The 113,555-nt window shown below is 57.9% G+C and carries 113 protein-coding genes (2 of these 113 only partly in view); 55 read left to right on the top strand and 58 right to left on the bottom strand.

Annotated features, from left to right (window positions below):
- Positions 1-418: the start of a LysR family transcriptional regulator gene (locus IB246_RS01885; protein WP_008024114.1), read on the bottom strand. Its footprint begins 509 nt before the window's first position; the window shows 418 of its 927 coding nt (coding positions 1-418); the start codon lies at positions 416-418; its stop codon lies beyond the left edge, outside the window.
- 132 nt (positions 419-550) lie between these two features.
- Between IB246_RS01885 and IB246_RS01880 the strand changes: the two genes are divergently transcribed.
- The 3 genes from IB246_RS01880 to IB246_RS01870 all read left to right on the top strand — a co-directional run bounded on the left by IB246_RS01880 (position 551) and on the right by IB246_RS01870 (position 2,208).
- Entirely contained in the window at positions 551-955 is a 405-nt protein-coding gene (locus IB246_RS01880; RefSeq protein WP_008024112.1) for a RidA family protein, read from the top strand.
- Between the two features lie 89 nt (positions 956-1,044).
- Positions 1,045-1,539 carry a PaaI family thioesterase gene (locus IB246_RS01875; RefSeq protein ID WP_008044189.1) on the top strand — a complete coding sequence of 165 codons (495 nt, stop codon included), beginning with the start codon at positions 1,045-1,047 and terminating at the stop codon, positions 1,537-1,539.
- 48 nt (positions 1,540-1,587) lie between these two features.
- Positions 1,588-2,208 carry a LysE family translocator gene (locus tag IB246_RS01870; RefSeq protein ID WP_008024109.1) on the top strand — a complete coding sequence of 207 codons (621 nt, stop codon included), beginning with the start codon at positions 1,588-1,590 and terminating at the stop codon, positions 2,206-2,208.
- Between the two features lie 361 nt (positions 2,209-2,569).
- Here IB246_RS01870 and IB246_RS01865 read toward each other — a convergent pair whose 3' ends face one another.
- The 4 genes from IB246_RS01865 to IB246_RS01850 all read right to left on the bottom strand — a co-directional run bounded on the left by IB246_RS01865 (position 2,570) and on the right by IB246_RS01850 (position 4,746).
- The gene (locus IB246_RS01865) at positions 2,570-2,776 is read right to left on the bottom strand and encodes a co-regulatory protein PtrA N-terminal domain-containing protein (RefSeq protein WP_008033360.1); all 207 of its coding nucleotides are present in this window, start codon (positions 2,774-2,776) and stop codon (positions 2,570-2,572) included.
- 89 nt (positions 2,777-2,865) lie between these two features.
- Positions 2,866-3,513, bottom strand: coding sequence for a hypothetical protein (locus tag IB246_RS01860; RefSeq protein WP_008044188.1), 648 nt, complete (start codon positions 3,511-3,513; stop codon positions 2,866-2,868).
- Between the two features lie 238 nt (positions 3,514-3,751).
- Complete coding sequence (locus IB246_RS01855; protein ID WP_008044187.1) at positions 3,752-4,030, bottom strand: DUF2790 domain-containing protein; 279 nt, start codon at positions 4,028-4,030, stop codon at positions 3,752-3,754.
- Positions 4,031-4,404: 374 nt separating this feature from the next.
- On the bottom strand, positions 4,405-4,746 hold the full coding sequence (locus IB246_RS01850; protein ID WP_225608993.1) for a hypothetical protein: 342 nt from the start codon (positions 4,744-4,746) through the stop codon (positions 4,405-4,407).
- A gap of 215 nt (positions 4,747-4,961) precedes the next feature.
- On the opposite strand from IB246_RS01850, the gene IB246_RS01845 reads away from it, so the two are divergent.
- The 7 genes from IB246_RS01845 (at position 4,962) to IB246_RS01815 (ending at position 9,782) form a co-directional block, all read left to right on the top strand.
- On the top strand, positions 4,962-5,237 hold the full coding sequence (locus IB246_RS01845; protein ID WP_008033367.1) for a metal/formaldehyde-sensitive transcriptional repressor: 276 nt from the start codon (positions 4,962-4,964) through the stop codon (positions 5,235-5,237).
- Between the two features lie 16 nt (positions 5,238-5,253).
- Positions 5,254-6,168 carry a CDF family Co(II)/Ni(II) efflux transporter DmeF gene (dmeF, locus tag IB246_RS01840; protein ID WP_008044186.1) on the top strand — a complete coding sequence of 305 codons (915 nt, stop codon included), beginning with the start codon at positions 5,254-5,256 and terminating at the stop codon, positions 6,166-6,168.
- 39 nt (positions 6,169-6,207) lie between these two features.
- Complete coding sequence (locus IB246_RS01835; protein WP_008044185.1) at positions 6,208-6,564, top strand: hypothetical protein; 357 nt, start codon at positions 6,208-6,210, stop codon at positions 6,562-6,564.
- A gap of 2 nt (positions 6,565-6,566) precedes the next feature.
- Complete coding sequence (locus IB246_RS01830) at positions 6,567-6,749, top strand: DUF1289 domain-containing protein (RefSeq protein WP_008033373.1); 183 nt, start codon at positions 6,567-6,569, stop codon at positions 6,747-6,749.
- A 431-nt stretch (positions 6,750-7,180) separates the two neighbouring features.
- A complete protein-coding gene (locus IB246_RS01825) occupies positions 7,181-8,443 on the top strand; it encodes a hypothetical protein (RefSeq protein WP_008044184.1) in 1,263 nt (420 codons plus the stop codon).
- Positions 8,444-8,524: 81 nt separating this feature from the next.
- Entirely contained in the window at positions 8,525-8,986 is a 462-nt protein-coding gene (locus IB246_RS01820) for a hypothetical protein (RefSeq protein WP_008044183.1), read from the top strand.
- Positions 8,987-9,176: 190 nt separating this feature from the next.
- Positions 9,177-9,782, top strand: a complete 606-nt coding sequence (locus IB246_RS01815; RefSeq protein ID WP_008044181.1) for a hypothetical protein — start codon at positions 9,177-9,179, stop codon at positions 9,780-9,782.
- A 236-nt stretch (positions 9,783-10,018) separates the two neighbouring features.
- Here the strand turns inward: IB246_RS01815 and IB246_RS01810 are convergent, their stop codons facing one another.
- The 5 genes from IB246_RS01810 to IB246_RS01790 all read right to left on the bottom strand — a co-directional run bounded on the left by IB246_RS01810 (position 10,019) and on the right by IB246_RS01790 (position 16,239).
- Positions 10,019-11,629, bottom strand: coding sequence for an AAA family ATPase (locus IB246_RS01810; RefSeq protein ID WP_008044180.1), 1,611 nt, complete (start codon positions 11,627-11,629; stop codon positions 10,019-10,021).
- A 27-nt stretch (positions 11,630-11,656) separates the two neighbouring features.
- Positions 11,657-12,178, bottom strand: a complete 522-nt coding sequence (locus tag IB246_RS01805; protein ID WP_008044179.1) for a 4Fe-4S single cluster domain-containing protein — start codon at positions 12,176-12,178, stop codon at positions 11,657-11,659.
- Positions 12,179-12,811, bottom strand: coding sequence for a DUF2997 domain-containing protein (locus IB246_RS01800; RefSeq protein ID WP_008044178.1), 633 nt, complete (start codon positions 12,809-12,811; stop codon positions 12,179-12,181).
- A 2-nt stretch (positions 12,812-12,813) separates the two neighbouring features.
- Positions 12,814-13,806 (bottom strand): hypothetical protein, encoded by a 993-nt coding sequence (locus IB246_RS01795; protein WP_008044177.1) that lies wholly within the window; start codon positions 13,804-13,806, stop codon positions 12,814-12,816.
- A gap of 996 nt (positions 13,807-14,802) precedes the next feature.
- Complete coding sequence (locus tag IB246_RS01790) at positions 14,803-16,239, bottom strand: amidase (protein WP_192229987.1); 1,437 nt, start codon at positions 16,237-16,239, stop codon at positions 14,803-14,805.
- Positions 16,240-16,357: 118 nt separating this feature from the next.
- Here IB246_RS01790 and IB246_RS01785 point away from each other — a divergent pair, with 118 nt between their 5' ends.
- A complete protein-coding gene (locus IB246_RS01785; RefSeq protein ID WP_008038793.1) occupies positions 16,358-16,948 on the top strand; it encodes a TetR/AcrR family transcriptional regulator in 591 nt (196 codons plus the stop codon).
- Between the two features lie 241 nt (positions 16,949-17,189).
- Here IB246_RS01785 and IB246_RS01780 read toward each other — a convergent pair whose 3' ends face one another.
- From IB246_RS01780 to IB246_RS01720, 13 genes are all read right to left on the bottom strand, one after another.
- Positions 17,190-17,885, bottom strand: a complete 696-nt coding sequence (locus tag IB246_RS01780) for a tRNA (adenine(22)-N(1))-methyltransferase (RefSeq protein WP_318652991.1) — start codon at positions 17,883-17,885, stop codon at positions 17,190-17,192.
- A 161-nt stretch (positions 17,886-18,046) separates the two neighbouring features.
- Positions 18,047-18,505: a MarR family winged helix-turn-helix transcriptional regulator gene (locus IB246_RS01775; RefSeq protein ID WP_008033385.1), complete on the bottom strand. Its 459-nt coding sequence runs from the start codon at positions 18,503-18,505 to the stop codon at positions 18,047-18,049.
- 222 nt (positions 18,506-18,727) lie between these two features.
- On the bottom strand, positions 18,728-20,125 hold the full coding sequence (locus tag IB246_RS01770; RefSeq protein WP_008033386.1) for an MFS transporter: 1,398 nt from the start codon (positions 20,123-20,125) through the stop codon (positions 18,728-18,730).
- Between the two features lie 587 nt (positions 20,126-20,712).
- Positions 20,713-21,696 carry a GlxA family transcriptional regulator gene (locus tag IB246_RS01765; protein WP_008038798.1) on the bottom strand — a complete coding sequence of 328 codons (984 nt, stop codon included), beginning with the start codon at positions 21,694-21,696 and terminating at the stop codon, positions 20,713-20,715.
- Between the two features lie 114 nt (positions 21,697-21,810).
- Positions 21,811-22,809, bottom strand: coding sequence for a 4-hydroxyproline epimerase (locus IB246_RS01760; protein WP_008038800.1), 999 nt, complete (start codon positions 22,807-22,809; stop codon positions 21,811-21,813).
- Between the two features lie 12 nt (positions 22,810-22,821).
- Positions 22,822-23,673: an ABC transporter permease gene (locus tag IB246_RS01755; protein ID WP_008033394.1), complete on the bottom strand. Its 852-nt coding sequence runs from the start codon at positions 23,671-23,673 to the stop codon at positions 22,822-22,824.
- Positions 23,670-24,518: an ABC transporter permease gene (locus IB246_RS01750; RefSeq protein WP_008038802.1), complete on the bottom strand. Its 849-nt coding sequence runs from the start codon at positions 24,516-24,518 to the stop codon at positions 23,670-23,672. The genes IB246_RS01755 and IB246_RS01750 overlap by 4 nt, the downstream gene beginning before the upstream one ends.
- A complete protein-coding gene (locus tag IB246_RS01745; RefSeq protein ID WP_008033396.1) occupies positions 24,515-25,633 on the bottom strand; it encodes a quaternary amine ABC transporter ATP-binding protein in 1,119 nt (372 codons plus the stop codon). The genes IB246_RS01750 and IB246_RS01745 overlap by 4 nt, the downstream gene beginning before the upstream one ends.
- A gap of 74 nt (positions 25,634-25,707) precedes the next feature.
- The gene (locus IB246_RS01740; RefSeq protein ID WP_008038804.1) at positions 25,708-26,556 is read right to left on the bottom strand and encodes a glycine betaine ABC transporter substrate-binding protein; all 849 of its coding nucleotides are present in this window, start codon (positions 26,554-26,556) and stop codon (positions 25,708-25,710) included.
- Between the two features lie 72 nt (positions 26,557-26,628).
- Positions 26,629-27,975, bottom strand: a complete 1,347-nt coding sequence (locus IB246_RS01735; RefSeq protein WP_008038806.1) for an NAD(P)/FAD-dependent oxidoreductase — start codon at positions 27,973-27,975, stop codon at positions 26,629-26,631.
- Positions 27,972-29,489, bottom strand: coding sequence for an aldehyde dehydrogenase (locus IB246_RS01730; protein WP_008038808.1), 1,518 nt, complete (start codon positions 29,487-29,489; stop codon positions 27,972-27,974). Before IB246_RS01730 ends, IB246_RS01735 begins: the two co-directional genes overlap by 4 nt.
- A complete protein-coding gene (locus IB246_RS01725) occupies positions 29,482-30,393 on the bottom strand; it encodes a dihydrodipicolinate synthase family protein (protein ID WP_008038810.1) in 912 nt (303 codons plus the stop codon). The genes IB246_RS01730 and IB246_RS01725 overlap by 8 nt, the downstream gene beginning before the upstream one ends.
- Positions 30,390-31,103: a GntR family transcriptional regulator gene (locus tag IB246_RS01720; protein WP_008033405.1), complete on the bottom strand. Its 714-nt coding sequence runs from the start codon at positions 31,101-31,103 to the stop codon at positions 30,390-30,392. The genes IB246_RS01725 and IB246_RS01720 overlap by 4 nt, the downstream gene beginning before the upstream one ends.
- Before the next feature lie 414 nt (positions 31,104-31,517).
- On the opposite strand from IB246_RS01720, the gene IB246_RS01715 reads away from it, so the two are divergent.
- The 7 genes from IB246_RS01715 to IB246_RS01685 all read left to right on the top strand — a co-directional run bounded on the left by IB246_RS01715 (position 31,518) and on the right by IB246_RS01685 (position 37,838).
- Entirely contained in the window at positions 31,518-32,456 is a 939-nt protein-coding gene (locus IB246_RS01715; protein ID WP_008038812.1) for a LysR substrate-binding domain-containing protein, read from the top strand.
- 138 nt (positions 32,457-32,594) lie between these two features.
- A complete protein-coding gene (locus tag IB246_RS01710) occupies positions 32,595-33,851 on the top strand; it encodes an aromatic ring-hydroxylating oxygenase subunit alpha (RefSeq protein WP_008038814.1) in 1,257 nt (418 codons plus the stop codon).
- Positions 33,852-33,854: 3 nt separating this feature from the next.
- Positions 33,855-35,003, top strand: a complete 1,149-nt coding sequence (locus tag IB246_RS01705; RefSeq protein WP_192229985.1) for a hybrid-cluster NAD(P)-dependent oxidoreductase — start codon at positions 33,855-33,857, stop codon at positions 35,001-35,003.
- 138 nt (positions 35,004-35,141) lie between these two features.
- Positions 35,142-36,047 (top strand): alpha/beta fold hydrolase, encoded by a 906-nt coding sequence (locus tag IB246_RS01700; RefSeq protein ID WP_008038818.1) that lies wholly within the window; start codon positions 35,142-35,144, stop codon positions 36,045-36,047.
- A 138-nt stretch (positions 36,048-36,185) separates the two neighbouring features.
- Positions 36,186-36,587, top strand: coding sequence for a GFA family protein (locus IB246_RS01695; protein WP_008033413.1), 402 nt, complete (start codon positions 36,186-36,188; stop codon positions 36,585-36,587).
- A gap of 158 nt (positions 36,588-36,745) precedes the next feature.
- Positions 36,746-37,177 carry a bleomycin resistance protein gene (locus IB246_RS01690; protein ID WP_008038827.1) on the top strand — a complete coding sequence of 144 codons (432 nt, stop codon included), beginning with the start codon at positions 36,746-36,748 and terminating at the stop codon, positions 37,175-37,177.
- A gap of 79 nt (positions 37,178-37,256) precedes the next feature.
- Positions 37,257-37,838 carry a hypothetical protein gene (locus IB246_RS01685; RefSeq protein WP_177318171.1) on the top strand — a complete coding sequence of 194 codons (582 nt, stop codon included), beginning with the start codon at positions 37,257-37,259 and terminating at the stop codon, positions 37,836-37,838.
- 203 nt (positions 37,839-38,041) lie between these two features.
- Here the strand turns inward: IB246_RS01685 and IB246_RS01680 are convergent, their stop codons facing one another.
- Complete coding sequence (locus IB246_RS01680) at positions 38,042-38,470, bottom strand: Rrf2 family transcriptional regulator (protein ID WP_008038831.1); 429 nt, start codon at positions 38,468-38,470, stop codon at positions 38,042-38,044.
- A gap of 141 nt (positions 38,471-38,611) precedes the next feature.
- Here IB246_RS01680 and IB246_RS01675 point away from each other — a divergent pair, with 141 nt between their 5' ends.
- On the top strand, positions 38,612-39,499 hold the full coding sequence (locus IB246_RS01675) for an NAD(P)/FAD-dependent oxidoreductase (protein ID WP_008038833.1): 888 nt from the start codon (positions 38,612-38,614) through the stop codon (positions 39,497-39,499).
- Between the two features lie 44 nt (positions 39,500-39,543).
- Here IB246_RS01675 and IB246_RS01670 read toward each other — a convergent pair whose 3' ends face one another.
- Positions 39,544-40,500 (bottom strand): AraC family transcriptional regulator, encoded by a 957-nt coding sequence (locus tag IB246_RS01670; RefSeq protein ID WP_008038834.1) that lies wholly within the window; start codon positions 40,498-40,500, stop codon positions 39,544-39,546.
- A gap of 198 nt (positions 40,501-40,698) precedes the next feature.
- On the opposite strand from IB246_RS01670, the gene IB246_RS01665 reads away from it, so the two are divergent.
- The 3 genes from IB246_RS01665 (at position 40,699) to IB246_RS01655 (ending at position 42,783) form a co-directional block, all read left to right on the top strand.
- Positions 40,699-41,652, top strand: coding sequence for a diiron oxygenase (locus IB246_RS01665; protein WP_008038835.1), 954 nt, complete (start codon positions 40,699-40,701; stop codon positions 41,650-41,652).
- 71 nt (positions 41,653-41,723) lie between these two features.
- Positions 41,724-42,146 (top strand): MAPEG family protein, encoded by a 423-nt coding sequence (locus IB246_RS01660; protein ID WP_008038836.1) that lies wholly within the window; start codon positions 41,724-41,726, stop codon positions 42,144-42,146.
- Between the two features lie 181 nt (positions 42,147-42,327).
- A complete protein-coding gene (locus tag IB246_RS01655; RefSeq protein WP_008038837.1) occupies positions 42,328-42,783 on the top strand; it encodes a VOC family protein in 456 nt (151 codons plus the stop codon).
- Between the two features lie 184 nt (positions 42,784-42,967).
- Here IB246_RS01655 and IB246_RS01650 read toward each other — a convergent pair whose 3' ends face one another.
- Positions 42,968-44,185, bottom strand: coding sequence for an MFS transporter (locus IB246_RS01650; protein WP_008038838.1), 1,218 nt, complete (start codon positions 44,183-44,185; stop codon positions 42,968-42,970).
- Positions 44,186-44,314: 129 nt separating this feature from the next.
- On the opposite strand from IB246_RS01650, the gene IB246_RS01645 reads away from it, so the two are divergent.
- Positions 44,315-44,962 (top strand): TetR/AcrR family transcriptional regulator, encoded by a 648-nt coding sequence (locus IB246_RS01645; RefSeq protein ID WP_008038840.1) that lies wholly within the window; start codon positions 44,315-44,317, stop codon positions 44,960-44,962.
- A 74-nt stretch (positions 44,963-45,036) separates the two neighbouring features.
- On the opposite strand, the gene map is transcribed toward IB246_RS01645, so the two are convergent.
- A complete protein-coding gene (gene map / locus IB246_RS01640) occupies positions 45,037-45,828 on the bottom strand; it encodes a type I methionyl aminopeptidase (protein ID WP_008038841.1) in 792 nt (263 codons plus the stop codon).
- A complete protein-coding gene (locus IB246_RS01635) occupies positions 45,825-46,091 on the bottom strand; it encodes a ParD-like family protein (RefSeq protein ID WP_008038842.1) in 267 nt (88 codons plus the stop codon). Before IB246_RS01635 ends, map begins: the two co-directional genes overlap by 4 nt.
- 126 nt (positions 46,092-46,217) lie before the next feature.
- Here IB246_RS01635 and IB246_RS01630 point away from each other — a divergent pair, with 126 nt between their 5' ends.
- The 4 genes from IB246_RS01630 to arsH all read left to right on the top strand — a co-directional run bounded on the left by IB246_RS01630 (position 46,218) and on the right by arsH (position 50,225).
- Positions 46,218-47,699: a hypothetical protein gene (locus IB246_RS01630; RefSeq protein ID WP_157222766.1), complete on the top strand. Its 1,482-nt coding sequence runs from the start codon at positions 46,218-46,220 to the stop codon at positions 47,697-47,699.
- A 94-nt stretch (positions 47,700-47,793) separates the two neighbouring features.
- Positions 47,794-48,894: a hypothetical protein gene (locus tag IB246_RS01625; RefSeq protein WP_008038845.1), complete on the top strand. Its 1,101-nt coding sequence runs from the start codon at positions 47,794-47,796 to the stop codon at positions 48,892-48,894.
- A 156-nt stretch (positions 48,895-49,050) separates the two neighbouring features.
- On the top strand, positions 49,051-49,521 hold the full coding sequence (locus tag IB246_RS01620; RefSeq protein ID WP_008033448.1) for an arsenate reductase ArsC: 471 nt from the start codon (positions 49,051-49,053) through the stop codon (positions 49,519-49,521).
- 11 nt (positions 49,522-49,532) lie between these two features.
- Positions 49,533-50,225, top strand: coding sequence for an arsenical resistance protein ArsH (gene arsH, locus IB246_RS01615; protein WP_008038847.1), 693 nt, complete (start codon positions 49,533-49,535; stop codon positions 50,223-50,225).
- Between the two features lie 105 nt (positions 50,226-50,330).
- Here arsH and IB246_RS01610 read toward each other — a convergent pair whose 3' ends face one another.
- Positions 50,331-50,792, bottom strand: a complete 462-nt coding sequence (locus IB246_RS01610; protein WP_192228256.1) for a hypothetical protein — start codon at positions 50,790-50,792, stop codon at positions 50,331-50,333.
- Between the two features lie 358 nt (positions 50,793-51,150).
- Here IB246_RS01610 and IB246_RS01605 point away from each other — a divergent pair, with 358 nt between their 5' ends.
- The 6 genes from IB246_RS01605 to IB246_RS01580 all read left to right on the top strand — a co-directional run bounded on the left by IB246_RS01605 (position 51,151) and on the right by IB246_RS01580 (position 56,219).
- Positions 51,151-51,891 carry a Mut7-C RNAse domain-containing protein gene (locus tag IB246_RS01605; protein ID WP_008038855.1) on the top strand — a complete coding sequence of 247 codons (741 nt, stop codon included), beginning with the start codon at positions 51,151-51,153 and terminating at the stop codon, positions 51,889-51,891.
- 262 nt (positions 51,892-52,153) lie between these two features.
- Positions 52,154-52,321 (top strand): periplasmic nitrate reductase, NapE protein, encoded by a 168-nt coding sequence (gene napE, locus IB246_RS01600; RefSeq protein ID WP_008038857.1) that lies wholly within the window; start codon positions 52,154-52,156, stop codon positions 52,319-52,321.
- A gap of 33 nt (positions 52,322-52,354) precedes the next feature.
- Positions 52,355-52,615 carry a chaperone NapD gene (locus IB246_RS01595; protein WP_008038861.1) on the top strand — a complete coding sequence of 87 codons (261 nt, stop codon included), beginning with the start codon at positions 52,355-52,357 and terminating at the stop codon, positions 52,613-52,615.
- Positions 52,612-55,116 carry a nitrate reductase catalytic subunit NapA gene (napA, locus tag IB246_RS01590; protein WP_008038874.1) on the top strand — a complete coding sequence of 835 codons (2,505 nt, stop codon included), beginning with the start codon at positions 52,612-52,614 and terminating at the stop codon, positions 55,114-55,116. The genes IB246_RS01595 and napA overlap by 4 nt, the downstream gene beginning before the upstream one ends.
- An 11-nt stretch (positions 55,117-55,127) precedes the next feature.
- Positions 55,128-55,613, top strand: a complete 486-nt coding sequence (locus IB246_RS01585; protein ID WP_008038876.1) for a nitrate reductase cytochrome c-type subunit — start codon at positions 55,128-55,130, stop codon at positions 55,611-55,613.
- Positions 55,614-55,622: 9 nt separating this feature from the next.
- Complete coding sequence (locus tag IB246_RS01580; RefSeq protein ID WP_008038883.1) at positions 55,623-56,219, top strand: cytochrome c3 family protein; 597 nt, start codon at positions 55,623-55,625, stop codon at positions 56,217-56,219.
- Between the two features lie 66 nt (positions 56,220-56,285).
- Here the strand turns inward: IB246_RS01580 and IB246_RS01575 are convergent, their stop codons facing one another.
- From IB246_RS01575 to IB246_RS01560, 4 genes are all read right to left on the bottom strand, one after another.
- Complete coding sequence (locus tag IB246_RS01575; RefSeq protein WP_008038885.1) at positions 56,286-57,704, bottom strand: efflux transporter outer membrane subunit; 1,419 nt, start codon at positions 57,702-57,704, stop codon at positions 56,286-56,288.
- Positions 57,701-60,895: an efflux RND transporter permease subunit gene (locus IB246_RS01570; protein WP_008038896.1), complete on the bottom strand. Its 3,195-nt coding sequence runs from the start codon at positions 60,893-60,895 to the stop codon at positions 57,701-57,703. The genes IB246_RS01575 and IB246_RS01570 overlap by 4 nt, the downstream gene beginning before the upstream one ends.
- 11 nt (positions 60,896-60,906) lie before the next feature.
- Positions 60,907-62,151, bottom strand: coding sequence for a multidrug efflux RND transporter periplasmic adaptor subunit MexE (gene mexE, locus IB246_RS01565; RefSeq protein WP_008038899.1), 1,245 nt, complete (start codon positions 62,149-62,151; stop codon positions 60,907-60,909).
- 140 nt (positions 62,152-62,291) lie between these two features.
- Positions 62,292-62,570, bottom strand: a complete 279-nt coding sequence (locus IB246_RS01560; RefSeq protein ID WP_008038901.1) for a LysR family transcriptional regulator — start codon at positions 62,568-62,570, stop codon at positions 62,292-62,294.
- Between the two features lie 172 nt (positions 62,571-62,742).
- Here IB246_RS01560 and IB246_RS01555 point away from each other — a divergent pair, with 172 nt between their 5' ends.
- Positions 62,743-63,330 (top strand): TetR/AcrR family transcriptional regulator, encoded by a 588-nt coding sequence (locus IB246_RS01555; protein ID WP_008038903.1) that lies wholly within the window; start codon positions 62,743-62,745, stop codon positions 63,328-63,330.
- A gap of 11 nt (positions 63,331-63,341) precedes the next feature.
- Here IB246_RS01555 and IB246_RS01550 read toward each other — a convergent pair whose 3' ends face one another.
- On the bottom strand, positions 63,342-66,365 hold the full coding sequence (locus tag IB246_RS01550) for an FAD-binding and (Fe-S)-binding domain-containing protein (RefSeq protein ID WP_008038916.1): 3,024 nt from the start codon (positions 66,363-66,365) through the stop codon (positions 63,342-63,344).
- A gap of 156 nt (positions 66,366-66,521) precedes the next feature.
- Here IB246_RS01550 and IB246_RS01545 point away from each other — a divergent pair, with 156 nt between their 5' ends.
- A complete protein-coding gene (locus IB246_RS01545) occupies positions 66,522-67,406 on the top strand; it encodes a LysR substrate-binding domain-containing protein (protein ID WP_008038922.1) in 885 nt (294 codons plus the stop codon).
- A gap of 144 nt (positions 67,407-67,550) precedes the next feature.
- Here the strand turns inward: IB246_RS01545 and IB246_RS01540 are convergent, their stop codons facing one another.
- The 8 genes from IB246_RS01540 to IB246_RS01505 form a co-directional block, all read right to left on the bottom strand.
- Positions 67,551-69,095 carry an amidase family protein gene (locus tag IB246_RS01540; RefSeq protein ID WP_008038923.1) on the bottom strand — a complete coding sequence of 515 codons (1,545 nt, stop codon included), beginning with the start codon at positions 69,093-69,095 and terminating at the stop codon, positions 67,551-67,553.
- Between the two features lie 80 nt (positions 69,096-69,175).
- Positions 69,176-70,057: a glycine betaine ABC transporter substrate-binding protein gene (locus IB246_RS01535; RefSeq protein WP_223553166.1), complete on the bottom strand. Its 882-nt coding sequence runs from the start codon at positions 70,055-70,057 to the stop codon at positions 69,176-69,178.
- A 54-nt stretch (positions 70,058-70,111) separates the two neighbouring features.
- The gene (locus IB246_RS01530; RefSeq protein WP_177318172.1) at positions 70,112-70,768 is read right to left on the bottom strand and encodes an ABC transporter permease; all 657 of its coding nucleotides are present in this window, start codon (positions 70,766-70,768) and stop codon (positions 70,112-70,114) included.
- Between the two features lie 14 nt (positions 70,769-70,782).
- Positions 70,783-71,781 carry an ABC transporter ATP-binding protein gene (locus IB246_RS01525; protein WP_008038926.1) on the bottom strand — a complete coding sequence of 333 codons (999 nt, stop codon included), beginning with the start codon at positions 71,779-71,781 and terminating at the stop codon, positions 70,783-70,785.
- Entirely contained in the window at positions 71,778-72,467 is a 690-nt protein-coding gene (locus IB246_RS01520; protein ID WP_008038931.1) for an ABC transporter permease, read from the bottom strand. The genes IB246_RS01525 and IB246_RS01520 overlap by 4 nt, the downstream gene beginning before the upstream one ends.
- A gap of 337 nt (positions 72,468-72,804) precedes the next feature.
- Positions 72,805-73,800 carry a GlxA family transcriptional regulator gene (locus tag IB246_RS01515; protein ID WP_008038932.1) on the bottom strand — a complete coding sequence of 332 codons (996 nt, stop codon included), beginning with the start codon at positions 73,798-73,800 and terminating at the stop codon, positions 72,805-72,807.
- 181 nt (positions 73,801-73,981) lie between these two features.
- Entirely contained in the window at positions 73,982-74,947 is a 966-nt protein-coding gene (locus IB246_RS01510; protein WP_008038933.1) for an alpha/beta fold hydrolase, read from the bottom strand.
- 35 nt (positions 74,948-74,982) lie between these two features.
- Positions 74,983-75,876, bottom strand: coding sequence for an amidohydrolase family protein (locus IB246_RS01505; protein WP_008038934.1), 894 nt, complete (start codon positions 75,874-75,876; stop codon positions 74,983-74,985).
- A 120-nt stretch (positions 75,877-75,996) separates the two neighbouring features.
- Between IB246_RS01505 and IB246_RS01500 the strand changes: the two genes are divergently transcribed.
- Positions 75,997-76,170: a hypothetical protein gene (locus IB246_RS01500; RefSeq protein ID WP_157222767.1), complete on the top strand. Its 174-nt coding sequence runs from the start codon at positions 75,997-75,999 to the stop codon at positions 76,168-76,170.
- 101 nt (positions 76,171-76,271) lie between these two features.
- Here IB246_RS01500 and IB246_RS01495 read toward each other — a convergent pair whose 3' ends face one another.
- Genes IB246_RS01495 through IB246_RS01475 form a run of 5 tightly spaced genes read right to left on the bottom strand, consistent with a single transcriptional unit; the run spans position 76,272 to position 80,984 of the window.
- On the bottom strand, positions 76,272-76,730 hold the full coding sequence (locus tag IB246_RS01495; RefSeq protein WP_008038935.1) for a metallophosphoesterase family protein: 459 nt from the start codon (positions 76,728-76,730) through the stop codon (positions 76,272-76,274).
- Positions 76,731-76,771: 41 nt separating this feature from the next.
- A complete protein-coding gene (locus IB246_RS01490) occupies positions 76,772-77,896 on the bottom strand; it encodes an agmatine/peptidylarginine deiminase (RefSeq protein WP_008038936.1) in 1,125 nt (374 codons plus the stop codon).
- A 23-nt stretch (positions 77,897-77,919) separates the two neighbouring features.
- Positions 77,920-79,017: an extracellular solute-binding protein gene (locus IB246_RS01485; RefSeq protein WP_008038937.1), complete on the bottom strand. Its 1,098-nt coding sequence runs from the start codon at positions 79,015-79,017 to the stop codon at positions 77,920-77,922.
- Position 79,018: 1 nt separating this feature from the next.
- Positions 79,019-79,927, bottom strand: coding sequence for an N-carbamoylputrescine amidase (aguB, locus tag IB246_RS01480; protein WP_008038939.1), 909 nt, complete (start codon positions 79,925-79,927; stop codon positions 79,019-79,021).
- Between the two features lie 4 nt (positions 79,928-79,931).
- Positions 79,932-80,984 carry an agmatine/peptidylarginine deiminase gene (locus tag IB246_RS01475; RefSeq protein ID WP_008038940.1) on the bottom strand — a complete coding sequence of 351 codons (1,053 nt, stop codon included), beginning with the start codon at positions 80,982-80,984 and terminating at the stop codon, positions 79,932-79,934.
- Positions 80,985-81,118: 134 nt separating this feature from the next.
- Here IB246_RS01475 and IB246_RS01470 point away from each other — a divergent pair, with 134 nt between their 5' ends.
- Complete coding sequence (locus IB246_RS01470; protein WP_008027147.1) at positions 81,119-81,973, top strand: LysR substrate-binding domain-containing protein; 855 nt, start codon at positions 81,119-81,121, stop codon at positions 81,971-81,973.
- A gap of 91 nt (positions 81,974-82,064) precedes the next feature.
- The gene (locus IB246_RS01465; protein WP_008038941.1) at positions 82,065-82,958 is read left to right on the top strand and encodes a LysR family transcriptional regulator; all 894 of its coding nucleotides are present in this window, start codon (positions 82,065-82,067) and stop codon (positions 82,956-82,958) included.
- On the opposite strand, the gene IB246_RS01460 is transcribed toward IB246_RS01465, so the two are convergent.
- The 5 genes from IB246_RS01460 to IB246_RS01440 all read right to left on the bottom strand — a co-directional run bounded on the left by IB246_RS01460 (position 82,946) and on the right by IB246_RS01440 (position 87,981).
- Positions 82,946-84,118, bottom strand: a complete 1,173-nt coding sequence (locus IB246_RS01460; RefSeq protein WP_008038942.1) for a cupin domain-containing carboxymuconolactone decarboxylase family protein — start codon at positions 84,116-84,118, stop codon at positions 82,946-82,948. The two genes, IB246_RS01465 and IB246_RS01460, sit on opposite strands and share 13 nt — an antisense overlap.
- A 13-nt stretch (positions 84,119-84,131) precedes the next feature.
- Positions 84,132-85,187 carry an alpha/beta hydrolase gene (locus IB246_RS01455; protein ID WP_008038944.1) on the bottom strand — a complete coding sequence of 352 codons (1,056 nt, stop codon included), beginning with the start codon at positions 85,185-85,187 and terminating at the stop codon, positions 84,132-84,134.
- Positions 85,188-85,247: 60 nt separating this feature from the next.
- The gene (locus tag IB246_RS01450) at positions 85,248-86,342 is read right to left on the bottom strand and encodes an alpha/beta hydrolase (RefSeq protein ID WP_008038946.1); all 1,095 of its coding nucleotides are present in this window, start codon (positions 86,340-86,342) and stop codon (positions 85,248-85,250) included.
- A gap of 247 nt (positions 86,343-86,589) precedes the next feature.
- Positions 86,590-86,970, bottom strand: coding sequence for a RidA family protein (locus IB246_RS01445; RefSeq protein WP_008027160.1), 381 nt, complete (start codon positions 86,968-86,970; stop codon positions 86,590-86,592).
- 39 nt (positions 86,971-87,009) lie between these two features.
- The gene (locus IB246_RS01440; protein WP_008038948.1) at positions 87,010-87,981 is read right to left on the bottom strand and encodes a bifunctional helix-turn-helix transcriptional regulator/GNAT family N-acetyltransferase; all 972 of its coding nucleotides are present in this window, start codon (positions 87,979-87,981) and stop codon (positions 87,010-87,012) included.
- A gap of 207 nt (positions 87,982-88,188) precedes the next feature.
- Between IB246_RS01440 and IB246_RS01435 the strand changes: the two genes are divergently transcribed.
- From IB246_RS01435 to IB246_RS01355, 17 genes are all read left to right on the top strand, one after another.
- Complete coding sequence (locus IB246_RS01435; RefSeq protein ID WP_032832474.1) at positions 88,189-89,499, top strand: flavin-containing monooxygenase; 1,311 nt, start codon at positions 88,189-88,191, stop codon at positions 89,497-89,499.
- A 21-nt stretch (positions 89,500-89,520) separates the two neighbouring features.
- Entirely contained in the window at positions 89,521-89,937 is a 417-nt protein-coding gene (locus IB246_RS01430) for a RidA family protein (RefSeq protein ID WP_008038953.1), read from the top strand.
- Positions 89,938-90,058: 121 nt separating this feature from the next.
- Positions 90,059-90,736 carry a DUF1028 domain-containing protein gene (locus IB246_RS01425; protein WP_008038956.1) on the top strand — a complete coding sequence of 226 codons (678 nt, stop codon included), beginning with the start codon at positions 90,059-90,061 and terminating at the stop codon, positions 90,734-90,736.
- Positions 90,733-91,884, top strand: a complete 1,152-nt coding sequence (gene argE, locus IB246_RS01420; protein ID WP_008038958.1) for an acetylornithine deacetylase — start codon at positions 90,733-90,735, stop codon at positions 91,882-91,884. The genes IB246_RS01425 and argE overlap by 4 nt, the downstream gene beginning before the upstream one ends.
- A 268-nt stretch (positions 91,885-92,152) precedes the next feature.
- Entirely contained in the window at positions 92,153-93,568 is a 1,416-nt protein-coding gene (locus tag IB246_RS01415; protein ID WP_008038960.1) for a purine-cytosine permease family protein, read from the top strand.
- Positions 93,569-94,158: 590 nt separating this feature from the next.
- Positions 94,159-95,469, top strand: coding sequence for a nucleotide sugar dehydrogenase (locus IB246_RS01410; RefSeq protein WP_008038962.1), 1,311 nt, complete (start codon positions 94,159-94,161; stop codon positions 95,467-95,469).
- A gap of 57 nt (positions 95,470-95,526) precedes the next feature.
- A complete protein-coding gene (locus tag IB246_RS01405; RefSeq protein WP_008038964.1) occupies positions 95,527-97,008 on the top strand; it encodes a glycosyltransferase family 2 protein in 1,482 nt (493 codons plus the stop codon).
- Positions 97,009-97,072: 64 nt separating this feature from the next.
- Positions 97,073-98,287 (top strand): alginate biosynthesis protein Alg44, encoded by a 1,215-nt coding sequence (locus tag IB246_RS01400; protein ID WP_008038966.1) that lies wholly within the window; start codon positions 97,073-97,075, stop codon positions 98,285-98,287.
- A 104-nt stretch (positions 98,288-98,391) separates the two neighbouring features.
- Positions 98,392-99,684: an alginate biosynthesis protein AlgK gene (locus IB246_RS01395; protein ID WP_225608992.1), complete on the top strand. Its 1,293-nt coding sequence runs from the start codon at positions 98,392-98,394 to the stop codon at positions 99,682-99,684.
- 41 nt (positions 99,685-99,725) lie between these two features.
- Positions 99,726-101,114, top strand: coding sequence for an alginate export family protein (locus IB246_RS01390; RefSeq protein WP_223436639.1), 1,389 nt, complete (start codon positions 99,726-99,728; stop codon positions 101,112-101,114).
- A gap of 83 nt (positions 101,115-101,197) precedes the next feature.
- Positions 101,198-102,715 (top strand): mannuronan 5-epimerase AlgG, encoded by a 1,518-nt coding sequence (gene algG, locus IB246_RS01385; RefSeq protein WP_008038977.1) that lies wholly within the window; start codon positions 101,198-101,200, stop codon positions 102,713-102,715.
- 11 nt (positions 102,716-102,726) lie between these two features.
- Positions 102,727-104,124, top strand: a complete 1,398-nt coding sequence (locus IB246_RS01380; RefSeq protein ID WP_008038989.1) for an alginate O-acetyltransferase AlgX-related protein — start codon at positions 102,727-102,729, stop codon at positions 104,122-104,124.
- Complete coding sequence (locus tag IB246_RS01375) at positions 104,124-105,236, top strand: mannuronate-specific alginate lyase (protein WP_008038990.1); 1,113 nt, start codon at positions 104,124-104,126, stop codon at positions 105,234-105,236. The genes IB246_RS01380 and IB246_RS01375 overlap by 1 nt, the downstream gene beginning before the upstream one ends.
- Positions 105,237-105,341: 105 nt before the next feature.
- Entirely contained in the window at positions 105,342-106,763 is a 1,422-nt protein-coding gene (locus tag IB246_RS01370; RefSeq protein WP_008038991.1) for a mannose-1-phosphate guanylyltransferase/mannose-6-phosphate isomerase, read from the top strand.
- Between the two features lie 119 nt (positions 106,764-106,882).
- Positions 106,883-107,515 carry a CGNR zinc finger domain-containing protein gene (locus IB246_RS01365; protein WP_008038992.1) on the top strand — a complete coding sequence of 211 codons (633 nt, stop codon included), beginning with the start codon at positions 106,883-106,885 and terminating at the stop codon, positions 107,513-107,515.
- Between the two features lie 112 nt (positions 107,516-107,627).
- Positions 107,628-108,500 carry an alpha/beta fold hydrolase gene (locus tag IB246_RS01360; RefSeq protein ID WP_008038993.1) on the top strand — a complete coding sequence of 291 codons (873 nt, stop codon included), beginning with the start codon at positions 107,628-107,630 and terminating at the stop codon, positions 108,498-108,500.
- A 499-nt stretch (positions 108,501-108,999) separates the two neighbouring features.
- Positions 109,000-109,293, top strand: a complete 294-nt coding sequence (locus IB246_RS01355; protein WP_008038994.1) for a hypothetical protein — start codon at positions 109,000-109,002, stop codon at positions 109,291-109,293.
- Between the two features lie 324 nt (positions 109,294-109,617).
- Here the strand turns inward: IB246_RS01355 and IB246_RS28980 are convergent, their stop codons facing one another.
- The 6 genes from IB246_RS28980 to IB246_RS01325 form a co-directional block, all read right to left on the bottom strand.
- Positions 109,618-110,106, bottom strand: coding sequence for a hypothetical protein (locus IB246_RS28980; protein WP_157222769.1), 489 nt, complete (start codon positions 110,104-110,106; stop codon positions 109,618-109,620).
- 101 nt (positions 110,107-110,207) lie between these two features.
- Entirely contained in the window at positions 110,208-110,507 is a 300-nt protein-coding gene (locus tag IB246_RS01345) for a hypothetical protein (RefSeq protein ID WP_157222770.1), read from the bottom strand.
- 71 nt (positions 110,508-110,578) lie between these two features.
- Positions 110,579-111,025: an NUDIX hydrolase gene (locus IB246_RS01340; RefSeq protein WP_008038996.1), complete on the bottom strand. Its 447-nt coding sequence runs from the start codon at positions 111,023-111,025 to the stop codon at positions 110,579-110,581.
- 114 nt (positions 111,026-111,139) lie between these two features.
- Positions 111,140-111,688 (bottom strand): cupin domain-containing protein, encoded by a 549-nt coding sequence (locus IB246_RS01335; RefSeq protein ID WP_007946335.1) that lies wholly within the window; start codon positions 111,686-111,688, stop codon positions 111,140-111,142.
- 372 nt (positions 111,689-112,060) lie between these two features.
- Positions 112,061-113,344, bottom strand: a complete 1,284-nt coding sequence (locus IB246_RS01330; protein WP_008038997.1) for an NAD(P)/FAD-dependent oxidoreductase — start codon at positions 113,342-113,344, stop codon at positions 112,061-112,063.
- Between the two features lie 52 nt (positions 113,345-113,396).
- Positions 113,397-113,555: the 3' portion of an aldehyde dehydrogenase gene (locus IB246_RS01325; protein ID WP_008038998.1), read on the bottom strand. It continues 1,332 nt past the right edge of the window; the window shows 159 of its 1,491 coding nt (coding positions 1,333-1,491); its start codon lies off the right edge, out of view — the gene reads right to left on this strand; its stop codon occupies positions 113,397-113,399.

Below are 113,555 nucleotides of genomic sequence, written 5' to 3'. Positions count from 1 at the left end.
CGACGTTTTCATCGATGATGTCGACGATGCGATCGCTGACGCCCATGTCGATCTGGATGTCCGGGTATCGCGCATAAAACGCAGGCAATGCCGGCACCAGAATCATCCTCGCCAGCGGGCTCGGCACATCCACGCGCAGCCGGCCTCTGGGCAACGTCGACGCACCGGACAGGCTGGTTTCGGCATCGTCCATGTCGGCCAGCAGCCGCAACACCCGCTCGTAATAGACGGCGCCATCAGCCGTGACGTTGACCTTGCGCGTGGTGCGGTTGAGCAACTTGACGCGCAACCGGGCCTCCAGTTGCTGCACCAGTTGGGTCACGGTGGTCTTGCTCATGTGCAGGGTTTCGGCCGCCTTGGTGAAACTGCCCGCCTCCACCACGCGCGCGAATGCCTGCATTGCATCAAAACGGTCCATTGCAGCCCCAGGTATCGATAGGATTGTTTGGATATCACAAACAGTGCTGGCCAAGGTTGCTCGTTTATCGCCCCGATGCAAGTCCTTACAGTCCCTTCATCGTTCACACAGAGCCCTTGATGGAGGCCTTTCATGACGCAGCGCGATGTTGTTTTCCCAGCCAAACGCCAGGCGCTATATGAGCGCAATCGCTACTCGCCGGCTATTCGCTCCAACGGCTTTTTGTTCGTCTCGGGGCAAGTCGGCAGCGCTGAGGATGGATCGCCCGAACCGGATCTGGAGAAACAGGTGCGGCTCGCATTCACCAATTTGAACGCGATCCTCGTGGCGGCCGGTTGCACCTTCGACGATGTGATTGATGTCACCGTGTTCATCGTCGACCCCGAATCGACCTTCGAAACCATCTGGAAGATCGTGCCGGAGTTCTGGGGTAACGCACCGCACCCGACGTTGACCGGAGTCGGCGTAACGTGGCTGTATGGCTTTCAATTCGAGATCAAGGTGATTGCCAGGCTTCCAGACACCGCCGAGGAATGAACTGACGCCTGCACAGGGGATGAACGCGTTTTCCGTTCGGCGTTAGAATCGGAAAATGTTCAGCCCACATTTTTGAGGATGACCCAGGCATGTCCACACCCGACATTTCCCTGCAAGACACCGCGGCGCCGGAAGGCGTTTGTTATGGCTGTGGCAGCCGCAACCCGCATGGGCTGCACGTCAAGAGCTACTGGCATGAAGACGGCGAGCATGTCATCGCCGAGCACGTGCCCGACGCCAGGTATTGCGGCTGGCCGGATCTGGTCTACGGCGGTTTGATCGCGATGTTGGTGGATTGCCATTCCAACTGGACCGCCATGGCCTATCACTACCGGGCGGAAAACCGCGACGCCGCCAGCCTTCCGCGCATCAATTGCGTCACGGGCAACCTCGGCATCAAGTTCATCAAGCCGACGCCGATGGGTGTCCCGCTGACCCTGCGGGCGAAAGTCGAAGGTGATGTCGGGCGCAAGACTCGGGTCATCTGCGAGATCTACGCCGGGGACGTGCTCACGGCGGTGGGCGACTCCACTTTTGTTCGCGTGGACACCGCTCAATTGGCCGACGTCGCGCACAACCGATAGGTCGCCGCGTGATAACGTGCGCGCATCCTCTTTTGGAAGCGCACGCCCATGTCCATCGCCGACAATCTTCTCGCGTTTACCTTCGCGGCCACGTTGCTGACACTAACGCCTGGCCTCGATACCGCATTGATCCTGCGAACCGCAACGGTGGAAGGCCGACAACAGGCCTTCCGCGCGGCATTGGGCATCAATGCCGGCTGCTTTCTGTGGGGCGCTGCGGTCGCTTTTGGTCTGGGCGCGTTGATTGCGGTCTCGGAACTGGCCTTCAACGTCCTGAAATACTGCGGCGCCGCTTACCTGGCGTGGCTGGGCCTGAACATGCTGTTGCGCCCGCGCCGCTCGCTGTCGCCCCTCGAAACCGACGCAAAACCAACGGCCAACTGGTTCCTGAAAGGCATGATGGGGAATGTGCTCAACCCGAAAATCGGCATCTTTTACGTCTCTTTTCTCCCACAGTTCATTCCCCAGGGCCATTCGCTGATTGCCTGGACTTTTGGCCTGGTCAGCATTCACGTGGTGCTCGGTTTGATCTGGTCGTTGACGTTGATTCGCGCTACACAACCACTCGCCCTGGTGCTGCGGCGTGAGAAAGTCATCAAATGGATGGACCGCACGACGGGCATGATCTTTGTTCTGTTTGCAGCGCGGTTGGCGTTCAGCAAGCGGTGAGCAGCGCTCCCCTGTAGGAGCCGGCTTGCCGGCGATGACGTCCGAACGGGCAACGTAAAGTTCAAGACCGCATCGCCGGCAAGCCGGCTCCTACAGTTTTGTGTTTCCCGGGACTGTGTGAAGAACCCAAAAAAATGCCCGCCTCTTGCGAAGCGGGCATTTCGCTCACGGGTTATGCGTCGTTTTCAGTGCGGCCTGCGTTAAAAACTCGCTTTGACCGACACCATAAAGTTGCATGGATCACCGTAGTAGTTGCCGAAGGTCTCGGTTCCGATGGTGGCGTAGTAGCGCTTGTCGAACAGGTTGTTGCCGTTGAGCGCAACCCGCCTACTTCTATCAGCCTGGGGACGCGCTACACAGATCAGCCGTTGGTGCGATCGGTCGCCTTGGCTTTGCTTTCGGCAACAGCGGCTTCAGCCTTCTGTTTCTGTGCAACCTGGAAGGCTTCCATCGAGACTTTCCGGGCCGACTCCATGCGTGTGAAGGTCCGATCACCGCCACCTGTGGCCATAGCCAGAGTGGAAGCGGTCAGAGCGGCGGCGACGAAAAGAACTTTCATGGATTTCATTTGGGTATCCTCAAGTAAGAGTTTATTAATAGATAACAGTGGTAGTTATTTGCTAAAGCATTACTTGCTTATTCAACCTGGCTTTAGCATTAAGCCAGGGCGGCGTTTTGTTGCGTCCAGGTGCCTTGCTCCATACGCCCGTCGGTATCTCTGCTTTTTGCCCAGGCGGTGAGCATTACCATCATTGCGAATCCACCGACGATGAGAACCGGATAGGCTGCCAGCAACTCGATCAGCGAGTATTTCCAGGCCAGCGGACGACCAACACCCAACATGGCGGCATAGAACCACGACACACCAGAGAGCGCACCCGAGAACAGCGCCAGCATGCGAAGGCTGAAGGAAAGTTTGAGTAACGAACCGGCTTTTTTCAGCGCCGGCAATACAGCGCTATGCAACAGGAAACCGTTAAATGTCAGCAGTACAACGATCCCGATTTTTGCTTGCAACTTTGGATTCAGGAAATACTCCATCCCCTTGCCGGTATAATCGATCCCGATAATGCCAATGCCCGTAATCCAGAGAGCTACAAGTGCAAGTACGACGGTTTTTTGAAGGCTTTCCATATGTGCGTCATCATGGTGACCCGACACGTCCCCCTTCAGGAGTTGCTTGACCATTGCAACGTCACTGGTCAAGACAAGACCGATTGCAACACAGCAGGCGATAAGATGGAAATATACAACGCCCAAACGAAAATATTCCACGGTGGACGAAGAAATCATACTAAGTTCCATGGTTACCTCTTGACTTCAATAGTGAATCAACATAGCTCTCGGCACAGCTTGATTGGAGTTTGCCGTTGCTGATTGTAATTAGGATCCAACAATTATTATTAAATAATCTCGCAGTGTTACGCTGCCAGGATAATAGTGATTTTCGCGAATGAACTTTTAATCATTCGTACTTAGTGCATATGAGGTTTAACTTCCGCTTCTGGGGTCGGCGATATCCAGAACCCTATCGGCGAGCGGATCAGGCAATGCTGGCGGGATTTGCCGGGCTTGCGCCCCATTCGAGAAAACGGATCTTGTGAACCTCACCCAGGCTGTCTTCATAGACCAGGGTCACCGGTACCACGCCTGTCTTGTTGGATGTATCAGTGCGCTGCAATACCCGCTTCACATCGATTTCCATACCGTAGTGGTAATCGACGGCTGAGACATGCGCGCCGGGTTCTTGCAGGCCGTTCTGGTCGAAGACAGTTGGCGCGAGACTGGAAATCACGGCACTGACAATTGTGGCCATGTTCATAAGGCTGTACCTCCACTGAAGTTCTCTTAACGAGGACTTAATGTGACACGTGATCAAAGTGAAGTTCACTTCACCGCGACGAACGCGCCGATCTGAGTCGCCTGTAGTGGCTTCAGGCCCCTAGCAATTCCCCGCGCTTGACGCCTTACGACCATTCGTCCATTAAACGCCGTATTTGTTGGGCCAAACGGCATTTTTGAGTGAGGTCATAACATGTTATGACGGATTTTCGAGCAAGATTTCACGTGCTGGCTGTGACGGCACATGGACCGAAAACGTCTGCGAGCCAGGGTGAGAAATATCGGGTATTGGCCGATTTCTGCCGTCCATGACTGGCCGAAATCGGCCAGTTTCCGCCGTTCGAGCGTCCAGGTTCAGTACTTGATATCCCGGGCTTTTTGACGTCCTTCCTGCTTCGTTTGTCGCTTGTCTTGTCGGCAACCGGGATTGCTCTGGGCATCGGCTGCTCGACAATCCTGTTTCGTCTCACGCGCACCCTGGCGCGTCTCCTGCCTGACATCGCGCGCGGAACGACGCGTCTCGGCTCGTTCGGTGGCCGCCCAAGCTGCCCCGTTCGCCACCAGAAGAAAAATCATCGCTACCCAACCAAACGTCCTGTGCTTTCTCATAATCTGATCTCCAGGAACTCGATGTCGGAATTTAAGTACAGCTGATTTCCAGACGTCCCGCAGGGTAAGGAACTGCCATTCATCCAAGCGATATCCATTGCTCGAGTCCAAGGGGGCAGCTGGTGAGCATCAGTGTCGATGGTGAACGGCAACAATCAGCCAGAAGCGATCATTCCAGGTCCTCTCGATTCCCCCCTCGCAAATTCCTGCCAGGGGTTATAGATGCCCTCTCCGCCCCTGACATTGCATAGGTATAGGGGGTATGCCTATCATGCGCAATACATAGGTAGGGGGGGTATCCCATGGGCCATATTGCAGCAAACAAAGGCGATCTTCTCAAACGCGTAAAACGTATCGCCGGGCAAATCCAAGCCGTTGAACGGGCATTGGAATCGGATCTCGATTGTGCCAAAACACTGCACCTTGTTGCCGCCACCCGCGGAGCCATCAACGGCTTGATGGAGGAAATCATCGAGGACCACGCGCGGGAGCATGTCGCGAACCCTGCTCTCAGCGAAGAGGAGCGTAACAAGGGCGTCGAAGAACTTCTTGAGGCCATTCGCCGTTACTCCAAGTGAACGCAGGTACACACACATGAGCAGCTCCAACATCAACTACACACACGACCACATGTTCCTTGGCTCAGCGCACGACGAAAACGCCAAGCGTACGCTTTGGGTTGTGATACTGACCGTTGTGATGATGGTCGGCGAGATCACCGCCGGGTATATGACGGGCTCGATGGCGTTGCTGGCCGATGGCTTTCACATGGCAACCCATGCCGGCGCATTGGGTATCGCGGCGGCCGCTTATGGTTACGCAAAACGCCACGCTTTCAGCCAGCGCTACAGTTTCGGTACCGGAAAGGTTGGAGACTTGGGCGGGTTCGCCTCGGCGCTGATTCTCGGTATGGTTTCCCTGGGAATTGGCGTCGAGTCCGTCATACGTCTCTTGCAGCCAACGGAAGTTCAGTTCGGCACCGCGACGCTCATCGCGATTGCCGGCTTGATCGTCAACATAGTCAGCGCTCTGCTGCTGGGTCACGGGCACAGTCATGGGCACGATCACGATCACGACCATGCCCATCATGGGAACGACAACAACCTGAAATCGGCCTACGTCCACGTCATCGCGGACGCGCTGACTTCGGTTCTGGCCATTGCTGCACTGCTCGCCGGCCGGTATCTCGGTTGGGTGTGGCTGGACCCGGTCATGGGCATTGTCGGCGCTATCGTTATCGCGCGCTGGGCATGGATCTTGATGGGGGTCACCGCAGGTGTACTGCTGGATCAGACAGACGCACACGTTGCCGAGGAAATCCGTGAACTGGTTGAGAAACCTGGGGATGCCACCATCACTGACTTGCACGTCTGGCGAGTTGGACCACAAGCTCATGCGGCCATCGTCAGCGTCCTTGGTGAAGCCACTGCGAACGCCGACAGCATTCGTGAACGTCTGAAGCCGGTTCATGAAGTCAGCCATCTGACGGTCGAGTTTCGACCGGCCTGATTCAGCCCCTCCCCTCCACTGCCTCCAAAGGAAACCGTAATGCCCCCAGGGAAACGTGAACTGGCGCGGATCGAACGCCGATTGATTGCCACGCTCACTGATGCGTGCGAAACAGCAAAAGGTGAAATCAAGGGTTTTACCTGGCTCACCCACATCACTGACCTGAACGCATTGGCTGAAACCCTGAAGGTGATCTGGGTGTTCGAAACCCTCGCTGACAAAAAGCTCGCCCAGGTTAACGCGAAGACGCGCATCTTTGAGCTGACGGCCATCGCCTTGAATGAGGCCAACATCGATCTGAGCCCATCAGACCTCAATGTCCGCTTTGACTCCGAGGAAGAATGCCAGCGCACTCACGGTGGCAATTGGCAGAAGCGCCTGGCCAAGGGTTATTGACGATGGCTAAAGAAATCGAAAACCCCTGCATCTCGGTTTGCCAACTGAGTGGCGATCTGTGTGTGAGTTGTGGACGGAGCAAGGAAGACATCAGAAAGTGGAAACGCATGAAGCGGCCTGAAAAAATGGCCGCTGTGCAACGGGCGAATGTGCGCTTGAAAGGGTTGAAGAAAGCGCAGGGATAGTCGCTTGAACTGGAAGACCGCGATTGGGATTTATGGGACAGACCACATTTAGAAAATGTGGTCTGTCCCCTAATAACCCATGGCTTCATGGCGCCGAATACAATCGGCCCGCTACCTTTCACAAACTGGCTATCGAAACCGAATTGAGAGCCTATGGATTTTCGTACTCTGGACTAACGTTGGTCATAGCGACCTCCGGTTAGGTCGTTTTTTACAGGCGTCACCGCTGAATGAAAAGCGCGACGACTCAATCACTGCTTTCGGTCAGTGCATCAACCGGAGGCTTTTAACGCTGACTGGAGTGTGAGCAGGTAAAAAACGCCGCTGGTCGATGGCGATTTGGACAAGAACGACTGGAGCTAACCTCTCAATGTCTGGATAATGGCCATATGCCTCCACCCGCATAGCCCATAGATAAGGACATCCATTCAGTGAAGCTGCCGTCCCCCATTTTGCTCCTCGCTTGCGCTCTGCTCCTGCCCACCGTCGCCCAAGCCAACGATGCAGCGTTGACCGAAACGCTCAAGGCACTCACCCACTGCGACGCCACCTTCTTCGCCCGCTTGAACACACACCGCGATGCCTGGGGCGCGATTGCGCCTATTGAACAGCGAAAAGATGCGGCGTGGATAGCCGTCAAAAACCGCAGCAGCAACCCGGAAAATTCGGTGCCTCTGCGCGGTACGCCGATTGTTGCCGGTATGAAACTGCTGTCCTATGTCGACGAGAGCAGCGACCTCGGCCAACTGGGTCACTACTATTTCTGGGGCTTCATTGTTGAAGGCGGCGTAGACGAAGTGGCTAGGCGCCTCGCGCCGCTGATGGAACAACCGGGGCAACTGCAGAATATTGGCTCGTCTTATGTGCGCAGTGAACTCAAGGTCGGTGACCAATGGCGACTCATCCAGCCGCAGCCAGGCACGGCGCCGGGTAGCAAGCGTGTGGAACGCATCTTGATCGTCGAGGCGGAAGGCAAACAGGGCACTCAGTCGCGGGTCAATTGTTCCCTGCAAGGCGCCGTTGACGGTGCGATGCTCGCCCAACTGCGCCCGGACATCACGCCGGCTGATTATCCTCAGCCACTACCGGATACGAGCATTGCCGGCGTCGCCGTACCGGAGGACGTGCTCAAGAGCCTCGACTCGCCGCTGCTCAAACCGAAATTCAAAACGTTGAGCTACACCTATGCCACCCGAACCGGCGATGCGATCAAGGATCGTCCGGTGACGGTTGAGTACACCGCAGACGGCGCTTTGCTGAAGAAGAATGAGATCTACAACGAAGCCTTCCACGTCGAGCGTCTCACCCAGGCGGGCCTGATTCAGTTGAAGTCGAAAATGAACGGCATAGGCGATGGACGTGTGTTGCTCACCCGCGAACTTGAGGTCAAGGCCCCGACGAGCTGGAGCCCCGGCGAGACGTTGAGCGCTCGTCTGGTCATGCAAGAAGTGCCTGCTCAGCCAAGCGACAAACCCATGAAGTGGTCGACGACTTGCACCGTGGGTCAGCGCTTTCCTGCCCGGCAAGTATTCACCTCGCTGACAGGTGACGCCATCGCGCTGGAGTGCGACCAGGGCACCAGTAAAACTTCCGCCGCCTTTATCGAGGATTTGGGGGTTTCCCTGACACTGGAGTCGACGTCGAAAAATACGAAGAGCGTTTATACGTTCACAGCAGTGAATGTTGTGCGTTGAGCAGTCATCGAGACTGAACTGTCTGCCAGACCCGGACAGGACAAATAGCATTGTTTTTTTGCGCAACAATAGGATCTATTGATGAGAAAGTTCGTCCTTCCATTTGTTATCGCACTGCTGTGCCTGCACGGTTGTGCGGAAATGCCCGCGTACTCCAACGTCGATCCCGCCACGGCGGATGACGAGTCGCGTTATACCGTGGTCGAGACAGATACTTATGCGGACAGGGCCCAGCGTCACTTCGCCGATCTCCAGCCGGACCTGAACATCATAAGGATCAACGACAACAAAGTCGGCAACATTCCGTTCTCTACGTACTACTACAAGAACGACTCCCCGCAGCGCGCGGTGTTGAAGCCTGGCACCTACACCATCCAATTGGAATACCAGTTGCCCCGCTACTTCCTGTTTGCGGACCTGAAGTTCGAGGGCAAACCTGGCCAGAAAATAATGGCGCGCTCAAGGTATGTGGGCCTCAATCGGCTTGAAGTGTGGCTGGAGGATGCAGTCACTGGCGAGGTAGTGAGCACCCGCTTGCACTGACGGCCCACGTCCGTAGCACCAGCGTCGCTGCCCAGAAAATCGTTCAGCGGGTGTTTCGTTGTCTAGTGTTTTTCGAGGGCGGCTATTTCCTCCTGCTCTCGCGATTGCTTGACTCGTAGAGTGTTGAAAGAAGAGATTTGCAAAAAATATTCGTCATTTACATGTACCTTCCAGCAGCAAAGGACGCTTGATGAGAACCCCGCTACTCGCCCTTACCCTCGCAGCTCTATTGAGCGCATGCGCCATCCCTTACGAAACCCCGGAAGCCCGCGCCAATATTGAACGCGATCTGAAGCTCAGAGCAGACGAAATCGTCACTATCACCGAAACCAACTGGTGTTTATCTGCCTATGGTGATTTGCAAGTGTGCAGACCCAAGCAAGGCCTGGGTGTACTGACCAAGAGCAAGCTAGTGCTGGCCTTCTATAAGGGCGGCATCTACCAGCAAGCTGAAGTCATCAACGCCAGCGATGTGCAGTGTGCCCACCTGCAAAGTGGCAGAGCCGCAGCCGATACCTTCTACCTGTTCAGTGAACGTTGGGCCGCCATGCTGGCGCCAATTACCGTGGGAGGTGCCTTGGCCCTCGACAAGAAAGCCCAGTTCCTGAGCGTGCTAGTGCCGCCAAACACTGAGAGCTTCACGGCTGGGCAAGGAAATTTTATTCAGGTCACCGATCGCAAGAATTACTCGGCTGTGGCAGTTCCAGGTACCAAAACCTATGTAGGATCCAGCGAGAGTATTTACCAGATTTTTAATCCGTGTACGCAGGGAAAGAATCGCTCAGCCGGATCCTAAGTACCGACCTGACCTGACCTGACCTTTCGAGTGAAACAGTCCCAGCAGCAATTGCAGCGCAAGAATCCAATGCAGGCCCGATGCGCCGGGCCTGTCGAGAGCCGACAGTTACAGACGCAATGAAACAGAAGGACTGCATTGGGTCGATATCTGCCTTTCACAACAGGCAACAAACGGCCAGACCATCAGCCGCGATTTGTGCAACAAAGCCTTACCCACTGAAAAATCACCGCAGATTAAAAATCAATTTGCCTGCCGCCGATTTGAGTTTCCGTATCACTCTGACCGGCAACCATAGCCGAAGCGCTAATTGCATTTTGATTCGCCCACTCACGAAGTTTTGTAAACTCGTCTTTACGCATTTTGCTCATTGGTACTAAACGCGAAATAGTAGTTTCAAAATCAACCATAGTCAGGTCGCTTACATCACCGGAGCCATTCATCCGCCGTGAGAACGCTTCAATCAGCGAGTCCCCAACCCAAGCTTCGATTTCAGCACCAGAAAGCACAATGTCTTTACCAAAATTCGACTCGCCTCCTAGAGCAGCCAATCGATCCAAATCAAATTTTTCTGGGTCACGTTTCAATTTCTTCAGATGTATTTCAAGAATCTTCTTTCTTTCTAATGTCGATGGGAAGTCAACGAAAAATATTTCGTCGAATCGCCCCTTTCTCAACAACTCCGGAGGTAAGCTGTTGATGTTGTTAGCGGTAGCAAACACAAAAACAGGCGCCGTTTTTTCTTGCATCCAAGTCAACAGTGTGCCGAATACGCGTGTAGCCGTGCCACCATCAGATGCTCCTCCGGAAGAGCCGGAAAGTCCTTTTTCAATTTCATCGATCCATAGGATGCAGGGCGAAATAGCTTCGGCAGTACGTAGTGCGGAACGAATATTGGATTCTGAAGAGCCAACCACCCCTTGGAAGATTTTCCCCATGTCCAAACGCAATAAGGGCATGTTCCAAGACGACGATACGCATTTCGCCGTTAGAGACTTACCGCAACCAGGAACTCCAGTTAAGAGCAAACCCTTCGGGGTTCCGACACCGAACTCCTGAGCAATCTGCCCAAAACACTGGCTACGCAAATGGAGCCACTTCTTAAGAGTTGCCAGCCCTCCAACATCCTCAAGATTTACCTTTGAGTCGATGTATTCCAAGATACCTGTTTTCCGTATAATTTGTCTTTTTTCGGAAAGCAGATCTTTTACGGTATTTTCATTTACACTCAGACTGGATACCAATGAACGAGACAAGCTATTGTCAATTTCTAATCCCGTGAGGCCCAAAGCGGCATCAATGAGTTTATCTTTGGTTTCGCTAGAAAGATCAATCTTAACGCTGCTGTTGCCTTGCCAGGAATTAACAAAGTTATTTATCTGAGTCTTAACTTCATCTCTTGATGGCAAAGGAAAATCAATCAACGTGATTTCCTTTTGAAGATCATTGGCAATTTCAAAGCTGGGCGCCACGATAATGCAATTGCTTCGATATCCACGTGAGCGGATATTTATGGCTAAATCTCGAAGTCGACGACGATAGACAGGATTTGAGCTTGAGGAAAGGTAGTTATGAGCATCACAAAAAACAAAAATATTTTTGCTGCCCTCCTCCTTCGCCTTTTCTTCGCAAAAGTCCAAGGCCATTTTCAAATCAAAGGTTTTATCCCCAGCCACGACGCCATTTATCTGGACTCCTAGCGTCGAGTTCCAAACGAACAAACGATGGCCAAGCGCCTTGGCGATTTCAGAAACTTCAATGAGTGCACGCTCTTCCTCGAAAGTTTCAATGACCAAAATCGCATAACGCGCTTTGAGGTAATCTGTTATCTGCTTGGTACGGCTCATGCCTATTATCCCTGCGCTTGAACTGAGTTATACATGCATCGGAAGACCGGTTTTGGTAACACCAGATTTTGAAACAACAAACTCGACAACTCTTCTAGTACGGAAAAAGTCAATGTCGACTCTGTCGCTGGTTTTAATAATCTGCTTGTGCTGATAGGGGTGATTCGCGTTATGCCGATACCGACCAGCCAGCGTCAAGTCTACGGCTTTAACAACACGAATCATGGCTTCATTCTGGAATATCTCTTTTGGCGTATAGCCTGTATAAAGTATCCAGTTTTTCTCGCCATTGACGGCATGTATTAATTGCGCCAAGGCTGGCGCCTGGTCGAGCGGTTCCCCCCCAGAGAGGGTAACCCCAGCGATGTCCAGCGCATTTATCTTCTGTGCCAATTCATAAACAGGCATCAGCGTACTCGCTTCGCGAGCGTGGGTCTTCTGATTGAAGCACCCCTTACAATTCAGCGCACAACCCTGCACCCATAATGTCAAGCGCAACCCGGGGCCGTTAACGCTGCTCAATTCCATATGGTGTACATTGATTTCCATTTAGAAATTCGCACTGAGAATTTGAAGGGTTTGCTCTTCATGGACTACGGTATATTCCGGCTTCCACTCAGTCACAAGTTCCGCAGTAGGGCTAGAAAGTAGAGATTCAAGCTCTTCAGTAAGTTTTGTGCAAATATCGCCTTTCACGCCATGCACTTCCTCCGTAATTTCATCGCCCGTAAAGGTGACATGAATGCTGTATTCGTAGCTAGGTCCAAATTCAACCTCGAACCCTTGAAGAGTTTCTTTCACTCTTGCTGGAACACCTGATGCGTCTATGCGCTTGATGGTTTCATCGATGGCTACGCTGATGTACGCTTTCTGAAAGCTTAAAGCCAAATCAGCCATTATCGCTTCGTCGTCGGACGAAATAGTTCCCCGTTCGATGAGGAGTTTGTAGGAGCCCTCCTCAATTTGGCAAACAAATAGATTGAATTTATCAGCCGTTTGGCCACAAATAGCCCTAAATTGCTGCTTGCCCATATAGCCTATTTTGCTCAATACCTTTTTACTGAAGTCGCTGACAAATACGGAAACCAGACCAGTCGTTGGGCTTAGGCCCATCTTGCCGAACGCTTTGGCAATGGCTTCTTCATTAACATAAGAAAATTCAAACTTTGTACAATGAGACATTGTTAAAGCTCCAGCCTGCGACCGGGAACAACTTCTTCGGCGTTCTGGATAGCAATTATTACGTCAGGGGCTACCTCAATGTTGCGCATAGGCGCCGTGGATGCAAGCGCAGCCTCAGGCGCAACAATTTCTGAAACCGATGTTGGAGTTCCAGAGTTGACAACTACCCGACGTCTTTGTGCTGTCTGTGATGCACCACTACCACAAAGAAGACTTGCATCAATCGCTTCCAGCAGCCTTCTTATTACCAGAATGGGATTTGATGTGAGCTTTTCATATAGCCCAATGCGCAACAAAGCATCGGCTCCATCATTGAATTGCAATTTAACGAAGTAATTTTGATTTTCATCGCCAGCGATCCCAATGCGCGAGACCTGATTCAGATCCCGCGACAGCTTTCTCCAAAGATACCCATCAAACGACGCTACAATGAATTTTGTCGCTGTTGCGGCAAAAGCATTGCTACCAACTTCAACCTCGTCAGCATCAAAATTCTGGTAGCTGACCAGAATTTTCTCCCCCACAGAAAATCCCAGAGCGGTTGCCAAATATTCATTTGTCGAAAAATCGATATCTGCGTGAAATTTTAAGCTTTTTGACAGAACATAAAGGCTAAAGATGCCTACTAATCCATAGCCTATTGCTTTCAGCGCGTCTTCCGGTGCAAGAGCCACAAAAACTGCGAAAATAAAAACAATGATTCCGTAACCGTAATTTATGGCCGTCTTTGTACTGAGCTTTTTATTTCTATAAGCCTGAAATGTTTTGCCGGGAATATATTTTTTTGAAGGTGCAAATAGCAGGAGGCACACACCAAAAAAAATCAGACCAATAAGCCCCATTGCAGCCTGGCGCTTTTGCCCATTTTGCAACCCTTCAAGAAACATCCACGCACCGGTAACGATGAAAACAGGTAAGCATGCCAGTATTGCAAGTCCCGTTTTCTGACCTTTGGTGGCCATCATCATTTTCCACATCGGGATAGTCTTTATCATTCACAAACCTTCTAGAGTTGGTGCAGAAGCGCGTAGTGAGGGGCTGACTGTAGAACTACTCATTGATCTATGCTACATGACAATCTTTGCTTTATCACGCGCTAGGGATGGCCTGAAGTAGCCATACGTTTCGGGCTAACTTCGACCACTGCCGATTTTGAAAGTGGCGAGTCGATCCAAAACGCTCAGATCACTCACTCATTTCTGGTTTTTCAGCCGCAGCGAGCACCTCGCAGCGGCCATTCCCCGTATTACAGGCGCACCTCTCCTGCGTTGCTCTATAAATGTCGGCGGGCCATCCACAGATTTCCGATTTTTTAGTGGCCTGGGCTGTTGCAGTTACACATGCAGCAAGCACGAACGATTAAACACAATATTTCAAGGTAATTACCTTACGCTCAATACCTAACGCTTTGGCATCATCAATAGAGAGCATCACGGGTAGTTGGCTCCGCTACAGATCGTAGCTGCTGTGCACATTACACTCGAGCGGTAGCTCCGGCAAGGCGCCAAGCACTCGTTTGCGAATGCCAAGATCGGACTTCAAAAAACGCCTCCAGTTATTGAAACTGAACGGGGAACACTATCGGCATAGTTGTTGCGACACAAATCAGCTAACCCTGAAAAAGGCTATCAGTGCTAAAGCGCCCTGCGGAAACGATGATTCGGCAAGAACCCCTGTTTCGATTATCGTTTCCAGGTCTTACTTCAACCCGAAGTTACACTTCAGTTCGACGATACGGGCCCACGATGCTGGTGGGCCTCCGGAGTGGTTGGCCGGCCACAAACGACCCAAAGCAGACGGTGGTGGTAGACAGGAAATCGGCCAAAAGTGGTCGTTCAGGTCAGCCGCCGAATCGGTGAGACCCTTTAGTCATGCTCAATTAACAGGGATGGCATTTGGAGTTCCACCTCTTTACGGCACAACGAATGTCGACCGCATACCCCGTATGCGGCCTGCGTTCTCGGGTTCTTAGCGATGTCTAGGGTCGACGATTAGTAGTTCCCTGCCCAGATTCCTGGACGCCGGGCATTCCAAGGCAAAGCACGCTCCAACTGCGCAGCCAGTTGCAGTAACAGATCTTCGCGGCCATAGCCTGCCCCGAACTGCATACCAATAGGCAAGCCATTCGTCGAGTCGTGCGCCAGAGGCATCGACATGGCTGGGCATCCGCTGACGTTGAAAACTGCGGTGAATGGGGAGTGATCGAACACTCTCGCCATCCAGCCGCGCCCATCAAGTGTTTCTTGGCCTGCATTGTATTGGCCAATAACTGGCTGAGCATTGGGTAGCGTCGGGGTTAGAAGCACGTCGTAGTTGCTGAACAGTTGGCCCATGTTCCGGGTCACGATATTGCGTTGGTACATCGCGCCCAACAGTTCGGTCGCGCTTAATTCCTGGCCGAGCCGGTATAAAGCGAGTGTTGCGGGCTCAAGTGTGGACTCATCAATGCCTCGGCCAGTTACAGCCGCAATCGCGTCAACCCAAGCAGCTGTGTTGCTGGACCAGAATCGTGCATTGAGTTCCACAAACGCTTCCCAGCTCAGACCGATATCAGCGATTACGGGCGTGACATGATGGCCTAGGTTTTCAAGTGTCTCGCAGACCATTTTTAAACTGGCGCTCACCTCGGGTGATGTCAACAGACCGTTCAGGGCATGTTCTTGCACGGCAATGCGCAGAGACCCGGGCTCGCGATTCAGCAGCGACATGTAGGCTTGGTTCGGTGGTGCAATGTGGAAAGGATCGCCCACAGCTGGGCCGTGCACAGCGTCCAGCAAGCTGGCGGTATCCCGAACCGAACGACTCAGGACACCGTGCACAGCGAGCCCAGCCCACACTTCATCTACATCAGGGCCCATGGGTAAACGGCCACGACTTGGCTTCAAGCCGAACAGCCCGCAGGACGCAGCGGGTACTCGTATCGAACCGCCGCCATCAGTCGCATGAGCCACCGGCACTACACCTGCAGCCACGGCGGCCGCCGAACCACCGCTGGAGCCACCGGCACTGCGAGTCAGATCCCATGGATTGCGGGTCGGACCGTCCACACGGTTTTCTGTAGTCGTGCTGGCGGCCAGTTCTGGAGTGGTGGTGCGGCCAAGTGTGAGAAGGCCGCTACGGCGGAATCTACTCATCAACTCTGAATCTGAATCGGCAACGCAGCCCTGTGCAAGCCGGCTACCCAACTCATTGCGACGATTACGCGCAGTCAGCCCCAGATCTTTAACCAGCATCGGCACACCTTGCAGTGGGCCTGCCTGGGCCTGTGGCTCGTCTTCCCAGGTTTCGATTACCGCGTTGATGTGAGGGTTAAGCGCCTTTATTGCGCAAAGGGCAGCGCTTCGAACTTCGACTTCGCTGATTTGGCGGTCGGCAATCAGAGCTGCCAGGCCCACGGCGTCATGTTCAGCGTACTCGGAAAGATTCATACATATCTCCTGTGATGAGTGACCTATACTAATAAGTATCGTACGATACTTGTTAGTATCATGCGATACTGTGTAGTATCGATGTCAAGCAGAATTCGATTTCCAGAGAGTGTTAGCCGTGGAAAAGCCCATACGTCCTGAACGCATCGCACAGTTGCCACCCCGTGAGCGCATCATCGATGCCGCTCACGCTCTATTTTTCGAACAGGGCATTTCCCGAGTGACAGTGGACGCCATTGCCGCTTTGGCGGGTTCAACAAAAATGACGCTGTATCGGCATTTCGAGACAAAGGATTTGCTGGTACTGGAGTGGTTGCGGCTTCTCACTGAGCAGTACAGCGCGGTGCTTGACGATCTCGCAGAACAACTGCCTGGTCAGCCCGTTATGCAATTATTGGGATTTGCCGAATTCATCGCGGCGGATCTAGAAAAATCGGGTTATCGCGGTTGCCCGTTCACTAATAGCCTGGCTGAGCTCGCAGACCAGTTGCATCCTGCTCGGCTGTTGATCGAGGCGCATAAACGGCGTCAGTTTCAGCGAGTAGCAGAATTGTGTGAGGAGGCGCGGCTGGCAGACCCACTCGACAAAGCTCAGGAGCTGACCCTGCTACTCGAGGGTGCGCAGGTCGTGGCTCAGAACAAGGGAATGTCCGATGTGGCCAGCCAGCTTTTGAGAATGGTACGTAAGCGTCTTGGAATATCCGCGTGAATAAAAAACAGGCCTACTGGTGAACGCATCAGCAGTTGACCAAGGGGCAAGCTTGTCGATTGGTTGCTCGCTCCGAGTATCTGAGGGCGAGCGTCCGCTTCTGGCCGATTGCGCCCCTCCTTGACTGGCGGCTATGGGTCGTTCGCTGCCCCTCGCGATAGGTCGTTATCAACCATTTGATGTGTCTACACCGTTGAGGAATACCCGCCCAGCTAACGTCCGTACAAACCCGGGAAACGTATCAAGCCAGCAACTCGCTAATCCACCGCGCCTGCCGGGCAACATCCTGCACCTTCTCCTCAGGCACAGCCTGCCGCGCGCGGGCGAACTGGGTCAGGGTCTGTTGCTTGTGGCGCAGGATGCGCTGCCATTTGACCAGGAACGCCGGGGTGCGTGCCTGCATCTGCAGCGGGCCGAAGTACAGTTCTTCGGCGGTGTACGTCACCGGTCCGGCGCGCTCGGCGACGATGATTTCGTAGTCGAAACGGTTTTCGCGCAGCACTTCCTCGCAGAGGATGCGGTAGCCATTTTCCATCAGCCATTGGCGCAGTGGCTGCTCGCCACCGTTGGGCTGCAGGATCAAGCGTTCCAGGCCGCTCAGGTGCGCCTTGCCGCTGTCGAGGATGTCGCGGATCGTCTCGCCGCCCATGCCGCAGAGGCTGATCGCGGTGATCCCGTCGCCCGGTTCGATTGCCGCCAGGCCATCGGCCAGGCGCACGGTGATGTGCTGGTCCAGACCGTTTTCGCGCACGGTGCGTTCGGCCGAGTGGAACGGTGTCAATGCCACCTCGCCCGCCACCGCCGATGCGATGGCGCCACGGCGCATCAACGCCACCGGCAAGTAGGCATGATCCGAGCCGATATCGGCCAGGCGCGCACCGGCTGGCATATGCGCAGCCACGCGCTCCAGGCGCATGGACAATGTCTGTTCGTTCAACTGCAGTTCCTTTTCACCACGGATGTCCGGCACCGTTGGCATGAGTGCGGGCCGCACATGATGCTTGGTGAGGGTGGCAGGGTAAAGCGCCGGCGCGGGTTGTGTGATGAACTGCCTGTCGTCTCGCCTTCGGGTAGACAGGCTCGAACGGTTGAATCGCCCTACTCCCGATCTTTCGTCGTACGGATGAGGTTGCCCCGTAACTTCACGATTGCCTGCTGCAATTGCACGAAGTCGTCGGCATCCAGACCGGTTTGCGGGAAGCCGTCTTCGGACAGACCTTCACGCAATTTTCGCCCCTCTTTTGTGAGGCTGATCCGCACTTGGCGTTCGTCTTCCGGGTCGCGCTGGCGCAGCACATAACCCATGGCTTCCAGCTTCTTCAGGATCGGAGTGAGGGTGTTGGATTCCAGGAACAGTTTTTCGCCGAGGCTGCCAACGGTCTGGTTGTCTTCCTCCCACAGCGCCACGAGGGTGATGTATTGCGTGTAGGTGAGTCCGAGCCGTTCGAGCATTGGCTTGTAAGCCTTGCCGAAGGCGAGGTTGGAGGAATAGACCGCAAAACACAGGAAGTCGGAAAGTTTCAGGTCGAGGGCGGATGTCTTTTCAGTGGGTTTCATGAGCATTCTCCGGGCCAAAGACAAATGGATCGCAAGGCCCGACTATACATCGCATGCGATGGTGTCGGAAGTGCTCGTTCCTCTGATGTTCGTTATCCACGTGCAGCAGGCCCCGTCGAGTGTCACCCCTCACCCGGGTGACACAAGAATTGACCAGCATGCGAAACGGAACCGGCGACGGCTACCAGCGCCGTCACCGGTTCAACCTCTCAAGCCAGCCGATTACAGATCGGTGATTTCCTTGTGGCGCGGTACCAGCAATTTCATCACGCTCCACGCCACCAGGTAGGCCACCGCACAGATGGCGAACATGATCATGTAGCCGGTGTGAATATCGTTGATCGATTTGTAGTAGTCGAACACCCAACCGCCAAGCTTCGTCATCGCAACACCGCCCATGCCGCCGGCCAAACCGCCAATGCCGACCACTGACGCGATGGATTTTTGCGGGAACATGTCAGACACGGTGGTGAAGATGTTGCACGACCACGCCTGATGCGCCGACGCCCCGATGCCGATCAATATCACCGGTACCCAAAAGCTGATGTAACCCAGTGGCTGAGCCAGCAACACCAGCAGTGGGAAGAAGGCGATGACCAGCATGGCTTTCATCCGGCCGTCATACGGCGCATCGCCACGTGCCATGAAATAGCTCGGGAACCAGCCGCCGCCAATACTGCCGACCATGGTCATGCTGTACAGCACGGCCAAAGGCAACACGATGGCCGCGCCCTTCATGCCGTACTGCGCCGACAGGTAGGTTGGCAGCCAGAACAGGAAGAACCACCACACACCGTCGGTCATGAATTTGCCGAAGGCGAACGCCCAGGTCTGACGGTAGGTCAGCAACTTGAACCACGAGACTTTTTTCTCGGCAACGCCCGGTGCAGGGGTGGCAATCACCTGCGCATCGCTGCGGATGAAGGCCAGTTCCTCTGCCGAGAGGCGTTTTTGATTTTCAGGTTTTTCGTACAGCGCAATCCACACGGCCACCCAGACAAAGCCCAGCATGCCGATCACGATGAACGCCGCTTCCCAACCCCACAGGGCGGCAATCAGCGGCACGCAGATCGGCGCCAGGATCGCGCCCACGTTGGCGCCGGAGTTGAAGATACCGGTGGCGAAGGAGCGTTCCTTCTTCGGGAAGTATTCGGCCGTAGCCTTGATCGCAATCGGGAAGTTACCCGCCTCGCCTATCGCCAGCACGGCGCGGGACAGCATGAAACCGGCGATAGAGACCGGGATCACGGCAAGGCCGAACGCACTGCTCACCGCCGCGATGCCCTCGCCCATCGGCACTGAAAAGGCATGCATCATGGCGCCGGTCGACCAGACAGCGATCGCGATGATGTAGGCCTTCTTGGTGCCGATCTTGTCGACGAAACGGCCGGCAAACAGCATGGAAATCGCGTACACAAACTGGAAAACGGAAGCGATGTTGGCGTAGTCGCTGTTGCTCCAGCCAAATTGCGTCGACAGATCCGGCGCCAACAGGCTGAGCACCTGGCGGTCGAGGTAGTTGACGGTGGTGGCGAAGAACAACAGTGCACAGATCGTCCAGCGATATTTGCCGACGGACTGGCCGACACGTTGCGCATTGATGGGCTCGTTCAGATTCATGGCATCACTTTATTATTGGATTGTGGTGATGATCTCTCGGTTTCAAGCGAGATCAATTCTTACGCGCAGCGAACTGCTCTGTGGCTATCGTCAGACGAGTAGCACGTGCAATCGGGGGGTATCTACAGATAACGGGGATGACTGAGCACCTGGGCAGGCAATCAGGACCGGACCACAAGAAGCGGTATGTGGGAAGGCTGGAAAGCGGATTGAGTTCATGATGGGACCCGGTTTTTGTTTTTAGGGGTGTAACATCGTATGTCGTCGTACAACTGCGCCTTTTATAACGACTCCCCTACCCGGCTGTCAATCCGGAAAATGGCCGTTCGTCTCGACAGACAACCCGCCGAACGGCAAAGGCTGTGCCGCCCTTGAAGAGATTAGTGGTCCGGGTGTGGTCGTGGGCATTTGAAAATCAGATAGTCGTACGACAACGCATGTCGTTACGAACACTTGAACGGTAGGAGCGAGCCTGCTCGCGATGGTCGTGAACGAAAACGCGTGTTATCTGGATAAACGCGGTGTTCTGGAGTCCATCGTCGGAACGCCGCCCGGAGCCGGCTCGCTCCTACAAATTTTGAGGGGGCTTATTTGACCAGCCGTTTTTCCTTGGACGGCCTGTACCCGAAATACGAGCTGTAGCACTTGCTGAAATGACTCGGTGACACAAAACCACAGGCCACCAGCACATCCACCTGGGACAGTTCCGTGTGCTGCAGCAGGCGTCGCGCTTCGGTAATGCGCAATTCCATGTAATAGCGCTGAGGCGTGGTGCCGAGCTGTTCCTTGAACAGACGCTCGAGCTGGCGGCGAGAACGGCCTGCGTAGACGGCCAATTGCTCCAACTCCAGAGGCTCTTCGAGGTTGGCGTCCATCAGCTTCACCACCTCGCGCAAGGGTGCGCTCACGCAGACATTTTCCGTCGGTTTGATCCGCCGGTAACGCGACTCTTCGAACGCGAGGATGTCCTCGATCCCTTCGACAAGAGCCTTGTCGTGCAAGCTCTTGATCCAGTCCAGCGCCATGTGGAACGCGCCCGAAGGACTGGACGCCGTGAGCCGGTCTCGATCAATGACAAAAGGCTCGCTGGTGACATGCGCCGCTTTCGCCACTTCCGCGAGCGCGGGGCGATGTTCGGGATGAATCGCGCAGCGATAGCCGTCGAGCAAGCCGGCACTCCCGAGGAACCAGGCGCCATTCCACAATCCGGCCAGGCTCACGCCATGGTCGGCGGCCGCTCTCAACAGACTGGTCAACTCGTCAGAGGCCTTCAGCTCGGTCCTGTAGCCACCGCAAATGACCAACAGATCGAGGTCGTGCACGACGGAGCAATCAATGCGCGCATCCGGCCGGATGACCAGCCCCAGATCGCTGATTACCTCCCCGTCGTGCAAGCCGAACGTGCGCGACGAGAACAGTTTTGGCCGTAGCAGATTCGCCGTGATGATCGTATCCAGTGCCTGCGTAAATGCCGGCAGCGAAAAATGTTCGAGCAGCAAAAAGCCTGTCCGTGTCAGTTGAACAGGCTCGTCGGGGTTGTCGTTCAGATAGCGAAGATTTTTCCCCTTCATGCCTCCGCTAAATTGGCGTCGTTCGATCAAAGTTTTAGGCACTCGGTTACGGCGTAGATAAAACCTAATGCTACCTGCTGACGCTCAAAACACCCTAGCGCCATTTACACCTCTTCACGCCAACTGAAAGCCATGACGAAGCGGGTCCTTGTCATCGACAAAAATGGTGTTGTGCCCGGTAATCTGCGCCCAGCCACCGATGCTGGGGCGAATGCCGTCGAAAGGGCCGACTTTCTCCGCAGACTCGACTTTGCCTTCGAAGATCGTGCCGATCAGGCTCTCATTGCGGAACGTCTCGCCCACGTGCAACCGGCCCTTCCCCACCAGTTGCGCCATCCGCGCCGACGTCCCGGTGCCGCCGGGAGAGCGGTCAATCGCCTTGTCGCCGTAAAACACCGCGCTGCGGCCATCGGCGGCGGTGCCGTGTTCGTCGTCGCACCAGATGACATGGTGAACGCCACTGATCCGGCTGTTTTCGGGATGCACGGGATCACACACGCCTGCCAATGCCGAGCGAAGTTTCTGACTCAGGCTGACGATGTCTGCGGTCGTCATCCCCGTCAGGCCGGCCCAACTTTCTTGAGGTTCAACCACCGCATAGAAATTGCCGCCATAAGCAATGTCGACGGTGAAGGTTCCAACGCCCGGCACCTCGACCACCACGTCGGCGCTGTGCAGGTAGCTGGCCACGTTGAACAGTCGGATCGAGTCCACGTATTCGCCGCTCATGACGTAATCGACATCGACGCGCCCGGCCGGTGTTTCGATGGCCAGCCGGCCCGGTTCGCGCGGCGTGACCAGCCCCTCTTCGATCACCACGGTGGACAACCCGATCGTACCCGCCCCGCACATTGGCAGGCAGCCGCTGACTTCGATGAACAACGCACCAAAATCGCAATCGTCGCGGTTCGACGGGTAGATGATCACGCCGGACATGATGTCGTGCCCACGGGGTTCGAACATCAGCGCGGTGCGAACCCAGTCATGGTCACGCACGAAAATCTCACGGCGTTCGGCCATCGAAACGGACGGCAGCAGAGGCCCGCCGCCAGTCACGACCCGCACCGGGTTCCCGCACGCATGGGAGTCGACACAAAAAAAGCTACGTCTCATTCTGAAGTTCTCTCAAAGAAGTGCGCGTGGGGAGTGACGCTGCAACGCGCCGCGTGTCAGCCGGTCCAGCAACAGAGCCACCGCGACGATCGCCAGACCGGCGCGCAGCCCCAGGCCCATCTCCATTCTGGAAAGACCTCGTGTCACTTCTGCACCGAGTCCACCGGCACCGACCAGGCCCGCCAACACCACCATTGCCAGGGACATGAGGATGCATTGGTTGAGCCCGACCAACAGCGTCGGCGCGGCGGTCGGCAGTTCGATCTTGAACAGAATGTCCCGGGGTGAAGCGCCGGACGCCTGGCCCAGTTCCAGCAGGTCTTTCGGCAACTGTTTGAACGCCAGGGTGGTCAGCCTGAGCATCGGCGGAATGCCGTAGACGATGGTCGCGATAATCGCCGGCACTCGCCCGAGGCTGAACAGCATCACGGCGGGAATCAGGTAAACCCACGGTGGCACGGTTTGCATGATGTTGAGGATCGGCAGGAAGGCTTCATCCACGCGTTTTACCCGTGCCGCCAATACACCGAGCGGAAAGGCGATGGCCACCGAGATCAACACCGCCACCGAGACCAGCGCGATGGTTTGCATGGAGGCCGCCCAAAGGCCGGCGAACAGGCAAAACGCCAACATCAAGGCGGCAAATACCGCGACGCGTTTGTTGGCGAAAAAGAACGCGCCGACCACGACGATGGCGATGAACAGATAAGGATGCGGCGCCAGCAACGCGGACTCCACCGCGCCCAGCACCGCCTCGATGACTTGGCTGATGCCTTTGAACACACCGTGCAGATTGGCGTTCAGCCAATCGACTGCGGGCGCCAGGAATTCACCCGGGGAAAATTGCAGTTCTGAGGCACTCATTGGCTTTCTCCCATCCGCGAGCGGGCAGCGTGCTGCGCCAACCGATCCAGAATCATGGTCAGAATGACGATGGCGATGGCCGCGTTGATCGACTTGGCGATATCCAGTGTGCGAACGGCGCCGTAGATCGACTCACCCAGCCCGCCGGAGCCGACGATGCCGGCGATAACCACCATGCCGAACGCCATCATCAAGCTCTGGTTCACCCCGGCCATGATGCTGGGCTTGGCGAACGGCAGGCGAATCTTGAAAAACATTTGCCAGCCCGTGACACCACTGGCATCGCCCAGCTCGATGAACTCTCGCGGGGTCATCCGAATCCCCAGGGATGTCAGGCGTATCGCCGGCGGCACGGCCACGATAAAAGTCGCCAGCAGTGCGGTGGCCGGGCCGTAGCCCAGCAGCGCGATGGCCGGCAACAGGTAGATGTAGGGCGGCATGGTCTGGATCAGGTCCAGCACCGGATCGACCACGCGATCAACCGACGGCGCGAGGCCGGCCAGCACGCCCAGTGGAATCGCGACCACCAGCGCCAGTACGGTGGCCGTCAGCACCAGCGCAAGCGTGCTGACCGTCTCTGGCCACAAGCCGATCACGTCGCAGAACACCAGCGCGAGGCCCGCGAGAATCGCGAACCGGGCGCCCACCACCCGCCATCCGATCAGGGCGATGGCCAGCGCGACGAGGTAATACGGCGGATAGGCAATGCACCAAAGCACACTTTTATAAACGCCCGTCAGCAGTGCATTGACGCCGTCGAACAAAAACTCGCCATGGTCCGAGAGCCATTCCAGACTCGAGTCGATGGTCGCGTCGAATTGATCGGAAAAGTCCGGAATGCTCATGTCGATGCCTCCAGAACGGTGTCGGTTGTTGAGGCCGAGAATTCATTCGGAATGCCCTGAACGCCGCGAAGCAAATCGCGCGGCGTAATGATGCCCACCACCACGCCGTTGTCGATGACTGCCAGCGCGTCGCGCTCGGACTTCATCGTCAATCCGATCAGTTCGTTGATGTCTGCGCCCAGCGAAGTCTTGCTCAGCCTGGAAATGTCGCATCCCGGGTTTGCGACCTTGAAAGGCTCGACCGGCGTCATGACCGAGTGAGCCTTGACCAGGTGCAGCCGGGAAATACCTGCCACAAATTCCGCGACATAATCGTCCGCCGGGTTAAGCACGATTTCCTCGGCGGTGCCGACCTGGATGATCACGCCATCCTTCATGATCGCGATGCGATCACCGATGCGGATGGCCTCATCCAGATCGTGAGTAATGAAGACCGCCGACTTGCCAAGCTCCTTGGTCAGCTGGCGAAACTCGTCCTGCAACTGCCGGCGAATCAATGGATCAAGCGCACTGAACGGCTCATCCATCAAAATCACTTCAGGGTCGGCGGTAATCGCACGGGCCAGGCCGACACGTTGCTGCATGCCGCCAGACAACTCCGTGGGGTAACGCGATGACCATTCGCTCAGCCCCACTTTGGCCAGTGCCTGCTCGGCCACTTTGTACCGCTCAGCCTTGCCGACGCCCTGCACTTCCAGACCGAATGCCGTGTTCTCCAGCACCGTCCGATTGGGCAACAACGCCACACTCTGGAAGACCATGCCAATGTGACGCGCCCTCACCTCTCGAAGCTGCGCCGGTGTCAGGGAAGACAGGTCCTTGCCTTTGACCAGCACTTTGCCTGAGCTCGGTGTGATCAGTTTGTTGAGGAGCCTGATCAAGGTGGATTTGCCACTGCCGGACAAGCCCATGATGCAGAAGATTTCGCCTCTTCGAACCTGGAGGCTGACGTCGGAGACCCCGACCACACAGCCGTAGTTTTGCAGGATCTGAGTCTTGGTCAGCCCTTGCTGAGTGACAGCGTTCATCGCTGCCGGTGCGGCTTTCCCGAAGATTTTCCAGACTGACTGGCAATCTATCAGCACTTCGTTAGTGTCTATTTTGGCCGTTGTCATTTTCGTAACCCGTGAACCAGTTTTCTGGTTTCTCTAATGAATCAAAGGGCGGCAGTGGCGTAAGGCATCAGCAATCAGTTCTTGATATTTTCCCAGCGCTTTAGCAGCTCGCTGTGGCTATCGGTCCAGCCCTTGATGGCCTGTTCCATGGTCTTGCCATCTTTGACTTCGGCGTTCATCGCGGTGATGTCGGCGATTGGCACGTACACGCTCGCCATCAGTTCACGCGCACGCGGATTGCTTTCAGCGAAGCCTTTGTGGCCGATCCAGTAGTAGCCTTGCAGCGGCGGGAAAATGCCTTTTGGATCTTTCAGGAATTTGAGATCGAATTTCTTGGTCATCCAGGACGGATCCCAAACGGTGACGACCACCGGCTCTTTACGGTCGACTGCCGATTTCAACGCCGCCGTCATTGCCGTGGTACTGCCTTCCACCAGTTTCAGCTTGAGGTCATAGGCTTTAACCACATTGGTCGCATCGTTCATCAGGCCGGAACCCGGTTCGATACCGATGATCTTGCCGCCCAGTTTTTCCGAATTGGCGTTCAACTGGTCGATGGAATCGATGTCGACATAACTCGGTACCGCAAGCCCTTGGTAGAGGCCAAACGAAACCGGCGAGAGTTTCTCGATTTTGTTCTTGTTTTTGTTCCAGTAATCGTTTGCCGCGTAGTCCGTTTGCGACGCCAGCACTTGAACATCACCTTTGCTTAATGCCGCATAAGCGATGCCCCACTCGGAGAACTCTACAACTTTTACGGTATAACCAGAGTCTTCAAGCACCTTCTTGGTAATACCTGTAATTGGCGTCAAGTCCTCCCACGTCATAGTACCCATGGTGATATTTTTTTCTTCGGCGTGAACTGGCAAACACATAACGCCGGCCACAGCGACAGCGCAGACTGCCTTCCAAATCTTTTTCATGGCGTGCTCCGATCTACGGTTAAAACTAGAGATTAGGCCTTTATGAAATAAAAGCCGGTGGTTTGAAACTATTCAGCCTTCTCGCCCTGCTCTGAGCGCCTGCCAGCGAATAACCGAGTTGACACCCAACATCGTCAATATCTTTGGTGGAAGCCGGCTAGGCCCTGGCAGTTGACTGAAACTTTGCAAAACCTGTGAATGGTGACCGCTGGCCAACTCGGCAGCCATCACGCCTGCCAATGTGCTTTTAACCGTGCCCAGCCCGTTTTCGCAGCAAGCGGAATAGAGGTTTTCCTCGATTTCGCCAAAGGCGGGCGCGCTGTTACGACTCAGGCAAAGCCGCCCTGCCCAGCTGAATTCCAGCGGCGTCGATTTCAACTCCGGGAAACGCGCATCCAGAGAGTGCCGTTGTTCTTCGGCCACCGCCGCGACACGCATCGGTGTGACTTGAATACTCGGGTCATAGGTAAACTTGGTGCGGATAACAATCCGCGAAAGTCCATTAGAAGTTATCTTGCGAACTGTCGCGCCCATCGGGTCCGCTGGCAATAAGGCCCAACGATCTTTACCGGTAACCGGCCTTGAAAACTCATCATGACTATAAGCAGCCGTCATTGAGGCGTAAGTAAAGACATGCAGCAACCGGCCTTGAAAGTGACCGAAGTCTTCAATATGGCCATTGACCGCAAGAATGACTTTAGGCGCACTAACGGAACCACGATGAGACTTCGCCTTCCAGCCAACTCCCGCCCGGGACAATTCCACAATCGGTGAACGCTCATACAGTTCAATCTGCCGATCAAGTCCGTTTGCAAGATCCCGAATATATTGCGCTGGCTGAATCATCACTGCACCAGGCGTATACAGCCCGTTGTGGTAATAAGTGGAACCGGTGATGTCTCGCATCTGCGCGGCGTCCAGCACTTCAAACCGCTCGCCAATGCCCTTTAACGATTTTGCATAGTTGTCATTGAGTTTCATCCCCCGCTCGGTGGCGGCGGCGTTGATCTTGCCGGAAGGGTCGAACGTCTGCGCAGACATGCCATATTCACGAGCAGCGTCGGCGGCAAACGCAATGGCAAAACGGTTCTGGGCAATTTCCAGTGCCGTTGCCGACTCACCGCCCACCGAATACTCCCCGGATGAAAGGCTGTGCGGCACATCGATCATGAACCCCGAGTTCCTGCCCGCCGGCCCCTTGGCGATTTCATGGGCATCCACCACCGCGATGCGGCAGCCCGGATGCAGTTGAGCCAGCCTGCGAGCCGCAGACAGCCCGGCAAAACCCGCACCGATGATCAGCCAGTCCGCCGTGACGTTGCCATCAAGCAGGCGAACAGGCGCAGTGCGTACGGAAATTGCCTCCCAACCTGAAACCCCGGTGTCTACCGGAAGGCGCTTGATGGTATGGGTGCTCATTTTTCGTTCTCTTCATCCGACCGATCAGACACATCGATCCAGATGGTTTTGATTTCGGTGTATTGATCGTGGGCAAAAATCGATTTGTCCCGACCGCCGAACCCGGACTCCTTGTAGCCGCCAAACGGCGTGGAAGCATCGCCCTCGCCGAAGCAGTTCACGGTGACGATCCCGGCGCGAATCTCCCTCGCCAACTTGATGGCACGACGCAAACTGCCGGTGTAAACCGAGGCGGCCAGGCCGTACACCGTGTCATTGGCCAGGGCAATGGCTTCAGAAATCGAGCTGAACGTGGTGACCGACAGAATCGGACCGAAGATCTCTTCCTGGAACAACCGACTCTCTGGCGCAACACCGTCAATCACGGTCGGCTCGACGAACGCACCGTCTTCGGTACCACCGCCGTACACAACATCAAGTTTGCCGGCGCTGGCATGCTCAAGGTACGACTTCACTTTCGCGAAATGTTCGGGGCTGACCAACGCGCCGACGCGGTTTTGCGGGTCGAGTGGATCGCCCATTTTCCATTCGCGGATGTAGGCGCCCATGCGTTCCAGCAGTTCATCTTTCACAGACGCGTGGACGATCAGCCGCGAGGTTGCGGAGCAGTTTTCGCCCATGTTCCAGAACGCGCCGTTGACGACATGCTGAGCGACGAGGTCGAGGTTTTGCGCATCGTCCATCACCACGGCCGGGTTTTTCCCGCCGCACTCGAGAACGATGCGTTTCAGGTTCGAATCGGCTGCGTAGTGCAGGAAACGGCGGCCGGTCGCAGTGGAACCGGTGAAGCTCACCATGTCGACGTCGTGATGCAGGCCGATCGGCTCGCCGACTTCTTTCCCGGTGCCGGTGACAATGTTGAGCACACCAGCAGGGACGCCCGCCTCGAACGCGAGTTGCGCCACACGCAGCGTCGTCAGCGTGGTCTGCTCGGCGGGTTTGACGATCACCGAACAGCCTGCGGCGAGTGCCGGGCCGATTTTCCAGGCCAGCATCAGCAGCGGGAAGTTCCAGGGCAGCACGCAGCCCACCACCCCGATGGGTTCACGCACGACCATGGTCAGCGCGTCACTGCCCACAGGGGCGGTGTTGTCATAAATCTTGTCGATCAACTCGGCGTGCCAGCGCAGCGTATGAATGGTGTCCGGCACATCGACCAACTGGCACTCGCTGACTGGCTTGCCGCTGTCGAGACTCTCAAGGACCGCCAGTTCGTGGCTATGCCGTTCGAGCAAATCGGCAAACTTCAACAGGACGGTTTTGCGCTCTTTTGGAGAAATGGATCTCCAGCGGCCATCCTCAAACGCTTCCTTGGCGTTGCTGACCGCGAGATCGACATCTGCCGACGCGCAAGCGGCGACGTCCGCCAGAAACTCACCGGTCGCCGGATTGTTCGTGGCGAAGGTTTTGCCCGAGATTGCGGGTTTGAACGCGCCGTTGATGAAGGCATTGCAGGGGAACGAAATGTCTTTGGCGATGGCGGCGTATTCGGCCTTGGTCAGGAGATCACCCATGGCTGGCTCCTGATGTGATGCGTGCAACGTCGCGCTTCACATTGGCAATGATGGTTTGCAGGCTTTGCTTTTCTTCCAGGTCGAGAGGTTGCAGCGGCAAGCGCACGTCCCCTACTTTCAGCCCGGCCAGTTCACAACCGTATTTGATCGACTGCACAAACTTGCCGCCGTCCAGGGCATTCATCAGCGGCATCATCGCCGACATGATCCGGCGGCCCTTGTCGAAGTCCTTTTCGAGCACACAGGCTTCATAAAGCGCCACGTGTTCGGTTGGCAGGAAGTTGGAGCCGGCACACACCCAGCTTCGGGCGCCCCAGGCAAAAAACTCCAGTGCCTGATCATCCCAACCGCAGGACAGCGCGATGTTCGGGAACTCACGGGCCAGCAGATGAACGCGGCCCATGTCGCCGGAGCTTTCCTTGATGGCAACTACATTTTTGGAGGCGCTCACACGGGTGAGGTAATCCTCGTCCATCGAAACGGACATGCGGCCGGGGTAGTTGTAAAGCATGATCGGCAGGTCGGCAGCGCGATCGATGGTCAGCGCGTGAATCGCGTTTTCCTGGGAAGTCGGCAGCGCGTACGGCGGGCTGGTGACGAGAATGGCGTCCGCTTTGATCGCTTTGGCATCCTTGGCGTATTGCACCGAATCTTCGGTACGAATGGCCCCGGTGCTGACGATCAACTGGACCCGGCTGCCGATGACATCCTTGGCATAAGCGGCAAGCTCGGTACGCTCTTCCGAGGTCTGCGCATAATATTCGCCGGTCGAGCCGCCGATGATAATGCCGTGCACTTTCGCCTCGATCAGCGACTCCAGTACTTCGGAGTACACGCTCCAGTCTATTTCCCCATCCGGTTTATGAGGTGTCACTGCGGGTGTGTAGATGCCTTCAAATTTCAAGATGATTTCTCCGGAAATGAATTGCGTGGAAGATCAACGAGCGCGTCCGCCTTGATGCCTTGGGGCGCGATAAAAATCTCCATGTTTTCCCGGGACAGTTCCCAGTGTTCAAACACGAGATCGACTACTGCGGATTCATCGCGGCGTTCAATCGCCTCGATAAACAAATCGTGGTGCCCCGCCGACAGCTCAAGACGCTCTTCCATGTCCTCGTTTTGAGGCCGGAAAAAGGTATTGCCGATACGGGAGTGATCAATCAGCAATCTTTCCAGGCTGGGCTGGAGGTATTGATTGCCGGCCATTTCGCCCATGATCGCGTGGAAACGGTTGTTCTCGACGACCATGGCCAGCGCATCCCTTGAGGTGGTGGCGATGCGGAACCGATGCTGCGTGTCCTTCAAGTCGACCAGTTGGCGCGGCTTGTAGTTTTGAACGGCCAGACGGCCAACGGCTGCGTAAATCATCGGTGCGACGAGGAAGAAATTGCGCAGGGTCGAGTGATTCATTGGAATCACCCGGGCACCGCGGTTTTCCCGAATGTCGACATAACCTTCACCGGCCAGGCGTCGGAATACTTCCCGGACCGGCGTGCGGGACAAGCCATATCGCTCGCTGAGAATGACCTCATCCAGCGCTTCGTCAGGGTCCAGTTCCATCGTCAGGATTTGACGTTTCAGATCTTCGTAAAGACTGGTTTTGCCGTTTTTCACAACGACCTCCAAGGGCAGTTTTGCGGTCAGGTGCGGCTGACTGATGAGTCGAGACTCGCACGGGTTTTTGGGTCGGTCAATAGATTGTATTTCTTGTGTATACATAGAAAACACAGGAAAAACACAACGCAATTTCGAATAATTTCTTTTTAATTCATTTAGTTATGCGTTCACCTCAAAAATGAACTAGTCGGTTACAGAAAAGAAACACGTCGTTTTTGGAATGCTTATTTCTAGATCATTCCATCATAAAGCTTATTGCCAAGCGCACTTTGGCAGCAGCCCGGTTGACCCGTAGCGACATGGCGCAAGGCGTTTGCGACACGGCTTTGCGAGCACTTCCCGGCGAGCAACGGAACGAGCGATAGTGTGTCGCCGGTTGAGCGGCTCCGTTCTCCTTCAGGATCGACCAAGATGGGCAGTGAAGAAACCAGTAAGAAGGTCAAGGGTTACCGCCGACTGATACCGTCCATGACGGCCTTGATGGAATTCGAGGCCGTTGCGCGGTTGAGCAGCTTCACGCTGGCGGCGCAAGAATTGGGCGTGACCCAGGCGGCCGTCAGCAAGCAGGTCAAATACCTGGAGGAAACCCTCGGCACCCGTCTGTTTCATCGACTGCACCGGGCGATCAAACTGACCAGCGAAGGCTACGTGCTGTATTCGGTGGTCGCCGAATCCATGCAGCGCATGGCGAACGTGTTCGACAAGATTTCCGAGGGGATTCCCGAGCAGGAACTGGTGCTCGCCTGCACCGCGGCGTTTTCACACCTGCGCATCCTGCCCCGGCTGGCTGCATTGCGCCTGTCGCAACCCAAGCTGCAATTGCGCCTGATCACCCAAGTCCACAATCCGGACGTGCACCGACAGGACGTCGACATCGCCGTGCGCTTCGGCAATGGAAAATGGGAAGACGGCACGGCTATTTTCCTGTTTGACGAAGAAGTGTTCCCTGTGTGTTCCCCCGCCTGGCTGACCACGCACCCTGCCCCGCTGTCGGTCAACGACTTCCTGCACATTGACCTGATCGATTCGGACACCACGCTCGAAGGCTGGATGACGTGGAACAGCTGGTTCAAGGAGCTGGGCGAGAGTCGTCCCAAGGTGAATTACTGCCTGCGCTGCAGCAGTTACAACGACACGGTGCAGGCCGCGTTGCAGGGCTATGGCGTCGCGCTGGGCTGGAACCGTTTGTTGCGTCCGCTATTGCTGAGCGGCGAATTGGTGCGGATTACTGACTACGCGGTGAAACCGAAAGATGCCTATTACCTGATTGTTCCGAACGGCCGGGAAATAACCCCGCTGGTGAACGCCATCGTCGATTGGTTACGGGATGAGTCGCTACTTTCACACTAAGGTCAGTTGTCGATTCTTCGCATAACTTTTAGCTATGCGAGGGTGAAATTAAAGCGCATTGACGCAAATCCGGACCATTTTGATACTTGCCTCACCGTCACTTGCTGACGATTCAACATCGCCCCCGTGAGGCAACAGATGACAACTACTGTCGCGAAATCCCAACAAGAACTGGTGACTGCACGCACCCCAGGCCATGGCATGCATGGCGCGTTGTTCGGGCGTCAGGACATTTTCGACAGCGACGTCGATATCTTTTTCACCCGGCACTGGATTCTGGTCGGCGTGACGGCGGACATCCCGGAGCCTGGGGATGTTTCGACCATAGACATCGGCAAATCCTCGATCATCCTCGTGCGTGATGACGACGAGCAGGTGCAGGCGTTTCGCAACGTTTGCCGCCATCGCGGGGCACGCCTGAAACAGGCCGGCAAATCAACGGTGGGCATGCTTGTGTGCCCGTATCACCAGTGGACCTACGACCTTGATGGCAGCCTCAAGCACGCCGCTCACATGGGCAAGGATTTCGATCCGACCTGCAAAAGCCTGATTCGTGTTCATACGAAAGTGGTCGGCACTCATGTGTTTGTCTGCCTGGGTGACCAACCACCGGAAGACATCGCCTATCTGGAACAAACCATGGCGCCCCGGCTGGCGCCCTACAACCTCACGTATTCGAAGATTGCTTATGAAGCAGAGATCATTGAAGACGGTAACTGGAAGTTGGTCATCGAAAACAATCGCGAGTGTTATCACTGCTCTGCGACGCACCCTGAATTAACCGCCTCATTCCTGCCGGAGGATTTTGGGTTCTGCGCCGAAGGTCTGAGTGAGGAATCGCTGCAAGCGCTGGATGAGTATGAAGAACGCAATGCGGCGGCCAAACGCAGTTGGGAACGTGACGGGTTTATCTGCGACGCAGTGGAACACCTGGACACAGACGCGGTGACCCAGTTCCGCACGCAACGGCTGGTCATTGCCGGCAATGGCGAATCGCAAACGCTCGACACTCGGGTGGCCTGCACACGGCTGTTTGGTGACCTGACCCGCCGCGATCTCGGCGACGTGCACCTGTGGACTCATAACTCCTGGACGCATGTGATGAGCGATCACGCCGTCATTTCATACATCATCCCGCTCGCGCCCGACAAGACGTTGGTGCGCACCAAATGGCTGGTCCATGCCGACGCCATCGAGGGCGTGGATTACGACATCGAAAAACTGACCGAGGTCTGGAAAGCCACCAATCAGCAGGACGCCAACCTTGTCGCGATCACCCACAGCGGTACGCAAGATCCCGGCTACTCGCCTGGCCCCTTCTCGGCATTTACCGAATCCTACGTGGATCAATTTTCTCGCTGGTACGCCGCGCGGCTTGCCGCACAGGGAGTGTGAGCAATGACCATGACCCTCCTTGAAAAGCCACCGGTTACAGCGAGCGCCGTGTCTGCACCGAACGTATTTGCCCATCCGGACACGTGGGCCACCTACGGTGCGCAGTGGAACAGTGGCGAGCAAAAAGCGCTGCACTGTTGCGCCGTACGCGACGAAACCCACGACGTAAAAACCTTTACCTTTCGAAGTGCGGATTTCAGCGCCATCAGTTTTGAGCCAGGGCAGTTCATTACTGTATCGCCGGCCATCTCGGGGCAACGCGTGTCGCGCTGCTACACGTTGTCATCGTCGCCCACCCGCCCCTTTGCGCTGTCGATCACGGTCAAGCGTGTTCCCGGCGGGACCGTATCGAACTGGCTGCACGATCACTTGCGCGAAGGCGACAGGCTGCTTGCCTCAGGCCCTGCGGGCAGCTTCACACCGATAGGCCGTCCAGCCGACAAGCTGCTTTATCTATCGGCGGGCTCCGGCGTGACACCGCTGATGTCCATGACCCGTGCGGGTTTCGACCTGGCAGCCCGACTGGATATCGTCTTCGTGCACAGTGCTCGAACCCCCGACGATATTATTTTCCATGAAGAACTGACACGGATGCAGGCCTGCATGCCGGGACTTCGTGTCGTGAATATCTGCGAAGGACACGGCGACAGCACGGATTGGGCCGGGCAGATTGGCCGCCTGGATCTGGCCTTGCTCAGCGAACAGGTGCCGGACTTCAAGGAGCGGGAAGTGTTCACTTGTGGGCCGCAAGGCTACATGAGCGCGGTCAAGTCGCTACTCAAACAGGGAAACTTTGATTTCCAGCACTATCACCAGGAAAGCTTCGATATCACGGCGCTGGATGAGGCCCCTCTGATCGAAACGGCCTGCGTCCTCGATCAGCCGGAGAGCCTGTTTACGATCACGCTGTCCCGCTCCGGTAAAACCTTCAGCATGCCGGGCAACCAGACCGTGCTGACCGCAGCGAAGAAGGCCGGCGCCATCATCCCCTCCTCTTGCAGCCAAGGGGTCTGCGGCACCTGTAAAACGGCGGTGCTGCAAGGCACGGTGGCGATGAACCACAACGGCGGCATTCGCCAGCGTGAAATCGACAAGGGATTGCGCCTGCTGTGCTGCAGTAAGCCAACGTCAGACCTGGTCATCGATTTGTAGGGTCCATCAGAACGCTCAATGTGGTCTACGCTCCAGCCTTGGGTACCTTGTTCTGCCCCGGGCGACGTGCGTTTTCGGCACGGTGGTTTGCAGCGGATGCGGTACGCAACTCTCCATGCATCCTTCCGGGAAAACCACATGATCCGCACCCTGCTGACTGCTTCTTTGCTGCTTGCGCTAAGCCTGCCCGCCCATGCCGGCGTCACGCCATTCCCCACTTCGTTCCGCACCCAGGACATCGCCGTGGAAGGCGCGAAAATCCACGTGCGCGTCGGCGGCAAAGGGCCTGCCGTGGTGCTGCTGCATGGCTTCGGCGACACCGGCGACATGTGGGCGCCTCTCGCTGCCGACCTGGCCAAGGACCACACGGTCGTGGTGCCGGACCTGCGCGGCATGGGCTTGTCGTCGATCCCGGACGGCGGCTACGACAAGAAGACGCAAGCGGGCGACATACGCGCGGTGCTGGCAGCCTTGAAGATCGACCACTCGGTGGTCATCGGCCACGACATCGGCACCATGGTCGCCTTCGCCTACGCCTCACGTTATCCGCAGCAAACCGATCGCCTGGTGGTGATGGATGCGCCCGTACCGGGCATTCCGCCGTGGAACGAGATTGTGCGTTCACCGATGCTGTGGCACTTCGATTTTGGCGGTCCGGATGCCGAGCGCCTGGTGGCCGGTCGTGAGCGTATCTACCTCGACCGCTTCTGGAACGAGTTCGCCGGCGACCCAACCAAAGTGGACGAAGCCACCCGCCAGCATTACGCCAAGCTCTACGCCCGCCCCGGCGCGATGCACGCGGCGTTCGCGCAGTTCCGCAGCATTCGCCAGGACGCCGTGGACAACGAAGCATCGATGAAGACACGCCTGACCATGCCCGTGCTGGCCGTCGGCGGGGAAAAATCCTTTGGCAACAACGAAGCCATCGTCATGCGCAACGCCGCGGACAATGTCACGGAAGTGGTGATTCCGGGGGCAGGACATTGGTTGATGGAAGAGGCGCCTACGCAGACTATTCGGGCGATTCGCGACTTTTTGCAGTGACCGTCTGTGGCAGGGCAAAAACTGTCTACGGATCGTTGTCGAAGTCTGCCGCCCTGCCTGTTCGACGGACAGTCGCTCGACACTGCATCTGCCCACCACTTAAAGTGCTGCCCCCTCAACAATGGATTGCCACCAAAAATGACTGAGACCTTCCAGGGCAGTTGCCTTTGCGGCGCCATCCAATACCAACTCCGGTCACGACCCAAAGCTGTTTCGCACTGCCATTGCAGCCAATGCCGCAAAAGCCATGGCGCCGCATTTGCGAGCTACGGCAGTGTCTTGAGGGGCGACTTTGATCTGGTACAGGGTAACGACGACATCCGTTCTTACCCTTCCTCTGAATCTGTCGAGCGCCAGTTTTGCGCTCGCTGCGGCTCGTCGCTCTTCTGGTCAAATAACCAGGGCGAATACTCCGACTGGATCTCCATAGCCCTCGGTACGCTGGACACGCCCTTTACTTGCGATAAACAGAAGCATGTCGAGGTGACGTCCAAGGCTGTATGGCATGACATTCAGGATCACTGGCCGCAGTCCCGATAATCGCTTTGTGGCTCGAGAATACTCATCCGCCCCTGCATCATGCCGCTCGCTCCCCTTTCCCGTGGCACTCGTGCCAACAGTGCAGAGCCTGCTACCACGCATCAGGCATTTACACTGCCAGCCCCAGGGGAGAAACCTATCGAAATGGAAGTCATCTCATGTTTGAACGTAGCAAACTGGTTCCAGAGTTAATGGTCACCGACCTTGGTAACAGCCTGGGTTTTTGGGTGCATTGCCTTGGCTTCGAAGTAGCGTATCAACGCCCCGAAGATGGATTCGCTTACCTCGACTTGAACGGTGCTCAGGTGATGCTCGAGCAGATTGATCCGGACGCAGGCCAATGGCTTACGGCCCCCCTAACGAAGCCATTTGGAAGAGGAATCAACCTGCAGATCGACGTTGCCGCTGTCGCCCCCATCACCCAAAAACTTGACCAAGCCGGATTTCCACTCTATCGAGCATGCAAAGACACCTGGTATCGGGCTGATACCGTAGAAGTAGGCCAGCGCGAGTTCATCGTCCAGGATCCCGATGGTTATCTCGTCAGATTGGTTGAGCGGTTGGGTGAGCGGCCGGCGGCCAAAAGCTGACCTTGCAGGTCAGCTGCCTGACGACCAGTTTTCCACTGCTATGCTGATAAGACCTGTTTCTGCACTGGGGACGAGTAGCATGGCAGCACAAGGCAAGCATTCCCCATTCACGCTCAAGGTTATGGCCTGCTGGGCTGGGATTTTCCTTGTCGCTTGGGCTGTCATAAAGCTGCTCGACACTCACCTGGACCTGAGATTGTTGGCAGATAGCACGAGCTGGCCGCAACGTTTTTCGGATTGGCTTTCGCTGGAAACGCCAATGCCGAATTGGTCGCTGCTGATGATAATCGCGATTTTAATCAGCACTCTGTCTGCAGCGATTTACTACGCCCGCAACACTGATGGAGCTTACGACGAGCTACATGAGATAGAGCGAAAAGTTTACAAAATGAACAACCCTCAGTTCCCACGACTAACAGATAACCAAACGCTATTAATGGAAGCTTTGGCCTATCATGCAAATTTCAGGAAAGTTGCAAACCTGAACTCAATTTGCAAACTTGTCTCACTCAGCACAGCAGAAGTTGAAGCCGATCTAAAGCAACTTCAAGACAAACGCCTTATCAAACAAAAAGTGACACGGGGCACGTTTGGTGCCACCACTTTTGAACTTACCTTGGCAGGCAAGGATTATGCGTTAGAGCGTTTTCAGCTAACGTAGTACAGACAAAGTGGAGGTAGGCTGGAGGTGCTTTTTTGAGTAACGTAGTTCGCCCTCCAGGCGACATGACTCACCTTTTCACAAGATCAAGTGGCCCCATGTGGGTAATGTCCAAGGATGTGATCTTTCCCTACTGGACCGTCACTTTCCGGCTAGAACCAAACATACAGCTACTTCCAGACGCCGCTTTGTAGACCACAGGTTTACAGACGTTGGTAGCGCCGTTCGAAATCACTGGCCAACTGTTCAAGCGTGACGCTTCCCAAGCGATCTATAAGCAGTGCCTGCGCCGCATCAAACGCTTCAGTCAGCGCAGCATTCACCGCTTGCTCCACCAGGCATTCTGGATGGTCGGTCGACAGACCGATGGCGAAAAGCGAGGACGAGCCCAAGGCCTGATGGATGTTCAACAGTGTTATATCCGCTAACGGTTTCGCCAGCGTCCACCCCCCACGGTGCCCCTTTTCCGAGCGCACATACCCCCCGTCCTTGAGCAGCGCCATGGTCCGCCGGACCACCACCGGGTTGGTACCGAGCATCTGCGCGATGGTATCGGACGTGGCGGGCTGTTCGTGGCGAGCCATGTGGATCAGCACGTGCAGCATGCGGGACAAGCGAGTGTCATTTCTCATGGATGGCGGCTTCCTGAAATTGCGTGTGCCGAGTATCGCTCGACACAGCATAAGTTACGAGACTGTTGACACTCCGACATCACGTAACTTACGTTGTATCTAGAGTTTTCGAGCAGGTCGAAGACCCAGGGAGACTGATCAATGGTTTACGACGTGATCATCATTGGCGGCAGCTATTCCGGTATTTCCGCAGGCTTGCAACTGGCACGGGCGCGCCGAAAGGTGTTGGTGATCGATGCAGGTCAGCGCCGTAATCGGTTTGCTCACAATTCACATGGATTTCTTGGGCAGGACGGTCGTGATCCCGGCACGATAGCCAGCGAGGCACGTGCCCAGTTGCTGGCCTATCCAACAGTCGAGTGGCTTTCGCAACCCGCCGTCCATGCAAAGACGGGCGATGGTGGATTTGTGATAACAGCCGCGAACGGGGAACAATTCGCGGCGAGGCGTCTGATCCTGGCCACAGGGGTGGTGGATGAGTTGCCTGCGATTCCCGGGCTGTCAGAGCGCTGGGGGCAGCGAGTGTTTCATTGTCCGTATTGCCATGGATATGAACTGTACGGCGGACCGATTGGAGTATTGGCGGCCTCGCCAGTTGCCATCCACCAATCGCTGATGTTGCCCGACTGGGGGCCAACGACACTCTTCCTCAACGAGGTATTCGAGCCTGATGCCGACCAGTTGGCGAAGCTGGCCAGGCGTGGGGTTGCGGTGGAGCGCGAACCTGTCTTGTCGGTTGGCGGGGAACAAGCCGATGTGACACTGGCCAGCGGTCGTGTGATCAAATTTGCAGGGCTGTTCACTCAGCCTCTCACGCGTATGGGCAGCCCACTGGCAGCGCTGCTTGGTTGCGAGTTTGAAGCCGGGCCGACGGGAGAGTTCATCAAGGTCGATGCGATGCGCGAAACCAGTGTACCCGGCGTGTTTGCCTGCGGGGATGCAGCAATAGCCGCAGGCAATGTGGCAGTCGCAGTGGGTGACGGCGCACGCACGGGCGGCGCGGCACACCAGTCGCTGATCTTTCGCTGAATACGGGTAGCAAGCGGATGAAGCGCGCCCGTCGCCCTCCGTTCTCAAGCCGATTGCCTGCGCCAGGTGCCGGGTGATGTGCCGAACTGGCGTTTGAATGCGCGACTGAACGCGGCTTCGGATTCGTAGCCCACTGCAAAGCCGATTTGCGCCACATTGCCGCGACCTTCGCGCAGGTGTTGAGCCGCCACGTGCATGCGCCAGAGCGTCAGGTATTGCATCGGTGGCTGGCCGACCAATGCCGTGAATCGCTCCGCGAAAACCGAGCGCGACATGCCCACTTCAAGCGCCAGGGCTTCTGCCGTCCAGCCCTCGGTTGGGCGAGCATGAAGCAGCGCCAATGCGCGCCCGATATGCGGATCCCGCAAACCCGCCAGCCACCCGCGCCGTTCAGCGGGGAGGCTCGCGACATACTGGCTGACGGCTTCGACGAAGAGCAATTCCGATAGCTTGGCGATGACCGTTGTCGAGCCGACGCGCCCCGCCGCGATCTCGCTGACAGCAAACCGGAATGAGCTTTCAATCCAGGCTCCCGAAGCCGTCGCGCGCACGTCCAGTTTCAATAAGGATGGCAGCGACGAGAGCAACGGACTGAAAGGGGTTTCAGTGCCGAGGAACCCACACAATAACTGCGTGACCTCGCCGCCTCCGCCGCACTTGATACGTGAAATGCCGCCGACTTCCGGCGGCTGAATAACGTCGCGCGCCGACATGGGATCAACGCTCAGGTCGCTGCCAAACGTATGAACGTCATTGCGCGGAAGCAGAATGAGTTCGCCTGCCCGCACGTCGAGGGTGGCTTCACCGGCGATTTTCAATTGCATGTGCCCCGCAGCGACAAAATGCGAAGCAATGACATGTCGAGGGGCCGCCAGGAACGGTTTGCAATCGTCCGCAGAGATTTTTCCGCTGAGGCACCAGGGCGCAGTGAATTCCGCCTCGAGGAAGACCCCTCCAGAGAGCCGAATGACACGCAAGACATCAGAAAGCGCATCCAGCAATTGCCAGCCCTCCTTTCCGGAGTCCGGAGCATGTAATCAGGCGCACCGGTCATTCTGCGCCTGAACGGCGAGGCCTAGATTAGCACCAACGCGGACTCAGTGATCAGGACGCCCCCCAGAGGTTTCACTCATGGTCACAGGCTCCGACGTTAACCGTAATGGCCCCCTTCCAGTTCGACCAGGAAGCAGGAGATCGATATGAACACCGTCGCAACCTTACCCGACGCAGATTCGGGCAACGCCGCCCGTTATGCTCAACTCGTCAGGTCCTCGAAAAAAGCCGAATGGCAGATCGATCGCGATTTGCTCCAGGACCGCCGCTTCGACTTCTCGCGCAAATTCTTGCCCGACGGACTCTCGCGGATCGACCGCCTGACCTTTCTCACCCTGGAAGAGGCGCGCCTGCTCAGCCAGATTCAGGGCCGAACCTATGCGTATATCTTTGGCCTGGTCGAGCGTTTCATCAGTGCCAAAATGCTCGATCAAGGTCGGGCCCATGTCTTTGACGATCAACTCGCGCTTGAAGCGCTGGTGCGATTTTCCAATGACGAGATCAAGCATCAGGAGTTGTTCCGGCGCATAGAAACGATGATGGATGCGCAATTGCCGGCGGGATATCGTCAAGTGGCCGATCCAAACGATGTGGCGCGTGCGGTACTGGCGGCCAGCACCTGGTCGGTGCTGGCGCTGACCTGTCATATCGAACTGTTTGTTCAAACGCATTACGCAAAAAGCATCGCCCCGCGCGAGGAGTTGTGCCCGCTCTTCAAGGATGTCTTCAAATTTCACTGGAAGGATGAAAGCCGGCACGTCGTACTCGATGAGCTGGAATGGAAAGCGGAGCATGCGAAACTTTCGCCAGTCGAGCGCGACCAGGCAGTGAACGATCTGATTGCGCTGGTGGCAGCCGTCGATGCAATCCTGCAGGCGCAATCGGCATCCGATGCCAACTACTTCATTCGCAATGTTCCACGCTCGTTCAGTGTTGACGAAACCGCGCAAATCAAAGCCTCCGTGCTGGGCGCCTACCGCTGGCAATACATTATCTCGGGCGTGCAACATCCACACTTTGGCCAACTGCTTGCGCGCATGACAACACCCGCACAGATGTCCAGGATTCAGACCGCACTGGCTCCCATCATGAGCAACTGATCTACAGGTGCGGCCGACCTCGCGTCGGTCGCGCGGATGTGCAATGACGTGCTGGATTGAGGATGGCAGCCATGACGATACCGATGTGGATGTTGCTGGGGTTCGCGACCTGGACTTTGCTGCTGTTGATGGCAACCGTCGGGGTGTATCGCTGGGTCAGAATCCTGTTCTCGAATGTTCCGATTGCCTCTTTCCGAAGCGATCAGCCCGATGGCGAGGATTGGTATCGGCGCGGAACACGAGCGCATGCGAACTGTGTGGAAAACCTGCCGGTCTTTGGCACCATCGTGTTCGTGATTTCAGCCCTTGGTATCAACACACCCGCCGTTGACTACTTGTCCATGCTCGTCCTGATCGCTCGCGTGTGCCAGTCTCTGGTTCACGTATCTCATGTGCAGACAAACAGGTTCGTGGCGGTTCGGTTTACCTTCTTTTGCATTCAGTTGGTCTGTTTCCTTGCGCTCATTGTGATAGCCGCGAGTTACGGCGTATGAGTAAAGGATGAAGTGCTTGCTTGCCGCAAACGTCGAGGCCAATGCGTTGCCGCTCTCGGCAAGCATGCGCCACGGCCCCACCTCAGCGACGCTGTTCGGCTCGCAAACAACCCCATGAAACCCCTTCTGATCCTGAGGGTGACGTCGTTATCATGGACGCCGGTTCGACAGGAGAAATGCAATGGAACTGAAGTTCAGTCACGTCGATGTACTGGTCACGAATCTTGAAGAAGCCTGTGCTTACTACGCACGGACACTGAAGGCCAGGATCTCTAAAACGCTCGTCTGGGAACGCGGTGGCCTGCACGTGCGCTACGCGATTGCGTTGATCGGTCAGGAGCGTTTCATGCTGGTGCAACCGTTGGCGGGGAACCTGAAAGAACTCCTGGATTCATCGGGTGAAGGCATGATTTATCGCCACTGCTACTCCACGCCGGACATCGAGAAGGCCTATGACGAATTGATGGCCAGTGGTGTTCAGCCAGAAGACGAAAACGGCAAACCCCTCGCCCGCGAGAACCTGCAATCCCCGTCCGGGGCCCGCATCATCTGGCTGCCCAAGCGCTTCGGGCACTTCTCCATCGAGATATTGGAAGACAAGGCGCTGGAAGCATTTATCGAGGAGGTGTTTGCCTGAAATCTGGTCTCGGGATTCGGAAGTTGACCACAGCGCTCCGGCCATCTGCCTCAATAATTTTTTGCCAAGCCCTCAGCAGCGGAGATGTATCCCGTCCTCCTGAAAACAGATCAGAAGGTGTAAACCTTATTCAGGACGGGACAACTCTCGAATTAAAGCCCCCCGCCAGCGCCTTTTTTGTAGTTCAGTGCCCCGCAACCGCAGGCCGGCCAGCCGCACGCGGCCCCGATTTGAAGCCGTGAGCCCGAGCCCCCCAGACAATCGCAAACCCCACTCCCACCAACACCATCATTGCCCACGGAAAAGAGGCGATGCCCCATCTATCCAGCAACACGCCGCCCACTACCCCACTCCCCGCAATCGCACTGTTCCAGGCCACCACATTCAGCGACAACGCCACATCGGCCCCATCTCCCGCCGCGTCTGCCAGCGCCGTTTGCAACAACGTCGCCGCCCCGCCGAAGCTCAACCCCCAAACCGCCACGCCGATGTAGATCACTTCAGGCACGCTCCCCAAAAATCCAAGCACTACGCATACCGCCGCAAACGTCGCCAGGCTCACCAACACTGTCTTGCGCAACAACGGCTCAACCAATTTGGCAGTCAGCCAGATCCCCGCCAACGCCGCAGTGCCAAACACCAACAACACTAAATCCACCCGATCCCCCAACCCCGCCGGCACCACGAACGGTGCGATGTAGGTGTAGAGAATGTTGTGGGCCAGCATCCAGCAGATCACCACCGCCAGCACGGGGCGCACGCCCGGAGTGGTCAGAACGGTGCGCAGCGACAGGCGCTGGTGCTCGGCTTGGGAGGGGTAGTCCGGGACTTTCACCAGCACCCAGGCAATCAGCACCAGGGTCAGGGCCGACATGATGCCGAAGGTCGTGCGCCAACCCACGAGGCCGCCCAGCCAGGTGCCGAGGGGTACACCCAGGGACAGGGCAATCGGTGTGCCGACCATGGCCAGCGCCAGCGCCTTGCCCTGTTGATGGGGCGCGACCATGCGTCGGGCGTAACCGGCCAGCAGGCTCCAGGCCAGCCCCGCCGCGACGCCGGCGAAGAAGCGCGCCACCAGGGTCGCTCCGTAGTGGGATGACAGCGCGGTGATGGAGTTGAACAGCAGGAAACCGACGATGGTCAGCAGCAGTACATTGCGGCGGCGCCAGCCACGGGTGGCGATGGTCATGGGGATCACCGCCAGAACCGAACCCAGCGCGTAAGCGGTGACCATCTGCCCGGCCATGGAGGGGGAAATCGCCAGTCCTTCGCTGATCAGGGGCAATAGGCCGGCGGGCAATGTTTCGGTGACGATGCAGATGAAGCCGGTCATGGCCAGTGCAAGCAAGGCGCCAATGGGTAGGCGCTCGGGCGCCACCGATAAGGTAATTGAGGGTGTCACGGTAGATTCCTTGAGTGAGGATTTTCGACTTAAATACTGATCGATACAAATGTTGAAGGCTGCCAGCACTCGTTGTCAACGACTTATGTATCGACTAGTATTTATCTCGTAATCCTCAGGAGCCTTGAAATGGCGCAAATGGGCCGCCCCCGAACCTTTGACCGCGACCAAGCCGTGGAACAGGCCATGCACCTGTTTTGGCAACACGGCTACGACGCGACCTCCCTCGCTCAGTTGAAAGCCGGATTGGGCGGCGGAATTTCCGCACCGAGTTTTTACGCGGCATTCGGTTCCAAGGAAGCGTTGTTTGACGAGTGTGTGCAGCGTTATCTGGCGACTTTCGCTCAAGTCACCGAATGCCTGTGGGATGGGAGCCTGCCTCCACGCCAGGCTATCGAAACCGCGCTGCGCCAATCGGCGCGCATGCAATGCGAAGAAGGTCATCCCAAAGGCTGCATGGTGGCCCTCGGCGTGATGAGCGCGCCCAGCCCGGAGAGTGCGCGGGTGGTCGATGCATTGACCCATTCACGCACCCGCACTCGTGCGGGGATTTTGGCGTGTGTCGAGCGGGGTATCAGTACAGGTCAATTGCCGGGCAATGTTCACGCGCCCGCGATGGCTACGGTGTTCGACAGTTTCCTGCAGGGTATTTCCATCCTCGCTCGGGATAACACGTCGCATGAGGTAATTGATGCGGCCATCACCCAGATACTGCTGACTTGGGACATTACGGCCTCTTCCGCTCCGCCAGCTATCGCAATGGCCAACAGGGACTGATTGACTTAACCCGTGAGGCCATGGCGTGAATCCGGCGCAACTGCGTAATTGTCAAAGGCCCGTCCAGGGTCGGGTTATCGGATAGCCGGGAACTCTTCGACGCTGTCAGGCCAGGCAGATAGAACCTCAAAGCCATCGTCAGTGACCGCCACCATGTGCTCCCACTGGGCCGAAAGGGAGTGATCCTTGGTGACAACTGTCCAGCCGTCCGCCAGGGTTTTCACGTGACGCTTACCCGCATTCAGCATGGGCTCAATGGTGAAAATCATGCCCGCTTTCAACTGCAATCCCTGGCCGGGGTAGCCGTAATGGAGGATCTGCGGCTCATCGTGATAGACCTTGCCAATACCGTGACCGCAGTATTCGCGCACAACACTGAATCCATCCCTTTCGGCGACCGACTGAATGGCATAACCGATATCGCCCAGCGTGGCACCGGGGCGAACGACTCGAATACCGGCGCACAGCGCTTCGTAGGTGGTCTTGACCAAATGCCGACCCTGCGGACTGGGTTCACCCACGAAATACATTCGACTGGTGTCGCCATACCAACCGTCCTTTTTGACAGCGACGTCGATATTCACAATGTCGCCATCCTTCAGGACAGTGGCCGAAGGCAGGCCATGGCAGACCACCTGGTTGACGGACGTCAGCACGGTTTTCGGGTAGCCGAGATACCCGATATTCCCCGCAATGGCCTTTTGCACATTGACGATGTAGTCGTGACAGCGCTGATCGAGCTCGTCGGTGGTGACACCCGCTTTCACATAAGGCCCAATCATGGCCAGCACCTCGGCCGCCAGCGTTGCAGCGGCACGTGAGCTGGCGATGTCTGCCCGGGTATTGATGCGCACGTTCGCCCTCATTTCCTGGCTCCGATGGCTGCATGAACCTGTGGGCCTTGCGAACTTTCTTCGAGGGCGCAGAGCTTCTTCAAATCAAGACCGCCTTGCAGTTCTGCACGAATCAGCATGCGGCAAATGTCGCTGTGATCCAGGTCGGGGTGTAATTCGGCAAGCATCCCGATACGCATCCAGTGCTCGGCCTGAGCGTTGATCGAGCGACTCAACGCATCGCTCGCGACGCGCAGATGCTCATGCATGTCTTCAGAAATTTTTACGATGCCCATGAGGCTCACTATATGAAATGGATATGGAACGTATATTATCCGGTTCGAGCTTGAAATCAAGAACGGATACTGTAATTTCCAGACGGTGATGAATCCGGCCAAGGTGGCGCCATGAGAGAGAGTGATATGAAGGATCATGATTTGCTTGAGTACAGACGCAGAGAATTCACGGCTCTGGTTGAAATAGAGCGTGACGAGCAAAACAAGGAAAATGGCGGCTGGGTAACTTTTGACTGTTTCAGCAGAAAACAACCGAGGGGTTACTCTCCCCGCGATACTGAGCTTGATCTACTTACCTTACGAGTCTCTTTTGCGTCCGTAGCAGGACTATTCCCAAGCATTGGGGAGTCGGAGGGCCGCTGGGTAAAAATCGAGGTTGCCTCGCAAATTTCGGAAAATACGATCTCGGCGGACGTTGTGATGTTTGGAGACAATGCCGAGCCAGTCCTGCTTCACATTGCCAGCGTGTCGCCCATTGAGTTGAGCAATTGGGAAAGCGCCATCTTCATGCTTGCTGGTGAGGTGCGCTCACCTGCAAGCTTTATCGCTGGAGTGCTTGATGTTTCGCTACGCGAATCAGGCACTCTCGCGATTGCTGCGTACGATGTGGGTCAGGGGAACTGCAACGCCATCGTCGACGAACACGAGTTCCCACGCGTCTTTTTTGATTTGGGCTGGGCGCCGAACTTTCACGCGCGTACGCGTCCGTCCCACCAGCCTGCTTTCTTCGCTTGCAATCATCATACGGCTGCCCCTGTCGTGCTTTCCCATTGGGATATGGATCACTGGTGTTATGCAATCGCCAGAAGCAAATACGATCCCGTAAACCTGACAACCAAACACGAATGGAACCAGGAGGCACTTAAGCGTTTCTGGATTGCTCGTGCACCTGAGATAGAACAACATCAAATCGGCCCGCTGGCGCGAAGTTTTTATGATGCGCTGACACGCAAACAATTAATGCCTGGCATCTCGGCAATGCTTTTATGGCCAGACAATTGCGAACGAATTCGTTTTGCCGATGGCTGGCTGGAAGCCTGTGAGCCCGATACACGTCAGACAAGGGACAGGAACAACACCGGTATTGCGATGTTTGTCCGACCGAAGGGTAAAGGGCCGGCAATTCTCATGACCGGAGACGCCGACTTCCCGTCCATTCCCTCCCTGGCGACCAACCACCGGCTTAAATTGGCGGGCATGGTGGCCCCCCATCATGGATCAACGATCACTGCGGCAGCCGTTCCCAAGCCAATGCGAGGCAGTCCGAAAAAACTCGTTCTATCAGTGGGCGACGGAAACAGCTACGGCCATCCCAAACAGGATTCGATTGATGCCTATGAGGCTGCAGGCTGGGATTGGACGGTGACGCTTACAAAGGACAGGCAAGAATGCAGCAGAACATACCCACCCTACCCACCCAAGCACGAACACAATCACGGCAACATCCTGCTGAAGTTTTCGATCAAGGCTAAGGATCCTCAATGCCTTTGCGGGTGCGTGCGAGCAGGCAACTTATGCCTGATTCCAAGTGCTGCGCCCACGAGCGCTGCGGTCGCTGGAGTCAAAAAAACGCGCCGGAAAAAAGCCAAAACGGCCACTACCCCATGAGTGAAAAAAGGGGGCAGACCTGTTTTCCTTTCTGAAAATATATCTGTCCCCGTTTTTGCCGCTATTTTATTAGGCCTATCAAGGAATGTAGACGATGCAAATGACTATTCAAGAGTTTGAGAAAATAGAAGATTCTCAGTCTCACAGTTACATTGTGTTCGCACAAGGCCACCCCTATCAGGAACTGGGGTGGAAAGCTTATAGCGACCTCACCAAACGCATTAATGAAAGTTTGACCGACTTCAAAAATCAGTATAATTCTGATGTTTTTCTACACGAGCATGAATTGCTTGGCTTCGAAGATACATTTCTCTGGTGGCTCAGCTTTTTTGAGAAAAAACCACACGAACGGGACCGTCTGACACAAGCCCTAAAGTGCACCATTGATAAAGTGCTTTCAGAATTTGAAGGTACGAAAGACAAGCAACTTGTAAATTATCGAGATGATGATGATGATCTCCGCGGGCATCCTGTTTTTGTCGAACATTATGTTTCTTTGGTAGTGCACGCTGAGACTGAATTAAAATCCCGCCAGGCGCCTACCCAACAAACATATGAGAAGGAAAACTTAGATTTAAAAATATTTGAAAAGCCCATATCCGCAGCAGATTTCAAAAAGATCATTCATGATTACATCGGGCATAGCTCTGTTGAAAATATGCATTTTCTACATGCCGAAGATGGATTTTTTTCAACTCGTCACGCACCCAACAAGAGTCTCCGCGAAGAGTTTCTTCCATCACTGGAATTCATCAAAAAATGTAATGTCAGCGATTCGGCAATTTTACAGTTCGGACTGAATCAAGAGATTTTTGACTTAAAAATAATTGACGAACATGGCAGTGAGAAAATACTGGAGATCACGTGGGCGCTTCCAGTAGGCGATCATGAACTGCTATCGCTATTGAGTCAGTCCAATGACGGCACTCTGCCAATGAAAACCAAAGTAAAGCTCAAAGCAATGATAGATTCTATCCCTGGCAAGATAGTCCAGGCCATTGAGAAAAAGCACGCCAAAAACTATCCAGACAACAGAACACTTCTGGTTGTTATTCAACCGGAGTATACGTATCAAGGGATGGTACCCCTTATCCAAGAAATTATTAATGAAGTAAGACATTCGGTAAAATCAGGAAAGGGCAAGTTTGAGGAAATATCTTTGCTTTGCAGGAGCAGACTGTACAAGATCTTCTGACGATCATGCGTACGCCTTGGTCAAAAGCTGCCACTCGTAGACTGCACTCCTGCAACGCCCCCATGCCAGGCAATGAATTGACAGTCAGACAGCATTTGACCACCCCATATGGAAAACCGTATATTCGATTAACCATATGTACCCAGAGAAGTCACCATGCGCGTTCTGTTCATGTGCACCGCCAATAGCTGCCGCAGCATCCTCTCCGAAGCGATGTTCAATCATCTCGCGCCGCAAGGTTTTCAGGCAGTCAGTGCCGGCAGCTTCCCCAAGGGCCAGGTTCTGCCGCGCAGTCTTGTGACGCTGCAAGAAGCCGGCATCGCGATTGACGGGTTGAGCAGTAAAGGCAACGACGCCTTCGAAGCCAACCCACCGGACATTGTCATCACCGTCTGTGACAAGGCTGCCGGCGAGGCGTGCCCGGTTTACTTCGGGCCGGCGCTGAAGGCCCATTGGGGATTGGAAGATCCATCCGAAGTGAAGGGCGACGAAGCGGTCGTGACCGCAGCCTTTCACTCGACCCTGGCGCGCATCGAAACACGCTGCCGGGCCTTCCTCGCCCTGCCCTTCGGCGAACTTGACCGGGATGCGTTGAAGCGCGAACTCGATCGCATCAGCACCCTGTAACCGGAGCCCTCATGTCCCACGAACTGCCCAATCTCGACGCCTCCCTGATTCAATCCATTGCCGGTGACGACATCCCGCACAAGCCACGAATCCTGCTGTTGTACGGATCAACCCGACCGCGCTCATTCAGTCGTCTGCTGATCGAGGAAGCCGCCCGATTGCTCGAACATTTCGGTGCAGAAACGCGGATCTTCAATCCATCCGGCCTTCCTCTGCCGGACGATGCACCGACCGATCACCCGAAAGTCCAGGAACTGCTCGAACTGATGCAATGGTCCGAAGGACAGGTCTGGTGCTCTCCTGAACGTCACGGCTCGATGTCGGCCGTGTTCAAGGCGCAGATAGACTGGGTGCCGCTCGCGCTAGGCGCCATTCGCCCGACCCAGGGCAAAACCCTCGCGGTCATGCAAGTCAGTGGTGGTTCTCAGTCGTTTAACGTAGTGAATCAACTGCGTGTGCTGGGGCGCTGGATGCGGATGTTCACCATCCCCAACCAGTCTTCCGTGCCGAAGGCTTATCTGGAATTCGACGAAGACAACCGCATGAAACCGTCCGCGCTTTATGACCGGGTGGTGGACGTCATGGAGGAGCTGGTGAAGTTCACTCTGCTGCTCCGGGAGCGTCCGGACCTGGTTGACCGTTACTCCGAACGCAAGGAGTCGGCGGAGGAACTGACCCGGCGGGTGAATCAGCGGTCGATTTGAAGCACCCCGACGCTTTATAGATCACAACGAATAAAACACCGGTGTGGCGAGATAGAAAAAAACCTATCTCGCCACACCGGTGTTGTCGTAGTCGGCAACCCACTATCAGCCCTGCGCTTTGCTCATTTTGGTGAACAGCTCGGTTGGCACTTTCTTGCCGTTGGAGGTGAACTGGTTGGTGCGGAATTTGTAGACCTCGCCTTCAGAAAGGAAACCGTCGTTGTTGGTGTCCATCGCCTTGAACTCTTCAGCACCCTTTGGGGCCACGGTCAGCAATTCTTTCAGGGAAACGCGGCCGTCGTGGTCGGTGTCGGTACGGGCGAAGGAAGCGTCGCCGCATTTGCCTTCACCGCACTTGCCTTCACCGGCCTTGGTGACCTTGGCGCCAGTTTCGCTGGCACCGCACTTGCCTTCGCCACACTTGCCTTCACTGGTCTTTTCCGCCGCGGCGAGTTGGTAGCCTTGAGGCAGTGCGTCAGCGGCGAAGGCGGACGAAGCGAGGTTCATGCAGCCGACCAGTGAAACAGCGATCAGGCCAATACGGGATTTGTTCGAAAGACGGGACATGGTTATTTCTCCGGATACTGTGTGCGGTGAGGCCGCTCAGGGTCATGCCGCCAGGGCTATAAGCCGTGGTGCGAGGTGCGTTTGCTTTCTCGCTAAGGCCAGGCTATTTGACTGCAACCGTGTATCCCGGATGTATCCGGATCGAGGGGCATTTGTACGCCAGCATCTTTACAGCGGGTCTGGATACACAGCGATACATTTGGCCCACTGCTTTTTATCTTTGCCGCCTGGAAGGCCCTGAACCAATCGGCATCAAACCTATCCCTGAGCAATTCCAACACGATCGTAGTCGGGGCCCCGCCGCAGAAGATGTCCGGGCCAGACTCGCTCATCCTGCAGCCCTGCCATACTGTTCATCATGGCCAGTGCAACCTTCCGCTTCTACGAGGAGCTCAACGATTTCCTGCCGGCCGAACGGCGGCGGCAGTCATTCACCTGCAAGTGCGCGCGAGGGGCGACGGTCAAGCACATGATCGAGGCGCTCGGGATACCGCACACGGAGGTCGAACTGGTGTTGCTCAACGGCGAGTCGGTGGGTTTCGAGCGGGTGATCTTCGATGATGACCGGTTGGCGGTGTTTCCCAAGTTCGAAACGCTGGACATCAGCCCGCTGTTAAAGGTTCGGGCTCAACCTTTACGGGTGCTGCGCTTCGTCGCTGATGCGCACTTGGGCGGGCTGGCCAACCTGCTGCGCATGAGCGGCTTCGACACCCTCTACGACAATGGCTTCGAGGATGGCGAGATTGCTGAGATCGCTGCGCAGCAAGGACGTATCGTGCTCACCCGTGACCGCGAACTGCTCAAGCGGCGGATCATCAGCCACGGCTGTTACGTGCATGCCCTGAAACCGTCGCTGCAGCTGCGCGAATTGTACGAGCGCCTCGACCTGGCGCGTAGCGCGCGGCCATTCAGCCTGTGCCTTCATTGCAACCTGCCGCTGCACGAGATCAGCCCGGAACTGGCCCGGCCGCAGGTGCCGCCACGCGTTGGCGCCCTCTATTCGCACTTCCTGCGTTGCGATGCCTGCCAACGGATTTACTGGAAGGGTTCGCACTGGCGCAGCATGTGTGCACTGCTGGCACCTCTGCTGGACCGATAGCCGAATGCATCGACCGGGAAGAGATTGCGAGGATCGTTTACTCGGGAACTCCGGTCACCGCATGCACTGCGCGCAAGGAGATCGGGCCGATACGCCAGCGTTGCGTCACGAAAGTAGCTTGAAACCTGTCCCGCTCGTACTAGCGTTTCCGAGGCTTGCACCGGTGCATGGAGATTAACCATTGGTCGAGAAAAACTCAGGGCAGAAGTCCTCCCCTTAACTACTGATCTAGTATCAACGCAAGTTTCGGCAGGAGATTCTCATGTCGTTGGCTGAAGAACAAAAACCGCAGCGTCGCAAAGAAGCCCGGCTGTTTGTCTTTCTTGTCGTCTGCCTTTTTCCGCTGCTGTCGGTCGCGATAGTGGGCGGCTATGGCTTCCTCATCTGGTTTTTCCAAATGCTCTACGGCCCGCCCGGACCACCTAACTGATAGTTCTCTTTCAGAGCCTGTTGGAGTCAGCGCATGGACGAAACTCTGCATATAGCCAGCCTGGTGGTACTTGCCCGACCTGAACTATTCGACGCCGTCAAAGCCAACTTGCGTCTATTGGACGGCCTGGAATTACATCACGAAAGTGCCGCCGGAAAACTGGTGGTCGTGCTTGAGGCCAGCCACGAAAATCAGATCCTGCAACGTATCGAGCAAATCAACAATCTGCCGGGTGTGCTCAACGCCGCGTTGATCTATCACGAACTCCTAGAGCCCACAGGAGACACCGAATGAGCATGTCCCGCCGAGAGTTCGTCAAGGCCCAGGCCGCGGCCATCGCAGCCGCCGCCGCTGGCCTGCCGATTGCCACGTCCGCCAGTAACCTGATTACCGAGGCGGACATGGTCACCCTGGACTGGAACAAGGCGCCCTGCCGTTTCTGCGGCACCGGGTGCAGCGTGATGGTCGCGACCCGCGACAACCGGGTGGTCGCCACCCATGGCGACGTCAAGGCCGAGGTCAACCGCGGACTCAACTGCGTGAAGGGCTATTTTCTCTCCAAAATCATGTACGGCGTGGACCGCCTGACCCAGCCACTGCTGCGCATGACCAACGGCCAGTTCGACAAACAGGGCGAATTCCAGCCGATCAGCTGGGACCAGGCCTTCGACATCATGGAAGAAAAGTTCAAGCAAGCCCTGAAGAGCAAAGGCCCGGAATCGATCGGCATGTTCGGTTCCGGGCAATGGACGGTTTGGGAAGGTTACGCGGCCAACAAATTGATGAAAGCCGGTTTTCGCAGCAACAACATCGACCCCAATGCCCGCCATTGCATGGCCTCGGCGGTGATGGGTTTCATGCGCACTTTTGGCGCGGATGAACCGATGGGCTGCTACGACGACATCGAAGCCACCGACGCCTTTGTGCTGTGGGGCTCGAACATGGCTGAGATGCACCCGATTCTATGGAGCCGGGTCACCGACCGGCGCCTGAGCCAGCCGCACGTGAAAGTCGCGGTGCTGTCGACCTTCGAGCATCGCAGCTTCGAACTGGCCGATATTCCCATGGTATTCACGCCGCAATCCGACCTGCTGATCCTCAATTACATTGCCAACCACATCATTGAAAACGGTAAGGTCGATAAGGATTTCATCAGCAAGCACACGCGCTTCGCCAAAGGCGCCGACGATATCGGCTACGGTTTGCGTCCCGACGACCCACGGGAAAAGCAGGCGAAGAATGCCGACAAGGCCAATACCTGGACCGACATGTCCTTCGAGCAGTTCGCCGCGTTCGTCAAACCCTACACCCTGGAACGTACCGCGAAAGAGTCCGGCGTTGCCCCGGAACGCCTCAAGGCCCTGGCTGAACTTTATGCGGACCCCGAACGCAAGGTCGTGTCGTTCTGGACCATGGGTTTCAACCAACACACACGCGGGGTGTGGGCCAACAATCTGATCTATAACATCCACCTGCTCACCGGCAAGATCAGCGAGCCGGGCAACAGCCCATTCTCGTTGACCGGCCAGCCGTCGGCCTGTGGCACTGCGCGGGAGGTCGGCACCTTCTCCCACCGCTTACCCGCCGACATGGTAGTGACCAATCCCAAGCACCGCGCCACCGCAGAACAGATCTGGAAACTGCCGGCCGGCACCATTCAGGAGAAAGTCGGTTTTCACGCGGTGCAACAGAGCCGCATGCTCAAGGACGGCGTCCTCAACGTGTATTGGACCCAGGCCAGCAACAACATGCACGCCGGGCCGAACATCATGCAGGAAGTCTTGCCTGGCTGGCGCAACCCGGAAAACTTCGTCATCGTCTCGGACGTCTACCCCACCGTTTCCGCCCAGGCCGCCGACCTGATCCTGCCCAGCGCCATGTGGGTGGAAAAGGAAGGCGCCTTTGGCAATGCCGAACGTCGCACGCAGTTCTGGCATCAATTGGTCAGTGCACCGGGAGACGCCAAATCGGACTTGTGGCAGCTGATGGAGTTTTCCAAACGCTTCACCACCGACGAAACCTGGCCCGCCGAGTTGCTGGCCAAATCGCCGCAATACAAAGGCAAAACCCTGTTCGAGGTTCTATTCAGGAACGGTCAGGTCGACCAGTTTCCCGTCGAGCAAATCGAGGCCGGCTACAAGAACGACGAAGCCAAGGCCTTTGGTTTCTATGCGCAAAAAGGCTTGTTCGAAGAGTACGCCCGGTTCGGTCGTGGCCACGGCCATGACCTGGCACCCTTCGACCTTTACCACAGCGAACGTGGCCTGCGCTGGCCGGTGGTCGACGGCAAGGAGACCCGCTGGCGTTATCGCGAGGGCCTCGATCCTTACGTGGAGGCCGGCAGCGAAGTGCAGTTCTATGGCTACCCGGACAAGAAGGCGATCATCTTCGCCCTGCCCTACGAGCCACCGGCGGAAATCCCGGATGCTGACTACCCGTTCTGGCTAAGCACCGGCCGGGTCCTCGAACACTGGCATACGGGTAGCATGACCCAGCGAGTCGAGGAGTTGTACAGAGCGGTGCCGGACGCCCTGGTGTACATGCATCCGGAGGACGCCAAGGCCTTGAAGGCACGGCGTGGCAGCGAAGTGAAGCTGATCAGCCGCCGCGGTGAAATCCGCGCGCGCATCGAAACCCGCGGGCGCAACAAACCACCCCGCGGCCTGGTGTTCGTACCGTTTTTCGATGCCAACAAGTTGATCAACAAGGTCACGCTCGACGCCACCGACCCGATCTCCAAGCAGACCGACTACAAGAAATGCGCCATCCGCATCGAGTTGATCAGCGCGGCTTGAGGAGAACCGTCATGACTTTTCGAATCCTGCCCCTGGTCCTGCTTGCCGCAATGGGCATGGTGCTCGCCGCCGAGGTCGATTACCCGCTGGACGCGCCCGGCCCCGACGGTCGCCGCCCCGGCGGCACCCTCACCCGGAGCATGCCCGCACCACCGATTGCCAACGATGAAAACAAGGACCTGAAGCGCGAGCGCAACTATCCTGACCAGCCGCCGACCATTCCCCATAGCATTCGCGGGTACCAGATCGACAAGAACGGCAACAAATGCCTGACGTGCCACAGCCGGGCCAATAGCGCGCGCACCCAGGCGACGATGATCAGCATCACCCACTACATGGACCGCGACGGTCAGGCGCTGGCGGCGGTCTCGCCCCGGCGCTACTTCTGTACTCAGTGCCACGTGCCGCAAAAAGAGGTACTGCCGCTGGTGGGCAACACCTTTGAAACCATCGACAAAATCCTGCAAGACGATGCCAACGCTGCGCAAAAACCTTGAGGAGGCGCCATGAAAGCACTGTTCGCCCTGCTTAAGGATTATTGGGGCATCCTCTGTCGACCCAGCGTTTACTTCAGCCTGGGGTTTCTGACACTGGGCGGCTTTATCGCCGGGATCATTTTCTGGGGCGGTTTCAACACGGCGCTGGAGCTGACCAACACCGAGAAGTTCTGTATTTCCTGCCACGAGATGCGCGACAACGTCTATGTCGAGTTGCAGGACACCATTCACTACACCAACCGTTCCGGTGTGCGCGCCAGTTGCCCGGACTGCCACGTCCCCCATGAGTGGACGCACAAGATCGCGCGCAAGATGCAGGCGTCGAAGGAAGTCTGGGGCAAGCTGTTCGGCACCATCGACACCCGCGACAAATTCCTCACCTTGCGCCGTGAACTGGCGGAACATGAATGGGCCAGGCTCAAGGCCAACGACTCGCGCGAATGTCGCAACTGCCACAACTTTGAGTTCATGGACTTTACCCGCCAGGGCAAACGCGCTGCGGCCATGCACTCCACCGCATTGGCCAAGGGCGAGGCCACTTGCATCGACTGCCACAAGGGCATTGCGCACAAGTTGCCCGATATGAGTGGAGTGAAAGGATGGTGATGCATCCGAAATATCCGACCGGCCGCCCCACACCGTCAGCGTAGGGCGACAGATCTCACACCGGCATCAGTTCGTGGTTACCACTTTTTTGCCGCCACTGTCCCACCCTCCTCCCAACGCCTTGTAGATCGCGACGATGCCCCGGTACTGATCAATCTCACCCAGCGCCTGCGCATCCTCGGCGTTCAGGCGTTCACGCTGCGCATCCAGCAACACCAGATAATCCACCGTGCCTTCCTTGTACTGGATCGCCGCCAGGTCTGCCGCCGCTCGGCTGGACTCGCTTTGCCGGATCAACGACAGCAGCCGTTGCTGGCGTTTGCCGTAGTCGCTGAAGGCGTTTTCCGACTCTTCCAGCGCCAGCAGCACTTGCTGTTCGTAGGTGGCCAAGGCGCCTTCGGCATTCGCGTCGGCACCCCGGATGCGCGCTCGCACACTGCCCAGGTCAAAAGCTGCCCAGGTAATGCTCGGTCCCAATCCCCAGGCTCTGGCGGCACTTGAACCAATCTGCGATCCACGGCCAGCGGTGAAACCGAGGAAGCCGCTCAAGCTCACTCTCGGGAACAGGTCGGCGGTGGCCACGCCGATTTCCGCCGTGGAGGACGCCAGCCTGCGCTCGGCGGCAAGCACATCGGGACGCCGGCGCAGCAGCTCGGCGGGATCACCGATCGGCAATGCTTTGGCGATGGCGGGCAACTGCGCAGGGCTCAACGACACGCTCAACGTATCCGGGCGTTCACCCAACAGCGTGGCGATGCGGTTTTTCTGCCGCACCTGTTCCGCTTGCAGTTGCGGAACCGTCGCCTCGACAGCCGCCAAACGTGCGTCGGCACGCACCACGTCAAGCTCATTGCCCACGCCGGCATCGCGCAGGCTGACCGTCACGCTGCGCGAATCCTGCTGATTCTTAAGGTTGGCCAGGGCAATTTTTTCCCGCAACTGCGCGCCACGCAATTGGCCGTAGGCATCCACCAGCTCGGCGATCATTGTCACGCGAAGCTGATACAAGTCTGCGGCGGCAGCGTCTTCCTGGGCGCTGCTGGATTCCAGTTGACGCTGGATCCGGCCGAACAGATCGACTTCCCATGCCATGTCGAGGCCCAGGTCGTAGCGCTCGATATTGACGCGGCTTTCGGTCAGGCCAGGCACTTGCGACTTGCCCTGCTGGCTGCTGACGCGGCTGGTGACAACCGGCAAAATGTCATTGCTGACGTCATCACGAATCGCCCGGGCCGCTTTCCAGCGGGCAAACGCGACGCGCAAGTCGCGGTTGCCCTCCAGGGATTTGCTCACCAACTGATTGAGCGTGGGGTCATCAAACTGTTGCCACCACACCGTTTCAAAACGCGATTGATCGTAGGCACTGCCTTGGGCAGACACGACATTGGCAGGCGCGGTGTCCGGCGTTTTGTAGTCGGGGCCTACCGTGCAGGCGCCGAGCGCGACGACCAGAAGGCTGGGTAAAAAAAGCTTCAAGGTGTTCATGAATGTGCCTCCTGGTTAAGTGCGTTTGCCTGATGAGCCTTGGTGACCTTGCGCGCGTTTTTGCGCTCGATGTAGCGACGAATCAGCACGAAGAACACGGGCGTCAGCAGCAACCCGAAGAAGGTCACGCCGAGCATCCCGGAGAACACCGCGACACCCATCGCACGACGCATTTCCGAGCCGGCACCCGTGGACGTCACCAACGGAATCACCCCCATGATGAACGCGAAGGACGTCATCAGAATCGGCCGCAGACGCATGCGGCAAGCGTCCAGCACTGCATCCAGCGGCGACATGCCCTGGTCCTGTTTATCCTTGGCGAACTCGACGATCAGGATCGCGTTTTTGCAGGCCAGGCCAACCAGTACGATCAGGCCGATCTGGGTGAAGATGTTGTTGTCGCCCTTGGAAATGATCACCCCGGCAATCGCCGACAGCAGGGTCATCGGCACAATCAGGATCACCGCCAATGGCAGGCTCCAGCTTTCATACAGCGCCGCCAGCACCAGGAACGCCAACAGCACGCAGAGCGGGAACACCAGCAAAGCCGTGTTGCCCGACAGGATTTGCTGGTAGGTCAGGTCGGTCCACTCGTACGTCATGCCATTGGGCAATTCTTCCTTGAGCAACTTTTCAATCGCGACTTGTGCCTGTCCGGAGCTGTAGCCGGGGGCTGCACTGCCGTTGATTTCTGCGGTGAGGAAACCGTTGTAGTGCGAGACCCGGTCAGGGCCTGACGTCGGGCTGACCTTGACGAACGTGGCCAGCGGAATCATCTCGCCGCGATCATTGCGCACCTTCAACTGACCGATCTGCTCAGGTTCCTGGCGGAACTGTTGCTCAGCCTGCACGTTGACCTGATAGGTCCGGCCAAAACGGTTGAAGTCGTTGGCGTACAGCGAGCCCAGGTAGACCTGCAAGGTGTCGAAAATATCGTTGATCTTCACCCCGTGAGTCTTGGCTTTCTCCCGGTCAATGGCGGCTTCGACCTGCGGCACGTTGACGGTGTAGCTGGTGAACAGGTTGGCCAGCTCCGGCGTGCTACGGCTCTTGGCGATGATGTTCATGGTCTCTTTGTACAGCTCGTCGTAGCCCAGGTTGCCACGGTCTTCGATCTGCAGACGGAAGCCACCGATAGTGCCCAGGCCTTGTACCGGAGGTGGCGGGAACACGGCGATGTAGGCGTCCTGAATGCCGCCGAACTTGCCGTTGAGCGAGGCGGAAATCGCCTTGGCAGACAGGCTCGGGTCTTTACGCTCTTCGAACGAACTCAAGCCGATGAACGCAATACCGGCGTTCGGGCTGTTGGTGAAGCCGTTGATTGAAAGGCCCGGGAATGCCACGGCACTGTCGAAACCCGGCTCGTTCATGGCGATGGTGCTCATGCGACGGATCACCGATTCGGTGCGGTCGAGACTCGCGGCATCCGGCAGTTGCGCGAAGGTCACCAGGTACTTTTTGTCCTGGGTCGGCACGAAGCCGGTCGGCGTGGTGCTGAAACCCATCCAGGTCATGGCGATCAGGCCGGCGTACACCAACAACGCCACGCTGCTGCCACGAATGACTTTGGCCACGGCAACCATGTAGCCGTGACTGGCCTTTTCGAAGAAACGGTTGAACGGTTTGAACAGCCAGCCACCGAGCAAACGATCCAGCACTCTGGAGAACCGGTCTTTCGGTGCGCCATGGGCTTTGAGCAACACCGCCGCCAACGCCGGTGACAAGGTCAGGGAGTTGAACGCCGAGATCACCGTGGAGATCGCGATGGTCAACGCGAACTGTTTGTAGAACTGTCCCGTAAGACCCGAGATGAAAGCCGCAGGCACGAACACCGCGCACAGCACCAGCGCCGTGGCGATGATCGGCCCGGTCACTTCGCCCATGGCTTTCTTGGTCGCTTCGACCGGTTCCAGTCCGGACTCGATGTTTCGTTCGACGTTCTCCACCACCACAATGGCATCGTCGACCACGATCCCGATGGCGAGTACCAGGCCGAACAGCGACAGCGCGTTGAGCGAAAATCCGAGTAGGTGCATCACGGCAAACGTACCGATCAGCGACACGGGCACGGCCACCAATGGAATGATCGAAGCGCGCCAGGTTTGCAGGAACAGGATGACGACCAGCACCACGAGAATCAGTGCTTCAAACAGCGTGTGCACCACCGCCTCAATCGAGCTGCGGACGAAAATCGTCGGGTCGTAGACGATCTCGTAATCCATGCCTTCCGGGAAGTTCTTCTTCAGCTCGGCCATCTTCGCCCGCACCTGATCGGAGACGTCGATGGCGTTGGAACCCGGCCGCTGGAAGATCGGCATCGCCACCGCTTCCTGGTTGTTGAGCAAGGCGCGCAAGGCGTACTGGTTGGAACCCAGTTCGATCCGGGCAATGTCCTTCAGGCGCGTGATTTCGCCGTTCGGGCCACTGCGCACGATCACGTTTTCAAACTCTTCTTCGCTGACCAACCGCCCTTGGGAGTTGATCGACATCTGAAAGCTGGTGGCATTTGGTGCGGGTGGCGAACCCAGTTGCCCGGCGGCGACTTGACGGTTCTGTTCACGCACCGCTGTGACCACATCAGTGGCAGTCAGATTACGCGAGGCGGTTTTGTCCGGATCGAGCCAGATACGCAGCGAGTAATCGCCGATGCCAAACATCTTCACATCGCCGATCCCCTCCAGACGCGACAGCTCGTCCTTGACGTTGAGGATCGCGTAGTTGGACAGGTAGAGCATGTCGTAGCGTTTGTCCGGCGACACCAAGTGCACCAGCAACGTCAGCTCGGGCGATGCCTTGTCGACGGTGATACCGATACGCGTCACTTCCTCGGGCAACTTGGGCTCGGTACGGGTTACGCGGTTCTGGACCTGGACCTGGGCGTTGTCCAGGTCGGTGCCCAACGCGAAGGTCACGGTCAGGGTGAGCCGGCCGTCAGCCGTGGATTGCGAGGACATGTACAGCATGTTCTCGACGCCGGTGATGGCTTGCTCCAAAGGGGCTGCCACGGTTTCGCCGATGACTTTCGGGTTGGCGCCCGGGTAGTTGGCGTGAACGACGACGGTCGGTGGAACCACTTCCGGATATTCGCTGATCGGCAACTGGAACAGCGAGATCGCGCCGGCGATCAGGATCAGCAGCGACAGCACCGCCGCGAAGATCGGCCGCGTGATAAAGAACTGGGAGAACTTCATGTCGGTGCTCCTTATCCGCGAGGTGCAGCGGCAGAATCCGCTTTCACCAGGGCAGGTGATTTAGCGGCAGCCGGCTGATTGGAGGCTTCGATGGCCTGACGTTGGCGAGCCAGTGTGGCGACGGTTTCCGGGCTGGCCATCGGCGCATCCTGCGGATCGATCACTGCGCCGGGCCGCACGCGCTGCAAGCCGTTGATGACGATGCGATCGTCTTTCTGCAAGCCGCTGCGCACGATGCGCAAGCCTTCAAGCTTCGGCCCCAGATCGACGCTGCGATACACGGCTTTGTTGTCCTGATCGACCACCAGCACGAATTTTTTGCCGAGGTCGGTGCCCACCGCTTCGTCCTTGATCAACAGGCCGGGATAGGCGGCGCTGCCCACCAGTTTCAACCGGGCATACAGGCCGGGGGTGTACTGGCCGTCCGTGTTGTCGAACACCGCGCGACCACGGATGGTGCCGGTTTTCGGATTGACCTGGTTGTCGACGAAGTTCATCTGCCCGAGGTGGCTGTTGCCCTCCTCGTTCGACAGGCCCATGTACACCGGCGTGGCTTGACCGCGCTGGCCCTGGCGGGAAAGCAGGCTGTACTTGAGGAACATGCGCTCGTCCGCATCGAAATAGGCGTAGACCTTGTCCGTGGAGACCACGCTGGTCAGCGCTGTAGTGTCGGCGGTCACGATGTTGCCGGCGGTGATTTCCGCACGGCTGACGCGGCCGGTGATCGGCGCGGTAACGCGGGTGAAACTGAGGTTCAAACGCGCCAGATCCAGCTGCGCCTGAATGGCATCGACACCGGCCCTGGCCTCTTGCGCCGTGGTCGTGCGGGTGTCGGCGAGCTCTGCGGAGATCGCGTTGCTGCTCAATAGACGTTGGCCGCGCTGCGCTTCGTTGCCGGTGCGGACCAGGGTGGCGCGTGCCTGTTGCAGCTGCGCCTCGATGCGATGCACCTCATGTTCGAACGGCCGTGGATCAATCTGGAATAGCAAGTCGCCCTTCTTCACCAATACGCCATCAGTAAACGCCACGCGTTCGATCTGACCCGACACCCGTGGACGAACCTCGACGGTTTCCGGTGCTTCCAGGCGAGCGGTGACTTCATCCCACTCGGTGATGGGCTGCTCGAGCACTTTGGCGACGGTAACGTGCGGCGCCCCCGGAGCCTGTGCGGCGCTGGGTGTACGTTCACACGCGGCAAGCATCAGCAGCGCCAACGCAGCCAAGGGATAACGCAAAGGTTTGAGTGACTGTTCCATGGGTTGTGTCCGCCAGACGGTTTGGGAATTTGCGGATTCTCGGCCTCGCGCGAGGTCACGACGAATCGAACGGAGTGAAGTTGGCTATCATCATTAATGATAGCTATCATGTTTAAGAGCAAAAAAAGGGGGCTACCCGGTTAACCCCTCTTGTGAGCGATTGCCGAACACACGCAATCCAGCGCCGGCCCCAGCGTCTGCGCCGCACTCAATGCCCGTGGGGTGGGCACCATTCGGCGACCGATGCGCTCGAACAAAGGGTCGTTGAACAACTTGCGCAAACGCACCAGCGCCGCGCTGATGGCGGGCTGGCCCAGCGACAGTTTCTCAGCGGTGCGGGTGAGGTTTCGCTCCTGAATCAGCGTGTCGAATACCACCAGCAGATTCAGATCGATACTGTGCAGATCATTACGTTTCATGGGGCAGGTCCACGTAGAGATTTTTGACTTGAGCCACAGGCGGGGAATCCGCCAGACTTGAGTCGATACCGGAAAAGCCATTGCAGCGACTTTATATGACGCGCATCATCAATACCAGCCTCTCAGCACAGCTTTTCCCAAGCGATGCCGACCTGGCGACAGGAGCAGACTCATGAAAGTCACGAAAGACCAGGCCGCCGCAAACAAAGAGGCGATCCTCACGGCCGCGTCCCGGCTGTATCGGGAAAAGGGAATCGACGGCATCGGCATTGGTGAACTGTCGCGCTCCGTGGGCCTGACCCATGGCGGCTTTTACGGACAGTTTCCGGGCGGCAAGGAGCAGTTGGCTTCAGAAGCCGTCACCCGCACGTTCGAGTCCAATATCCAGGACTGGCGGGACGCCAAATCCATTCCCGAGCTCATCAAGGGTTACCTGACGCAAGGGCACCTGGATAACTGGACCGAGGGCTGCCCCATCCCGGCATTGGGCGCCGATGTTGCCCGCGCCGGCGGGACCGTCAGCAACTCCTTCACCAAAGGCGTCGAGCGTTTGATCGAAACGCTGATGGCGCTGGTCGAGGGGGAAAGTCACGAGGAGAAATACCAGGAATCGCTGCGCGTCCTGTCATCAATAGCCGGGGCGATATTGATTGCCAGGGCGTTGGACAACCCTGAGTTGTCCGGGCAGTTCCTGCAATCGGTGATCAGTGCCTGGCCTGCTGCTCCCGAGAAAGAAGAGCAGGCAGGCGTTCCGGACTGACGCCCTACTCTTCACTCAACGAGCACATGCTCCAACACCACCTCCAGCGGGTGACGCAGTTGCTTGCTGGCCAGGCGCTTGACCTGGCTGCGGCACGAATACCCCGTCGCCAGCGCTTCACCCGCCTTGTCCAGCTTGCCCGCCCATGACTGCTCGAAGATAGTCCGCGAGGTCTCCTGGTTACGCGCTTCATGGCCGTAGGTGCCCGACATGCCGCAACAGCCGGTTGCCTCGGTCACCAGCTTCAGCCCAAGCCTGGCAAACACGGTTTCCCATTGCGAGGTGCTGGCCGGGACGTTGGTCTTCTCGGTGCAGTGCGCCATCAAACGGAACGTCTGATCAGCGTGACGGGACCTTTCAGGCAACACATCAACCAGCCATTCCTGGGGCAGCAAGACTTTCGGGCAGCCGTCGAGGCCCGGCACTTTCTGATATTCCTGGCGATAGACCAGCGTCATCGCCGGGTCCAGGCCAACCAACGGCACGCCACAGTCGGCCAGGGCCTTGAGCTGATTGGCGTTGCGGATCGCCGCTTTGGCGAATGCACCGAGGAAACCCTGCACGTGCAAAGGCTTGCCGTTGGCACTGTAGGGCGCCAGAAACACGCGGTAGCCCAACTGATGCGCCAACTGGATATAGCTCGCCAACAGCGGTGTTTCAAAGTAGCGGGTGAAGGCGTCCTGCACCAACACCACGCTTCGCTCACGTTGTGCGGCAGTCAGTTCGCGCAGGGCGGGCACGCTGGCGACAGCGACTTTGCAGCGGGTCAACGTGTTCTGCAGGTCGAAGCGGTGGATCAGCGGACTGTCGAGCATGCCGACGTGTCGCTCCAGCAAACGACTCACCCAATTCGAACCCATCACCGCGTTGTACAGGCCCGGCGCGTAGGCCATGTAGGGAATGGTGAACTCCAGCGAGCCGATCAGATAATCGCGCATCGGGCGTTGATAGCGACCGTGATACAGCTCGAGAAAACGCGAGCGGAATTCCGGGACATTGACCTTGACCGGGCATTGTCCCGCGCAGGATTTACAGGCCAGGCAGCCGGCCATGGCGTCGTACACTTCATGGGAGAAATCCGCCTCGCCGCGCGAGCGCGCCAGGTTGTTGCGCAGCCGCGCCGGCAACCCGCTCAACCACGACAATTTGCCCCGGGCCGCTTGCAACACATCAATGTTGGCCGCCCCTTGCAGGCGCAACCACTCGCGAATCAAAGACGCCCTGCCCTTCGGCGAATGCTGGCGTTCCCGGGTGGCTTTCCACGAGGGGCACATCGCATCGTTGGGGTCATAGTTGTAGCAAGCGCCGTTGCCGTTGCAGTGCACGGCGCTGCCGAAGCTCTGCCACACGCGCTCGTCAATTTGCCGATCCAGATCACCGCGCAGCGTCACTTCGTTGACCTTGAGCAAGCCTTGGGCAGCATCCGGCGGGGTGCAGATTTTGCCGGGGTTGAGCTGATTGTGCGGGTCGAACGCGCCCTTGAGCGATTGCAGCGCCGGATACAGTTCGCCAAAGAAATCGGGGACGTATTCCGAGCGCAAACCCTTGCCATGCTCGCCCCACAGCAGCCCGCCATAACGCCGGGTCAGCTCGGCCACGGCATCGGAAATCGGCTTGACCAGTGCGGCCTGCTTCGGGTCTTTCATGTCCAGCGCCGGACGCACATGCAACACGCCGGCATCGACGTGACCGAACATGCCGTAGGCCAGGCCATGGCTGTCGAGCAGTGCGCGGAACTCGGTGATGTAGTCGGCCAGTTTCTCAGGCGGTACGGCGGTGTCTTCAACAAACGGCTGTGGGCGGACCTCGCCTTCGACGTTGCCCAATAAACCGACGGAGCGTTTACGCATGGTGTAGACACGGGTCACCGCTTCAGCACCTTCGGCCAGCGTGTGGCCCAGCCGTTCGATCGTCGTATCGGCCTGCAAATGCGTCACGAACGACGCCACGCGAGCGTTCACCTCCGACAGGTCTTCGCCGCTGAATTCAACCAGGTTGATACCCAGCGTCGGGCGCTCGGCATCCGTGGGGAAATACTCGGCGACGCTGTGCCAGACGATGTCTTTCATCGCCAGCAGCAACACTTTGGAGTCCACGGTTTCGATGGACAGTGGCTTGTGCGCCAGCAATGCATTGGCATCGCGCAGCGCATCCATGAAGCTGCTGTAACGCACGTTCACCAGCACCGAATACTTGGGAATCGGCAGCACGTTGAGCTTGGCTTCGACGAGGTAACTCAACGAACCTTCCGCACCGCACAGCACGCTATTGAGGTTGAAACGCCCCTGCTCGTCGCGCAGGTGCGCCAGGTCGTAACCGGTCAGGCAGCGATTGAGTTTGGGGAACACCGCCTCGATCAGCTCGGCCTGGGTTTCCTGGATCTGCCGTGCGGTGCGGTACACCTCGCCGATACGGCCGGGTTGCGCACATGCAGCTTCCAGCTGTGCGTCGGACAGCGGCTGGCTGTGCAGGCGCTCACCGCCGAGCAGTACGCTGTGCAGTTCCAGCACATGATCGCGGGTCTTGCCATAGGTGCAACTGCCCTGGCCGCTGGCGTCCGTGTTGATCATGCCGCCAACGGTGGCCCGGTTGGACGTCGACAGCTCCGGGGCGAAAAACAATCCATGAGGTTTGAGCGCGGCATTGAGCTGGTCTTTGACCACGCCCGCCTGCACCCGCACCCAACGTTCGGCGACGTTGATTTCGAGGATGGTGTTCATGTGTCGCGACAGGTCAACCACGATGCCATCGGTCAACGACTGGCCGTTGGTGCCGGTGCCGCCGCCACGCGGGGTCAGCTTGATCTGGCGAAAGCGCGGTTCGGCCATCAATGTTGCGATGCGCACGATGTCGTCTGCATCCAGTGGGAACACCGCCGCTTGCGGCAGACGCTGGTAAATCGAGTTGTCGGTCGCCAGCACGGTGCGGGTGGCGTAGTCGGCACTGAGCTGACCGCGGAAACCGGCGGCACGCAAGGCCTGGAGGAATTCCGGGTACTGTGCGGCGGGTGCAGCGGTAGGCAACTGGGCGATCATCGCTGGAAAATCTCTTGTAGGTCTAATCACGGAAATCAAAATACTTGTCGCCTGAGCATTAATAGGTCAGCCTCAGGTCGTCGGCTAAGCCAATGATCCTGTAGGTTTTGGTGCCGGACAAACGGATAATCCTGCCGCTATCGATGACTTTTACGAATGAATTACCGCCATCTCACCCCGTCCATGTCCTTGCTGCTGGCTTTTGAAGCCGCCGCCCGGCATGAAAGCTATACCCGCGCCGCGCTGGAGCTGTCACTGACCCAAAGCGCCGTCAGCAGGCAAGTCCAGGCGCTGGAGCAGCAACTGGGCCTGACGCTGTTTCGTCGCGAAGGTCGGCAGGTGCAATTGACCGACGTCGGTCGTCTTTACCAGCGAGAAATGAGCGACGCACTCGGGCGCATCCGCAGCGCCACATTGCAGGCGCTGGCTTATCAGTCAGGCAGCGGCACCTTGCGCCTGGCCACATTGCCCACGTTCGGTTCGAAGTGGTTATTGCCGCGTCTTCATGACTTCTACAAAACCCATCCCGGCATGCTGGTGCACATCAACTCCCGGATCGAAGCCATCGACTTCGAAACCAGTGGCATCGATGCCGCAATCGTCGTCGGCACGGCCGACTCGCCGGGCCTGATCAGCCATCGCCTGCACACGGAAGAATTGATGGTGATCATTTCTCCAGAAGCGGCCGAGGCCCATGACGCCTGGACCCCGGAACGCATCGGCGGACAGACGCTGCTCAACGTCGCGAACAACGCCAACGTCTGGGGCGAGTGGTTCAGCCACCACGGCCTGCCCCATCGAATGATGCGGCTGGGGCCGAGTTTCGAACTCACTTCACACTTGATCCAGGCCGTGAGAGCGGGCATCGGTATCGGTCTGGTGCCACGCATCCTGGTGACCGACGAACTGGCCAACGCCGAGTTGATCAGCCTGGACCAACCCTTCGCCAGCCAGCGCAGTTACTACCTGACCTATCCACCGCGCAACGAAAGGCTGCCGTCGCTGATCGCGTTCCGTACCTGGTTGCTGGCGCAGATATGACGGCGTCCGCCGATGCACCGCGTCGTCTGCATCGCCAGCAAGCCGGCTCCTACAGTGCAGCGGCGCACACAAGACCCAGCCTCACCCCAATCCTGTAGGAGCCGGCTTGCTGGCGATCCAGACAACGCGGTGCATCAGGCAAACCTACCGCTCAAGAAACGAGTACCCGAAACTCACCACCTTGGCGTCTTCCCCATAGCCGCCCAGGAACGAAACACCCACCGGCAAATTGCCCTTTATGGTGCCCGCAGGAACCGTGATCTCGGGGAACCCGGTCGCGGAGGCAATGTACGAAGACGCATAGGTATCACCGGCCTTGCAGACGTAACTGTCATCCGTCACGCCATGAACCACCGACGCCGGGCAATTGATGGTCGCGAAAAACAGGCTGTCCACTTTGTTCTTCTGCATGATGCCCATCAGTTGCGCACGCAATTGCGGAATCTTTCTGGAGAGGATCGAGATGTACAACGGCGAATCGGTGCTATTGGTTTTCGATAGCGCTTCCAGCCCGGCCAGGCGCGCCGGGTTCATTCCGTGCGGACCATTTTCGGCCTGATTTTTCCTGGCAAGCCCCAGAAACCCTTCCAGCGTCCGCGGTTGGTTGGCACCGAGGGTTGCCAGGTAGCGTTCGAATTGCGGCTTGAATTCGCTCTCTCCCACCGGCCCCAGCACATCGCTCCAAAGCGTTTCAAAGCCCTTTGGCAGGTCAATGGCAACGACATGAGCCCCCCGCTTGGCAAGCGTTTCCTGAGCGGCCGTGAAAACCGCATCCACCTCAGGGTTTGCGCCCTTGAAATTTGTGATGACCCCGATGGTCTTGCCTTTCAGTGAGGTACGGTCCAGCGCTTGCTCAAACTGTATGCGGTCTGAAGCCACGTCGAGAGTCGCGGAATCGCTGTTGTCCTGGCCCTTGATCGCATCCAGTACGATTGCCTGATCCACCACACTGCGGGTGATCACTCCACCGGTATCGAACGCGAGCGACAGCGGAATGATGCCGCTGCGACTGATCAGCCCGAGCGAAGGTCGAAAGCCCACGGTACCGGTGACGCTGGCCGGCGCCCGGATCGACCCGCTGGTATCCGACCCCAACGCAAAAGGCGCAAATTTCGCCGCCACCGCCGCAGCCGAGCCGCTGCTGGAGCCAGACGCATCGCGCTTGGTGTTGTTGGGATTCAGCGTCTGCCCGCCAAACGAGCTGTAGCCAAACCAGCCAAAGGATGCAGCCAGTTCGGACATGTTGGCTTTACCGAGAAGAATCGCTTGCCCGTCGATCAGCTTCTTGACGGTGAAGGCATCCTGGTTCGGCAGAGAGGAACGCAACACATAAGAACCACCAGAGGTGACCATGCCGCGGGTATCAAAGTTGTCCTTCGCGACAAATGGAATTCCGGCCAGAGGCGCATATTGAGCAGTGGGATTTTTGGCTCGTTGGGCATCCCATTTCCGCGCCTGCTCGATCGCTGCTTCATTGATCGTCACCAGCGCGTTGATGTTTTGGCCCTGGTGATTGTTGGCGCGAATGTTATCCAGGTAATGCCTGACCAGTTGCTCGGAAGTGATCGTCCCGTTGTTCAACGCCTGCCGCATATCGGCGAGCGTCATGTGGTCGATGGCGACATCGGCCTGAGCACTTGCCGCAAACATCACGAATGACCATGCCACGAACTTTTTAATCGACTGCATTAATGATTCTCCAGGCGAACGCGTCCCCTGTAGGGCCCGCAGCAAGCCGGCTCCTACAGTTAATGTGTGTGATGCATGAATTAGAGCAACTTGCTGTGCTGCAGGAATTCCTTGGACACGCTCTCGATCGACTCACGACCAACGTCGACCCGGGAGTTGAGGCCGGCAATGGTTTCGTCGTCCAGTTTGGAAGAGAGCGCATTGAGCAATTCGCCGATCTTCGGATTCTCTTTGAAGACTTCAGTACGAATCACCGGCGTCAGCGCATAGCTTGGGAAAAAGCCTTTATCGTCCTTCAGCACAACAAAGCCAAAGGCTGGAATCCGCCCGTCAGTCGACAGCACCAACGCCACATTCACCTGGCCATCCCGAAGCGCCTGATAGGTCAGCCCACCGTCCATACGCACGACGTTCTTGCGTTCGAACTCAAAGTCGTAGGTCTTTTGAAGAGGCTGCAAGCCATCGGGCCGCGAAAAGAACTCAGCATTGGAGGCGAATTTATAGACTTTGCCTGCTCCGATATTTTTCGCCAGATCGCTGATCGAGACGATGCCATCTTTATCGGCCTCGTCCTTACGCATGGCAAATGCGTAAGTGTTGTTGGCTTTTGAAGGGTTCAACCACGTGATGCCCTTCTCTGCGTCAAGGGTGCTGATCTTCTTATACGTTTCCTCGGCACTCAGCTTGTCCATGACTTTGTTGTAAGTGATCAGCGACGTGCCGGTGTATTCCCAATACACGTCGACCTGACCGTTCTCTTGCGCCGCGCGCAATACCGACGAACCCAAATCCGGGCGCTTATCGACGTTGTAGCCATTGGCGCGCAACAATTGCGTGGTCATTTCCGCCACCAGCTGCTGTTCGGTGAACTTCTTGCCGCCGACCACTATCGTGCTGTTGGCAGAAGCACTGCCCACGACACCTGAAACAAGACTCAGCGTACAGATCAGACTGACTAGCATTCGATGAATCATGGTGCACCTCGTATTATTGGTTTTTATCGATGGTTTTCTAATTCATTCGCGCCCGGCCAACCTCAAGCCCCGCGACACGGCAACGTTCTGGATCAAACCGCACGACAGGTCGACCGCAATCGCCAACAGCGCGGTTGACGCGGCACCGGCCAACATCATGCCGAAGTCGTTCAGGTCGATGCCGGTAAAGATCAACTCGCCCAGCCCTCCTCCGCCGACCAGAAAGGCCAGCGGCGCGGTACCGACGTTGATGGCGAGCGCCGTGCGGATGCCGGCGAAAATCACGTTCATCGCATTCGGGATTTCGACTTTCCACAGGGTTTGCGCAGGCGTCATGCCCATGGCCTCGGCCGCCTCCACCAAGTGCTGCGGCACCGCGCGCAACCCTTCATAGGTGTTGACCGCCACCGGCAACAACGTCGCGACAAACAAGCCGATGATGGCCGCGCCACTGCCTACGCCGATGAAGCTCATGGCCAACGCCAGCAGTGCGAGCTTGGGTATCGCCTGCCCGACATTGAGGAACTGCATGCTGGCCATGGCGTAGCGCTGGTTCGCGGGACGGCTCATCCAGACGCCGAGTGGCAGCGCTACCGCCAGCGCCAGGACGCCACTGATGGCCACGATCTGCAGATGCTGAACCGTGAGGTAGCTGATATCGCCCCAGTAAAACTGAAGCCCTTGCCAAAATCTGATCATCAAGTCAGACATCGTCAGTGCACCGCCGGAGTAATGTTGTCGACAAGCCTTGCCAGGATGTCGGTCTGATGGACGTAGCCGATAAAGCGCCCGTCGCTGTCGTTGCACAGCGCCCAGTCCTGGCCGCGCCCCAGTAGCTGCGAAAGCACCTGGCGCAAGTCATCCCCGGGCTTCACCACCAGTTGCGAGCGTGTGGAGATGGCGCTGTTGCCGCCCACGATCTGCATCTGTTCCCTCGGCGGGATCTTGCTGGCGACATCCGCCGCCCGCAGCAGTCGCAGGCGTTTCATGATCCGGTCGCCGCCCATGAAATTCGCCACGAACTCGCTGTTGGGCCGGGCCAGCAGGTCGTCCGAGCTGCCGAACTGCTCGATCTTGCCGTTGTGGAACAGCGCGACACAGTCCGCCATCTTCACGGCTTCGTCGATGTCGTGACTGACAAAGAGCACGGTCTTCCCGACCTGGCGCTGGATGCGCATGAACTCGTCCTGGATCACGTCCCGGTTGATCGGGTCGATCGCACCAAATGGCTCGTCCATCAACATCACCGGCGGGTCCGCAGCCAAGGCGCGGGCAACCCCGACGCGCTGCTGTTGGCCACCCGAGAGCTCACACGGGTAGCGCTTGAGGAATTTCGACGGATCCAGCGCGACCACTTCCAGTAATTCCGCCGCTCGCTTGCGGCTTTTGGTCTTGTCCCATCCCAGCAGATTGGGGACGACGCAAATGTTTTCCTCGACGGTCATGTTCGGGAACAAACCGACTTGCTGGATCACGTAGCCGATGGATCGCTTGAGCGTGACGCTGTCCAGTTCGGCCGTATCGCGACCACCGATTCTGATGGTGCCCGACGTGGGCGTGATCAGGCGGTTGATCATCTTCAGCGTCGTGGTTTTGCCACAGCCCGACGGCCCGAGCAGTACGCAGATCTGTCCCTCTTCAACGTTGAACGAGACATCTTCTACGGCGGTGATTGAGCCAAATTTTTTGTTCAGGTTTTCGATCTGGATCACGTCGTCGCTTCCTTCATTCGGCCAGTGGCCACTTTGTTCTTGTTCAGGCCTTTCGGCGTCAGGAGGCACTGCAAGGCGTACAGGGCATAGTCAGCCGCAATGGCAATGACGCTGATGACGATGGCGCCAGCCAGCAGCTGCCGGGTATCCGATTGGGCGATGCCGCGAATGATCAGGCTGCCCAGACCACCGGCGCCGATGTAGGCGGCGATGGCGGCGATCCCGATGTTGATGACCGTAGCCATCCTGACGCCGGCCATGATCAGAGGGACCGCAATCGGCAGCTCGACCTTGCGCAGCCGTTGCCAGGTGGACATGCCCATCCCGATTGCCGCTTCGCGCAAGGCAGGATCGATATTGGAGATCGCGGTGGTGGTGTTGCGGATGATGGGCAACTGCGAATACAGAAACAGCGCAATGACCGCCGGTACAACGCCGATCCCATAGCCAATCAGGGACAAGACCGGAATCATCAGCCCGAACAGCGCGGCAGAAGGAATGGTCATCAGCACAGCGGCGAAGGCCAGGACCCACCGGCGGGTTCTGGGGTGCTGGGATATCGCGATCCCGACAGGCACGCCGGTCAGAATCGCCAGCCCCACCGCTACCGCCACGATGAGCAGGTGCTGTCCGAGGAGCAGGCTGATCAGCCCGCCGTTTTCCAGAATGAAACTCAAGGTTTCCATGGTTGATAGGCCTTCTTTACGTCATTGTTGTTTTTGCCGGCTGAGCATCTGGAAGTGGACGCCGGATTTGTAAGGAACCTTACCGCGCTCACGAACGGAGCCTGCGCTTTGAGTTCGACGATTTCTATCAAAAAACCGACGTCACGAGACCCGACCGCGTGCGGTGCGATGTGAAGGATCGAGTCATGAAGAAAGCATACAGGATCGCCAAATCACCCAGGCCCGCCAGTGCGCACCTGCTGTCGGGCCAAGTCATTAGCTAGCTATTGGGTTTTGCGGGGAGGATTGCTCGGTGGGGGTTGGCGAGGGATTGACGCCAATTTACCAAGGGCTGAAATCAGGAATGGGCATCATCAAATTTCCGCCGCTCTTCACCCGGCGTGCATCCCCACACGCGACGGTAGGCGGCCCCCAGATGCGAGGCAGAAACGAAGCCGCAGCTGTAGGCAATGGACGCAATGGGCTGGGTGCTTTCACGCAGCAACCGGCGTGCTTCGTTGAGCCTGAGCTCCAGATAGAATTTTTTCGGGGTCATCCCGAAGTGCTGGTGCCACAAGCGCTCCAGCTGACGATGGGACAGATTGCACCGGTCGGCGATCTCTTCGATGCCGACAATGTTTTCCAGGTTGTCTTCCATGGCGGCAATGGCCGCCGTGAGCCGTCGATCGTGAATCCCGAACCGCCACTGGATCGACATCCGCTGATGTTCTTCCGGCGCCCGTATCCGTGCGTGCAGAAATTGCTCGGCGATGCTCGCGGCCAGCGGGTTACCGAAATCCAGCGCGATCTGCGCCAGCATCAGGTCGATGGCCGCCGTCCCTCCGGCGCAGGTCCAGCGATTTCCATGGTTGACGTACAGTTCTTTGGTGACTTCGATGGTGGGAAACTCTTCGGCAAATTGACCGATGGACTCCCAGTGCAACGTGCACCGCTTCCCTTCCAACAGCCCGGCACGGGCAAGAATGAACGTACCGGTACTCAGTGCGCCAACGGTGACGCCACGGGACGCAGCGCGCTGTAGAAAGCGCAGCATTTTCGGCGGTTTCTGATGTTCGATGTCCAGGCTCGCCAGGACAAAAACGCGATCGACCTCGGGCGCTTGATCAATCGGCACGGTCTGGATTTCGATACCACTGCTGGAACTGACCGGCCCGCCGGACTCCGTGAGCAGGGTCCACTCATACAGCGTTTTCCCGGAAAGCCGGTTCGCCGCCCGCAGCGGCTCGCTGGCGCCAGCCAATGCCATCATGGAAAACTGAGGGAGTATGAGCAGGCCGATTCGCTTGGTTGTGTAACCGTTCACTGGCGTCGCTGCTTCAATGGGGCTTGTCATCGCCAGATCCTTGTCATGAGTGGGTCCAGCCGTTCAGACATCACGGCTCAGGCCAGCCCGAGGGAGTGGCTTTGGACACGCTATGTTAGGGCCTCGGCACGCATTCAGCCAGATCGATTCCTCGCAACGACGAACGCTGCGAGACCTCATTGCAAGGTCCCGCAGGAGAGTGGCGAGCAGATCAGCTGCGCGCGCGGATCGCTTCGTCGATGCTCTGGATCATCGATTTGAAAACAGGGCTGTCGACCTGATTCTGCTGGCCATGCTGCATGTGCGGGATGATCAGCGCACCCGCACCTGCATCACCCGGGTAGTGCCGGTGCAGACGCTCGGATTCCGACGGCATGTGCAGGGTGTTCTCGGCGCCGTGGATGATCAGCGCTGGCGGGAAGCCTTTTGCCCCCTCGATGGACTGCTCCGGGTCATACGCCACATAGGACTTGTAGGATTTTGCCGTCACATGCGTGCAGCCAGGCCAACGGTCGGCGCCGCCCGCTTCGGTGTAGCCGCCCAGTTGCTGATCAACGTAGGCCTGGGTTTCAGGATCGAGCGGGTAATAACCCAGACGAGTCGATTCGGTCCCGGTATCAAACGGCGGGATCGGCGCGTCATCCGCCAATTGCTGGATCGCAGCGTCGGCGGCGGCTTTGTCGGTGCGCAAGGCTTGCAACTTGCTGATGTTGGTGTAGCTCATCGGCACCCAAAACCGGATCTGCTCGCCACCCGCTGCGGCGAGTTCAGCCACCGCGCCGAGGCTCGCAGTCGAGCCCATCGCCCAGGACGCCACGACTGGCATCTCGCCAAAATTGTCTCGTGCCCAGGCTACGGCGCCGAGGACTTCATCCTTCTGGTCTTCCAGGCTGACATCGGTGATCTCGATGCCTGCGGCCTTAATCGTGTTGCGGATGTATTTGTTGGAAAAGAAACCCGCCACGTCATACGTCATGACTCGATAGCCCCGGGCCGCCAGGGCACGGCCGAACAGCTGACCGTACATGGTGACGCCGCCGGTGAAGCCGGAGTTGAAGATGACGGGTGGAAGTGCCGCGTCGATTTGTTCTGGCTGAAAGACCGTGCCTTTGAGGCTCAGGGTTTCATCGCCGTACTGAACGGCAAAGTTGATTTCTTGGGTAATGATGTTCGTCATCGCTGGGTATCTCGAAGTGTGAGTGTGGGCGTAGATCAACTAACCAACTGGCCAGAAGCTCCTCGAAGAAGTTGGCCAACGGGAATTCGGGTTTCTGTAGAAACAAGCTGCGCAACGGCATCGACGAAATCGAAAGCGCTGGGCAAATCAAACAGCTCGGAATACGCCACACCGTTGTTGTCGGTTCCCACATGAGGGGCGTCGGTGGCTTCCAGGAGAATCTTGTCGGCGCCGAGGGCGCTGATTATTTGCGTGACGAAACGTGCGGTTTCCACGGGAGAGACCGAGGTGCGATAGCCCGGCCCCTTGAACCACACGTTGCCTCGCCTTCCCGCCTCGGCAAGTAGCGCAAGGTAGGCCGGCTCCGTGGCGCCGCGCTCGCTGTGGCAGCTGCCCAGATGATCGATGATGACGCGCACATCGTCAGGGATCTGGCGCAATACGCGCAGATTGGTCTCGGCCTCTTTCGCATAAATGTGCAGGTGCTGGTGCGGTAACAGACGCGCATAAAACGCCGACCATTGCTCATCACTGAAGCGCGTATCGGAAACCGTTTCAGGCCTGGCATCGTGCAGAACGATTCGCGCGCCGATAACCTGCGGGTGCGAAAGGCGTTCTTTGGTGGCGTAAGCGGGTTCGGCCTTGATCGTCCCGACCAACCTGACGTCCTCATAGCGCGAAGGATTCGCAGCCTGGAGACTCTTCAGTTCATCAAACGAAGCAAACACGTTTTCTGAATCAGGCAGGATACTTAGATGGACATTGTTAATGACTGTCGGAACCACTCCGGCATCAATCAGCTTGTCCAGATAAGTCGTCAGCGGATGCGGTTCAGGCAAGGTGTAAGGCAGCGAGCCAGCCACCCGGCGAAGATCATCCGACGTGTAAAAGTGAACGTGACTATCAATTCTTTTGTTCGACGGCAGCATGATTATTGTTTCCTGCTTTTGTGCGAAAACAATAATCGTCGTCAGCGCTTCGTCGCTCCCGTCAACCCGACGTGTAGTATCAAAATTTCGCCATGTGCGATTTGACGGGTACGGAGGACTATGGAAACAGCGCCTGGACCGGGATGGCCGGATTTGCTCTCGGCGCTACTGATTGCGCTTGAAGGCAGCGGCGCTGCTGCATTGCGGGCGGAAATTGAACAACATGAAAAAAAGCTTCGACCAACTGATGGACTTACTGTCGGTTTGGGGGATGGCGAAAATTTGTTGTCCTGAGCTTGCTGCCAAATCGAAAGATCAGCAGGCCCTCTCCCTCGAACTTCAGTACCGACTTGCGGTAGAGCGCACCCAACGAACCGTTTTTTGCTTCGCGCACTTCACTCCAACAGCGAGACCAGGCGCGGTTCTAAAGCAGTCTCGAATACCTCCAGCAACGCCAGCGTCACCGGCAGTTTGAAGCGCCTGCGCCCCGCACTGCCTGGATTGAGATATAGCACTTCACCGCGCCATTCGATGCACGGCTTGTGCGAATGGCCGGTGATCACCAGTTTGACCGTCGCATCGAGCACGGCCGGGACATCGGCGAGGTCATGCACCAGCAACGCCTCCCACCCGTTGAGGTCGAAACGCAGGCAATCTGCTAGATCCGTTGCCCAGGAAGCATCAAGATCATTGTTCCCGCGCACGACATGCAGTGGAGCGATTGCCCCAAGCTGCTCAAGGATTTCGGAGCTACCGATGTCGCCCGCATGGATGATCCGTTCACACCCCTCCAAAGCCGCAAGGGCCTCAGGGCGGAGCAATCCATGGGTATCGGAAATCACGCCAACCTTCATACAAAGCTCCCGACCAGGCTCAAGCAGTGGAGCATCGCAGACTAAACCAACGGCTGATGACTGGTCACACAATGAATACCGCCACCGCCGGCCGAGATCGCGTCGATGTTGAGCTGCACCACCTCTCTATCCGGATAGAGCCCGGACAACAGATCAAAGGCTTTGGCATCTGCCGCCTTGTCACCAAACTCCGGCGCAATCACCGCGTCGTTGATCACGAAGTAGTTGATATAGCCGGCTGCAAAATCCGGGTTGTTGCGGTTGAACCTGCTCTTTCGTGGATTGAGCGGCGGCGACACCGTATGCACCTGCAACTTGCGGCCATCGGCATCCGTGGCATTTTTCAGAATGTCCAGATGAGCCCGCGTGACCTTGTAATCGTATGACTCGGGGTCGTTGTCGAGGTTGGCGATCACCACGCCAGGCTTGACGAAACGGGCGTAGAAATCGACATGGGCATCGGTGATGTCCTTGCCCTTGATGCCCGGCAGCCAAATGATTTTGCGCAGGCCCAAGCGGGCTTTCAGTTCCTCCTCGACCTCGGCCTTGCTCCAGTCCGGGTTGCGATTTTTATTGATCCAGCTGCTCTCGGTCATGATCCCGGTGCCGTGACCATCCACTTCGATACCGCCGCCCTCGCCCACCAGTTCGCTGCGCAGGTAACGCGCATCCGTGGCGTCGGCCACCTGTGCCGCCAGTTGCGCATCTTCGCTGTGCTGCTGTTTGTTGCCCCAGCCATTGAAGTTGAAATCCACGGCGCCAAGTACGCCCTTGTCATCAATGACGAAGTTGGCGCCGATGTCGCGCATCCAGATGTCGTCGAGTTCGGTGACGACGTAGGTGATGTCGCTCTTGCCGCAATGTTCTTCGGCCAGGCTCCGCTCGTGCTCGCGACAGAAAACGGTAACCGGTTCATGGCGGGCGATGGTGCGCGCAATCAGGCCAATGGCCGCTTGCACGTCGGCGGTGAAATCCTCCCAGATCGCCTCTTGCGCACCAAAAGCAATGAAGGCTTGCTCGTGGCGATCGCCCTCATCCGGCATGCGCCAACCGACTTGGGTGGCTGCGTGCGCGGACAAAGGCGTCAGGCCAAATCCGATGGAGGCAACCGCCCCCATCCCCGCCACGACCGAAACCTGCTTGATGAACTCGCGACGCGTCGACATGTATTGATCCTTGGAAAGTGAACTCATTTTGCGGTGGCCGTCTTGAACTTGGTCCAGGTGCGCATCCGCGCGCGCATATCGGATTGGGGGATGTCCTTGCCCGGAATCAGCCGCGCATAGGTGGCTTCATCAAGATAGATGTCCGGGTTGTTGCGCATGGTCGCATCGACGCTCGGCCGCGCCTTGGCGTTGGAGGTCGGGTAGCCGGTGAAGTTACTGATGTCGGCCATGTTCTGTGGTTGCATGACGAAGTTGATGAACGCATAAGCGTACTCCGGATGTTTCGCATCGACCGGAATCGCCATGGTGTCCATCCACACGGTGGTGCCTTCACGGGGGATGCGGTACTCGAATCGGGTGCTTTTGCCGGCGCTGTCTGACGTCCGTTGCGCCTGGGTCATGTCGCCGCTGTAACCGAGCGACACGCACAGGTTGCCGTTCACCAGATCGGTCACCGGCTGCGACTGGAACTTGCGAATGTGTGGCCGCAGTTTCATCAGCAATTCACTCGCCGCCGCGAGGTCTTCGGGCTTGGCGCTGCGCGGTTCCCGACCGAGGTAATTGAGGACCACGGCAAGCACTTCGTCCGGTGAGTCAATCATCGAAATACCGCAGTCGGCAAATTTGCTGGCCAGCTCCGGCTTGAACAACATATCGAGGCTGTTGACCGGCGCATCGGGCAAGCGCTGTTTGATCTGCTCATCATTGTAGGTCAGGCCGATGGTGCCCCACGTGTAAGGCACGGTGGCCTGACTCGAGGTTTCATACTGCCTGCGCAGTTTCTGCAATCCGGGCTCGATGTCGTTCAGCGCGGTGAGTTTGCTGCGGTCCAGCGGCAGCAGGCTGCCGGCGCGCATCAAGCGTTCGGCCACCGTGTCGCCGGGGAAGATCAGGTCATAACCGCTGCCACCGGCGAGCATCTTGGCTTCCAGCGTTTCGCTGCCATCCATGACGTCATAGATCACTTTGATCCCGGTTTCAGCGGTGAATTTCGCCAGCGTGTCCTCGGCAAAATAATCGGCCCAGTTGTACAGTCTGAGGGTTTTCTCTTCGGCGTGCAGCGACGACGAGGCCAGTGCCAACCCCAAGGTGCCGAGCAACAACGTGTGCGCAATGCCCATATCAAACTCCTTGAGTGTTCCAGCGTGCATGAAGGTGGCGACCGTCCTGACTCAACAGCGCCCCGTACATCTCCGGGCGACGGTCCCGGTAGATGCCCCAGCTCAGGCGCTCTTCGCGCATGGCGCTCAAGTCCAGGCTGTGCACCAGCACGCCGGTGCTGTCACGGTCGGCCTCGGCGAGCATTTTGCCTTTGTGATTGCAGATGAACGACGAGCCATAGAAGCCCATTTGCAAGGTCGGATCGGTGGTCGCCGCTTCTCGGCCGACGCGATTGGCCGCCACCACCGGCAGGATGTTCGCGGCCGCATGGCCACGCATGGTCATCTGCCAGTGGTCACGGGAATCCAGCTCGGCGCAGCCAGGTTCAGAACCGATGGCGGTGGGAAACAACAAGACTTCAGCGCCCATCAACGCCAGGCAACGGGCGGTCTCGGGGAACCACTGATCCCAGCAGATCCCCACACCGAGGCGCCCGAACGCGGTGTCCCAGACCCGGAAACCGGTATCGCCGGGGCTGAAGTATTCCTTCTCCTGATAACCGATGGCGTTGGGGATGTGAGTCTTGCGATACACGCCCAGCAAGCGCCCGTCGGCATCGGCCACGCTCAGAGAGTTGAAATACGCGTTGCCGGCCTTCTCGAACCAGCTCAGCGGCAGCACCACGCCCAACTCCTTGGCCAACGCGGCAAAGCGTTTGAGTACACGGCTGTATTGATATTCTTCGGCCAGTGCCAAGTGTTTGTGGCTTTGCTCGATGCAGAAATACGGCGTGGCAAACAGCTCCTGCAACAGGATGACCTGAGCGCCCTTCGACGCGGCCTCGCGAACCAACTGCTCGGCAAGGTCGAGGTTGCGCGGCAAATCCCAGGTGCAGGGCATTTGGGTGGTAGCAATCGTCAATAGAGTCATGGCATCAACCCTTCACTGGCCAGGCAGGCTGTTGCTGGGTGATGCAATGCACCCCGCCGCCGCCATGGGCCAGATGGTTGATCCGCACCGGCACCACTTCACGCCCAGGGAATGCCTGGGCCAACACTTCGGCCGCTGCGTGGTCGGCATCGATGCCGTAGGCCGGCATGATGATCGCGTCGTTGGCGATGTAGAAATTGGTGTACGAGGCGCAGAACACTTCAGCCTCAGTGTCCACCGCATCGGTGGCTTCATAGAGTTCGATCAGCTCGAACTTCCGGCCTTGGGCATCGGTGGCCAGTTCCAGCGCGCGGCGGTTTTCGCGAGCCACTTCGGCATACACCGACTGTTTGTCGTGTGTCGCGTCCACCAGCAACACGCCGGGGCGTGCGAATGCGCAGACGCCATCGACATGGCCGTCAGTCATGTCGCCGGTCACGTAGTCCGGATCACCCGGCAGCCAGATGGTTTTCTTCACGCCCAGCAGACGCGTGAAAATCTCCTCCATTTCAGTTTTGGTCATCCCAGGGTTGCGGTTAGGGTTGAGCAACACCGACTCGGTGGTGATCAGCGTGCCCTCGCCGTCGACATGGATCGCCCCGCCTTCGTTACTCAGCGGAGTGCCGAAGCACGGCAAGCCCAGGTGATTGAGTGCACGGCGCGCCAGGCCTTCATCCAGATCGTGCGCCGACTTGCCGCCCCACGCATTGAAACGCCAGCTCACACCGGCCAGCCCTTGTTGCGGGTGGCAAACGAAGCTTGGGCCGGAGTCGCGGCACCAACTGTCGTTTACCGCCAATTCGATCAGTTCGATGTTTGGCCCACAAAGCGCCTTGGCACTCGCGACAGCCGACGGATCAACGACCATTTTCACCGGTTCGAAACGAGCGATGGCGTTGGCTACCCCGGCGAAGTCCTTTTGCACTTGTGCCAGGGTGACGCGCCAACCCGACTCCCAGAGTGCCTGATTGTGTGGCCAGACCATCCAGGTCGCTGCGTGCTTTACCCATTCTGCCGGCATCAACCAGCCGCTGTTCTGAAGTTCGTTCTGCTGCATGACAATCGCCCTTGAGTTAAGTCATTGTGTTCAATGAAAATGACCTTTGCGGTCCTGGCATGCATGCTACGGCTGTAAAAACGGGCTAACAAACGATGGATTTTGCAGAAAAGTGATTAGAGGAACTTATCAATATGCTCAAGCACTGGCCCCCGCTCAGCACCCTTCGCGGCTTTGAAGCGGCTGCCCGCCTGGGCAGTTTTCACAAGGCCGCCGACGAGCTGCACCTGACCCAATCGGCGATCAGCCAGCAGATTCGAACGCTTGAGGCGTACCTTGAACAGCCGCTGTTTTTTCGCAGTGGACGCAGCGTCAGCCTGACCGATGCCGGCCACGATTTGCTCAGCACCACGCAAGCGTTGTTGCAGCAATTGTCGGTCGGCATTCGTCGCCTCGGGCAATACCAGAAGCCCAATCAACTGGTACTCAACACCACGCCGACATTCGCTCGTCATTGGCTGCTGCCACGCCTGGGGGATTTTCGCCGGCAGCATCCGGAAGTCGATCTGTGGATTTTCAGCACCGATGAAGTCCCGGACATGACCACCCAGACCATCGACCTCGCGGTGCGCGATGACATCAGCTCCCAGGCCGAATGCAGCTTCAAGGTGCTGCACGCCGATCGCCTCTATCCGGCCTGCCACCCCGATGTGTTGGCCGTGCCCATCGAGCAACGCACCACCCTGCACGGCGAGCGGGAAATGGACTGGAGCCATTGGGACGTCGAGGCCGGCATCGATGTGGGGCAGAAGGATCAGGGCTTGAATTTTTCCGACCCTGGATTGCTGCTGGACGCGGCGTGCGCGGGGTTAGGGATTGCACTGGTCAGCCAGCTGCTGAGTCGACAGGCGCGTGACAACGGACTGCTGCAACCGTTGGTGGAGGAAACCATTCGCGGGCCGAATTGGGCGTTGTTGACGCACCGGGACAGTGAGAACAATCCGTTGGCGCGAAGCTTCATCGAGTGGCTGCTGAACAACCTGACGTGACGCGGTCTTTTCGACATCCTGCAAAGCGCTTTCGCAGGCCTCAAGGTAAGCTCCTCGTTCCTCTTTGGAAACGTGACCCAGGGACGTACAAATGACCGTTGAAAGCTACGACCAACTCGCGATCTTCTCGGCCGTGGCGCAGGAGCGCAGTTTCACCCGCGCCGCTGCCAGGCTGGGCATGTCACAGCCCGCATTGAGCCGGGCCATGCGCCAGCTGGAGGAACGACTGGGCGTCAGGTTACTGTCTCGCACCACGCGCAGCGTATCCCCCACGGAAGCGGGCGAACATCTGCTGAAAGTGATCGCCCCAAGGTTCGAAGAGATCGACATCGAGCTGGCATTGCTCAGCGAATTCCGCGACAAGCCCGCAGGCAAACTGCGTATTACCGCCGGCGAGCATTCCGCGATTACGGTCCTGCAACCGGTACTCGCGAAGCTGCTGCCCGACAATCCCGATCTCAATATCGAAATCATCGTCGACTACGGCCTGACTGACATTGTGGCGGAAGGCTTCGACGCCGGGGTTCGGTTGGGTGAGCAGGTCGCCAAAGACATGATCGCCATGCGCATCGGTCCCGACATGCGCATGGCGGTTGTCGGCTCCCCAGCGTATTTCGCCCGGCATTCAAAGCCAGACATCCCAAGCGACCTCATGCAGCACAACTGCATTACGCTGCGCATGCCCACCTACGGCGGCCTCTTTCTCTGGGAGTTCGAGAAGGATGGGCAAGAACTGAACGTACGCGTCGAAGGCCAAATGGTGTTCAACAACATTGCCATGCGCATGGAGGCCGCCCTTCAGGGGTTGGGGCTGGCCTATATGCCCGAAGACCTGGTGCAGGAGCATATTGCGCAAGGCCGGTTGATTCGCGTGCTCGCGGATTGGTGCGAGCCGTTCTCGGGGTACCACCTCTACTACCCGAGCCGACGCCAGAGCTCGCCCGCCTTCGCACTGCTGCGCGAAGCCCTGCGCTATTTGGGCTGATTTGCCTGGGCAGCATTCAGCGCCGCGTCGGCACGTTTGGCCGCATCGGCATGACCTTGCTCCGCCAGCAGCCGGACCAATTGGTGCAACTGCGAAACGCTCAGGCCGACCCGCAGGCTCGCGGCCATGTGCGAACGCAGCTGCGACTCCACACCGGGAGTGACGGCCAACGCTGCGACCGTGGCCAACTCACGACTTTGCCAGTCCAGGTTGTCGCGCTCGAAAATATCGCCGAACAAATGCGTCTGCAGGTACTGGTTGATGACAGGGGCGAAGTCGAACAGCGGGCCCTGAACAGGCGCACCGGCAATACGGGTCTGATTGGCCTTGCCCACCGACAGCAGTTCACCACCGGTGGGAATGACACGACCGGGCTCGCGCCCCGGATCGTCCTGGATGCCGTTTTTCTTGCGCGCCTCCACAACCCTCATCAGCTCGCCAAGTGCGTTGAGACTGCGTGGAAAACCGGTGTAGGCGTAGAGTTGCACCAGTATTTCCTTCGCCTCGCTGACGGTCAGGCCCGCGTCCAGCCCCTGATTCAATGCAGCATTCAGCCCCGGCATGTTGCTGCTGGCCATGTGGGCAGCAATCAGCGGGATGGCTTGCTGCCTCGCGGACAGCACCTCGGAAGCGAGATTTTCGGTGGACATTGATGTCGGCGTCACGGGTTCGTGGGCGCGGTATTGATCGTCGGTGACTTTCTCCAGCCAATCCACACTCTTGCCATTCACAGCACCGGTCACCGCCAGGTGGGTCATGGCACTTGACGGTGCGGCACCGTGCCAATGCTTGACGCCCGGCGGGCAGACGATCACGTCGCCGGGGAGGATTTCCTGCACAGGCTTGCCCCACTCCTGGGTCAAACCCACACCGGAAACCACCACCAATCGCTGGCCTGCGGGATGGGTGTGCCAGGCCGAACGCGCCCCCGGCTCGAAGGACACGTAGGCGCTGGACGCATTGATTTCATTCGTGACGGGGAACAAGGGGTCGACGCGCACTTGCCCGGTAAAGTAATCCGCCGGTCCCGCTGTGGAAGATTGGGAGCCTGCGCGACTGATCTGCTGAACGGACCGGGACTCACCGGCATTTTCAGCAGCCGCAGCGCTGGCGAAGGGCGCTGCGACGCAAACCGCGATCCCCAAAAGAGTGTTTTTCATAATGCCCCCCAAGTCAGAGCGTTCTGGCGTAAAACGCGTTCAACTGCGCAATGGCGACGTCCACATACTCAGGCACCCAATAGGTTTCGATATGAGTTGCGCCATCGATGGTGAACAGCTTCTTGTCCTGAGTACCGGTGGCCTTGGCAAAGGCTTGCTCCGACATATACAGGCTGTCCGCCTTGCTGCCCGCGATCATCAGCAACGGCTTGTCGATCAGTTCGATCTGATCCGTCGCATCGAAGCTCATCAGGTCCAGCAGGCTGCTCAGGGTGTATCTGAAGGTCGAGTTGGGGTGAGCATGAGTCTTGCCGTAGTACTCAAAACCCTGCCGATACAAATCAAATGGCAGCTTGGCGATCTGCTCGTCGGTGAGTTTGGCATCGCCGGTGTAGAGGATTTCTCCGCCCGCCGCTTCCTGGGCACGGGCAGCCGAAGCCTGCCGTAAACGCTCCTGAACGGTGGACAGCTGCGAATCCCTGTAGCCATTGCGCCGTACCAGTCCGGAATTGAACATGCTCACCGTTGCGATGGACTGGAAGCGCTTGTCGGTTTGCGCCGCCTTCAATGAATAGCCGCCACCGCCGCAGATACCGAGCAAGCCCAAACGCGAGCCGTCGGCGCCCGGATAGCCAGCGATAAAATCCGCCATGCCATGGATGTCTTCGACGCGGTTCGTTGGTTTGTCGACGTTGCGCGGCTGACCGCCACTGCCTCCCTGATACGCCGCATCCGCAGTGATCGTGATATAGCCCTGATCTGCCAGGCGCTGGGCATACAGGCCTGCAACCTGCTCCTTCACCCCGCCATTGGGATGCGCCACGACAACAACCGGGTACTTCTTCGCCGAGTCATAGTTCGCGGGGGTGTAAACGTTGGCGGCAATGTCCAGGCCATTGAGTTTGTAGGTGACCGGATGGATGTTGACCTTTCCGGGCTCGTTCTTCGTCAGCGCGCCACCGTAGGTCAATGTGAATGGATTCTGCTTGTAGTCCCCTGCCTCGACTTCGGCTCCGGACATCCCGATCATGGCGGCCAGGAATGTGGCCTTTATCGTGGTTCGCGTCATATGAATATTCCTGCCAATTCCTGTTTCCAAAATGCACGGCAGCCATTGCCGCGCGCGTAATCAATCAAGATTTTTTTCTGCGAGAAAGGTCGAAACCAGGTCCGCGATCTCGATGTTGTTCATGTCCGAGAACGGGAAGTGGCTATTGCCCTTGATCCCGATCTCCGGCAAGTGGATGAGCCTGACGTCACCGCCATGGCGATTCACCGCATCACGCCACAGGCGCGCCATCTCAAGTCGCGCGCGCCAGCTGTCCTGAGCAGGCAAACGAACCGGTTTGTCGGGGATGTTGTCGCCGTAGAAGATGAGGATGGGGATACGGGTCAACGCTTCGAACTGTTCCTTCGAGACGATCTGTGCCGAGACTGTGTCGAACGCGCTGGGGATCGGCACGGGCCCCTCCCCCTCGGGAAACACGAAGCTGCTGCCCGGTTCAAATGCGACGATAGCCCGCACATGGCGGCTCTTGATCGCCGTCAGCCAACCGGGCCCGCCACCTTGCGAGTGGGTAAACAGAATGGCCGGCCCCGTCTTTTCCAGCAGCGCGGATACGCCATCGGATACGACCTCAATGTCATAAGGGCCGGTGTTGGGTGTCATCGAGCGGAAGAACTGCTCCAGCGCCTGCGGCCCCCGAGGGAATTGGCTGCCCTCGAAAGTGTCGGGCCACAGGCCAATGCGGAACTGGTTGAACCACATCTGCTCGTCCGCCACCGGTTTGATCGTCGTTTCAACCAGACTGCGTCCGGCATCGCCACGGCGCGGCTGGTCGATCAACCAGGTGGAGAAGCCGCGACGCAAGAAGATGTTCTGAAACCCTTCGCGTCCGTCAGCCGTCGTTTCCCAGGATTTCGCAGACTGCCCCGCGCCATGCCACATGACAATCGGCAACGGGCGAGCGTCAACCGGGACCTGGTAGAACGCATACACATGGTCGCCATGGTAGCTTTGGCCATCAGACAGGGCAGGCTTGTACGGGTCAAAGATGCCCGGCTGAGTCTCAACCCTCCCGCCGGCAATCACGCTGCCCTGCTCCTTGATGACCAGCGGACTGCGCTCGTCCGCTTCGGCGACCGCAGAGGTGCACAGGGCAAAACACAGGGTGCCTGCCTTTGCCAGGGCTGAAACACGATAGAGAATAACGGGATGGGTCATGGGGTACTCTCGGCGAGAAACGCAGAGAAGCAACTTACCCTCAGACTATTGATTGATAAACAGTACTAATCGGATAGCACTAATACCAAAATCACATAAATGTGATGAGAAAGCCCAACACTTTCCCTGTAGGAGCGAGCCTGCTCGCGATGGAGGCCAACGATAACGCGGGCTTTCTGAATAAGCGCGTTGCGCCTGAGTTCATCGCGAGCAATCGAGCGTCGACCGGCTGCTCCTACCATTTTGCTCAGCCCTTGGCTGCCATCGCGGTCACTTCCACACGCATGCCTTCAACTGCCAGCGACGCCACGCCAACAGCCGCACGCACCGGCCACGGTTTGGCGAAGAAGCGCTTGTACACCTCGTTGAACGCGGCGCGGTCGGCCATGTCGGTGAGGTAGATGGTCAGGTGCATGACGCGGTCCATGGAACTGCCGGCGCGCTCCAGTGCGACCTTCAATGCCTGCAACGTGCATTCGCTCTGCAGGGTGATGTCGCCCAGTTCCAGGCTGCCGTCGGCGCGAGTCGGGATCTGCGTGGAGACCAGGATGCCGTTGAAGCCGGCCACGTCGGAGGAGATGGAATCCGCGTCGGGATCAGGGGTGAAGGTGATGTCTTGGTTCGCCATGGGGTTCTCTTGTTCGAGGAAGTAAAAAGTGTGGGGAGTTTACAGCTTCACCGGGTGACTTGCGCCTCCCCTGCGGCGGGTGAATTGCTGTTCAGTCACCACGCTGCCCCACTGACTGCCTTGTTGTTCGTGGGTCAGCTCAAAACCTGCGGCTTCATAAAGTCGACGCGCGGCGTCCAGACCCTTGAACGTTGCCAGCTCAATCGCCTCGAAGCCGAACCGGTCGCAGAACTCCACCGCCTCGCGCAGCAACTGGCGCCCCACCCCGCCACCACGGCAACCGTCATCAAGGATGAACCAGCGCAGGTGGGCCTGGTTATTGCCCAGATCCTGCCCGTCGATGGCGATCGAGCCGACGATGCGATCATTCACTGTCGCCACCCAGAGGTTGTTGCAAGGCTGGTCCAGACGCCCCACGAACTCAGCGATGCCGCTGGCGACCTTGCTCTCGAAGAATTGCCCGAACCCTGAGTGCCTGGCGTAAAAGGCGGCATGCATTTCAGTCACGCGCCCAACGACACCGGGACGGTAACCGACGCTGATCTCGACCGGGTTGCCCGGCGCTTTTCCTTCGCCGGTACGGTGTGCATTCAGGGCGTGGGCATACGCCGCCAGCCCCTGGGCGACCGCTTGTTGTTGTGATGGATTCAAGTGCTCCAGCGCCGTTTGGACCTGCGTTCGCCCGTAAGCATGGATCGCAGCCACCGTGCGCCGGCCCTGCTTCGTCAATTGCAGGCGCTTGACGCGACCATCGCTGTCGGCGCTCTCCACCAGCTCGCCGGCCTTGATGAGCTTGGCCACCATGCGGCTGACACTGGACTTGTCCAGATCGAGCAATTGCACGAGTTGAGCGGCGGTCAGCGCCAGGTGTGCTTCGATTTCCAGCAGCGCGTGTACGGCTGAAGGTGAGTAGTCGGTCGCCGCCAGCGTGGCGCGCATGAAGCCCAACTCACGCACCATCGTGCGCGACGCAGAGCGGATTTCTTCAACCAGAGCGGGATGAGTGGTCACTTCAGGCCTCCCCTGAAAAATAGTTGCACCATACAACCATATTTCAGCGCGAGGGTTCAACAGGCGCGGAGTCAAACGCTCTGCATCAGTTATTTATACTCAAATGCCAGCTTAATAATATTTTACCGATAACAGGGTCATCCCTAGTCTTGAGCCCAAGAAATGGCAGGCCGTTCGCGACCTAAATCCAACTCGAAGGGTATAGAGATGACCACTGAAAAAATAAAAACAGATACGCTGATTGTTGGTGCCGGCCAGGCTGGCGTGGCCATGAGTGAACACCTGAGCAAACTCGGCGTGCCGCACCTGGTGCTGGAACGCAACCGTATCGCCGAACGCTGGCGCACCGGGCGCTGGGATTCGCTGGTGGCGAATGGTCCGGCGTGGCACGACCGTTTTCCCGGCCTTGATTTTGACGACCTCAGCCCCGACGAATTTGCGCCGAAAGAACGCGTGGCCGATTACTTCGAAGCCTACGCGAAGAAATTCAACGCGCCGATCCGCACCGGCGTGGACGTGCTGAAAGTTGAACGCAACGTTGGCCGTCCGGGTTTCACCATCGAAACTTCTGAAGGCGTGATCGAGGCCAACCGTGTGGTCGCCGCCACCGGGCCTTTCCAGCGGCCGGTCATCCCGCCGATTGCGCCGCAGGATCAGCCATTCCTGCAAATCCACTCCGCCGATTATCGCAACCCGCAGCAACTGCCTGAAGGCGCGGTGCTGGTGGTTGGCGCGGGCTCGTCCGGCGTTCAGATCGCCGATGAATTGCAGCGGGCCGGCAAGCAGGTTTACCTCTCCGTCGGTGCCCACGACCGCCCGCCTCGCGCCTATCGCAACCGTGATTTCTGCTGGTGGCTGGGGGTGCTTGGCGAGTGGGATCAAGCGGCAATGAAGCCCGGTCGCGAACACGTGACCATCGCGGTCAGCGGCGCACATGGCGGCCGTACGGTGGACTTCCGCGGCCTCGCTCATCGCGGCATGACGCTGGTCGGCCTGACCCAGGCGTTCAACGGCGGCGTGGCGACCTTCCAGCCGAACCTGGCCGAGAACCTGGCGCGTGGCGACGAGAATTATCTGGCGCTGCTCAACGCCGCCGACGCCTACATCGAACGCAATGGCCTGGACCTGCCGCAAGAACCGGAAGCGCGCATCACCTTCCCCGATCCGGACTGTGTGACCCATCCGATTCTTGAGCTGGACCTGGCCAAGGCCGGCGTGACCTCGATCATCTGGGCCACCGGTTTTGCCACGGACTACAGCTGGCTGAAGGTCGATGCCTTCGACGACAAGGGCAAGCCGCAGCATCAACGCGGTGTGTCGAGCGAACCGGGGGTGTATTTCCTCGGTTTGCCTTGGCAGTCCCGTCGTGGCTCTTCGTTCATCTGGGGCGTTTGGCATGACGCCAAGTACGTGGCGGATCACATCGCCATTCAGCGTTCGTACCTCGACTACCACGATGCGGCGCAACGCGAGGCGGAAGTTGTTTCGCTCGCCCCTAAAAAAACTGTCAGCGCTTAAGCCATTTTCCAGGAGCTTCACATGTCCACGCCAACCCATACCCGTATTCGCATGTTCAACACCAAGGAAACCTACCCGAACCAGAGCCTGGACAATGACCTGTGCCAGGCGGTCCGCGCCGGCAATACGGTTTATGTCCGTGGCCAGGTCGGGACTGATTTCGAAGGCCGTCTGGTGGGCCTTGGCGACCCGCGTGCGCAAACCGAGCAAGCCATGCGCAACGTCAAGCAGTTACTGGAAGAGGCTGGCAGCGACCTCAGTCACATCGTCAAAACCACGACTTACCTGATCGATCCGCGGTATCGCGAGCCGGTGTATCAGGAAGTCGGGAAGTGGTTGAAAGGTGTGTTTCCGATTTCGACCGGGTTGGTGGTATCGGCGTTGGGGCAACCGCAGTGGTTGATGGAGATTGATGTGATTGCGGTGATTCCCGAGTAGACCGAGTCGCGGCCTTCGCGAGCAAGCTTCGCTCCTACAGGTGAACCGGATTTCCTGTAGGAGCGAAGCTTGCTCGCGAAGAGGCCCGCCCAGACACCTCATTTGCCAAGGAGTAAAACCCATGACCTTCTCCATCGCCGCCCGTTGCCCCGAAACCGGTCAGTTCGGCATCGCCATCAGTTCCTCCAGCATCGCCGTCGGCGCCCGCTGTCCGTGGCTGCTGCCGGGCGTCGGCGCCGTCTCCACGCAAAACATCACCCTGCCCTCCCTCGGCCCGGACGTCCTTGCCCTGATGGAGCAAGGCCTCGCGCCCTTCGATGCGCTGGACAAGGTCCTCACGCGCAACGGCTACAGCCAATACCGGCAGATCACCGCCATCGACCACCTCGGCCAGACCGCCCACTTCAGCGGTGCGCAAACCCTGGGCAACCACAACGCCGTGTCCGGCGAACAATGTGTGGCCGCCGGCAACATGCTTGCGGACCGGGGCGTGATCGAGGCGATGGTCGAGGCCTTCGAACACGGCGAAGGTCAACTCGCCGACCGCTTGCTCGCCGCGATGAAAGCTGCCATCGCCGCTGGTGGCGAAGCCGGGCCGGTGCATTCGGCAGCGATGGTGGTGGTCGGCGAACTGACCTGGCCGATCATCAACCTGCGAGTCGACTGGGCAGATGAAGACCCTATCGGCGGGTTGGAAAAACTCTGGGATGCCTACCGCCCACAAGTCCAGGACTACATCGACCGCGCCCTCGCCCCGGACAAATCCCCTGGCTACGGCGTCGCCGGAGACGACCGATGAGCAGCAGCCGCGACGTGCTGCAAACCCTGGTGGCGTTCGACACCACGAGCCGCGAATCGAACCTGCAGCTCATCGAGTTTGTCCGTGACTATCTCGCGAGTCTCGATGTGCCTTGTGAACTGATCTACAACGAGCAGCGCAGCAAGGCCAATCTGTTTGCCACGATCGGCCCGGCGGACAAGCCGGGCATCGTGCTGTCGGGACATACCGATGTGGTGCCCGTCGATGGCCAGCCGTGGACCGTTGCGCCGTTCGAACTGACCGAGCGCGATGGCAAGTTGTATGGTCGCGGTACGGCGGACATGAAGGGCTTCATTGCTTGCGTGCTTGCCCTCGCTCCATCCTTGGTAAACGCTTCGCTGAGACTGCCGGTGCACATCGCGCTTTCGTACGATGAAGAGGTCGGCTGCCTCGGTGTACGCTCCTTACTGGCGGAGCTGGAACAACGCCTGGTCAAACCGATGCTGTGCATCATTGGAGAACCGACTGAGCTGAAACCGGTGCTCGGGCACAAGGGAAAACTGGCGATGCGCTGTGATATTCACGGTGAAGCGTGCCATTCGGCGTATGCGCCGCTTGGGGTCAATGCCATTGAGTACGCCGCCGAATTGATCGGTAAGCTGGGACGGATCGGTAACCGCCTGAAAGCGCCCGAGCATCACGACGCGCGTTTCGATCCGCCATTTTCCACCGTACAAACCGGTGTTATTTCCGGAGGCAAAGCGTTGAACATTGTCCCGGCCGATTGCCGGTTCGACTTCGAAATACGCGCCCTGCCCTCGCATGATCCAAGTGAAGTCGCCCAGGAATTGAAAGCCTACGCCGAGCAGCAAGTGCTGCCGCGAATGCGTGCGGTCAGTGAACAGAGCGAGATTCGCTTCAGTGAGTTGTCGGCGTATCCCGGATTGGCGACGGACGCCCACAGCGAAGCGGCTGAGTTGATCGCTGCATTTTCCGGCTCCAGGGAATTTGGAACAGTGGCCTTCGGCACCGAGGGCGGCCTGTTCGATGCAGCAGGAATCCCCACCGTTGTCTGCGGCCCCGGGAGCATGGATCAGGGCCATAAACCAGATGAGTTCGTCAGCCTCGAACAATTGAACCGCTGCGATGAAATGCTGCAACGAATGCTCGCGTTCATCAGCCGATAAAACCAACACTCGCAACCGCACGCGCTCACCAATGTAGGAGCCGGCTTGCTGGCGATGGCGTCCTCAAAATCGCCATCGCCAGCAAGCCGGCTCCTACAGGGTTTTTGGGCGACCCATGGACCTACTTTTTTTAACGTCTGTACCAACAAAACTACTAATTTATCTATCCCACCCCACCGCACATCATCAACTCCAACAAGAAAAGCGTCGCCCCACGCGGCGCTCACCGAAGTACGTCCACGTACTCAAAATTGCCTTGGAGTCCGTCATGGTTACCGCAGCAACAACCCCCGCCCCACTCATCGAAAAACACACCATCGGCTACGTGCCACCCGAAGATCGCCACGGCAAAACCCGTGACCTTTTCACCCTCTGGTTCGGCGGCAACATCGCCCCGCTGCCCATCGTCACCGGCGCCCTCGGCGTGCAGATGTTTCACCTCAACCTGGTGTGGGGCATTGTCGCCATCCTCGTCGGCCACCTGGTCGGCGGCGTGCTGATGGCACTGCACTCGGCGCAGGGCCCGCAGATGGGCATCCCGCAAATGATCCAGAGCCGCGCCCAGTTCGGTTCCCTCGGCGCGCTGCTGGTGGTGCTGATCGCCGGCATCATGTACATCGGCTTCTTCGCCTCCAATATCGTCCTCGCCGGCAAGTCCCTGCATGGCGTGGTCGACAGCGTGCCGGTGCCGGTCGGCATCGTCATCGGCGCCCTCGGTTCAGGCATTATCGGCATCATCGGCTATCGCTTCATTCACGTGCTCAACCGCATCGGCACCTGGGTGCTCGGCGCGGGTATCGTGCTCGGCTTCGGCTACATCTTCACCCACGTGCAGACCGCCGACTTCCTCACACGCGGCAGCTTCAATATTTCCGGCTGGCTCGCCACCGTGTCCCTTGCCGCACTCTGGCAGATCGCTTTCGCGCCTTACGTCTCCGACTACTCGCGCTACCTGCCGGCCAACGTACCCGTCGCCGCAACCTTCTGGACGACTTATCTGGGCACCGTGCTCGGTTCCAGCCTCTCGTTCATTTTCGGCGCCGTCGCCGTCCTCGCCACGCCCGTCGGCATGGACACCATGGACGCCGTCAAACTCGCCACCGGCTCCATCGGCCCGTTGATGCTCGTGCTGTTCCTGCTCAGTGTCATCAGCCACAACGCCCTCAACCTCTATGGCGCGGTGCTGTCGTTGATCACCCTGGTGCAAACCTTCGCCTACCGCTGGATCCCCACCGCCAAAAGCCGCGCCATCCTGTCGATCATCCTCCTCGCTGCCTGCTGCTTCGCCGCCGTCGGCGCCTCCGCCAACTTCATCGGCCACTTCGTCGACATGGTGCTGGTGTTGCTCGTGGTGTTGGTGCCATGGACCGCGATCAACCTGATCGACTTCTACGCCATCCACAAAGGCCAGTACGACATCAATTCGATCTTCAAGGTCGATGGCGGCATCTACGGCCGGTACAACCCGCAGGCACTGTTGGCGTATGCGATCGGGATCGTGGTGCAGATTCCGTTCATGAACACGCCGCTGTACGTCGGACCGATTTCGCAGCACATCAATGGGGCTGACCTGTCCTGGCTGGTGGGCCTGATCATCACCTCGCCGCTCTACTACTGGCTGGCCAATCGCGACACCGCGTACAAGCGCCGCCTCTCCACCGGGAAACTGGCCAATAGCCTCTAACTCCCTCACATTTCAACCGCAATAAAAAACCGCATTAATGCGGTTTTTTATTGCTTGATCATATTATGCAGCTCCAAGATATTGACTATCACGCATAATAAAAACGCCAACAAAACCGTTATTGAAAATTTGACATGTCTCAGCAACTTTACACTCTAATAAAAAATTGATCTGGCTGATTGCAAAATTGTAACGCTGGCGTTGCACCGCGCCAGTGCCGCTTCAAAAAAACGATATATCTACCTGCCTGATTTTGGTGCAAAAATACATATTCTACTCATATGACAAAACGAAATAAGTTAGATATCCATCTGTTTTTGTTGATGTTTTTTATTTGCAATTCACATACTGTCTTTTGGCACCTTCCTTGTAACCCCCACTCTTTATATTGCTGGCGCGAACTGTTCGAAATTCCTGTTAAAAAAAATGACAGTGCCAGGAAGATGTTTGTCTACACTCTTGGTTCTGCGATTGCTGGCCCGAAAAACACGTTGAACCAAACTGCCGCTTAGTTAGCCAAATAGAGCAACTGTCGGCCTGTGTGGCATGCCGACGGCCATCCGAAATCCGGGTATATGGGGAACTTACCAATGCGTATCAGCATATTTGGTCTGGGGTATGTGGGCGCTGTATGCGCGGGCTGTCTGTCTGCTCGCGGTCATGACGTAATCGGCGTGGATGTCTCGCAAGTCAAGATTGACCTGATCAACCAGGGTAAATCGCCTATCGTCGAACCCGGCCTGGAACCGCTGCTCGAACAGGGAGTGAATTCAGGGCGGCTGCGCGGCAGCAGTAATGTAAAGGCAGCCGTGATGGACACGCAGATGTCATTCCTCTGCGTCGGAACGCCCTGCAAGAAGAATGGCGATCTGGATCTGGTCTACATCGAGTCGGTCTGCCGCGAGATCGGCGAAGCCCTGCACACCAAGGACAGTTGGCATACGGTTGTGGTGCGCAGCACGGTACTGCCGGGCACCGTCAAGAATGTGGTGATCCCGATACTGGAAGACTGTTCCGGCAAGAAGGCCGGGGTCGACTTCGGTGTGGCGATCAACCCGGAATTCCTGCGCGAAAGTACGGCGATCAAGGACTACAACTGTCCGCCCATGACAGTGATCGGTGAACTCGACCAACGCAGCGGCGACCTGCTCGCCTCGCTCTTTCAAGAGCTGGACGCGCCGCTCCTGCGCCGCAGTATCGAAGTGGCCGAGATGATCAAGTACACCTGCAATGTCTGGCACGCGACCAAAGTCACCTTCGCCAATGAGATCGGCAATATCGCGAAGGCTGCCGGCGTGGACGGTCGCGATGTGATGGACGTGGTCTGCCAGGACACCAAGCTCAACCTGTCGCGTTATTACATGCGCCCAGGTTTCGCGTTCGGCGGTTCCTGCCTGCCCAAGGATGTGCGTGCGCTGAACTACCGCGCCGGGCAACTGGATGTCGAGCACCCGCTGCTGGCGTCGATCATGCGCAGCAATGCGGCGCAGGTTCAGCGAGCCTTCGACATCATCACCAGTTACGGCAAGCGGCGTATCGCCCTGCTCGGCCTGAGCTTCAAGGCCGGCACCGATGACCTGCGCGAAAGCCCGCTGGTGGAGTTGGCCGAAATGTTGATCGGCAAAGGCTACGACCTGCATATCTTCGACCGCAACGTTGAATACGCGCGCATCTACGGCGCCAACAAGGACTACATCGAATCGAAGATTCCGCACCTGGCTTCGCTGCTACGCGCAGACCTTGTGAAGGTGATCGACGAGGCGGAGGTGATTGTGCTTGGCAACGGTGACGAGTCCTTCAGAGCCCTCGCGCTAGAGGTGCCCGAGGGCAAGCAGGTGGTTGACCTGGTGGGTTTCATGCCACACACCAGTGACGATCAGCTCGAAGGCATCTGCTGGTAAGAGAGTCACCGAACTGCAACCCGGGCAATACGGGTTTATCGAACAGGAGTCACAAGTATGGCTGGTGCCAGGGATTACTTGCGCGAAGCGGCGGGCTGGCTGTTTTACGTCACCGCGTTGCTGGGGCTTGCACTGCTGCTGCCGCGCTCAGTGTTCGATCCCCAATCCAGGGACTTTCTCCTGTTGCTGGGGGCTGTCGGTATCTGGCGCTACTCGATGGGGGCTGTCCATTACATACGAGGGTTACTGTTCCTTTATGTGGTGTTCCCCTACTACAGACGCAAAGTCACCCGGCTCGGCAGCATTGCCGACCCGTCGCACGTGTTTTTGCTGGTCACCAGTTTTCGGATCGAGGCGCTGACCACGGCGCAGGTGTACCGCTCGGTGATCGAAGAAGCCATCGGTTGTGGTTACCCGACCACGGTGGTCTGTTCCATCGTCGAGCTCGCCGATGAATTGCTGATCAAGGCACTCTGGGACAGCTATACCCCGCCGGAGCAGGTCAAGCTGAGCTTCGTGCGGATTCCCGGCACCGGCAAGCGCGACGGCCTGGCCCATGGTTTCCGGGCGATCTCCCGGCACGTGCCGGACGCCGATGCGGTGGTGGCCGTGGTCGATGGCGACACCGTGCTTTCCGCCGGGCTGGTACGTCAGACCGTGCCCTGGTTCAAGCTTTTTCCGAACGTCGGCGGGTTGACCACCAATGAGTTCTGCGAGGTACGCGGCAGCTACCTGATGAGCGAATGGCACAAGCTGCGGTTCGCCCAGCGGCACATCAATATGTGCTCGATGGCACTGGGCAAGCGGGTGCTGACAATGACCGGGCGGATGTCGGTGTTCCGCGCCCAAGTGGTGACCGATCCCGGATTCATTCAAGACGTCGAGCGCGATTATCTGCAGCACTGGCGCCTGGGGCGTTTCCGCTTTTTGACCGGCGATGACAAGTCCAGTTGGTACAGCCTGATGCGGCTGGGTTACGACACCTTTTATGTGCCCGACGCGGCGATCAACACCGTCGAGCATCCACCGGAAAAGAACTTCATCAAGGCCAGCCGCAAGCTGATGTTCCGCTGGTATGGCAATAACCTGCGGCAAAACTCACGGGCCCTGCACCTGGGCGTGCGGCGGCTGGGCTGGTTCACCTCGCTGGTGTTGCTCGACCAACGCGTATCGATGTGGGCCAGCCTGCTCGGGCCGTCGGTGGCGATCATTGCCAGCCTCAAATACAGCATCGCCTACTTGCTGATTTATGTGCTCTGGATCGGCGTGACGCGCCTGATCCTGAGCCTTCTGTTGCTGGCGTCGGGGCACCCGGTCGGGCCGGCTTATCCCCTGATTCTCTATTACAACCAGCTGGTCGGCGCCATGGTGAAGATCTATGTGTTCTTCCGTCTCGACCAGCAATCGTGGACGCGCCAGAAAACCAAACTCGACCGTGGGCTGGCGAGCTATCAGCGCTGGTTCAATACCTGGTCGTCGCGGGCCATGACGTTTTCGGCCGGCAGCGTGTTTTGCGCGCTGCTGATGTGGATTGTGTAGTGCAGGTGTCAGGGCCGTGGCAGGCCGTGCCGGATCGGACTCAATCGATGGGAAGGAACGCGTTATGAACACAGCTTTTGTTGCTGTTGATGACAATGTCGTGCACGAGTCGGAGGTGCAGCGTCAGCATGCGCGGCTGACTCTGCCGGCGAGGATCAAGTTTCACGGGCCGGACCGGGAGCCGTTCGATTGCGAGCTGATCGACTTGTCAGCCGGCGGATTCAGCCTGAGTCAGCCGGGTACAACGCTGATCGTGGGCCGGCAACACAAAGGCAAATTGGTGTTCCAGGTCGATGCACTGGGGTTTGCCATCGACGTGGAGTTTGTCGTGCGCTCGATTAACGACGAGGGGCAGCGCATAGGTTGCGAGTTTCAAAACCTGCGCCCTCGTGCGATTTCCGCCTTGCGTTACGTGATCACCTCTTACCTCTCGGGCGGGGTGATCAGCCTGGGTGACATGCTCTCGACCCAGCAGCGCGACAACTTCACCAAGCCGCGAAAGCACGAAAGCGGCCACGGCATGGGCATTCTCGCTCGCGTGCGGGCCACCGCGGTAAGCCTGCTGATGTTCCTGGTGGGACTGTTTGCCTTTGGTTATGTGGTGCACCAGTTGTATGGCATTTATTTCGTCACCCATGCCGAATCGGCGCGGGTCAATGTGCCCGGCCAGCTGATCGGTCTGCCGCGCGACGGCAGCGTCAACTCGTTAGTCAAAGTGGGGGCGGTGGTGGCCAAGGGCGCCCCGCTGGCGACTTTTTCCGCCTCGTTGCTGGATGTGATGAAAGGCAACCTGCCGCCCGGACAGGCGACCCCGGAAAACCTTGAGCGCCTGTTCAGCCGAACCCTGCAAGGTTCGCTGACCAGCCCTTGCGATTGCCGGGTGGTGTCGCAGTTGGTGCCGGACGGCCAGGTCGTCGGCAAGGGCACTACGGTGTACGAGTTGATGCCAATCGACGGTGTGGCAACCATCGAGGCGCGCTTCCCCTACAAGAATTTTGCCAAGATCCAGCCCGGCAAAGCGGTGAGCTTCCAGTTGATCGGCGAAGAACAGCCACGCGCGGGCAAAATCACTGCGGTGGCGCTGGACAACGGCGGCCTGGCCTCGGACCTGCGGGTCACCATTGAGCCTGACAGTCCGTTGCAAACCGATCAGGCCGGGCGGCCGGTGGAGGTCAGTATCGAAGACCTGCAAGGCAATGTCTGGGTGCAGAGTGCCTCGGCGGCCAATGCCTGGGTGAAAAACACCTGGGCGAATAAAGTCATGGCGGCCGGAAAATGAACGGCGCATGGCGATCGGGGCTGCGGTTTTCCGCGCTGGCCGCGGCCCTGACAATGATTCATGGGTGCGGCACCCTCCCCGATCAAGGCTTGGCGCGCGAGGCCATGGCGCGCGGCGATTATGAAACGGCTCGCAAGAACTACGCGCCGCTGGCCGAGGACGGCTATGCCGACGCCCAGGCCGGAATGGGCGACTTGACGGCCTCGGCGGGCGACCCCGCGAGCCTGAAAGCGGCTGAGGGATTGTACCGGCAGGCCGCGCCGGAATCGGTCAAGGCGCAGTCACGTCTGGGCCGCGTGTTGCTGCGTCAGGGACCGACGGATCCCAAGCAAGTGCAAGAGGCCCGGCAATTGCTGGAAGGCGCGCTGGACAAAGGCGAGTTCAGTGCCGTGGTGCCGCTGACCTTGTTGTACCTGGGCTACCCGCAACTGACGTCGGGGGTGGATCCGCAGCAGAAGGTCAACGGCTGGCGCGCCCAAGGCATTGTCGAGGCCGACCTGGCGCAAATCCTGATTTACCGCAATCAGGGCACTTATAACGCTCACCTGCCGCAAATCGAGCAGATGTGCCGGGCGAGACTGGCATTACTCGATGCCTGTTATGTGGAGCTGGCCACGATCAACCGAATGCGCGCCCAGCCCAAGGCGCAAGCGGACTTGCTGGCGCAGTTGCGCCAGGGGTGGCGCGAGGGACGAGTCGCGCCCTTGCGGGTCGAATCGGTGGCGCGCGTTCTGTCGACGCCGACACTCGAAGGCCCGGCCGATCCGCAAAGCGCCCAGCGCCTGCTCGAGGAACTGGCACCCGACTATCCACCGGCCTGGACCAGCCTGGCGCGGCTGATCGACGACTACCCCGCCCAAGGCGATGCGCCGCAGTTGCTCTCGGCCTTGCAGCGCGGGCGCGAAGCGGGCGACCCACGGGCGGAACTGCTGACCGGGCGCCTGTATTACCTCGGCAAATGGCTGCCGCAGGATCCGCGCCTGGCGCAAGAGCACTTGCTCAAGGCGGCCGCCGCCGGTGAAGTCGGGGCGCATTACTACCTCGGCCAGTTGTACCGGCGCGGTTATCTGGGCCAGGTCGAACCACAGAAAGCGCTGCAACACTTGCTGCTGGCAGCGCGCAACGGTTCGCCCAATGCCGACCTGGCGCTGGCGCACATGTTTTCCGATTCACGCGGGGTCAAGGTCAATCGAATCAATGCCTTTGTCTTTGCGCAACTCGCGCAACGCCAGGGCGTGGTAAATGCGGGGCCAGTGCTGTCGGCCGTGCAGTCGGGGATGACCCCGGCAGAGAGGAAAATCGCGCAGCCCTTACTTGAGGAAGAAGCTCAGGCCCGTCTGACGGGCGCGGCTCTCGCCAGGCTGCAAACTCCGGAAAATGGACAGGACTTACTATGAAACAAGCACTGTTGGCAGGTTATGGTCTGGGAGTTTCGCTGATGTGCAGCGCCGGTCTGGTGCTGGCGGCGGAAGTGGCGCCGAAGAATTTCGGCCTGGATGTGAAGATTACCGGCGAGTCGCAGGACGACCGGGACCTGGGCACTGCACCCGGTGGCACCCTCAACGATATTGGCCTCGACCTGCGCCCCTGGGCCTTTGGCCAATGGGGCAACTGGAGCGCCTATGTGATGGGCCAGGCGGTAGCGGCGACCGACACCATCGACACCGACACCGTGAACAACGGCGTCGACGACAGCAACACCCGTGAAGCGGATGACAGCTACCTGGCGCTTCGCGAATTCTGGGTCGACTATTCGGGCATCACGGCCTATCCAGGCGAGCATCTGCGCCTGGGGCGCCAGCGTCTGCGCGAGGACAGCGGCGAGTGGATGGACACCAACATCGAAGCGCTCAACTGGACCTTTGAAACCACGTTGCTGCGCAGCCACGTCGGCGCCGCTCAACGCTTTTCCGACTACCGCACCGACCTGGACGACCTGGCACCGGAAGACAAAGACCGTTCCCATGCCTTCGCCGACATCTCTACGCAATGGACGCCCAACAATTGGGTCGGCTTGCGTGTACATCACTCGGAAGACAGCGGCAATCTGCCGGACCCCGGTGACCGACTCGACACACTCGACAAGACCACCACCGGCAGCCTGACCTGGGTCGGCCTTGAAGCGAACGGTGACGGCTACAACTATCGCTCGACGATGCCGCTCAATTACTGGGTCAACGCAACCTGGCTGACCGGCGATCGCGACAACCTCAACAGCGTGATCGTCCCTTCCGGCGATCGAATCGCGACAGGCCACACCAGCGGCGACGTCAATTCCTGGGCCGCGGACCTGGGCTTGCGCTGGAACATCGATGACGCCTGGCGCCTCGGTGCTGCCGCCGCCCGTGGCGATGGCGGCGGCAACGACCAGGAGAACCAGTTCCAGCAAACCGGCCTGCAAAGCAACCGCTCGAACTACACCGGCACGCGCTCACGGGTACACCGCTTCGGCGAAGCCTTTCGCGGTGAACTGAGCAACCTCCAGACAGCAACGCTGTTCGGCGCCTGGTCGTATCGCGAGGACTACGACGCCAGCCTCGTCTACCACCGCTTCTGGCGGGTCGACGACCAGACGGAAACCGGCGACGACGGGATCATCAATGCGGCGCTGGTGGACGGCGAGAAGGACCTGGGCCAGGAAGTCGATCTGGTCATGACCAAGTACTTCAAGCAAGGCCTGTTGCCCGCGAGCATGGTGGATTGGGTCGACGAACCCTCGGCACTGATCCGCCTGCGTCTGGGCGTGTTCTTCCCCGGTGACGCCTACGCCAACGACACCGATTCGAGCATGCACCGGGCGTTCATCGATTTCGTCTGGAAAATCTAGGACCCGGTGGCTGCCCGCGCTGAAGCCATCGCGGGCAACGGCACATTGATCACAACCGGCTGCCTTTTGGATGAGTGAGACTTATGGACCGTGTCGTCAAGATAGGACTGATGCTCGCCGCAATGCTGTTGGTGCAGACGGCAGGTGCCAGTGCGGCAGGTGACCTCCTGATACCGCGCTACAGCATCAGCGAGGCTCCGGGAAAACCGTTGCTGATCAAGGAACCGAAAATGCCCGACCTGTCCGGCTATACCGCCGAGGCAGTCGCCGCGAAGATTGCCTACAAGCCCGCCGGCCGTGCCTTGATCCAGCCGATGCTCAAGGAGAGCGCGCTTGATGAGTTCATCGGCGGCCAGGACCGCTTCAAGGAATGGGTGGTGCGCCAGAAGCAAATGCCCGTGGCGATCTTCATCGACCGTGGCTACATGAGCCTGACGCAACTGGCACGCAGCCTGCCGCAGACAGCCCTGCGCGAGACCGCACCGGGGGTATTTCTGGCGCGCTTGCCGATCGTCATCCGTCCCGGCGGGACGCTGCATATCGACAAATCGGTCAAGGAACTGCGCTTGTCCCAGGACGGCGGTTCCTTCCTGGTCAACGACGGCAAACTGTTCATTACCGATACCAAGGTCAGCGCCTGGAGCGAGAAAGACGACAGCCCGGCCTGGTTCAAAAAAGAGGAAACGTTTCGCCCGTTCCTGATTTCCTGGGGCGGCACCGAGACCTACATCGTCAACAGCACCATCACCAGCTTCGGCTACACCGAGAGCAAGAGTTATGGGGTGAGTATTTCCCAGTACAGCCCGAGCATGGCGCCGAAGATGAAGCGCAAGAAACCGACCGGCTGGCTGATCAATTCGCAGTTCATCGACAACTATTTCGGCTTCTATTGCTACGAGGCCGACGACGTGGTGATTCTGCGCAACACCTATCGCGCAAACATCGTATATGGCATCGACCCGCACGACCGTTCGCGCCGGCTGATCATTGCCCATAACGATGTCTTCGATACCCACAAGAAGCACGGCATCATCCTCTCGCGCGAGGTCAACGACAGCTGGATCATCTACAACCGCACCTACAACAATCATCTGTCGGGCATCGTCCTGGACCGTTCCAGCGTCAATAACCTGCTGGCCTACAACGAAACCTACAAAAACCGCTCCGACGGCATCACCTTGTACGAGAGCGGCAATAACCTGATCTGGCGCAACCGCGCGGCGGACAATGACCGACACGGGATCCGTGTGCGCAACAGCACCGGCGTGCGCCTGTACGAAAACGAGCTGATGGCCAACGCCCTGACCGGGATCTATGGCCACACCAAGGATTTGCGTGGCAGCGACCGCGATCTCAAGGAAGACCCCTACGAAGCCAAACTGTCGCTCACCGTGGTCGGCGGCAAGCTGATCGGCAACGGTTCCAGCCCCATCGCCGTGTTTTCACCCTCGCGCCTGGAACTCTATGACTTGACCTTTCTCGCGCCGCAGAAACAGGACGGCCTGGCCTTCACCGGTTTGCTGGGGGACGTCCAGGGCGACTTGATGGACATCCTCCTGCGCCGCCACGCCGCCGCGTTGATTCTGCCCGAGACACTGTGAGGAGCCTGCCGATGAACACCTTTCATGGATTTGCCGCGCTTGGCCTGCTGTCCATGTCGATGGGGGCACAGGCGCAGCCGCAATACACGGCCGAGGCCTGCTGCCAGCTGTGCCCGCAAGCGGCGCAGGCGACCTATTACGAGCCACCGGAACTGAAAAACTACGCGACGCTGGTGGAGGCCAAGGACCAGTGGCTGTTTCGCACCCGTACCGATTTGCGCACCGACTTCGGCCTCGATGAGAGCGGTTACAAAGCCCTCAAGCGCCTGCGCGACGGGCTCGCCCAGCGTGGGGTCGAACTGGTGTTGGTGATGCCACCCAGTCGCGGCCTGCTGCACGCCGACCGCCTGACGCCGCTGGAACTGGCCAGCTTCGATCAGGCCAGGGCCCGGCAAAACTACCTGCAAACCCTGGACCGGGTGCGCGGCCTGGGCATTCTGGCGCCCGACTTTGCCAACCTGCTGAGTTCGCCACAGCCCGCCGGGCAGCCCTTCTACTTCAAGGGCGATCACAACTGGACGCCCTATGGCGCCGACCGCAGTGCCCAATTGGTAGCCCAGACGCTCAAGGGCAACGATGTGCTCAAGGCGTTGCCGCATCAGGTCTTTGCCAGCCAACCGGCCGGCCTGTTGGGACGCTCGGGCACGCTGCAAAAAGCCGCCGCACAGATCTGCGGCAACGGTTATGCGGCGCAGTATGTGACCCGTTATCAAACCCGCGCCCAAGGCGATGCCAAGGGTCCGGCCAAGGTCGCACTGATCGGCACCAGCGCCAGCAGCGAGCTGTTCAACTTCCCCGGTTTCCTTGAACAATACCTGGAGACGCCGGTCCGCAACTTCAGCGTACCGGGCGGTGGCTACGATGATTCGTTGATCGCCTACCTGCTCGGCGACGACTTCCAGAACACCCCGCCGGCGGTGCTGGTGTGGGAAACCGACAACCTCGACAGCCTTGGCAAACCCAGCTTCTACCGCCAGGCAATGGCGGCGCTGAGCGATGGCTGCGACAACCAGTCCCCGCTGCTCAAAAGCCAGGCGACCCTGCACAGTGGGCGCAATCAAGTGTTGTTCAACGGCAGTGGCGGCAACGTGTATCCGATCAAGGGCAATCGTTATCAGGTCGACCTCAAGTTCGCGGATCCCGGCGTGCGCCTGCTGAACGCGACCCTGACCTACCTGAACGGCCGCCAGGAAAACCTCAGTTTGAGCCGTTCGCCGACGGTCAATACCCAGGGCCGCTTCGCCTTCGAGCTGCGCGGCGACGGGGATTGGGGCGAACAGACGCTTCTTTCCATGGACGTGCAACCGCCGCCGGGTATGACCACCACAGGGCTTTCGACCCGACTGTGCGTCAAACCCGCCATTACGGCAGCACCGACCCTGCGCACCGCGCAGACGGAGGAAAACTGATGCGCCCGGCACACTGGGCCGCCATTGGCGTGGCCTTCATTCTGATGGGGCCGATCATGCAAGCGGCCGCACAACTTCGCCCGCCGCAGGGCTATTACGCGCCAGCCACAGAGAAAAAGGGCGACGCGCAGAGCTGTCCGTCGACGCCCAAACCCTATACCGGCGACCTGCTGATCCCCAGCAAATACGAAGGCTCGGGCAAGGCTCGGGATCAGCTCAACGCAGAGTCCAACAAACGCTACAAAGAAATGTCCGGCGATATCAACGAACTGGAAAAAGGCGTCAACAAACAAGTCGCCGCCTATCTGCGGCTCGGCCGCCCCGGTCATGTGGACTGCACGCTGAGCTGGCTGGGCGATTGGGCCAAGGCGCAGGCGCTGCTGAGCACCACCTACACCCACACCGGCAAGTCGATGCGCAAATGGGCGCTGGGCAGTATTTCTTCGGCGTACCTGCGGCTCAAGTTTTCGCGTTCACAGCCATTGAAAGGCCGTGAAGCGCAGACCCGTCCCATCGAAGCCTGGATCGGCAAACTCGCCGAACAGGTAGTGCGGGACTGGCGCGACCAACCGCTGGACCGCCTCAACAATCACCAGTATTGGGCGGCATGGTCCGTCATGGCGGCCTCGGTGGTGGTTGACCGGCGTGACCTGTTCGACTGGTCGGTTGCACAGTTTCGCATCGGCGCGTCCCAGGTCGATGCCGACGGGTATCTGCCCAACGAATTGGGCCGCGACACCCGTGCTCTGGCTTACCATAACTACGCGATGGGGCCGCTGATGATGATCGCCTCCTTCGCCCAAGCCAACGGCGTCGACCTGCGCGAAGAAAACCACGGCGCCATGCGGCGTCTGGCGACGCGGGTAGAAGAAGGCATCAAGAATCCAGGTTTGTTCGAACGCAAGACCGGCCACAAGCAAGCACTCGAAGACCTCAACGAGGATGGCAAGTTTGCCTGGCTGGAACCGTACTGCGCCCTATACGACTGCTCAGCGCAAACCAACCGCTGGCGCCAATCGGTCGAACCGATGAAAAACTACCGCCTGGGCGGCGACATCACCCAGCTGTTTGCAGACCAGAAAGACCAGGTGCAACAGCCGGCACGCCCCTGATTGCGGCCACTTTGAATTGAGCTTGTGTTTCAAATAATGGAAGGCAGTCCTTCGCTGTTCGAAGCGCCTTCATATCGAACGATGAAGGTGTGGGAGGAAAGAAAAATGATTCCAGTCATTCTGTCCGGGGGCAGTGGTTCCCGGTTGTGGCCATTGTCACGCAAGTTGTATCCCAAACAATTCCTGAGCCTGGCCGGTGAAGGATCACTCTTTCAGCAAACCCTGCAGCGCCTGGCGTTCAACGGTATCGGCAAACCGATCGTGGTGTGTAATCAGGAGCATCGCTTTCTCGTCAACGAACAACTTGCCGCCATCGGCTGCACGCCGCAGGCGATCCTGCTCGAACCCTTCGGTCGCAACACCGCACCGGCGGTGGCGCTGGCAGCCCTCAAGCTGATTGCCGAGGGCCGCGATGAGCTCATGTTGGTCCTTCCGGCCGACCATGTGATCAGCGACGTCCCCGCCTTGCGCGCCACACTGGAACACGCAGAGCAAGAGGCGCTCAAAGGCAATCTGGTGCTGTTCGGCATTCCGGCGACACGTCCGGAAACCGGCTTCGGCTACATCAAGGCCGACTGCGGCGACGCGGGCGCCCACGCCTTCAAGGTCGAGCAATTTATCGAAAAACCCGACCAGCAAACTGCCGCCGAATTTGTCCGCTCCGGCGAATACTTCTGGAACAGCGGCATGTTCCTGTTCCGTGCCAGCCGCTACCTCGAAGAGCTGCGCACTCACGAACCGGACATGTACGACACCTGCGTGATGGCCCTGGAGCGCAGCCCCAGCAGCGAAGGCGTGACCAGCATCGATCGCGTCACCTTCGAATGCTGCCCGGACAACTCCATCGACTACGCGGTGATGGAACGCACCCACCGCGCGTGGGTCGTCCCGCTCAGCGCTGGCTGGAGTGACGTCGGTTGCTGGTCGTCGCTGTGGGATGTGCACGAAAAGGACACCGACGGCAATGTGCTCAAGGGCGATGTCGTCAGCTACAACAGCCGCAATTGCTTCGTCCATGGCAGCAGCAAACTGGTGACCCTGCTCGGGGTGGAAGACCTCGTCGTGATAGAAACCGAAGATGCACTGATGGTCGCGCACCGCGACACCGTGCAAGACGTGAAAAAACTGGTGAACGCGCTCGACGCCCAAAACCGCTCGGAAACCCAGAACAACTGCGCGGTGTATCGCCCCTGGGGCAGCTACCACTCGGTGGACAACGGCATCCGCCACCAGGTCAAGCACATCACCGTCAAACCGGGCGCGCAACTGTCCCTGCAAATGCACCACCACCGCGCCGAACACTGGATCGTGGTCTCCGGCACGGCCCAGGTGACGTGTAATGAAAAGGTCTTCCTGCTGACGGAAAACCAGTCCACCTACATTCCGATTGCTTCAGTGCATCGGCTGGCCAACCCCGGGAAAATTCCGCTGGAGGTGATTGAGGTGCAGTCTGGGAGTTATTTAGGTGAGGACGATATTGAGCGGTTGGAGGATGTTTATGGGAGGAATCAGCAGGTCAAGAATTGAGCCCATTCAGTAACCCCACCGAACACAACGAAGAGGTTACAAATAATATAGTAACTTGTCGAATACATTTTGAGTGGTTACGCTGAACCTTATCAATCCAGGCTTTAGTGGACACCCTCATGAACAGCACTCCCCGTGGACCGGCCCTCTTCGTCGCCGACGCCGCCGCTCTCGATTTCCTGAACTCGATAGCAACGCCCGTCGATGAACCTGTCGACTGGATCGACGACGGCAACGGCTGGCTTGAATGGCTGAAACAATCGGGCTGGGTGGAAGACGAGATACTGCAACGGCTTCAGGCACAAGCGATGCCTGGCGAGCTGGAAACTGTCGCGGCGCAGGCACGGTCATTGCGCGAGTGGTTTCGCGGCTTTGTCCTGAAATACAAAGGCCAACCGCTTGAAGCCTCGGCCCTGACAGAGCTAGAGGCCTTGAATCGCCTGCTCGAACGGGACGAGAAGTACACCCAAATCACGCTGCAGGACGGCGAAACACCGAAGCTCGCCTGGGAACTGAAGCGCCGCTGGCGCAGCCCGGATTCCCTGCTGTTGCCACTGGGTGAAGTGCTCGCGCAGTTCGTCAGCGAGGAAGATTTCACCAACGTGAAATGTTGCGAAGGACCGAGCTGCACCCTGATGTTCGTCGACCACACCCGAGGCAGAAAACGCCGTTGGTGCAGCATGGCGGTCTGCGGCAACCGAGCGAAAGCAGCGGCCCACCGCGAACGGCAAAAGAAAGTCATCGATGTTTGAGGGCGAAAAACAATAACCTGTCAAAATCATTTTGACAGGTTACTTTGTTCGTGCCAGATTTAATCTCGAAAACCGGCTTGATCTCATCCATGCGGTTACGAGGCCAATCATCATGACCACCACTGCACCCATCCGCTACACATTTGCCGACGTCGACGGCGTTCGCGTCTTCTACCGGGAAGCAGGAGAACCGGCCAAGCCGACCCTCCTCCTGCTCCACGGGTTTCCCAGCTCATCCCACCAGTTCCGCCAACTCATCCCGTTGCTTTCAGCCCACTTCCACATCATCGCCCCGGACCTGCCCGGCTTTGGATTCACCGAAGTGCCTGCCGAGCGCAAATACGCGTACACCTTCGACGCACTGGCAGAAACGCTGGGGCATTTCGTCGAGACCCTGGGACTGAAACGCTACGCGATGTACGTCTTCGATTACGGCGCACCGACCGGCCTGAGACTGGCAGTCAAATACCCCGAAAGAATGACCGCACTGATCTCGCAAAACGGCAACGCGTATCTGGAAGGATTGGGCGATGCCTGGGCACCGATCAAAGCCTACTGGGCAGAACCGTCGTCCGAAAATCGCCAGGTCATCGCCGACGCAGTCCTGCACCTGGAAGGCACGCGCTGGCAATACGAACACGGCGTCAGCACGCCTGAACTCATCGCTCCCGAGTCCTACACCCTCGACGCGCTGCTATTGGAGCAGCCGGGCAACAAAGACATCCAGCTCGACCTGTTCCTGGACTACGCGAACAACCTCAAACGCTACCCGGACTTTCAGCGCTTCTTCCGCGAGACCCAACTGCCAACCCTGGCCATCTGGGGCCAGAACGACCTCTTCTTCATCCCGCCTGGCGCAGAGGCGTTCAAACGCGACAACCCCAATGCCGTAGTCGAACTACTCGACACCGGACACTTCGCCCTGGAAACCCACGTCGACTACATCGCGAAGCGAATCATCGAAGTGATTGGTCACGCGGCATAAAGCAATCACAGGCGGACGCAACAATGCGCCCGCCTACATCTCCCCTGTGGGAGCGAGACCGGCTTGCCGGCGATGAGGCCCTCACATTCAACACAAACATTCACTGTCACACCTTTCAGCCAACTCGATTTCACAAACCTGACATCCGAAAATCGTGTAGGAATTCACCTTTTGTAACTAGGGGATTTATTCCCAACAAGCAGCGAAGCAGCCCCAAAACCTGCCCCCGATTTCCCAAGGCACTCCATACCGCCCGGATTACCGCGAAAGCCCCGTAAACAGTGGCATTAAGCCTTGTCACAACAAGCGCCAAAGCGTCCTACAGCTCGGTTGTGAGCGCAAAAATCGCAGCTTATAGTTTCCCCCGTCGCTGCCATTGTCGGTGACCGGGATTCGCAGCCCAAAAGAGAAGACACCGAAGACCGCCAGACCCGCGCAGCCGACCCCCGTCGGTAAACGAGTAATGGCGATTGTGATTCATCTTTCTAGGACTACATCCATGTCGATCCAACATCCGCCCCGCCGCTTCACCCCCATGTCCCAATTCGCCACCGACTACCCCGTACTAGCCATCGACAGCCACGCCCCAATCCGCGAACTGCACAACGTCGTCAGCGAACGCCTGAACGCCGTCCTCCCCTACCTCCAGCTCATGGGCTGCACCAGCCTCCCCGACTACGCCGAAAACGACATCAACACCGTCGCCAACATCGCCCGGATTTTGCTCCAGGACGTGAGTGATGTGTTTCGGGTGATTGAGCAGCGTGGGTTTGATACCTCCAATGGTCAGTGACTGAATTTCATCCCAAAAAACCCGCGTTGACGCGGGTTTTTGTTATCTCGTAACTCCTTATCTGCGGCTGTCCGGGACTTAACCCTGGCCTGTACTCAGTTAGCATCTACAAGGGGTAGCTAGTAAAAAAGGTGACCGACCTATTCCTTTTTAGTCACCTTCTTACGCACGCTGTACAGCATGAATAGAGCACTTTCCTGGTTTTTTGACAGCCTCCTCAAATAGTTTTTCATCACGGAACTTTTGTGCAGAGTGATGTCGATATGATGGCGCGCAAATGAAAAAAATTCGGGATCAATCAGCGTCAGGCTGCTTCCTGACAAATCATGGATGCCAATGATGAGAGCCATTCTTTTGATTTTGTTGATGTTCAGTGGGTACATCTATGCCAACTGCGAAAACATCAAAGATAATGACGAGCGTGCCTATTGCAGGGCCCAGCAAAGTGGTAGTGGTTGCGACAACATCAAAAACGACGACATGAGAAATGCTTGCAAAGGGGAAACAACCGGTAGCGGGTGCAACAACATCCGCGACAATGATAAACGTAACTTGTGCGAAGCCAAACAGAGCGGCAGTGGTTGCGATAACATCAAAAACGACGACATGAGAAATGCTTGCAAAGGGGAAACAACCGGTAGCGGGTGCAATAACATCCGCGACGATGATCAACGTAACTTGTGCGAAGCCAAACAGAGTGGCCATGGTTGCGAAAATATCCATAATGACGATATGCGCAATCAGTGCAGAACCCTTACGCAATGACATAGTGGCTTTAAGCGAATGATAAAAATCCGATGCCTGAATGGGCATCGGATTTTTCACAACGAAAAAGTGACAGATCTATTTAAAAAATAGATCTGTCACCTTTTTTAGGCCTGCCCCATTAGAAGCCAGCAGTGTGCTGTCAATTATTATTCTCCTCCAATTTTCCCTTTTGAAGCATACTTCACAAGTAATTCAGTTATCTCCCGACTGTTATTGCAGGCCTTCACAACAGCAGATTTATCTACTCCATAATCTTCATAGACGGTATTATCTTTCAACCACAAACAAGAATCCTCCACACTCAAAAGATTACAATTTTTCAGATGCGCCTCAACGAATTGCGGCTTCAAACACTTATCATTAAAGTATGGAATCACATACGCCATCGCCACCAACACTACTACCAAAGTGATAAATGTCGCTATTGCATTTTTCGTCACGCTCATTCCTTACGACCCCTCAGTTCGACAAAAAAAGACAACCACTTAACTTTACCCAAACTTGCAGGGTGATGGGTTCAGTCCGAAATTGAAGTTTTCTCTAGCAGTTCATAAAGCCCATCGGGCACCAACGGCGCTTCGGCAGTAAAGCTTGCGCATGGGAGCCACTTCGCAACGAAGGCCGCACCATCGCTTTCTTGAGCATTCAAGTACGACAACTCATAGACACTGGCATCCACAAACTTCGCGTCATACACCTGCACGATTTCGTGCCCTGGTGTGCCGTTATACGTAAAGAGGCTTTCAAGCGTACCGAGCAAGCGAACATCGGTGATGGGTAAACCGAGTTCTTCCTGTACTTCTCGTACAACGGCTTGGGCACTGGTTTCACCGAATTCGATTCCGCCACCGATTGGGCGGAAGAATGGCTTTTCAGTGATGGGGTCGCGAGATTCGTTGACCAGAATCTTGCCGTCGTGATGGAAGATGCAAAGTGCGAGGGGGCGGATGCGGGGTGTGGTCATGATGTGAAGTCCATTTACTTTGAAAATTCCTGAAGCAGCTGCTCCCATTCGGCATGGGTGTTGGTCGCGGACGCAACCTCGGCAGCTGCTACAGGTTGGCGTCCGTTTTTGAGATCAGAAGTTAGCCGGGGTGTTGGCGCTGATGATTTCCGCTTCATCCTGGCCGATGTTGCGGAACTTGTGCGGTAAGGTTGTCGGGAAGTAGTAGCCGTCACCCGCGTTGAGCACACTAATCTGCCCATCCACCGTCAACTCAACCGTCCCCCGCGTAACCAACCCACACTCTTCCCCTTCCGAGTGCACAATCGGCTCTTCCCCCGAACTCGCCCCCGGCGCGTATTGCTCGCGCAGCAAGCGCATCTGCCGGCTCGGCACCGAAGCGCCAATCAGCAGCAACCGCAGCCCATGACGCCCAAGATCCGGTTGTTCGTTGGCGCGGAACACGTATTGATGTTCACGTGGCGGCTGATCAAAGGTGAAGAAGTCCGCCAAGGACATGGGGATGCCTTCGAGCAGTTTTTTCAGGGAGCTGACGGAGGGACTGACGCGATTCTGTTCGATCAGGGAGATGGTGGCATTGGTGACGCCGCTACGCCGGGCCAGCTCGCGCTGGGAGAGTTTGTAGCTTTCGCGTACTAATTTGAGTCGTGAGCCCGTGTCCATGACAGCCTTATGCGAGGAAAACTTAAGGGTTATGGGGGTGGATGGCGGGCGACTTTTGGCCGCGAAAGTACCGCTTCCCTGTCCCGTAATTGTGAAAGGCGGGTATTAAATCACGTTTGGGGGTGTTGCTGTAGGCGCATGGTTATTGGTGATGGTGGTGGGTCAGTTGGCATTGATGGGGAACCGGATGGCGTCATCGCGAGCGGGCTCGCTCCCACAGTTTTTGACCTCTGCTGCACGTACATTTTGTGCCTGCCATGGATCCAATGTAGGAGCAGAGCTTGCTCGCGAAGGCGGTGTGTCAGGCGGCACCGATGTCGGATGTGCCGTCGTCTTCGCGAGCAAGCTCTGCTCCTACAGGTTTGTGTTGGGTTAGATGCCGAAACGGTCGCGAAGCGCGTAGTACGCGGCGCCCATGGCGGTGAGCGGGGCCTGGAAGGTGCGGCCGCCGATCATTGGCATGTGTGGCAAGGATGCGAAGGCATCGAAGCGTTCAGCGTCGCCGCGGATCATTTCCGAGATCAGTTTGCCGGCCAGGTGCGAACAGGTGACGCCGTGGCCACTGTAGCCCTGCATGTAGTAGGCGTTTTTCTCGATGCGGCCGAATTGCGGCATGCGCGACATGGTCAGCAGGAAGTTGCCGGTCCAGCGGTAGTCGATCTTCACGTCCTTCAGTTGCGGGAAGGTCTTGAGGATTTTCGGCTTGATCAGCTGTTCGATGTCATCCGGCTCACGCGCGCCGTAGACCACACCTCCGCCGTACAGCAGGCGGTTGTCGGCGGTCAGGCGGTAGTAGTCGAGCAGGTAGTTGCAGTCTTCGACGCAGTAGTTGTTTTTGATCAGGCTGCGCGCAACCTTCTCTGACAACGGTTCGGTGACGACGATTTGCGAGCCGCACGGCATGCTTTTGGCGGTCACGCGATTGTCGAGGCCCTGCGGCAGGTAGGCGTTGCCGGCGATCAACAGGTATTTGGCGCGGACCACACCTTTGGCAGTGCGTACGGTGATCGGTTCGCCGTAGGTGATTTCCACCGCCGCCGATTGTTCGTAGATTTTGCCGCCCAGGCCGATGATGGCCGAGGCTTCGCCGAGGGCCAGGTTCAGCGGGTGGATGTGGCCGCCCTGCATGTCGAGCAGGCCGCCGACGTAGTTGTCGCTGCCGACTTCGCGCTTGATGTCCGCGGCGTCGAGCATTTTCAGGTTCTTGTTGCCGTAGCGCTCCCAGCTGCTTTTCTGCTCGGCCAGGCCTTTGAGCTGCTTTTTGTTGAGCGCGGCGAAGATGCCGCCCGGCTTGTAGTCGCACTGGATGTCGTAGTGTTGTATGCGCTGACGGATGATGTCGGCGCCTTCGAAGATCATGCTGCCGAGGACTTCAGCGGTTCTGTCGCCGTAGCGCTCTTCGATGACATCGACGTCGCGGCTGTAGGAGTTGACCAGTTGGCCGCCATTGCGACCGCTGGCGCCGAAACCGACTTTGGCGGCTTCGAGTACGGTCACGCTGTAGCCGGCTTCGGCAAGGAACAGCGCCGAGGACAAACCGGTGTAGCCGGCGCCGATGATGCAGACGTCGCAATCCACCGCTTGTTCCAGCACCGGGAAGTCGCCGGTGAAGTTGCGGGTTGCGGCGTAGTAGCTGTTTACATGTGCTTGTTTCATAGGTTTCTCCGATGGCCGCTGGCATGTGCCGGCGGCCGCCGTTGTAGAAGTATTAGAGCTTGATCCAGGTCGCTTTGAGCTCGGTGTATTTGTCGAACGCGTGCAGCGATTTGTCCCGACCGTTACCCGACTGCTTGTACCCGCCGAACGGCGCGGTCATGTCGCCGCCGTCGTACTGGTTGACCCAGACGCTGCCGGCGCGCAAGCCGCG

Origin of the sequence: Pseudomonas sp. PDM01, assembly GCF_014852325.1 — a bacterium.
GTDB classification, from domain to species: Bacteria; Pseudomonadota; Gammaproteobacteria; order Pseudomonadales; family Pseudomonadaceae; genus Aquipseudomonas; species Aquipseudomonas migulae.
The sequence above is the reverse complement of the archived record's forward strand: the minus strand, read 5'-3'. Positions and strand labels throughout refer to the sequence as shown.

What these genes read in the sequence shown, in the direction of transcription:
- IB246_RS01880 (WP_008024112.1), top strand. Translation starts at nt 551, where the DNA reads ATGACGCAGCGCGATGTTGTTTTCCCAGCCAAACGCCAGGCGCTATAT.
- IB246_RS01875 (WP_008044189.1), top strand. Translation starts at nt 1,045, where the DNA reads ATGTCCACACCCGACATTTCCCTGCAAGACACCGCGGCGCCGGAAGGC.
- IB246_RS01870 (WP_008024109.1), top strand. Translation starts at nt 1,588, where the DNA reads ATGTCCATCGCCGACAATCTTCTCGCGTTTACCTTCGCGGCCACGTTG.
- IB246_RS01865 (WP_008033360.1), bottom strand. Translation starts at nt 2,776, where the DNA reads ATGAAATCCATGAAAGTTCTTTTCGTCGCCGCCGCTCTGACCGCTTCC.
- IB246_RS01860 (WP_008044188.1), bottom strand. Translation starts at nt 3,513, where the DNA reads ATGGAACTTAGTATGATTTCTTCGTCCACCGTGGAATATTTTCGTTTG.
- IB246_RS01855 (WP_008044187.1), bottom strand. Translation starts at nt 4,030, where the DNA reads ATGAACATGGCCACAATTGTCAGTGCCGTGATTTCCAGTCTCGCGCCA.
- IB246_RS01845 (WP_008033367.1), top strand. Translation starts at nt 4,962, where the DNA reads ATGGGCCATATTGCAGCAAACAAAGGCGATCTTCTCAAACGCGTAAAA.
- dmeF (WP_008044186.1), top strand. Translation starts at nt 5,254, where the DNA reads ATGAGCAGCTCCAACATCAACTACACACACGACCACATGTTCCTTGGC.
- IB246_RS01835 (WP_008044185.1), top strand. Translation starts at nt 6,208, where the DNA reads ATGCCCCCAGGGAAACGTGAACTGGCGCGGATCGAACGCCGATTGATT.
- IB246_RS01830 (WP_008033373.1), top strand. Translation starts at nt 6,567, where the DNA reads ATGGCTAAAGAAATCGAAAACCCCTGCATCTCGGTTTGCCAACTGAGT.
- IB246_RS01820 (WP_008044183.1), top strand. Translation starts at nt 8,525, where the DNA reads ATGAGAAAGTTCGTCCTTCCATTTGTTATCGCACTGCTGTGCCTGCAC.
- IB246_RS01815 (WP_008044181.1), top strand. Translation starts at nt 9,177, where the DNA reads ATGAGAACCCCGCTACTCGCCCTTACCCTCGCAGCTCTATTGAGCGCA.
- IB246_RS01810 (WP_008044180.1), bottom strand. Translation starts at nt 11,629, where the DNA reads ATGAGCCGTACCAAGCAGATAACAGATTACCTCAAAGCGCGTTATGCG.
- IB246_RS01805 (WP_008044179.1), bottom strand. Translation starts at nt 12,178, where the DNA reads ATGGAAATCAATGTACACCATATGGAATTGAGCAGCGTTAACGGCCCC.
- IB246_RS01800 (WP_008044178.1), bottom strand. Translation starts at nt 12,811, where the DNA reads ATGTCTCATTGTACAAAGTTTGAATTTTCTTATGTTAATGAAGAAGCC.
- IB246_RS01795 (WP_008044177.1), bottom strand. Translation starts at nt 13,806, where the DNA reads ATGATAAAGACTATCCCGATGTGGAAAATGATGATGGCCACCAAAGGT.
- IB246_RS01790 (WP_192229987.1), bottom strand. Translation starts at nt 16,239, where the DNA reads ATGAATCTTTCCGAGTACGCTGAACATGACGCCGTGGGCCTGGCAGCT.
- IB246_RS01775 (WP_008033385.1), bottom strand. Translation starts at nt 18,505, where the DNA reads ATGAAACCCACTGAAAAGACATCCGCCCTCGACCTGAAACTTTCCGAC.
- IB246_RS01770 (WP_008033386.1), bottom strand. Translation starts at nt 20,125, where the DNA reads ATGAATCTGAACGAGCCCATCAATGCGCAACGTGTCGGCCAGTCCGTC.
- IB246_RS01765 (WP_008038798.1), bottom strand. Translation starts at nt 21,696, where the DNA reads ATGAAGGGGAAAAATCTTCGCTATCTGAACGACAACCCCGACGAGCCT.
- IB246_RS01760 (WP_008038800.1), bottom strand. Translation starts at nt 22,809, where the DNA reads ATGAGACGTAGCTTTTTTTGTGTCGACTCCCATGCGTGCGGGAACCCG.
- IB246_RS01755 (WP_008033394.1), bottom strand. Translation starts at nt 23,673, where the DNA reads ATGAGTGCCTCAGAACTGCAATTTTCCCCGGGTGAATTCCTGGCGCCC.
- IB246_RS01750 (WP_008038802.1), bottom strand. Translation starts at nt 24,518, where the DNA reads ATGAGCATTCCGGACTTTTCCGATCAATTCGACGCGACCATCGACTCG.
- IB246_RS01745 (WP_008033396.1), bottom strand. Translation starts at nt 25,633, where the DNA reads ATGACAACGGCCAAAATAGACACTAACGAAGTGCTGATAGATTGCCAG.
- IB246_RS01740 (WP_008038804.1), bottom strand. Translation starts at nt 26,556, where the DNA reads ATGAAAAAGATTTGGAAGGCAGTCTGCGCTGTCGCTGTGGCCGGCGTT.
- IB246_RS01735 (WP_008038806.1), bottom strand. Translation starts at nt 27,975, where the DNA reads ATGAGCACCCATACCATCAAGCGCCTTCCGGTAGACACCGGGGTTTCA.
- IB246_RS01730 (WP_008038808.1), bottom strand. Translation starts at nt 29,489, where the DNA reads ATGGGTGATCTCCTGACCAAGGCCGAATACGCCGCCATCGCCAAAGAC.
- IB246_RS01715 (WP_008038812.1), top strand. Translation starts at nt 31,518, where the DNA reads ATGGGCAGTGAAGAAACCAGTAAGAAGGTCAAGGGTTACCGCCGACTG.
- IB246_RS01710 (WP_008038814.1), top strand. Translation starts at nt 32,595, where the DNA reads ATGACAACTACTGTCGCGAAATCCCAACAAGAACTGGTGACTGCACGC.
- IB246_RS01705 (WP_192229985.1), top strand. Translation starts at nt 33,855, where the DNA reads ATGACCATGACCCTCCTTGAAAAGCCACCGGTTACAGCGAGCGCCGTG.
- IB246_RS01700 (WP_008038818.1), top strand. Translation starts at nt 35,142, where the DNA reads ATGATCCGCACCCTGCTGACTGCTTCTTTGCTGCTTGCGCTAAGCCTG.
- IB246_RS01695 (WP_008033413.1), top strand. Translation starts at nt 36,186, where the DNA reads ATGACTGAGACCTTCCAGGGCAGTTGCCTTTGCGGCGCCATCCAATAC.
- IB246_RS01690 (WP_008038827.1), top strand. Translation starts at nt 36,746, where the DNA reads ATGTTTGAACGTAGCAAACTGGTTCCAGAGTTAATGGTCACCGACCTT.
- IB246_RS01685 (WP_177318171.1), top strand. Translation starts at nt 37,257, where the DNA reads ATGGCAGCACAAGGCAAGCATTCCCCATTCACGCTCAAGGTTATGGCC.
- IB246_RS01680 (WP_008038831.1), bottom strand. Translation starts at nt 38,470, where the DNA reads ATGAGAAATGACACTCGCTTGTCCCGCATGCTGCACGTGCTGATCCAC.
- IB246_RS01675 (WP_008038833.1), top strand. Translation starts at nt 38,612, where the DNA reads ATGGTTTACGACGTGATCATCATTGGCGGCAGCTATTCCGGTATTTCC.
- IB246_RS01665 (WP_008038835.1), top strand. Translation starts at nt 40,699, where the DNA reads ATGAACACCGTCGCAACCTTACCCGACGCAGATTCGGGCAACGCCGCC.
- IB246_RS01660 (WP_008038836.1), top strand. Translation starts at nt 41,724, where the DNA reads ATGACGATACCGATGTGGATGTTGCTGGGGTTCGCGACCTGGACTTTG.
- IB246_RS01655 (WP_008038837.1), top strand. Translation starts at nt 42,328, where the DNA reads ATGGAACTGAAGTTCAGTCACGTCGATGTACTGGTCACGAATCTTGAA.
- IB246_RS01645 (WP_008038840.1), top strand. Translation starts at nt 44,315, where the DNA reads ATGGCGCAAATGGGCCGCCCCCGAACCTTTGACCGCGACCAAGCCGTG.
- map (WP_008038841.1), bottom strand. Translation starts at nt 45,828, where the DNA reads ATGAGGGCGAACGTGCGCATCAATACCCGGGCAGACATCGCCAGCTCA.
- IB246_RS01635 (WP_008038842.1), bottom strand. Translation starts at nt 46,091, where the DNA reads ATGGGCATCGTAAAAATTTCTGAAGACATGCATGAGCATCTGCGCGTC.
- IB246_RS01630 (WP_157222766.1), top strand. Translation starts at nt 46,218, where the DNA reads ATGAAGGATCATGATTTGCTTGAGTACAGACGCAGAGAATTCACGGCT.
- IB246_RS01625 (WP_008038845.1), top strand. Translation starts at nt 47,794, where the DNA reads ATGCAAATGACTATTCAAGAGTTTGAGAAAATAGAAGATTCTCAGTCT.
- IB246_RS01620 (WP_008033448.1), top strand. Translation starts at nt 49,051, where the DNA reads ATGCGCGTTCTGTTCATGTGCACCGCCAATAGCTGCCGCAGCATCCTC.
- arsH (WP_008038847.1), top strand. Translation starts at nt 49,533, where the DNA reads ATGTCCCACGAACTGCCCAATCTCGACGCCTCCCTGATTCAATCCATT.
- IB246_RS01610 (WP_192228256.1), bottom strand. Translation starts at nt 50,792, where the DNA reads ATGTCCCGTCTTTCGAACAAATCCCGTATTGGCCTGATCGCTGTTTCA.
- IB246_RS01605 (WP_008038855.1), top strand. Translation starts at nt 51,151, where the DNA reads ATGGCCAGTGCAACCTTCCGCTTCTACGAGGAGCTCAACGATTTCCTG.
- napE (WP_008038857.1), top strand. Translation starts at nt 52,154, where the DNA reads ATGTCGTTGGCTGAAGAACAAAAACCGCAGCGTCGCAAAGAAGCCCGG.
- IB246_RS01595 (WP_008038861.1), top strand. Translation starts at nt 52,355, where the DNA reads ATGGACGAAACTCTGCATATAGCCAGCCTGGTGGTACTTGCCCGACCT.
- napA (WP_008038874.1), top strand. Translation starts at nt 52,612, where the DNA reads ATGAGCATGTCCCGCCGAGAGTTCGTCAAGGCCCAGGCCGCGGCCATC.
- IB246_RS01585 (WP_008038876.1), top strand. Translation starts at nt 55,128, where the DNA reads ATGACTTTTCGAATCCTGCCCCTGGTCCTGCTTGCCGCAATGGGCATG.
- IB246_RS01580 (WP_008038883.1), top strand. Translation starts at nt 55,623, where the DNA reads ATGAAAGCACTGTTCGCCCTGCTTAAGGATTATTGGGGCATCCTCTGT.
- IB246_RS01575 (WP_008038885.1), bottom strand. Translation starts at nt 57,704, where the DNA reads ATGAACACCTTGAAGCTTTTTTTACCCAGCCTTCTGGTCGTCGCGCTC.
- IB246_RS01570 (WP_008038896.1), bottom strand. Translation starts at nt 60,895, where the DNA reads ATGAAGTTCTCCCAGTTCTTTATCACGCGGCCGATCTTCGCGGCGGTG.
- mexE (WP_008038899.1), bottom strand. Translation starts at nt 62,151, where the DNA reads ATGGAACAGTCACTCAAACCTTTGCGTTATCCCTTGGCTGCGTTGGCG.
- IB246_RS01560 (WP_008038901.1), bottom strand. Translation starts at nt 62,570, where the DNA reads ATGAAACGTAATGATCTGCACAGTATCGATCTGAATCTGCTGGTGGTA.
- IB246_RS01555 (WP_008038903.1), top strand. Translation starts at nt 62,743, where the DNA reads ATGAAAGTCACGAAAGACCAGGCCGCCGCAAACAAAGAGGCGATCCTC.
- IB246_RS01550 (WP_008038916.1), bottom strand. Translation starts at nt 66,365, where the DNA reads ATGATCGCCCAGTTGCCTACCGCTGCACCCGCCGCACAGTACCCGGAA.
- IB246_RS01545 (WP_008038922.1), top strand. Translation starts at nt 66,522, where the DNA reads ATGAATTACCGCCATCTCACCCCGTCCATGTCCTTGCTGCTGGCTTTT.
- IB246_RS01540 (WP_008038923.1), bottom strand. Translation starts at nt 69,095, where the DNA reads ATGCAGTCGATTAAAAAGTTCGTGGCATGGTCATTCGTGATGTTTGCG.
- IB246_RS01535 (WP_223553166.1), bottom strand. Translation starts at nt 70,057, where the DNA reads ATGCTAGTCAGTCTGATCTGTACGCTGAGTCTTGTTTCAGGTGTCGTG.
- IB246_RS01530 (WP_177318172.1), bottom strand. Translation starts at nt 70,768, where the DNA reads ATGATCAGATTTTGGCAAGGGCTTCAGTTTTACTGGGGCGATATCAGC.
- IB246_RS01520 (WP_008038931.1), bottom strand. Translation starts at nt 72,467, where the DNA reads ATGGAAACCTTGAGTTTCATTCTGGAAAACGGCGGGCTGATCAGCCTG.
- IB246_RS01515 (WP_008038932.1), bottom strand. Translation starts at nt 73,800, where the DNA reads ATGACAAGCCCCATTGAAGCAGCGACGCCAGTGAACGGTTACACAACC.
- IB246_RS01510 (WP_008038933.1), bottom strand. Translation starts at nt 74,947, where the DNA reads ATGACGAACATCATTACCCAAGAAATCAACTTTGCCGTTCAGTACGGC.
- IB246_RS01505 (WP_008038934.1), bottom strand. Translation starts at nt 75,876, where the DNA reads ATGCTGCCGTCGAACAAAAGAATTGATAGTCACGTTCACTTTTACACG.
- IB246_RS01500 (WP_157222767.1), top strand. Translation starts at nt 75,997, where the DNA reads ATGGAAACAGCGCCTGGACCGGGATGGCCGGATTTGCTCTCGGCGCTA.
- IB246_RS01495 (WP_008038935.1), bottom strand. Translation starts at nt 76,730, where the DNA reads ATGAAGGTTGGCGTGATTTCCGATACCCATGGATTGCTCCGCCCTGAG.
- IB246_RS01490 (WP_008038936.1), bottom strand. Translation starts at nt 77,896, where the DNA reads ATGTCGACGCGTCGCGAGTTCATCAAGCAGGTTTCGGTCGTGGCGGGG.
- IB246_RS01485 (WP_008038937.1), bottom strand. Translation starts at nt 79,017, where the DNA reads ATGGGCATTGCGCACACGTTGTTGCTCGGCACCTTGGGGTTGGCACTG.
- aguB (WP_008038939.1), bottom strand. Translation starts at nt 79,927, where the DNA reads ATGACTCTATTGACGATTGCTACCACCCAAATGCCCTGCACCTGGGAT.
- IB246_RS01475 (WP_008038940.1), bottom strand. Translation starts at nt 80,984, where the DNA reads ATGCAGCAGAACGAACTTCAGAACAGCGGCTGGTTGATGCCGGCAGAA.
- IB246_RS01470 (WP_008027147.1), top strand. Translation starts at nt 81,119, where the DNA reads ATGCTCAAGCACTGGCCCCCGCTCAGCACCCTTCGCGGCTTTGAAGCG.
- IB246_RS01465 (WP_008038941.1), top strand. Translation starts at nt 82,065, where the DNA reads ATGACCGTTGAAAGCTACGACCAACTCGCGATCTTCTCGGCCGTGGCG.
- IB246_RS01460 (WP_008038942.1), bottom strand. Translation starts at nt 84,118, where the DNA reads ATGAAAAACACTCTTTTGGGGATCGCGGTTTGCGTCGCAGCGCCCTTC.
- IB246_RS01455 (WP_008038944.1), bottom strand. Translation starts at nt 85,187, where the DNA reads ATGACGCGAACCACGATAAAGGCCACATTCCTGGCCGCCATGATCGGG.
- IB246_RS01450 (WP_008038946.1), bottom strand. Translation starts at nt 86,342, where the DNA reads ATGACCCATCCCGTTATTCTCTATCGTGTTTCAGCCCTGGCAAAGGCA.
- IB246_RS01445 (WP_008027160.1), bottom strand. Translation starts at nt 86,970, where the DNA reads ATGGCGAACCAAGACATCACCTTCACCCCTGATCCCGACGCGGATTCC.
- IB246_RS01435 (WP_032832474.1), top strand. Translation starts at nt 88,189, where the DNA reads ATGACCACTGAAAAAATAAAAACAGATACGCTGATTGTTGGTGCCGGC.
- IB246_RS01430 (WP_008038953.1), top strand. Translation starts at nt 89,521, where the DNA reads ATGTCCACGCCAACCCATACCCGTATTCGCATGTTCAACACCAAGGAA.
- IB246_RS01425 (WP_008038956.1), top strand. Translation starts at nt 90,059, where the DNA reads ATGACCTTCTCCATCGCCGCCCGTTGCCCCGAAACCGGTCAGTTCGGC.
- argE (WP_008038958.1), top strand. Translation starts at nt 90,733, where the DNA reads ATGAGCAGCAGCCGCGACGTGCTGCAAACCCTGGTGGCGTTCGACACC.
- IB246_RS01415 (WP_008038960.1), top strand. Translation starts at nt 92,153, where the DNA reads ATGGTTACCGCAGCAACAACCCCCGCCCCACTCATCGAAAAACACACC.
- IB246_RS01410 (WP_008038962.1), top strand. Translation starts at nt 94,159, where the DNA reads ATGCGTATCAGCATATTTGGTCTGGGGTATGTGGGCGCTGTATGCGCG.
- IB246_RS01405 (WP_008038964.1), top strand. Translation starts at nt 95,527, where the DNA reads ATGGCTGGTGCCAGGGATTACTTGCGCGAAGCGGCGGGCTGGCTGTTT.
- IB246_RS01400 (WP_008038966.1), top strand. Translation starts at nt 97,073, where the DNA reads ATGAACACAGCTTTTGTTGCTGTTGATGACAATGTCGTGCACGAGTCG.
- IB246_RS01395 (WP_225608992.1), top strand. Translation starts at nt 98,392, where the DNA reads ATGGCGCGCGGCGATTATGAAACGGCTCGCAAGAACTACGCGCCGCTG.
- IB246_RS01390 (WP_223436639.1), top strand. Translation starts at nt 99,726, where the DNA reads ATGTGCAGCGCCGGTCTGGTGCTGGCGGCGGAAGTGGCGCCGAAGAAT.
- algG (WP_008038977.1), top strand. Translation starts at nt 101,198, where the DNA reads ATGGACCGTGTCGTCAAGATAGGACTGATGCTCGCCGCAATGCTGTTG.
- IB246_RS01380 (WP_008038989.1), top strand. Translation starts at nt 102,727, where the DNA reads ATGAACACCTTTCATGGATTTGCCGCGCTTGGCCTGCTGTCCATGTCG.
- IB246_RS01375 (WP_008038990.1), top strand. Translation starts at nt 104,124, where the DNA reads ATGCGCCCGGCACACTGGGCCGCCATTGGCGTGGCCTTCATTCTGATG.
- IB246_RS01370 (WP_008038991.1), top strand. Translation starts at nt 105,342, where the DNA reads ATGATTCCAGTCATTCTGTCCGGGGGCAGTGGTTCCCGGTTGTGGCCA.
- IB246_RS01365 (WP_008038992.1), top strand. Translation starts at nt 106,883, where the DNA reads ATGAACAGCACTCCCCGTGGACCGGCCCTCTTCGTCGCCGACGCCGCC.
- IB246_RS01360 (WP_008038993.1), top strand. Translation starts at nt 107,628, where the DNA reads ATGACCACCACTGCACCCATCCGCTACACATTTGCCGACGTCGACGGC.
- IB246_RS01355 (WP_008038994.1), top strand. Translation starts at nt 109,000, where the DNA reads ATGTCGATCCAACATCCGCCCCGCCGCTTCACCCCCATGTCCCAATTC.
- IB246_RS28980 (WP_157222769.1), bottom strand. Translation starts at nt 110,106, where the DNA reads ATGCCCATTCAGGCATCGGATTTTTATCATTCGCTTAAAGCCACTATG.
- IB246_RS01345 (WP_157222770.1), bottom strand. Translation starts at nt 110,507, where the DNA reads ATGAGCGTGACGAAAAATGCAATAGCGACATTTATCACTTTGGTAGTA.
- IB246_RS01340 (WP_008038996.1), bottom strand. Translation starts at nt 111,025, where the DNA reads ATGACCACACCCCGCATCCGCCCCCTCGCACTTTGCATCTTCCATCAC.
- IB246_RS01335 (WP_007946335.1), bottom strand. Translation starts at nt 111,688, where the DNA reads ATGGACACGGGCTCACGACTCAAATTAGTACGCGAAAGCTACAAACTC.
- IB246_RS01330 (WP_008038997.1), bottom strand. Translation starts at nt 113,344, where the DNA reads ATGAAACAAGCACATGTAAACAGCTACTACGCCGCAACCCGCAACTTC.